Below are 115,343 nucleotides of genomic sequence, written 5' to 3' on the forward strand. Positions count from 1 at the left end.
ACAATGGCTGCAGCAATGAATAAACTACCGATTACTGTCTGATAATTTTTCATTTGACGCTACTCCTTCGGTTTCAGAGCGCCTGCACGGCCTCTTTCTTTTTCTTCGGCTTTTTGCGGTAGCGGTCCTCTTCGCTGAAAACGCAGCCGCAGTATTTTTGCATATACAATCCCTTTTCTCGGGCCTTTTCCTGGCCTTCGCGAAAATAGGGGCGGAAATCGCGGTACAGAAACTCCACACCGTATTTTTCGGCGCTTTGCTCCATGGTCTCCCGCAGCAGCTCATGATTCTGATAAGGGCTGATGAGCAGGGTAGAGGTAAAGCTGTCAAAGCCGTGCTCTGCGGCGTAGGCCGCGGCGGCCTCAGCGCGGACAGAATAGCAGTATCCGCAGCGGTGGTCAAAATCGGGAGAAACATTGCGGATAAACTCGCGCAGGCCGTAGTCGCCCTCCAGTATCAGTTCCATCTCCACGTCCTTTGCGTGCTGGACCAGCGCCTCCTTGCGGCTTCTGTACTCCGTATAGGGGTGGATGTTCGGATTGAACCAAAAACCGACAGGCTCAATCGCTTCACTGCGCAGAGTTTCAATGCACATGATGGAACAGGGAGCGCAGCAGATATGCAAAAGTGTTTTCATGATCGTCACCTGGTTTTTCTAAGAATATGGAGCATGCCGATGTCGGATGCTCGAATGATTCTTATTATACACCGGTACGGCGGCTGAATCAATCTTGTTTCTCACGCAGAATCTTTTGCCACAGAGTTTGTGCTCTGGATTGGTAATGAGCCTGCACGTTTCCTTTTGGTTTTCAGGGTGCGCTCCAGTATTTTCGGTCCAGTGCGCGGTACTGCACCGCTTCGGCCGCGTGACGCGGTTCGATGGTGTCGCAGTTGTCCAGATCCGCGATGGTGCGGGAGATTTTCAGCACCCGGTCAAATGCTCTGGCCGAAAGGCCCATGCGTTCAAACGCCGTTTTGAGCAGTGTCTGTGCGCCCGGGCTCAGGCGGCACACCTCATGCAGCAAGTTCGGCGTGATGCGGGCGTTGCAGGTGATGCCCGTGCCGCGAAAACGCTGGTTCTGGCGTTCCCGCGCCGCATTGACCCTTTCCCGGATTCTCGCGGAGCTTTCCGCTTTATCGCTCGAAGAAAGCACGTCAAACTCTACGGGCGGAACCTCGACGTGCAAATCCAGGCGATCGAGAAGGGGCCCGGATATTTTGCCAAGATAACGGTCCACCGCGCTCGACGAGCAGACACAGGCCCTTGTGGGGTGTCCGAAATAACCGCAGGGGCAGGGATTCATCGCGGCCACCAGCATGATCGAGCTGGGGTAGGTGACGCTGCCGCTGACCCGCGAGATGGTGACGGTCCCATCCTCCAGCGGCTGGCGCAGAACCTCCATGGTGTCGCGGTGGAATTCGGGCAGTTCATCCAGAAAGAGCACGCCATTGTGCGCAAGCGAGATTTCTCCGGGGCGCACGACCGTACCTCCGCCGGAAAGCCCGGCCGGGGAGATCGTGTGATGCGGCGCGCGGAAGGGCCGTTCCCACATCAGGGTGCTTCCCCCGGGAAGCGTGCCGGCCACGGAATAAATCTGGGTGGTGGTGATGGCTTCCTCTAAGGTCATGTCCGGCAGAATCGACGGAACGCGCTTTGCGAGCATGCTTTTCCCCGAACCGGGCGGGCCGATCAACAGCACGTTGTGGCTCCCGCTGGCCGCGATCTCCAAAGCGCGTTTGGCGGCTTCCTGCCCGCGCACCTCCGAGAAATCCGGCAGGGGAAAGGCGGTGTTCCTGCCGGAAAACGGATCGGATACGCATGGGGGAATCAGGCGCTGCCCTGTCAGGTGCATCACCAACGAACGGATGTCCGTCACGGGATAAACCCGAAGCCCTTCCACCACAGCGCCCTCCGGCGCGTTTTCTGCGGGAACGAAAAAGTCGGTGATTCCGGCCTGCTTTGCGGCCAGCGCCATGGACAGAATTCCCTTTACGGGCCGCACCTCGCCGGAAAGCGACAGTTCCCCCACCATGGCGCAGTGCTCTGCATCCCCCTCCAGCTGGCCGGAGGCATACAGCAGGGCGGCCAGCACCGGCAGATCGTAAATCGGCCCTTCTTTTCGCTTGTCGGCCGGGGCCAGGTTCACCGTGATTTTCGATACCGGGTAGGTGAACCCGCAGTTTTTCAGCGCGGCCCGAACTCTGTCGCGCGATTCTTTCACCGCGGCGTCAGGCAGTCCGACCACTTCAAAAGAGGGAAGCCCATTGGAAAGATCGGCCTCCACTTTTACCATAAATGCATTCATTCCATGCAGCCCCAGGCTGTGAAGAAAGGATACCAAAAAAATCCCCCCTAAATATCCTCTTCATTATATCGGAATTTTTTTGCTTTTTCCATAAAATGGGAAATAATTGCACGACAAAAATCAAAATAATTGTCGCAAAAAGAGATATTTTGTGCGTGTAATACTATTTTAACAACGAAAGAACAAAAAATTTTGTAATTTTTATTGACTTTACTAATAGGATCGAGTAAAATGAGTGTTGTAGAGAATCGCTGATACCTGAGGTGCTTATTTTGTTTGATCTATTGCCGGAACTTTCCGATCAGCAAGTGGCAGAGCTTGTGAACGAAGGGAACACAGATGCCTTTGTTGAATTGACAGCCCGTTACATGGGGTTGATTCGTGGAAAAGCTTCCGCCTTCCGTGGGGTACCCATTGAGCCCGAGGATTTATATCAGGAGGGCCTGTTGGGGCTGCTTCACGCAGCACACAGCTATAAAGCCAGTGGTTCCGCCAGTTTTAAGACATACGCAGGAGTTTGCATTTACCATCAGATGGTAACGGCGTGCCGGTCGGCACTCAGCCGAAAAAATCTTCCTTTACATAATTTCGTTTCTTTTCATGATGCAGAGCAGGACGACAGCTGGACAGCCTCGTTCCTGTCCGACCAGATTGCCAATCCGGAAACATTGTTGATTGACAGAGAGAACCTCGAAGGGCTCAGGGCCCGCATCAATCAGAGCTTGTCTAAAATGGAGCAGGAAGTGCTGTTTTTATATTTAAATGGCTGTACGTACCAAGAGATCGCGCAAAAGCAGGCTGTTTCTGTGAAAGCGGTGGATAATGCGATTCAGCGGGTACGAAAAAAACTGAAAAACCCATTTTAGAATCTCTATGCCCGGGTAGCTTACGTAGAGCGTTGGTAATCAAAGGAGTCGGTGCGAATCCGTCTAAGGGCAAATATCTTTAATTCAAAGCGAGGTAAAATCAAATGTACGAGGACAAGACTCTCACATGCAAGGAATGCGGTGCGGAATTTGTATTTACTGCCGGCGAGCAGGAGTTTTATGCGGCGAAAGGCTTTGTAAATGAGCCCCAGCGCTGCAAGAGCTGCCGCGATGCCCGCAAGAATGCAGCCAAACCGGAACGTGAAATGTTTGTGGCCACCTGCGCTTCCTGCGGAAAAGAAGCGAAGGTTCCGTTTAAGCCCCGTGAGGATCGCCCGGTTTACTGCAGCGAGTGCTTTGCAAAGATGAGAGAAGAAGGCTGATAAAAGCGAGCGATTAACGCCCCTCGCGCTCTGCGCGGGGGCGTTATTTTTGTATATTGGGACAGGGATTGATTTTTTTTCTTCCGGGTATTATAATAAAAAAAGAATTCAAAAACGGAGGAAATTCCTATGACAAAGATTACAAAGGATACCGTGATCGGCGATATTCTTGATTTAGATCAATCCACCGCGCCTTTCTTTTTGGAGATGGGCATGCACTGCCTTGGCTGCCCGGCCTCCCGTGGGGAATCGATTCAGGAAGCCTGCATGGTACACGGAGTAGACCCCGACGCGCTTGTAGAAAAGCTGAACGCCCATCTGGGTGCGAAATAAGCAAACAGGCCAAATGCCGCCCGGCAGTTACTTTGCCCGGGCGGTTCTTTTATCCGGCGAAGCGGCGGCTTTTCACAGAGCTTTGTTTGGCCGGAAGATCGGGGAGGAATTGTGTGAGCAGACCATTATTTCAGCTGGATCCAAGGCTTCAGCTCTGCGCGGATTTTGTCCGGCCGGGGGCCAGAATGGCCGATATCGGTACAGACCACGCCTATCTGCCCGTGTGGCTCGAAAAGCAGGGGAGAATCCGGTCGGCAGTGGCCGCGGATGTTCGCACCGGGCCGCTGGCCAAAGCGGAAGAAAATCTGAAACGCTACCAAACGGAGAACATCTCTGTGCGCCTGTCGGACGGCCTTGAGAAAATCCAGCCGGAAGAAGCGGAGGACATCGTTATCGCGGGCATGGGCGGCGAGCTGATCGCGCAAATCCTGTCCGTTGCGCCGTGGGTCAGGCAGGAGGAACGCCGCCTGATTCTGCAGCCGATGACCTGTGCGCCGGAGCTTCGGGACTATCTGCGGCAAAACGGTTTTGCCGTTCTGCGGGAAGAGGCGGTGGAGTCGCGCGGGCATGTGTACAGTGTGATGCTGGTGTGCTGGCAGCCCGGGCACCCGCAGACGGGGGAGCTGTATCCTTATATCGGTATGCTTCGCCCCGATACTGCCGCGGCCCGTACTTATATCAAAAAGCAGAGCGCCGCGCTGCGGGTGCGCGGGAACGGCCTGAGCGCGAAAGACCCCAAAGAGGCGCAGCGGCTTCTGCGGGTGGCAGATCAGCTGGAACGCCTGATTCCAAAGGAGGACTTGAAATGAAAATGGTTACTGCCGGCGATATTTATGACTTCTTAAATGTATGCGCTCCCTTTGAAACGGCGATGAGCTTCGACAATGCCGGTTTCCTCGTGGGGGAACGAGAGACTCCTGTTTCCGCCGTACTGCTGGCGCTCGATATTACGCCCGATGTGGTAGGGGAGGCGGCCCGGCTGGGAGCCGAGCTGATCATCAGCCATCATCCGGTCATTTTTCAGCCGCTTCGCCGTATGGGCCCGCAGGACGTGCCGTATCTTCTGGCACAGCACGGCATCGGGGCGATCTGCGCCCACACCAATCTCGATCTCGCGCCGGGCGGCGTGAACACCTGCCTGGCGGAGGCTTTGGGTCTGGAAGATATCCACGGGGTCAAACCATATGGAACAAATGGGCTGTGGGAAGGTCTCATCGGGAATCTGCCGCGCCGTAATTCTCCCGCGGAATTTGCGGAATATGTCAAACAGGCCCTGAACTGCGGTGGGCTGAAATATGTGGACGGAGGAAAGCCCGTGCAAACGGTCGCTTTGTGCGGCGGCGCGGGTGCCGATCTTCTGGAGGATGCGGTGCAGGCCGGCGCAGATGCGTTTGTCACGGCGGACACCAAGCATCATCAGCTGCTTTTGGCAAAGCAACTTGGCATCACCTTGGTGGATGCCGGTCATTTCAACACGGAGGACGTTGTGATTCTGCCGCTGAAGGAAAATCTGCAGGAACAGTTCCCAACCGTGCATTTTCAAAAATCAGAGGTGCTGTGTGATCCCGCACAATACCTGTAAGGGGGTGCCCCAATGGCTTTGGACGGGGCTTTTTTAAGACATTTATCGCGGGAGCTGGAACAGGCGGCGCAGGGGGCCAGGGTAGAGAAAATCTATCAGCCCAATCGGGAAGAGATGGTCTTTCTGCTGCGTACCCGGTCGGAGCAGTTTAAGCTTTTGATTTCTGCCCGCGCCAACAGCGCCCGGATTCATTTTACACGGTTTGTACCGGAAAACCCGAAGCAGCCGCCCATGCTGTGCATGCTGATGCGCAAGCGCCTTTCCGGCGCCAAGCTGCTACAGATTCGTCAGCCGCAGCTGGAACGGCTGCTCTTTCTGGATTTTGAAGCCGTCAACGAGCTGGGCGACCTTGTCCGACTGACCGTGGTTTCCGAGATCATGGGGCGGTACAGCAATATCATTTTGGTAGACGAAGAGGGTCGGATCATCGATGCGCTCAAGCGGGTCGATGACGAAATGAGCTCGGAACGGCTGGTTCTGCCGGCCTTGTGGTACGAGCTGCCGCCGGCGCAGGGAAAGCTGTGCCTGCTGGAAACACAGCCGCAGCAGGTGCTGGCCGCTCTTCTTGCCCAGCCGAAGGAGATGGAGCTCTCAAAGGGGCTGCTTTCTGTTTTGCAGGGGGTGTCGCCCATTGTCTGCCGCGAGATACAGCACCGCGTTGGCCATGGGGAACAGGTGCTGGTTCACGGGATGACCGATTCGCAAAAGGAACGCCTATTGTTCTTTTTGGGCCGCCTGAAGCAGGAGGTGGAGGAGTGCTCCGGCGTACCGCATCTCGTTTTAGGGCCGGATAAAAAGCCGATGGACTTTTCTTTTCTCCGCCCAGAGCAATACGGTACGTCTGCCGTTGTGCGGGAGCACGCTACCTTCTCAGAGCTTTTGGACGCTTTTTACGAGGAGCGCGACCGCATCGATCGCATGCGGATTCGGGAGCAGGATCTGCTCCGGCACCTGACAACGATCTCCGACCGGCTCAGCAGAAAAATCAATGCCCAGCGCGGCGAGCTGGCACAGTGCGCCGAACGGGAGCATCTGCGCGTCTGCGGAGATTTGCTCAACGCCAATCTGTATCAGATCGAGCCGGGCCTGTCCAGCGTGGAGCTGGAGAATTTTTATGAGGAATCCCTGCCGAAGCTGCGTATCCGGCTTGACCCGCGGCTCACGCCCTCACAGAACGCCCAGAAGTATTATAAAGATTACCGCAAGGCGCGTACGGCCGAGGAGAAGCTGACGGAGCAGATTGCACAGGCACAGCAGGAGCTTTCATATCTCGACACGGTTCTGGAGGAATTGAGCCGTGCGGAAACGGAGCGCGATCTGATCGAGATTCGCCAGGAGCTGCAGGAGCAGGGCTATCTAAAAGCTCCCAAGGGGAGCAAGCAGCGCCCGGCGGCCACCGCCGCGCCGATGGAATTTACCGTTTCTGATGGATTCCGGGTGCTGGTGGGCCGAAACAACAAGCAGAACGACCGATTGACGCTGAAGCTTGCCAATAACAACGACATCTGGTTTCATACCAAGAACATTCCCGGCTCGCACACCATTCTGGTGACGGACGGCAGAACGCCTACGGAAAGCGCCCTGCTGGATGCCGCGCGCCTTGCAGCGGCACACAGCAAAGGGAAATCCTCTTCTCAGGTGCCGGTGGATTACACACAGGTACGCCATGTGCACAAGCCGGCCGGGGCGAAGCCCGGCATGGTCATCTACGAAAATTACCGCACAATGTATGTAACGCCGGAAGAATAAAAGCCATGGCCACCTTGATCCGGTGGTCATGGCTTTTTTTATCTTTCTTTCAAACTGGCCTTTTAAATCAGCTTTCACTTTCCACGATTTCGTTGGCTGCGGCGTTGTCTGTTTGTACGGTCGCATCTTCCAACCGTTTCGCCCGCTGCACCAATATCTGCGAAATGATCAGGTGGCATAGCTCACCGAGGAAGAAAGCGAGATAAAGGCCTTTTCCCGCAAACAGAAAGACAGATACAATCAGAAAAATCTGGATAAACCCGATGCACCGCAGCAGAGAGATCACGGAAGAAAAGGCGTTCTGCTCTGTTGTCTGAAAGAACAGAATGTTCATCATTGTAATTCCAACGGGGATATACGCCAATGGATAAAAACGGAGCATGTGGCTGGTCAGCGCGGTTAATTCAGGGTTTCCGGCACGAAACAGCGAAACAATTCCATTACTGAAAACGAGGCAGAAGAAGACCAATATCAACGGGGTGATAATATTGGTACGCAGCCCAAGGTAATAGATATGCGTAAAAGCCCGCTTGTTTCCCTGGCCGTGGTAGAGACTCATCAGCGGCTGTGCACCCTGCGTAACGCCGATCAAGACCATATTGATGATAGCGCAGACATAACCGACAATGGAATACGCTGTCACGCCAAGTGTCCCTACGATATAAATGATCGCAAGATTAAAAGAGAACGTAACGGCGGGCAGGCTGAACTCCATAAGAAAGGTAGCAAAGCCGTTGCTCGCGATCCGTTTGATGTCCGGAAGATGAAAGGCGGGCTTTCTGATCCGGAGCGCGCCTTTCTTGCCGGCAAAGTGGGTCACATAAAAGGTAAGCTCCACCAGCATCCCAATGCCGTTTGTTATGGCGGCCGCTTCAATCCCGTAATGAAGAACCAGAATAAAGATGACGTCAAGGACAGCGTTAATGATAGCGCCGGTAGAAGTCGCCACCATGACGAGTCTGGGGGCGTCATCATTGCGCACAAAGACGGAAAGCGTGCACACGATCATTTGAAACAGGAAAAACGCCGACATCCATTTCATATATGCCGCTGCGGAGGGCAGCAGCGCCTCGTTGGCTCCTGCGAGCACAACCAATTGTTCCCGCAAAAAGAATCCCAAAAGAGCCATTATGGTGCCGATGGCAAAGGCAAGCGTCAGGCACTGGCAGAAAATATTGTTTGCTTTGTCCAGCTCGCCCTGTCCTTTGTAAAAAGAGTATACATTGGCGCCGCCTACCGCGATCAGCATGGCCAGGGCGATAACGATCATGCCGAATGGGAATACAATGTTGATTGCAGCCAGTGCGATTTCTCCAATGCCCTGCCCGACAATAATGCCGTCCAAAACAGTATAAAGTGCCTGAACGACCATACCGATGACGGCAGGAATGACGTACTTGATAAATTGTTTGTTGATGGGTTTCAGATCTGTGTTTTGAATATCCATACTATCCTTGCCTTCCACTAAATGAATCTTAATAATGAAGAGATGCCAGTGATACGAGTGCGCAAGCTTTGCCGCCAATCCATCTTCCGTATGAAAAAAAGCCAGACAAAATACCGGGAATCATCCCGACATCTTATCTGGCCTTGTTCTCACAAAAAGCCCTCCGATGAAGCTCTCAAATTTCAAATGAATCTGAGTTCATATTTTATTATGGGTATGTAACGTGATAAAAGCACAAAGCTTTTATTTACGATATAAAATGATGATAGCACAAATTCAGATGCAGATGGATCACATTTTTCCCAGAAAGCGAAAATATCGGTCCGGTGCTTCCATACTCCCTCAGGCAACAAAAGCTTTGCTTTTTATGCCGTGGGGTCATTATAGCATCGACCACAAAAATAGTCAACAATCTTCAGGCAGGAAGATAAAGCTGTATGGAACGATCCAATGAAAGCATCTTCCTGATGAGGGACCAATCAGGAAATAAAAAGCGACGCCTCCGAAAAAACTTTCGGAGGCGTCTGATTACCTTGTTTTTACGTCGCGGCAATCATCTGTGACGTAAATCACGCGCGTATGCGTTGATTACGTGAGACCGATGATGACCAGATTCGCCTGAACATCTGAGGTGCCGTAGCTTACCGTGGCGCCGCTGTTGTTGAACAGAGAGAATGTGGTAGGAGTTCCGGTAACAGTCAGCAAAACGCTTCCGTTCAGCTGCAGAGTAGTCACCGGGGACGGAGAAGAGGCAAAAACAGACGGGAAAACACTGCCGCTTAATACTCTGATACCAAAGTTTACGGTAGTTTCCGCTCCGGCTCCATCGGTATTTACCCACCACGAAATAAGATAATTGCCCGGCTGCTGCACAAAGAAGGTTCCGGTTCCGGCATTGTAGGTGATATTTGCGGACGGCGAATTGATTACAGTATCAAACAACACGTTGACGTTGTTTGCCACTGTTCCGCCGCTGCTCCCCTGAAGCTGAACCTGCACGCCGTCAAGAACGGCTTCTGCGGCGGCTCCGGTTGGTCCAGTCGGGCCGGTCGGGCCGTTCCTATTCAGAAAACAAGCGGCCTTTTCATTGACGGGGCTTTATCCCGCTCCCGAATGGCGGTTGGCCTCTATGGATTCCTCCATCCGGCGGATCTCGTCGCTGTGTTTCAGCCTGACGCTGATACTGCCGTTTTCAAACACCTGGATATGATCAACCAGTTCAATCAAAATATCCCTCGTCAGTTTGTCGATATTTTCGTATTTCCTGTAAGCCGTCAAAACGGGATTTTCTGCTTCCGTGCTCTTTTCAAGCTCCGCCCGTTCCGCCGTCAGATTTTCGATAGCGGCGTCGATATTTTCCATTTGCCGCTCGTAGTCCTCGTACATCTGGCGGTAGTCCTTGTGCGTAAGGCTTCCGTCCTTCCAGTCCTGATAAAGCGATTGCTTGTAGCGCGTGACTTTGGCAAGCTCCCTTCCCTTTGCGGCGATCAAACCGTCCAGTTTGCTTGACTGGCTCTTTTTCAGCGGGGCTTTGTCAACGTGTGCCATAACCTCTGCATAGGCATCGGCCATATACACCTGCTGCTGAATCACGTACAAAACCGCCGCTTCCAGAAGGTTGTGCTTGATGGAGTGTTTTGTACAGGCGGCTTTGGATTGTTCCTTGTAAGTGCGGCAAAAGTAGTATACCGTACCTTTGACCTCGCTTCTGCACATGGATTTGCCGCACTCGGCGCAGCGCAGAAAACCGCTGAACAGATAGAGCTTCTTTTTTCCGGGAGCCATTCGCGTGTCGCGTTTTAACAGCTCCTGCACCTGAGCAAACCGTTCCCGGTCGATGATAGGCTCATGGGTGTTTTCAACGATAAACCACTCCTCTTCGGGAACAGCGTCCTGAATATGGATTTTGTAGCTCCGTACCCGGTAGCGGCCCTGCACCATGTCACCGACATACAGTCGGTTTTTCAGCATTTGTGTGACGGTCTTTGCGTTCCACAGCGGCTGATTTCCGGCGTTAGGATTTTTATATTTCATGCCCTTGCTCCGCTTATATAGAGAAGGGCATAACACGCCGCGTTCGTTCAGTGTTTGCACAATGGCATTTTTGCTCATTCCGTCCAGAAACCATGAAAAGATGTCCCGCACGACCTCGGCGGCTTCCTCGTCGATCACCAGCGCGTTTTTGTCCTCCGGGTTCTTCTTGTATCCGTAGGCGGCGAAGGAACCGATGTGCAATCCCTTTTCCCGTTTCTTGTCAAAGACCTTACGCACGTTTTCGGACGTGTCCTTCGCGTGGCTTTCATTCAGAACTCCCTGTACGGGAACGCCGATATTCGTTGCGCCGTAGGGGTCTTTGTACGTATCGATCGGCTGCTGGTAGAGTGAGACGAACCGCACCTGATGAATAACGAACCAATCTTCTAAATAATAGCCCTGGTCGGCATGGTTCCTGAAGCTGCGGGCCAGATTTTTCACAACGACACAGTTGATCTTTCCGGCCTCAATGAATCGGAGCAGCCTTTGAAAATCCGGGCGTTCCTCATCGGTGGTGCCGCTTACCCCGTCATCGACGAATTCATCCACCAATACGTATTTGTTGTCGTCAAATTGATTGTTGAGCCAGTCTGTCAGGATAAGCCGCTGATTATGAACGCTCTCGGATTCGTCGTTTCCGCGGGAATCCTCACGGGACAGCCGGATGTAAAACCCGACATACCAGGTTTTGCTTTTGCTTGCTTTCGGCAGGATTTCATACCGGGCCTTCGGTCTTGCCATAGTTCCTCCTTTCCTGCTGCATTATATCGAAAGAATGCTGTTCGGGCATAAAGGCAGCAATGCTTCGCCGCTTTGAAAAAGAGGTCACAGGCCGCTTTTCTTGCGCAACAGGAAGTTCGTCAGCAGCTCACAAAGCGTCGGGCCGTCGTCGGTAAACTCTACCTGAACGCCTAACTCGCCATATCGAAAACAGTATGGATTTTTCGTGCGTTCAATGACCAGTTCTATGCGCTCCCGTTTGGAAAGGCTGTTATCGAATGGAAAACCTTGTACGTCCACAAGCGCATTCTTATCGATTGCCCGAATATCTGCGCTTTGCATGGAGTTGATTTGTTCTATCGATATCATAATCATGCTTCCCCCTTGATACGAGCATGATTCATCTGTATGCTCCTTTCGGATTGTCCTATGAGGAGTGGGGAAGAGCGGCGCCCCAAGCCCTTTCAGGACAGCGAAGTTAAAATCGAAGCGTATTGCCATCATGGCATTGGATGTTTCTCTCAACCCATAAGCGCCAAGAGTGCCGATGGATCGGAAGACCCGGCAGGGTCGTGCGGCTGACGATGAACACACCAGCTTGGAGGACGTTTTTGCCGGTGGCAATGCCGCCGCCAGAGCCGCGGCTGTGATTTTAACTGTGGTGCGGACAAGCATGCTGCCAAGTCCATTGAAGAGTATTTCCGTAACAAAATTAAAAAATCTGTATAGAATAAAGTGTTTGATCAGTTTAGCATAGGCCAGATAAAGCCTGATCGGAAAGAAGCATTTTGCCGGCCTTGCGCTTTTTGAACAAGGCCGGCTTGAACGCGCGGATACGGTATGCGTAAAGAGAAATAACAGCTCTTGCCGCGGGCGAAACGCTCCGGTAAATCCTGCATGCACGCCTGTATTTCCAGCGGCTGTTGTGTGCAGCGTGAACGGATTGTTTTCGGCTGTGTAGCCGTCTAGTGTTTCTTTCCCGCGGCAGCTCCCTGATTTTTTCATTGTTTATCTATCGTTCTATGTAAATGTTTTTCAGTTCTTCGAACTTGAAAACATGCTTTGAACATTCCAAAAAGGAGAATGACGATGAAGTATTTGTATTGGCTGTTGGTTTTTATCCCGATCACTCTTGTTGCAAGGTTTGGACTCCACTTAAGCGATGGTATCGTATTTTGCCTCTGCTGCGCCGGCATCATTCCTCTGGCCGCCGTGCTGGGGGATTCGACCGAACAGATCAGCCTGTACACCGGCCCAAAGATCGGCGGATTTTTGAATGCCACTATGGGGAACGTTCCGGAAATCCTGATCTGCGGATTTGCCGTCAAGGCGGGAATGTATTCTCTGGTACTTACAAGCCTTGCGGGGTCCATGCTCGGCAACATTCTGCTTGTGATGGGAATGAGTATTTTTGTTGGGGGGTTAAAATATAAAATTATGCCCGTCAGCAAGAACATTGTCAAAAATAATTTCGATCTGCTTGGTTTCGCACTTTTCAGCATCATCGTTCCGTTTTTCTTTAAATTCGGGAGCAGGGGAGGGGAGGATCCTAACGCGGTAAAGGAATTCAGTCTTGCGCTGGCGATCGTCATGCTTGTGCTGTACATATTGGGGCTGATTTTCTCTTTGATTACGCACAGGGATATCTTTTTGGAGGATGCTGACGACGGTGAGGAAGCGGAAGAACCGGAATGGTCATTGAAAAAGGGCGTCGTCATTATGGCCGCGGCGGCGGTAGCCGTGGCTGTGATGAGTGAAATCCTGGTCAGTACTGTGGAAGGTGCCGCAGAGCAGTTCGGTCTGGGGGAAGCGTTCATCGGCATCATCCTGATCCCCATTCTTGGAAACGTGGCGGAGCATGCTTCTGCATGCCTTATGGCGATCAAGGGAAAGATCAACATCAGCATCGAGATCGCGGTTGGTTCCAGCATGCAGATCGCGTTGTTCGTGACGCCGCTCATGGTCATCTGGAGCGCAATGCTCGGGAATACGATGGAATATGTCTATACCTCGATGGAGCTGCTCGGGATTGTTATCAGCGTCATCCTCACCGCCACAGTGTTTATGGATCATAAGGTCAACTGGCTGGAGGGCGCAGAGCTCATGGTCGCCTATATTGTCCTGGCTGGGGCTTTTCTGGTGTTTGGAACTTAAGAGCTTTGAAAAACCGTTGGCTTTTTTCGTTCCTACTGTATAGACGGGTACTGTTCCTGCAATAAAACAGGCCCCTCTTTCCGTGGAGCTTCACGAAAAAGGGGCCTTTCGATTTTTAGGGGAGGTACCTGAGAAGCGGAGCATCCCCTTTGGGCTGTGCGTAAACAAAAAAGCGCAAGGTACAGCCCGGAGGTATTGCGAAAGAAAGCCCCGGAGCGGCTTTGTTCCTTTATGTGCTACTCCCATTGGGAGTTGTATCTCTGTGTATCCTATCAAGCGGAGAAAAGCTGTTTTGCAAGCCGGTGATTTGTTGTATAATAACATCATAAGACAATATCAATCATATAAGAGAGGAATGAAAAGGTTGGATAAAAAAGGGTTATATGATCTTCTCGATCAATATCAAATGACTTATGAAGCCTGCGAGCATCCCGCCGTATACACCATTGAAGAGATGGACGCCCTGAATCTGCCGCATAGCGAGCGAGTTGCAAAAAATCTTTTTCTGCGTGACGATAAAAAGCTGCATTATTATCTTGTTACCGTGCCGGGCCATAAAACCGTCAACTTAAAAAGCCTGAGTGAAAAGATTGCCAGCCGCAAGCTGACCTTTGCCAGCGAGGAATCGCTCAGGGAATTGCTGATGCTGGAAAAAGGACATGTCACACCGCTTGGGGTGTTAAATAACGCAGAGAAAAATGTGATTGTGGTGTTCGATAAGAGTCTGCAGAATCAGCAAATCGGCATCCATCCCATGGAAAACACCGCAACCATTTTTATGGCTTTTGAGGATGTCGAGAAACTGGTAGAGGATCATGGAAATCCTATTGTGAAGTGCGACTTTGAGTAACAGCCGATTTGTTCCATCTAATCCGGCGAGATGTTCTTCTGATACACACGGAGCAGATGAATTTCACCCCTTTTCAAAATGTACGGCGGCCTGATATTGGGACAGTACCGAGCTCAAGGCTGGACTCAGCAGCCTTGCAGAAACTCCGTTTTCCTGCCGCAGCAGGTTAAGTCCAATTGATGCATGGCTCTTGTGCAGGCAATGTATAAAAGGCTTCTGTCCAACGGTGTGTGATAAAGCTCATCAGAAATATCGGGGATGATCACCTGATCAAATTCAAGCCCCTTGGACATGTGCACGGAAGTAACGACGATGCCGTTCTGAAATTCGCTGCTGCCGAAATCCAACAAAGCCATAGTGTCATCAGCGGTATGAAGCTGCTCAAACAGCTGCTCTGCCTGCTTCTGCGATTTGCATATGATCCCCAAGGAGGCATGTTCGGATTGCCTGAATTGCTCAATCAAAGCACGTATCTTGTCAAGCTGCTCCTTTGGGGTTTGGCATTCTGTGATTGCGGGTGCACTGCCATGCCGCTCAATGGGAATCAGTTTTTTGTTATCTAAAATCTGCTGCGTAAACCTGGTGATTTCAATGGTGGAACGGTAGCTCCTGCGCAGTTCCATACAATCGCACCCCAAAAAGTACGGCTGGATTTTTTCCGCGGAGGATGAGCTGTAAGGATTTACGCTTTGGTAGCTGTCGCCTAAAATGGTCATCTTACAGGAAAACAGCTTTGCCAGAACCGCATATTGAATCGGCGTGTAATCCTGCATTTCATCCACGAGCAGATGCTTTATGCTTTTGTATTCCTGCTCTTCTCCTTCAAAATAGATTTTGGTATAGAGAAAGGGATACACATCGCAGAATTCAAATGCGTTTTTGCCGATCAGACGGAACAGATGCTCCTGACCGATGGAGCGATAAAAATTTTGATACAGCGTCAATGCGTCATTGAATTGAAACATTTTTTGAATGCTGCTTCTGATTTGGCGGATGACTGTGGGATCCATCTTTTGATTGGTATCTCTTTTATGCCTTTCTATCAGATCGTCCGCTATTTTACGCAGCCGCGTTTTGATCGGCAGCTTTTTCAAAGCACGATAATTCAAAAGCAGTTTTCCCTTGGAAACAGAAAAGTTCTCGAAGGAAAGATCGGTCGGAACAAAACAGGTTTTATCGGCAGACTCTAAATACGATTGAAGCTGCTCCACAAAGAGATTTGTCGCCTTAAATTCGATTCTGGCAATGGTTTCGGCGTCTCCATTAGCCAATAAGCTTTCTACCTGCTCCGAAAAAGTCTGATACCGATACTTTTTTCCAAGCATGTCCGCTGCGATATCATCGAAGCCGATTTCCGACATGTTTTCTTCTCCCAACTCCGGCAGAACATTCGAAATATAGTTTCCGAATACCTTGTTGGGGGAAATAATGAGAATGTTCTTCGATGTCAGAGTATCTTTAAAGCGATACAGCAAAAATGCGACCCGATGCAGCGCTATGGAGGTTTTTCCCGAGCCCGCCGCACCCTGTATGATCAGCACTTTTGCGGCTTCGTTCCGGATGATGGCGTTTTGCTCCCTTTGGATGGTCGCCACAATGTTTTTCATCTTGTCGTCGGAATTGCGGCTCAGCTCCTTTTGCAGAATTTCGTCGCCGATATTCAGGGAGCTTTCAATCATGTACTCCATCTGAGTCTGTCTGATTCTGTATTGCCGTTTCAGGGTCATCACTCCGTCGATTTTTCCGGCGGGAGCCTTGTAAAAAGCCGGTCCGGTTTCAAAATCATAAAACATGCTGGAGACAGGTGCACGCCAGTCGAAAATGACACTGCGCAATGCCGCGGGATCGGCAAAAGCATGCACTCCGATATAGAATGCATTTCCTTGTTCTTCTTCTGTTCTGATGAAATCGATTCTCCCAAAATAGGGGGATTGAATCAGCTTTTCGAGCTTTTCTCTTTCTCTGACAGCTTTTTCTCCAAAGGCAACGCTGTCATAAACGGCCGTTCGGTTCGCCGCTTTTTCCGCAGAATCAAGCTGGGCCAGATTCTCATAGATATACCGTTTTGTTTCCAGTATCTCTTTGGAGTAGTTGTCTATTTTTTGGTTGATTTGTTCCAGTTCTGCTCGCAGCTTTCCTTGAACTTCGCTTAAATACGTTCTTTCCTCATTTTCTGTTTGGTGTAACATAGTTGGTCTCCCTAATCTTTTCCTTGAATTGATATTCTAAGTATAAAAGAAAATAAAAAAAATACTAGACTTTTTATTTCCGGCATGATATTGTATATATTAGTCATGTCCTCAAGAAAACACAAAATTTACATTTTTTGCCATTTTTCTTGATTCTTAATTAATCAATATCAATATTGAATATTCAGATAGTCTTTCTAATCAAAATGTTGGAAGGGCTATTTTTTATTGTGAAAATAGAGTTCGGTATGCATTAGTTGCCTGTTTTTATACTCTGTGACAGCGAAGATGATTTTGCCTTTTGTGGTTAAACAACTGCGAAGGGATGTAGAGGTACAAAGCCGCTTTGCCGCCTTAGAAACATGGGTGAGAAGAAGGGAAGAATACGCGCTCCAGAGCTTAGGTTCCTCATCGAATGATTGGAACGGACTTTTGATAGAATGGTTATCAATACTGCCGAAGTTCTATGTCCGGTAAGGCATCTGACTGGCTAAAGCTGTTTTCTGCCCGAATGAGAGAAAAATAACAATATTAATGTAAACCATTACACAAAAAGGGAAAAATTCAGAATATATAAAAAGCCGAAGCAATTGATTGTGAAATTATAAAATAAAAATATTACTATTTATTGACAATTTTTGTGATATCTGTTATATATAAATTAATTAAACTTTGAAAAATTAGAGTTAGGTCTCCAACAACATAATGTAATCGATTACATATATAAGAGCAGAAAGAAAAAGAAACGGATCAAACGGGATGGGAAAAGGGGGAGCTTACTTGAGCACGATCGAAGAAGTAGCACAGGAATCGGGCGTTTCCGTTGCCACGGTATCACGGGTCATCAACCGCAACGGAAAGGTAAGCGCGATCACCAGGCAGAAGGTACTGGCGGCCATCGCAAAGCTGAATTATCATCCTAACACGTGGGGGCGCAGTCTGCGCAAGGGGCAAAGCAGAATCCTGCTGATTCTGGTGCCGAATATCACAAACCCGTATTATTCGCCCATCGTACACGGGATCCAGGATATCGCACGGCATAATCGGTACCAGACCATGTTGTGCATTACGGACGGAATCCAGATCCATACCAACAGCTATTTTGAGCTGTTGCATAACGGCAACGCCGACGGCGTTATCCTGATGGACGTCAAAAAGGATGATCTGGAGGTTTCGGAACTCGCAAAAGGCTTCCCCATTGTGCAGTGCTGCGAATACTGCAGCGACGAAAGCGTGGGGCATGTTTCCATCGACAATTTTAAGGCGGCCTACGACATGACCCATTTCCTATGCTCTGTCGGGCATCGGAAAATCGGATTGATCGGCGCGGCCAACTCGTTTATTTCCACACAGCAGCGGCGCATGGGCTACGAAAAGGCGCTTTCCGAAGAGGGGATCGCCGTAGAACAGCGATACATCACTTCCGCGGCGGGCGATTATAACTTTTCTTCGGGCGTGCAGGCTGCGCGCACTCTGCTCTCTCTACCAGACCGGCCGACCGCCTTGTTCTGCATTTCGGACGTCATCGCGCTCGGCGCGCTCCGCGTGGCAAAGGAAATGGGCCTGCGTGTGCCGGAAGACCTTTCGGTGGTAGGATTCGACGATGTGGAATACGCTACCATGTTCCGCCCTATGCTGACTACCGTCAGCCAGCCCTGCTATCAGCTTGGCAAAACCTCCTGTGAGCTGCTTCTCGAGCAGCTGGGCGGGCTCCCTCCGCGCTCCGTGTTTCTGGAGCACAAAATTGTTCTGCGCGATTCATCGGCAGGATTGCCGAAAAATTCATAAATCGCATACCACAAACTAAAGGAGGAGCATTATGAAAAAACTATTGGCATTTGTTCTGGCAGCAGCCATGTCCCTGTCTTTGGCTGCGTGCGGTGGAAGCACCACCACAAGTTCTGCGCCCGCGTCCGGTGCGACGCCCGCGTCGTCGGCTGCGGCGGATAAGTACAAGGTCGGCATCCTTGCCCCGGCGGTCACCCACGGCTGGGTCGCGGCTGTGGCTTACCATGCGGAAGCCCGCTGCAAGGAGCTTGCGGACAAAGTAGACTACAAGCTGTACACCAGCAACAACGCGGATGAAATGACTTCTCAGCTGGACGATCTGATGACATGGGGCGCAAAGGCCATCGTCGCGTTCCCGCAGTGGGAGGGCATGGAAGTTCCCATCAAGAAAGCGGTTGACGCAGGCATCACCATTGTAAACTTCGACATCGCCATCAATGTGGACGGCGTGTACCGTGTCTCCGGCGACAATGAGGGCATGGGCGTAGAAGGCGCCAAGTACATTGTGGATAAAATCGGCAAGACCGGCAATGTCGTAATTCTCGACGTTCCGACCTCCGGCTCCGTGGCAGAGCTGCGCAAGAAGGGCTTTACCGAGACAGTCGCGAAACTGGCCCCCGATCTCAAGCTTTCTACCTACGCCACCAAGTTCACACGTGAAGACGGCCTGAAGGACTTTGCGGATATTCTGACCAAGAACCCGAAGATCGACGCCGTTTATTCCATGGACGATGAAACCTCCATCGGCGCGCTCCAGGCCATCAAAGAGGCAGGCCGTACCGATATTAAGGTGATCACCGGCGGCGGCGGAGCACAGGAGTATTTCAACATGATGCCGCAGAACGAGAACATCTGGATTGAATCCGCTCTGTACAGCCCCGCCATGGTGCGCGACGCTGTGGACGTAGCGGTGAACGTGCTCGACGGCAAAACCGAAGAGAAGGTCAAGATTATTCCCACCACGATTGTGGATCGTGACAACTGCGCACAGTTCAAGGATGACAAATCCCCCTATTAATTCTCAGCAGCAGGAAAAGAGGCTATGGCGCAGCCATAGCCTCTCCTTAAAAAGGAACGGAGTGATGGAATGACACTCGAAATGCAGGAAATCTGCAAATCCTTCGGCGTTGTGCGCGTGCTAAAGAATGTTGATTTTTCCGTAAGGGGTGGGGAAATCTGCGCGCTGATCGGTGAAAACGGCGCCGGAAAATCCACACTGATGAACCTTCTGGGCGGCGTGCTTCAGCCCGATTCCGGCAGAATGCTTCTGGACGGGAATCCGGTTTCGTTCCGGAACCCGGCGGAATCGCTTTCGGCAGGCATCGCTTTTATCCATCAGGAGCTCAATCTGATCAACGATCTTACCATTTACGAAAACATGTTCATCGGCAGAGAACTCAAAAAGAAAAATGGCCTTCTGGATGCGGACGCGATGCGGCGGCAGACACAGGAGATATTTGATAAAATGGATTTTCATCTCAACCCTATGACCATGGTGAGGGACCTGGATGCCTCGTATAAGCAGATTGTCGAGATTTTTCGGGCGCTGATGATGAATGCCTCCATCATCATTATGGATGAACCCACCGTGTCCCTGACCGATTCCGAGGTGGAGCGAGTGTTCGATATGATGCGTACGCTGGGGCAGCACGGAGTCGGGATCGTGTTTATCTCTCACAAGCTCAAGGAAGTCATGACCATCTGCGACCGCTTTACCGTACTGCGCGACGGCGTGATGGTAAAGGACGGCCCGATTTCGGAAACCTCCACCGACGACCTTGCGCATCACATGGTAGGGCACGAGCTCCACATTGAAACGGTGCGGCGCGATTACGAGAAAGAACGCGAGATTTTGCGCGTGGAAAACCTTTCCGACAAAACCGCCTTCCGCGGCGTTTCTTTCGCGGTGCACGCCGGGGAGGTGTTAGGCGTCACCGGGCTTTTGGGGGATGGGCGCAGCGAGCTGTTTCAGACGATTTTCGGAGTTCGGGGGAATTACGAAGGGCAGATCTATGTGGAAGGGGAACCGGTACATATCAGCAGTGCCATGCAGTCCCGGCGGCTCGGGATCGGTTATGTGCCCCGCAACCGAAAGGAAAACGGCATCCTCAAGGATATGAGTATCCTGGAAAACGGCTCCATTGTCACGCTGCCGGAATACCAGCGCCGCGGGCTGATTGACCGCGTGCGGCAAAACCTGGATTTCGACCGCCAGATCGAGCAGCTGCATATCAAGCTGGGGAAAAAATCGGACCTGATCACCAGCCTTTCGGGCGGCAATCAGCAGAAGGTAGTGCTGGCGAAATGGCTGAACGCAAACCCCAAAATCCTGGTGCTCGACAACCCCACGCAGGGGGTGGATGTGGGTGCGAAGGAAGAAATCTATAACATTATTCTAAAGCTTGCCGGTGCGGGCGTCGCCATTGTGGTTCTGTCAAGCGAAGTACAGGAAATTATCCGGCTGTGCGATCGGGCGCTCGTGATGTACCACGGCCAAGTGCTTGGAGAGGTCAGCGGCGATACCATGAACGAGCACGACATTATGCGCCTTGCCACCGGAGGAACTTCAGCAGAAATAGGGGGAGAAAACGAATGAAGGAAACGGCTGCAATCAAACGGGAAGGATTCTTACCCTGGTTTCGCCGCATGTGGACTACATACCCGCTGTTCAGTACGGCCATCGCCCTTTTGGTCATGGTGGTCCTGCAGACGCTTGCTCTCGGCTTTGAGTTCGACTCTTTCGGCGCGTGGTTTTCCACATGGCTGCGCAACTGGATCAATATTCTGCGCAATAACGCCAGCGTAGGCATCATTGCACTTGGCATGACCTTTGTCATCGTGTCCGGCGGCATCGACCTTTCCGTCGGTTCCTCCCTGGTCGCGGTCGGCGCCATTGTCATGATGCTGATCGATTCCGGCCCCAGGGGATTTCTGTACTCCATGGGGATTTCCGGCCCGGCGGTATACGTGCTTGCCGTTCTGGTCGGCGTTTTGGCCGGCTGGCTGTTCGGGGAACTGAACGGAGTGCTGGTGACCAGCGGTAAAATCCCCCCATTCATCGTTACGCTCGGCACAATGAAAATTTTCCGCAGCGTAACACAGCAGTATATGCAGGGAGGTTCCCCGTCCGTCCCCAGCGGTTTTCTGGAAATCGCGAATGTGAGCATCGGCGGGCAGATGCTGATGCCGATCGTTTACTGGCTGCTGATCTCCGCCGTGCTGCACATTGTCTCGCAGCGCACCGCCTTTGGCCGGCATGTGGTGGCGGTCGGCTCGAACGAGCGCGCGGCAAAGCTTTCGGGCATTCCCGTAAACCGCGTCAAGCGCCGCGTTTACGCACTGATGGGGATGCTGGTCGCATTTTCCGCCGTGCTGCAGGTTTCGCGCATTGGTTCCATGGATTACGCGAACGCAGGCAGCGGCTACGAAATGGACGCCATCGCGGCGGCAATCGTCGGTGGAACCAACATGGCCGGTGGGCGTGGCTCAATTCTCGGCACCGTGCTCGGCATGCTGATCATCTCTGTGATGAACAACCTGCTCAACCTGATGGGTGTCCCGCCATTTTTGCGGGAGGCCTGCAAAGGCATCATTGTGATCGGCGCCGTCCTGCTGCAGAAAAAGGAATCTACCTCCTGAGCAGGCCGCACGGCCGAATGAATTGAAAATGGAAGAAAGGGGACTTACTTGTGTACAAAGTTGGGATCATCGGATGCGGAAAAATCGCACAGGTACGCCATATACCGGAGTATCTCGCCAATCCCGAAACGGAAATCGCCGGGTATTTCGACCTCAACACACAGCGTGCGCAGGAGCTTTCTGCCGCGCACGGGGGCAGGGTGTATGCCTCATATCAGGAGATGCTGAGCGACCCCGCCATCGACGCAGTCAGCGTCTGCACCGTCAACACGACCCATGCGGAGATTGCGACGGCGGCTCTGCGCGCCGGAAAACATGTCCTTTGTGAAAAGCCCATGGCTTCCACGCTCGAAGAATGCGAAGCCATGGTTGCCGCCGCGCGTGAAACCGGCAGACTGCTGATGATCGGTCACAATCAGGAGCTGACCCGGGCGCACATGCTGGCAAAGCAGCTTATGGAGGAAGGCATGATCGGAAGGCTGCTCACCTTCCGCACCACCTTCGGCCACGGCGGGCCGGAGACCTGGAGCATCGACGCCGGAAAAATTACATGGTTTTTTGATAAGAAGCGCGCGAGCATGGGCGCGATGGCCGATCTCGGCATCCATAAAACAGACCTGATTCAGTTCCTGTCGGGGCAAAAGGTGGTGGAGGTCACCGCCCGGCTCACCACGCTGGACAAAACGGACGCTTCGGGGAATCTCATCGGCGTGGACGACAACGCCATCTGCATTTACCGGCTCAGCGGCGGCGCCATCGGGACGATGACAGCCAGCTGGACGTATTACGGGGCAGAGGACAATTCCACCATCCTTTATGGAACGAAGGGAATCCTGCGCATTTACGATGATCCCGAATATGCCATTCAGTTGATCAGACCCAATGGAGAAATCGTTTTGTACCGGGTGGATCAAATCCAGACCAACGACAACCAGACCAGCTCCGGCGTGATCGATCGGTTTGCCGCCTGCCTCGGCGGGGAGGACCCGGGCCATCTTTCCGGGGAAGCGGCGCTCAGCGCCATGCGCGCGGTGTTCGCCTGCATCGAATCCTCACAGACCGGGCGCGCGGTCGCTGTTCATCAAGAGGGGAGTGAAATTGGATGAAGCTTGGATTTGTCAGCGCTATTTTAGACCAGATGTCATTTGAAGAAATGATCGATACCGCCGCAGGGCTCGGATTTTCCTGTGTGGAGGTCGCCTGCTGGCCCCGCGGAAAGGCCGAGCGGCGCTATGCCGGGGTCAGCCATATCGATGTCGGTGCTCTGACCGACAAAGAGGCCGCGCGGATTCTGGACTACTGCAAGGCCCGCAGGGTAGAGATTTCCTCGCTGGCGTATTACCCGAACACGATGGACGGCGATCCGGAAAAGCGCACCGCGAATATCGCCCATTTGAAGCAGGTGATCGCAGCCAGCCACCGTCTTGGTGTAAATCTGGTCACCACCTTTGTGGGGCGCGACCAGACCAAAACCGTGGAGGAAAATCTGGAGCTGTTCCGGGAAATCTGGCCGCCGATCGTACAAGAGGCAGAGGGACTCGGCGTTCGCATCGCCATTGAAAACTGCCCGATGCTCTTTGGGCCGGATCAGTGGCCCGGCGGGCAGAATCTGGCCAGCACGCCGGCCATCTGGCGCAAGCTGTTCCAAATCGTGCCCAGTCCGAATTTCGGGCTGAACTATGACCCCAGCCATTTTGTATGGCAGATGATGGACTATATCACCCCTCTGTATGAATTCAAAGACCGGATTTTCCACGTTCATTTCAAGGACATCAAATTGCTGCCAGATCGTCTGCGCGAGGTCGGCACGATGGCGTATCCGCTGGAATACATGGTACCCAAGCTTCCCGGCCTTGGCGATGTGGATTGGGGAAAATATGTCTCCGCCCTGACAGACATCGGCTATAACGGTTACGCCTGTATCGAGATTGAGGATAAGGCGTTTGAAGGCAGTCGGGAGAGAATTCTGAACAGCCTGAAAATTTCGAAACGGTACATGGAGCAATTTGTCATCTAAATATGGCTGGAAGCTCGCCAGATTCAGTTTCAGGAGGGATGATTTTGAAACGTATCATCATCGCAAATTCCAACTGCTACCACGGGTTTTCTTTGGAAGAAGCTATTGCGGGCATTCAAAAGGCGGGATTCCGCTACATTGAGCTGACCGCGACGAAGGGATGGACGGAGCATGTCTTTCCTTCCATGTCCTTTTCGCGGCTGTGCAGGGTGCAGGACGAACTGCAGAAAGCGGGCCTGACCCCGATTTCCATGAGCGGTCACTGCAATCTGATGGACCCGCAGCGGCTTCCTGACTTTATGGATAATATCCGTCTGGCCGCCTTTTTCGGCTGCGAATACATCGTTTCCTCGGTGGGCGAAGCGCACCTGAAGGACAGCACGGTCGCCTCGAACCAGGAGCTGGTGAAAAACATCCGTAGCTTGCTGCCGCTGCTCGAAAAACACGCAATGAAGCTGGTGCTGGAGGTTCACGGGGAACACGGTAGCGGAAAAATTGTGAAGGAAGTGACGGACGCAGTGGCATCTCCGCTCGTTTCCGTCAACTACGACACGGCAAACGCCATTTTTTACGGCGGGGTCGATCTTGCGCAGGACCTCGATGATTGTATGAACAGCATTGGGTACATGCATGTAAAGGATAAAGCCGGGGAACGCACGGAGTGGAACTTCCCCGCGCTCGGGGAAGGCGCTGTAGATTTCCCGATGATATTTGAAAAGCTTGGCCGAGCGAGCAACAACTGCCCGCTGAGCGTGGAAATCGAGTTCACACAGGATGGCCCCAAGGATTTGGCGGCAGTCGATGAAGCGATGCAAACATCCGCGGCATACCTGACCGCGCACGGTTTTTCACTGTAATACGAATCTTTAATAAAAAATGCAACATCATGGTGGTTCTTCCTCCCTCGCTTTCGAAGAAGCAGGAAGAAAGTCTGGTTGTTATAAGGGGCCGGAAAGGAGTCAAAACAGATGATGCGAATCGGAATTGTCGGCGCCGGCGGAATGGGAACGGTGCATTACAGCAATTATACGCATATTCCAGACTGCCGAGTGACCGCCCTGGTCGGGAAATCCCCGCAGGACAGGGAACGTGCTGCAACATGGGGCCTGAAGATGTACGAATCCATCACCGAAATGGTACACAGCGAGGAAATCGATCTGGTGGACATCTGCACGCCCACGTTTCTGCACAAGCAGCAGGTACTGGAAAGTCTGGAGCTCGAAAAGCACACCATTGTGGAAAAGCCGGCCGCGCTGCACAGAAACGATGTGGAGGAGATGTTCGCTCTCGCCGCGCAGCAGGGCGTGCAGCTTTATGTTGCGCAGGTGCTGCAGTTCACCAACGAAACTGCGGTTCTGCGCAGTCTGGTGCAGAGCGGTGAGTACGGGCCTGCGCTGGACGGCTATTTCGAACGCCTTTCCGCGTGCCCGCGCTGGGTGCAGAACGGCTGGCTGTTTGATTCGGAAAAAAGCGGATTGATTCCGTTTGATTTGCATGTACACGATCTGGATTTGATCGTCAGCCTGTTCGGCGAGCCGGAGGAATCCTCGTTTACCTGCTGTGCGGGGACGGGCCGCGGCTTTGCGGAGCAGTACCGCTTTCAGTACCGGTTCGGGAAGCTGAACGTCTGCGCAGAGGCCGCGTGGTTCCACGCCAATTTGCCGTTTACGGCGCGCTGGCGCGTTTATTTCGAGAATGCCGTCGTCGTAAACGACGGCACCAGCGTTATCGCTTACCCCTTTGATGCCGAGCCCCGCGTGTTCGATACGGAGGAAAAAATAAAAATCCCGACGGGGATCAACGTGCCGCCCACCGGCTGGTACTTAACGGAGCTTCTGCATTTTATCCGCTGTGCGGAGCAAAATGCGCCTTCCCCGTTGGTAAGGCCCGAACAGGTGGCAGCCGTGACCGGGATTCTGGAAAAAACGCTGGCACATTCGTTTTGATAGGGGCAGCAGAATGTTTTTGCGCAAAACGGCAGGTCCATTCGCGAAACAAATTGACTGGAAATCGGGACTCTTGCAAAACAGACCCGTAAAAAAGCCGGGGCAGCCATCCCAAAGGGATCGGCGGCCCCGGCTTTTTGTTTCATATTGCGGCATGGCTTACCGTGTTAACTGTTTTTTCGGGGTCTGATCCGCTTTTTCTGTTTTTCTCGGAAGCGCGGCGATTTTTCCCATCCTACGTGCCGCCTTGTAGGCGGCATTTTGCGTAAATGATAGTTCTAATATTATAGTTTTCTTCTACTTTCAAAGGCTTTTGCGGTTTGCTTAATATAACTGGCCCGGTGGGGCCAGTAGGTCCAATCGCTCCGTCGGCACCTGTCGGTCCTGTGGGGCCGGTAGGTCCGATCGCTCCGTCAGCACCTGTCGGTCCTGTGGGGCCGGTAGGTCCGATCGCTCCGTCAGCACCGGTCGGTCCTGTGGGGCCGGTAGGTCCGACAGCTCCGTCAGCGCCAGTGGGTCCTGTGGGGCCAGTAGGTCCGACGGCACCGTCAGCGCCAGTGGGTCCTGTGGGGCCAGTAGGTCCAACAGCACCGTCGGCGCCAGTGGGTCCAGTGGGGCCAGTAGGTCCGATAGCACCGTCAGCGCCAGTCGGGCCAGTGGGACCAGTGGGTCCAACAGCACCGTCGGCGCCAGTCGGGCCAGTGGGACCGGTAGGTCCGACAGCACCGTCAGCGCCAGTCGGGCCAGTGGGACCAGTGGGTCCGACAGCTCCGTCGGCGCCAGTCGGGCCAGTGGGACCGGTAGGTCCAACAGCGCCGTCGGCGCCAGTCGGTCCGGTGGGGCCTGTGGGTCCAGTGGGACCGGTGGGGCCAGTAGGAGTGGTATCCTCAATTGTTACAATTGCGGAGCCCTGAGTTACAGTAATATCCAGCGTAGAGGACTGGAAAATCAAGCTTTCGCCAAAGCCAACAGTGGCTGTTCCTACAGGTCCAATTACGCTAAAGAGCGTTTCTCCGGGCGCAAATGTCCCGGTGGGGCCAGTGGGGCCGGTGGCTGCATTCCAAATAGGTCAAATCTGAAAATCTCCAGAAACAGTGGGCCTTGGTGCACCCGAAAACCCTTGCAATCGCATGAAATGCGGCAGGCAGCGGATTGCATTTATACGAAAACGGTCCAAGGATTCTATGGATCAGTTCATTTTTGATATAAGTCGACAAGGCGGAGATGAAAAAATGTACTTTGTATAGATGCATAAAACACAGGCTGAAAATATATCTAAATTCCAGATTGAAAAACGTAATATCCTATGATATTATACTAAAAACGAAATTAATTTTGTGCAGATAGAAAACGTTTTCTATACTTTCTGATTTTAAGTAAGTGAATGGAGCTAAGTGCTCTGATTTATTTTTTGTACTTATAGAAAACGTTTTCTATCTGTTCTAAGCTTTCCCGAAAGGAGTTCTCTGATGAAAAAATCATCCGACCGAAACGCACGTCGACCGACCATTTTAGATATTGCACAGCTGGCGCAGGCTTCTCCTGCGACCGTTTCCAGAGTACTGAATGATGCGGACTATCCTGTTACGGAAGAACTGCGCGAACGGGTGCGCAGCGCTGCCAGGCAGCTCAATTATCAGCCGAATATTTTCAGCCAGATGCTCAAAGGGGTTTCCAGCCGAGAGATAGGCATCATTGTCCCCGACCTGATCAACCCGTTTTATGCGCAGCTGGTTTCTGCGGTTGCAAAGCAGTGCGTGATTCACGGGTTTGCGCCAATTGTCTGCTGCTCTTATGACAGCCCGCAGTTGGAGGATCGGCAGATCGATATTCTGCTGCGCCAGCAGGTGGCGGGCATTCTGCTGTCTTCTATCAACGACAGTGATGACTCGCTGAAGAAACTCACCGGCCCCGGCGCCCCGCCATTGATTTTATTTGACCAAAGTCACGAAGGCTTTACGGGGAACAGCGTTTCCTTCGATTTTTTAAAGGGCGGGTACATGGCCGCCCAGTACCTGATCCAATGCGGGCACCGAAACATTGCGTTTATGAGTCATCCGCTTACCCGCAGCAGCCGCAAGCAGATTTTCGACGGCTACTGCCGCGCCCTTTCTGAGGCCGGTATCGAAATCAAAAAGGAAATGGTGCTCATCCGTCCTGCAAAGCAGAATACGGAGAGCGATGTCGATTTCGATAACGGCAAGGCTTTGGCGCAGATGCTGCTGGGATGCTCCTGCCTGCCTGATGCCGTAATGGCCATTAACGATATCACCGCTATCGGCATCATCGATTCACTTTCCCAGCATGGCGTCAAGGTGCCCCGCGACCTGTCTGTCATCGGGTTCGATAACATTCCCATGTCTGCCATGATCAGCCCTCCGCTGACCACGATTCACCAGCCGGCGCTTGAAACCGGCCACGCAGCGGCGGATATGCTGTTTGCACATATTGCAAATCCGGAACTGGATTCGACGCAAATCATGATTCAGCCCGAACTGGTGCTTCGCCAGTCGGTCAGAAAAAACAAAAATGCGATAAAAGGAGATCAGATCATGCATACCAAGTATGAAGAAGTAGAGCTTCAGATTTTTGAAAGCAGAGAGGAAATGGGCAGAGCCGCGGCTCAAGACGCTGCGGATACCATCCGCAGCATTCTGGAGCAAAAAGCTGCCGTCAACTGCATTTTTGCCGCTGCCCCTTCACAGAACGAGTTTCTTGATGCGTTCGTGCAGCAGAAGCTTCCATGGGACCGCATCAACGCGTTTCATATGGACGAATATGTCGGTCTTCCTCTTGGCAGCCCGCAGTCGTTCAACGGTTTTCTCAGCCGGTCGATTTTTGACCGTGTTCCGTTCGGTTCCGTTCACCTGATCAACGGCGCGGCGGATCCCCAGCAGGAATGCGCGCGTTACAGCGAGCTTTTGGAAAAGAACCCTCCCGACGTGGTGTTCCTCGGCATCGGCGAAAACGGCCATATCGCGTTTAACGACCCTGCTGTCGCGGATTTTCACGATTCGAAAAAGATCAAGGTGGTTCAGCTGGATATTGCCTGCCGCATGCAGCAGGTTCATGACGAGTGCTTCGCTTCCCTTGACCTGGTGCCCAAAGAGGCGCTGACCCTGACCGTTCCCATGCTGATCAGCGCACCATACCTGTTCTGCATCGTGCCGGGCGAGCGCAAAGCCGGCGCGACTGCCGCCGCACTTACCGGAGAGATCAGCGAAGCCTGCCCCGCCAGCATCCTCAGGACCAAAAAAGGCTGCCGTATGTACATCGACCGCGACTGCGCCTCCAAGCTCTGATACGAAACGCATACCGCCCGCCGGAACACAGCAGGAAAGAGAGGGAACAACATGAAGTGGAGAAGCTCCAACGTATGGTATTTAGCGGGCATCGGCATTCCGCTGGCCATCATCGCCGTTCTGGGCATCAAGGCGCTCTGGCCCTCAATCTGGGGCAGCGCTGCCATCCTTGTCGTCACGGTGCTGCTGCTCAGGGCACTGATCGGCAAGACCCGGTTTATTCCTCATCCCCTTGCACAGTATGGCGAGCTCAAACCACAGGAGCTTGACCTGCCCGGGGACCCGGGTGTCGATCTCTATACAAGCGGTTCCATGTGCCGGTATGATTTTGTTCTGCGCATCGTTGAGTTTCTTTCGCCGTTTTCCTTCGAGGGCGGCCGACCCAAGGTCGTCATCAATCCCCGTCTGCTGGAAGAAAAGGGCGAGAGGTTTATGCAGATCGCCGTGATGCGCGAGGTGGAGCGCTACCGCAGAAATTATCAGGCAGTTTCGATTTTGCGGCTGGTGCTACCGTTGTTTGCCTTCGCGATTGCCGTCTTGACTGTTTTTGCGTTTGATATTCCGCTCACCGAGCGTCTGGGCGTCTTTTGGGTACAGTTTGCAATGCCGTTCCTGTGTACTATTTTGTTGGGTCTGCACCTGTTTTTCTGGAACAGGCGTATTTCCGCCATGGATGGGGAATTGGATTTGTTTTTAACGTCCGTTTTTACTGTCGAGGACGTTAAACGATATATCATCAGTGTGGGAGAATTGGAAAGGGGGTATGAAAAGTCCAAGACCAGCACACTGAACCAGCATTACATAAATACGCGGCTCAAACAACTGGAAAACCACAAAACTTAATATGAGAGGGGATTGTACTGAATGAATGTAGGGCATATGGAAAGTTTGGATTATGTTACCCTGGCGCTCTTCTTCCTGGTCATCATCGGCATCGGCATCTGGTCCAAACGTTCGATCAAAAGCTCGGAAGACTTTTACGTGGGAGGCGGAAAAATCCCATGGTGGCTGTCGGGCGTTTCCCATCACGTATCCGGATATTCCGGCGTTGTATTCGTTGGATATGCCGGTATCGCGTATGCGCACGGCACATCGATCTATTTTTGGTGGGCGGTCAACATCGCGCTTGCAACCGCACTCGGCGCAGTTACACTCGCGCCCAGGTGGCCCCGCCTGCGCCGCGCACTGGGAATCCAGTCGCCGACAGAGTACCTGAAAATGCGCTATAACACCGCCGCACAGCTGATCGTCGCGACCTCTGGCGTGATCGTAAAGCTGCTGGACGTGGGTGCGAAATGGGCGTCTCTCGGTATTCTGCTGCACGGCTTTACCGGTCTCCCGATTTGGATGGGCATCATCATCGGCAGCCTTGCGTCCATGATCTATGTATCCATCGGCGGCCTGATTGCAGACCTGCTCACAGACTTTGTGCAGTTTGGCGTCAATCTTCTGGCCGGGCTGCTGCTGTTCTTCGCTGTGCTGAATCACCTTGGCGAATATGGCCTGACCCTGACCACTATGTTCTCCGCTCTGCCGGCAAGCAGTGTCACGGTCTTTAACGAAGGCCGCGGGCAGGGCTCTCTGTCCTGGACTCTACTGTATTTCTTTGTCGTATACTTCAGCTACAACGGCGGTACATGGAACCTTGCAGCACGCTTTATCTCCACTGAGGATGACCATCAGGCGAAAAAGGCGGCTTTCCTGTCCTCCGCGCTCTACCTGATCTGGCCGCTGATTCTGTTCTTCCCGATGTGGTGCGGCCCGATCCTGTTCCCCGGCTGGACACAGGCCGAGGCGGAAGCATCCCTGTACGCGAGCCTTGCGGGCAGATTCCTCCCCGTTGGCCTTGTCGGCCTTGTGCTTGCGGCAATGTTCGCACAGACCATGTCCATGTGCAACTCGGATATGAACACCATTTCCGCGGTCATCACACGCGATATCCTGACCAAAATCAAGCCCTCGCTGAGTAAGCTGGGGGACAGCGAATCCCTGAAGCTTGCCCGTGCAACAACGATTGCTTTCACCGTCGGCACAGTCGTTATCGGTCTGCTTCGCGATCAGCTCGGCGGCGTTACCGGCATCATTCTCACCTGGTTTGCGGCGCTGCTCGGGCCCACCGCCATCCCGCTGCTGTTCGGTCTGCTCCCGCAGTTTAAATACTGCGACAGCAAGGCGGCCATTGCCTCTATGATCGGCGGTCTGGGCGTGTTCGTCGTCACCAAGATGGGCGTGCAGCTGTCTACCGATGTGGCGCTGATTGCTCCGCTGCTTACCTCATTCATCATCTTCCTGGGCGTCGGACTGTATAACCAGTATGTGAAGAAGATCGAGATCGACCCGCAGATTGAAGATTTGATGGCGAAATTGGAGAGTACAAAATGAATCAGAAACAGCTTTTTACCCAGTATGTTGATCTGATTCAGGATGATTTTGTCCCCTACTGGAATCGCTTTTACGATGAAGAAAAGGGCGGCATCCTCAACTGCATCAACAATGAGGGGGATCAAAAACTCAGCGACAATAAATTTACGTGGTCCGAGGGGCGGTATCTGTGGATACTCGGGCGCCTGTACGAGCTCAAACAGCAGGGCGTTCTGCCAAAGCTGGATGAAGAGGGCCTGCTGCGGCAGATGCAGGGCACCTACGGCTTTCTGACACAGCATTCCATTTATGGCGACAACATCTGCTGCTATCTGCTGGACCGCGACGGGAATAAGCTTGAGGACAAACGAACCGGACGGTATGACGCAAGCATCTTTGCGGATTGCTTTGCGCTGATTGGAATGGCGCAATATACAAAAGCCGCCAGGCTGAAAGAAAACCTGACGGCAGTAGAAGCACTGTATGAAAGCATTGTCGCGCGGATCGAAAGCGGGGAGTTCCTGACCGAGCCGTACCCGATCCCCGAGGGATACCGTGTGCATTCCATCCCGATGATCATGGTCAATACCACTTACGAATACATCAAAATGCGCGAACGCTTTGACCTGCCCTGTGAGCAGCAGATTGCCTATGGGCTGGAAAAGGTGCGCAGTATTCTTGAAGACCTGTACCGCGGCGGCTACATCCGAGAGCATGTCTCTACAGACGAAAACTACGAAGCCCGCCTGCTCGACCGCCATGTCAACCCCGGGCATACGCTGGAGGACATGTGGTTCTGTGCGGAATTCCTGAAGGATTACGGCGATCTTCCGGCGTATCTGCCTCGCATTCTGGAGCTGGCGCGCAATGCCTTCGACATCGGCTGGGACCCCGAATATGGCGGCCTGCTGCGGTTTGTCGACCGTACCGGGGGAACACCCAAGGGCGTATCGGGCGACAGTGATTTTGAACGCCTGATTCAGGACACATGGGACATGAAGCTCTGGTGGCCGCATTCCGAAGTCTTGTATGTATTTCTTTACTTGTATTCGCTTTCCGGCGAGCAGGACCTGCTGGAGCGGTACGAAAAAGCCAGCGCGTATGTATTCTCCACTTTTCCAAACAAGGAGCTGGGGGAGTGGATTCAAATTCGCAAACGTGATGGCACTCCCGAGGAAAAACTGGTGGCGCTTCCGGTCAAGGATCCGTTCCACATTCTTCGAAACTTCATTAAAATCGTTGAACTGTACCGGTGATCTTGCACGGCCGCCCCGTGCTGCAACACGGGGTGGCCCACATCGCCGTTCGTTTCAGTCAAACAACGGGAGGGACCCTATATGCAGCTTGGAACTGCAAAACTGACCATTACGCCGCCGATGCCTGTGCGTCTGTGCGGATATGCGACGCGTATAACCTTGTTTGAACAGGTAAAAGAAGACATTTTCGTTCGCGTTCAGCTTCATCGCTGCGGGCAGGAACAGCTTCTGTTCGTTTACGGCGATCTTTTGTGGTGGGGTTCGGATTTTGTCGCGCAGACACGCGAAAAAATCTCAGCTGCCTGCAAAATCGCGCAGGAACAGATTTTCTTTGTCGCATCGCATAACCACTCCGGCCCGCCCACCTGCGACCTGTTTACACCGTCTTTGGAAACTTACTCCCCCGCCTATGCACAGTTCCTGCAAGAACGTGTGCTTGCGGCGGTCGCGCTCGCACAGAAAGACATGGAACCCGTGCAGGCATACCGGCACGACGGCAGCGCTGCGTTCAATGTGTTCCGCCGTGTTCTGGAAAACGGCGCAATACAAATGAAACCCAACTATCAGGTTCCCACCGACCACACGCTGACGATTCTGGCGCTGCGCCGCGCGGACGGCAGCCTGAAGGGCGCCATGATCCATTATCCGTGCCACGCGAACATTTCCAATGAAAACGCCGTGCAGCCCGATTATCCGGGCGCCGCGCTGCGTATGCTCGACGACGCGTTTCCCGGCAGCATGTCCATCTTTTTGCAGGGCTGTACTGCCGATCTGCGCCCCAACAGTGTTCTGGGCCAGCGTTTCGTATCCGCGGGCTACGACAAAGTGCTCGTATTCGCCGAAGATTTTGCGAATGCCTGCCGGGACCTGCTCAACCTGAAAGCTGAGATGATTATACCACGGTTCAACGTTCAAAAGCAACTGCTGGAGCTGCCTCTGGAGGGGGCGCTGCCCGCACGGGAGCTGGAGGAGCGCGCCAAAACTGCGCAGGGTGTGCAGCTGGAATGGGCACAGACGGTTTTAAAGAAGAACAACCGTCCCAGCGAGCAGCTGGAGCTTTCCAGAATCGAGTACGGCGACCGTCTGCGCTTTTACACCTTCAGCGCAGAGGTCTCGCAGTATTACGCCGCTTATGCGCGCGAGGTAGACCCGTATGCCGTGTGCGTCGCATATACCAATGGGATGATCGGGTACCTGAGCACCGCGCAGCAGATCGAACAGGGCGGCTATGAGCCGGTCGAATCCGCGCTTTATTTTGCGCTGGCGGGAACCTATTCACCGAAAATCGAAGCCATCATCCATGCGGCCGTCGCATCGGCTGCGCAATCAGAATAAGGAGGCATTCTCATGCAAGAAGGCACTGTCATGGACCTTTACTTAAAGGAAGTATTCGGAATCATTCAGGACATACACGACCATGAAAAGGAGCATATCCTCGCCGCGGCGCATGTGATGGCCGAGCAGATCAAAAAGGACCGCCTGATCTACATTTTCGGGCCGGGCGGCCATTCCAACCTTGCCGCCATGGAAATCTTTTTCCGCGCGGGCGGGCTGATGCATGTGAGTGCGATGCTCAATCAGGACACCATGCTCTCCTGCGGTGCGCTCAAATCCATGCAGACCGAGCGCCTGCCCGGATTCGGCCGTATTATCGTCAATGACTATCGCATCGGCGAGGGCGATCTGCTGATCGTCGTCAACGCCTACGGCATCAATTCCGCAACCATCGATGCCGTGCTTCAGGCAAAGGAAAACGGCGCGACTGTAATTGGCGTCAGCTCCCACGAGCACGCCGAAAATTGCCCCAAGGAGCATCCCGCGCGGCATCCGTCCAAGAAAAATCTACACGAGGTCGCCGATTACACGGTGGACTGCAAAGTAAGGCTGGGCGATGCGGTCATCGAGCTTCCGGGCTTTGAGCAGAAGATCGGCGCACTGAGCACCTTTGCCAACGCCTATGTGCTCAACAGCATGGTGATCGAAACGATCAATATCCTGAACAACGAAGGCATCAAGCCGCCGGTCTGGATGAGCGGCAACGCTCCCGGCGGAGACGAATGGAACAACCGCTTCATGCAGGGCTTCCGCGACAAAATCCGCTGCCTGTAATGTATTTAAAGGAAGGGATCTCAATGACTTCAATCCTGTTTCGCAACGCCCGGATCGTAACGCCCACCGGCGTTACCCCCGGCGAGCTTTTGGTGGAAGACGGCGTCATCTCGCAGGTACGCTTTGACTGCAGCATCGACGCCCCCGCAGACCGCATCATCGACGCGGGCAGGCGCTATCTTTCCCCAGGCTTTATCGACATCCATACCCACGGCGCGGGCGGCGCCGATTTCATGGATGGAACGCTGGATGCGATCTATCAGGCGTGCCGCAAGCATATGGAGCACGGTACCACCTCGATCGTGCCCACCACCATTACCAGCACAAAGGAATCTCTGCTTTCGTTTGTCGACCTGTTCAATCAGGTACAGCTGGACCGCGAAGACATTCCCAACATCCTTGGCCTGCATCTGGAAGGCCCCTATTTTGCCTATGAACAGCGCGGTGCGCAGGACCCGAAATATCTGCGCAGCCCTGACCCAGAGGAATACAACGAGGTGCTGCGCCGCACCGACCGCATTATCCGCTGGTCGTTTGCCGTGGAGCTGGACGGGGCAGACCTGTTTCTGCGCACGTTGCGGGAGCATGGCATCATCAGCTCGCTGGCGCATTCGGACGCCACCTGCCCACAGGTATTCCGCGCCTATGAAAACGGCATCTCGGCGCTTACCCATTTTTACTCCGCCATGTCCGGTGTGCGCCGCATCAATGCGTACCGCGTCGCTGGCGCGATCGAAGCGGGCTACCTGCTGGACGATCTGTTTGTGGAGGTCATCGCCGACGGCAAGCATCTTCCCGCCGAGCTTCTCCAGCTGATCTACAAGATCAAGGGCCCCGAGCGCATCTGCCTTGTCACCGATTCGATGCGCGCCGCCGGTATGCCCGACGGCAGCTATATCCTCGGCAACCGGGAAACCGGCATGGAGACCATTGTGGAAGACGGCGTCGCCAAGCTGCCCGATCGCTCCGCATTCGCGGGGAGCGTCGCCACCACCGACCGTCTGGTGCGCACTATGCTGCAAATGACCACGGCACCCCTGCATGAGGCGGTCAAAATGATGACGCTCACGCCGGCGCGGCTGCTGCGGATCGATGACCGCAAGGGTTCGATCAGTGAGGGCAAAGACGCAGACCTGCTGCTCTTTGACGAGAATGTCAATGTCGAAATGGTTCTGGTGCGCGGACGTGTCCTCAAAGAAAACTGAACAGGCACAGATGTGCCGTAGAATAAAAACCCACCGGCATAGCCGGTGGGTTTTTATTCTTTTAGATTTCCCCGCAAACATCCTCGTTCTGCTTCTATGACTGGAAGAAACACTTAAAAATACGTTTTTGGCTTGTCAGCGCCGATCACGGCTTGTCACTGTGTCATATGTTCTGCCGCCCCGCAATAAATAATGAATGTGGATTCAGGATGAGGGGGCAACGCGGGAACGTATGATGCAGGCCAGTTGGACGAAATGAATTATCCCGAAAATAAGCAGCAGCAAGGAAGAAGGGAACAAAATGGGGCGCAGGGATCGCGCTTTGACAGGTGCGGCGAAAGGCATGCAGCGCAGCGCGTGGAAAATCGCCGTGTATATCCGGCTTTCCAAGGAGGATGGAAATGATGTGAGCTACAGTGTGATCAATCAAAAGGCTTTGATACTGAAATACATAGAACAAGTGAAAACAGAAGAGGAAGAGGAATATGCCATTGTCGATTTTTACATCGATGACGGACTGACGGGAACCGATGATTCCCGCGAAGAGTTTCAACGGATGCTGCGGGATATCGAAAGAAAAAGGGTAAACTGCATTATCGTAAAGGATCTCTCCCGCCCATTCCGCAACTACGCGGATCAGGGATATTATCTGGAGTATTTTTTTCCGCTACACGATGTCCGTTTCATTTCATTGCAGCTTCCGTTTCTTGACAGCTACCTGTATCCGGAAACGATGCAGAGCATCGCCGTCCCGATGCAGGGCGTTGTAAACGACAACCATTGCAGAGAGACCTCTATCAAAGTGCGCCAGGTGTTTAACTATAAGCGCAGCCAGGGTCAGTTTATCGGCGCGTTTGCCCCTTATGGCTATCAGAAAGACCCGAATGATAAAAACAAACTGCTTGTGGATGAGCAGGCCGCGGCGGTGGTGCGTGATATCTATCGCTGGTTTGTCATGGAGGGGATGAGCAAGATGGCAATTGCGAAAAGACTCTCCAGCCAGGGTACGCTCAATCCCGCCTCTTATAAAAGAGAAAACGGATTGAAATATGAAAACCCCAATACTCATTTTGAATGTACGTTGTGGAGTGCCGCAACGGTTACAAGGATACTGAAAAATCCCACTTACCTGGGCCATATGGTGCAGGGCCGGCAGAAGGTGAAAAGCTACAAGGTGCATCATCGTGTTGCTGTTCCAGAGGATGATTGGTTTCTCGTCGAAAATACGCAGGAGCCGATCATCAGTCAGGGGCTCTTCGATAAGGCCCAAGGTCTGCATGCCCGCGATACAAGAACCGCGCCGCATAAAAAGGAACTGTATCTGTTCTCAGGCTTTTTGCGCTGTGCCGACTGCCAGAAAGCGATGCACCGCAAAAAATACGGTAACTATGGATACTATGTTTGCCGTACCTATAAAGAGCACTCCGGCTCGGCCTGCTCAAAGCATACCATTCGGGAAAAGGATTTGATCAAGGCAGTCCTAAAAATGATTCAGATTCAAATCCAGCTTGTCGATTCCATGGCGGAAATGATTCAGAAAATCAATGATTCACCGGTTGTCCAGGTTCAATCGAACCGGATTGCCGACAACTTGAAAAACCGTAAAAGGGAGCTGGAAAAGGCAACCCGTTTGAAGGATTCCTTGTACGAAAGCTGGCAGAATGGCGATATCAGCAGGGAAGATTACAGCAGGATGAAAGCGAAGTACGAAGAGCAGCTGGAACAGTTGGGGCAGACCATGCACTCTTTGCGCAAAGAACAGGAAACGCTTTTTGGGGGCGTTAGCCCGGATCATCCCTATCTTCAGCACTTTATCAAATATAACAACATTAAGGAATTGAACCGCGGACTTCTCATAGAACTGGTAGACACCATTTTTATCCATGAAAATCAGGCTATCACCATCCAATTTAAATATGCCGATCCATGTAAGCGTGCGGTTGAATTTATTGAAAAGAATAAAAATTTTCCGGATTGACAGGCTCTTATTTATTTTTAGACCTAATGCAAATGCACCGGTGGGGCCAGTAGGCCCAATCGCACCATCAGCGCCCGCAGGTCCGGTAGGGCCAGTGGGGCCAGTCGGGCCGGTAGGCCCAATCGCACCGTCAGCACCGGCAGGTCCAGTCGGGCCAGTGGGGCCTGTCGCACCTGTCGCGCCCGTTGCGCCGGTAGGTCCAGTGGGGCCGGTTGCGCCTGTCGCGCCCGTAGCACCGGTAGGTCCGGTGGGTCCGGTTGCCCCAGTTGCACCCGTTGCGCCGGTGGAAGCATCTATTTATGCGCAACTCCTAAAAAGCCTTTCCTCCTATTGGCATCCCATAATTCCGAAAGTAGGGCGTAGAGCTCTCCTGACTGACAGGTAGGGTAAGGGGCTTGATGGGTATGCTCAGCGCGGCAAATCTCGGGCAGGAAAAAACCCTGCGCCGTTCTTTCAGCACGGCGCAGGGTAATTTTAACCCAATAGGTTCTGTTCGAAAATCGTCAGACGTTTCCGAACATACAAAAACCCCTGGCGGTTGACAGTTACCACCAGAGGTTTTTTGGCGCAGTCAAATTGTCTGCTTCAGCAAAGGAAGTACATGAATGTGTTTCCGGGTTTCCCCCTGCGCGAAGCTTTTGCTTCAAAAAGAGCCGCTTCGGCGGAATATCATTCCTTTTGGGATTACAGAACCACAGAAGTGATGACTCCGATGACAAACAAGGGGAGAGAGAACACCAGTACGGCCGGTATGGTGGAATCCCAGATATGGTCATGCTGTCCGTCCGGATTCAAACCGGATGTCGGGCCCAATGTTCCGTCCGACGCGGGAGAGCACACATCGCCAACCGATGCGGCAACGCCGATCAGGCAGGCTGTGCCCAGCGCGGAATAGCCGAGGGTCAGGCACATGGGGACATAAATTGCGGCAAGAATCGGCACGGTACCAAAGCAGGTTCCGGTTCCCATCACGATTGTGAACCCAATGAGAATCAAAACGACCGAAGACATGATTTTGGAAGCGGACAGCACGCCGGCAGAAGCCAATACCAGTTTGTCAACGCCCTGCGAGGCAACGATAACTTCTGAAAATCCGCTGGCCGCCAGCATGATAAAGGAAATCCAGCCGATCATGCCAATGCCGCTGTTGATGACATCGTCCAGCTCCGAATACTTAAAGCAGCCGCTAAGGGCCATAATCAGAAGACCCACCATTCCGCCGATGACCAGGGAACCGAAGATCAGCTGAATGACAAAGGTAGAAAGCGCGGCAATGATGGCGCCGATGTGCTTTCTGTTCAGGGTAATCTTGCCTTCCTTTTCTTCCGAATATGCCACGCCCGCAATCTCAATGTCTTTATAATCTCTGGGCTTTTTATACAGCACGAACATGGCGAACAGCAGCCCAAGCGTCATGCCGACTCCGGCAGGCAAAGTCATCGCCTTCCACACGTCCATCGTGTTCATGGGCATGCCGTATTTCGTCATATTGGTCGACATTAAGTTGTGGAAGATCAATCCATAGCCTACCGGAATAAAGAGATATGGCGCTCTGTTTCCCCAGCAAAGGGCGCACGCAGTAGCACGGCGGTCAATCCTCATCCGATTCATCATGTAAATCAACGGGGGAATCAAGATCGGCATAAACGCGATATTGACCGGAATAATCGTACCGGACAAGCTGGAAATGCCGGCGATGACCAGAAGGAACAGAATCTTTTTCCCTTCAAATACCTTCTGCATCCAATCCGACAAAATAGACATCAGGCCGGTTCGGGCGATACCCACCGCGATCGCACCCAATAAAACATAAGAGATCGCCGTCTCCGCGTTTCCAGCCATGCCGCCCATAAAGACGGACATAGTATCGTTGACGGTCATGCCGGCTGTAAGGCCGGCAGCCAAGGCGGAAATAATGAGAACCACGAGTACGTTTAGTTTTAAAAGGCAAAGTATGCACATTAAAACTACGGAAACAACCACAGGATTGCCAAAGATCTCTAACATGGTTTCCCTCCTACCCTTATTTACACTCCGATTTCATAACAACGACAGTTTTTCGTGCTTTGCGACATAGTCCAGCAAAGCGTCCGAAACCTCAATCGTTTCCAACTCTAAGGTGTTTTTGATTTTTACAATACGAAGATGGTCTTTATCGACTCCCCGCATGACCTTTATCGCAATGCGGACAGCCTCCTCCTCATCAGCCGCGATCAGAGGAATCTTTGCATCATCAATACATTTTACCGCCACACTGTTGGCGTAAATAGCCTCCAGGTCCAACTGATCGAAGACCTTTCGGGTAATCACGTCAAAGATTCCCATTCCCACAGCGTTACCGTGAGATTGTTCCGTTACGTCCAGCAGGATCATGCGGTTGATGCGGGGAACTTCCAAAACAAATTCTTTCAGGATATAACTTTTGCCGAGGATATTGGGGTCATATCCGGCTCCCGATATGTTTTTGCCGATTTCTTCCACGATGAGAAGGTCGATTTCAGGGATCATCAGGCTGGGCATATTGGATCGGGAAATCTTCACCAGTTCCTTTTCCCGAGAAATCAGTGTTCCCGCGGGGATCGCCTCAACCAGGGCGGTCTCATCGTAGGCATTCTCCACAATTCCCACGCCGAATCCGACGTTAACTTTCTTCAGAATGATTTCCGCCGCTTCCAGCAGGGTATCTCCAAAGTGGTCAAAATCATCTTCATGTACGGCAGTGCACCCCTTATGGTTTCCCAGGCCGATCACCAGCATCTTGCACAGGCCGCTCTGAATATCCGCCACAAAATCCGTATGTAGTTTAATGCGGTTGATGGGTACGATCAGATCGGCATGAAGGGCTGTTTTATCAAAATAGACCTGAATGCCACGGCCGGTTGCCCCAAGCAATTCCACATCGACATCGGTGATAACTGGTACCCCCATGCTCTCGGGGGTAATACCGTAAGTCCTGAGAACCTCTCTCTGTCCTTCACTGGTACCGCTGCCGTGGCTGCCCATCGCCGAAACAATGAACGGGTCGCCCCCCGCAGCCTGAATCCCCTCCAGCACGCTTTTAACGATAACGGACAGCCCGCGAATACCGCGGCTCCCCACGGCCACCGCCACTTTTGCTCCCGGCCGGATTTTTGAAAGAATCTCCGGCTTTGAAAGCTGTTCCTTTACCGTACCCGCCACGTCATCGGTTTTCTGCCTGGGAAATATCTGCCTTACCTTATGCATGGCCGGTAAGGGGAATTGCAAATCTTCTTGCAGCAAAACAGGCATATCCGTCTCCTTTCCGGTTCGTCAGAAAATGGTGATTTTTCCATTGTCCGCGTCCACACAAATCTTTGTTCCGTCTTTAATTTCCTGGTAAAAGCCTTCCTCTACCTTGTGCACCATCGGTGTTTTCATGATAATGGCGCTGGAAACCAGCACGGTGTCCGCATGCTGCACGATAATGGCCTTAGGCGCTTTCCCATGGAGCTGCAGCTTGTAAAGACCGTCGGCCTGTACCACAGAGCTTCCTTTTCCGGAAGGCATTACCAGAATTTTACCAGCAATATTTTTATCCTTCAGGTGATGATTGCTTTCAATGACTTTACCGGTTTCAGGCTCCACCGTATAAAAGCAAACCGCGTCGCTGGATAAAATGACCTCGCCTTCCACCTTGCCCTTCGAGATTTTTTTGCAGGTAAATTCCTTGCTCATGTCAATACCTCCCCGCGCAGAGCGGCCTCAATGGATTCCTCCAGAGGTCTGATGATAAACGTAATGTCACGCATCTCGTTATAGTAAGCACACTTCGGTGAATCGGTAACACCCACCGAACCGTAATAGGGCTGCCAACAGGGCGGCACGTCGATGCATGTATCGGAAACAATATGCCCGCCAGCCCGCTGAATCACGGAAAGATACCCCATCCTGTCCGCAAGCTCGCGGGTAAGAGAGCTGGTAAGAATCCAGGTGTCTACCGCCAGGCGCTTGCCCTCAACAAGGCCCGCAATAATCGCCACCTGCCGGATCGTCAGGTGGGGGCAGCCAAACATGGCAAAATCAATTTTGCCGGGTTTGCGGCAAAGGTGTTCCCGGGTTTCTTCCAGATCGTTCTGGGTAATGGTAATCTGATCCAGCACTTTATTTTTTCCCAGCGCCGCTTCCACTGTGGGTGCCTCCGGAGTAATACCGACAACATGATACATGGATACGCAGCCCGAGGTATTGAGCTGGGCGCCAAAATTCATAAAGCCTTCCGGAGTCGGTCTGCTGTGAATTCCGGTGAACACGGGAATTTCCAGGCCTTTATATTTTTCGGGATAGCACCACCCGAGAAGCTGGTAATCAAAATCGGAGCTGACCTGTGCCTGTACGTCCACCAGAATCTGACCCCGGCGATTTTCGTCCAGCAAAAGACCATAGCGGGGAACCATTCCGGTGATTGCCGCACAAAGGGCGCTTTGAGAGGATTCCCGATTGGTTCTTGCGCCGATCACAGAGTTGACATAAGGCGTAGCGCTGGATTCCGAAAACGCAATGACCTCGCCATAAGCAGGAACGTTCTGCTGCAAATACGGCGTGCAGTTGAAGGTAAGGGTAGCCCCCAGCTTTCGATAAGCCTCGTTACAGGCCTTTACAATCGCTTTTCCTTCTTCCGGAACCTCGTGCAAGTGTTCATTCAAATACGGAATGTTGATGCTGGGATTCACGGTGGGAGGAACGATACAGTGTGCGCCTTTCTTCAGCAGTTCTTCCGCAAACCACACATCTGCCGCCTGAGACGACAGTGCCACATGCGTTCGAGTGATCGGCACCATTTCGTCCGCATCGAAGGTATCGCCGATCGCTACCTGAATTTCCATAGCCATTGCCATACCTTCTCCGTATTTTCCGTCCAGAATTTCCTGCTCGTATTTGGTTAATTTCATTTTGAACCTCCTTCTTTCTGGCGATATCCGTTCACAGTTCAAACCTCGCGGGCATGCTCTCCGTGTGTCCGCCCATGCTTCGGTTCACTCTGCGGGTACAGGAGGCGAAAGCCTCCGGAACTCCTCTGTTTTCACCCTCGGCAAGTCTGGCGGAAAAGCGGCCGCACAGATTTGCCGGAGGATGACAGAAGATCTCCTTGATTAAAACAGCCCCGTGATCCTGCCCTCACTGTCTATGTCGATTTTATCGGCAGACGGCACCTTGGGTAAGCCGGGCATCGTCATGATGCTGCCCGTGAGCGCCACCAGGAATCCGGCGCCTGCCGCAACCCTCAGGTTGCGCACGGTGATGCAAAAGCCCTGGGGTGCTCCCGACAAAGCTGCGTCGTCCGAGAACGAAAACTGGGTTTTCGCCATGCAGATCGGCAGCTTGTCAAAGCCGAGCTCCGTAAACTGCTTGAGCTGCTTTCGGGCCGCAGGAGTGAAATCCACGCCATCGGCACGGTAGACCTTGGTGGCGATGGCATTCAGCTTATCCTCAATCGAATCGTCCGCATCATAGACATATTGAAAATGATTCGGTTGCTCGCAGAGACGCAGCACTTCCTCGGCCAGCGCACGGCCTCCTTCGCCGCCCTTGGCCCAAACCTCGCTCAGCGCCACATTCACGCTCAAAGCCCTGCACTGTTCTTCCACCAGGCTCAGCTCGGCGGCGGTGTCGGTGGGGAAGGCGTTAATGGCAACCACGCAGGGCAATCCATAAACCTTAGTCACATTTTCCACATGCTGCAGCAAATTGGGAAGACCCTTTTTCAGTGCCTCCAGATTCTCTGTGCCAAGGTCGGCCTTGGCCACGCCGCCGTGGTGCTTCAGGGCCCGGACCGTGGCAACGATCACGACCGCAGAAGGCTTGAGACCCGAGGCGCGGCATTTGATGTCGACAAACTTTTCCGCGCCCAGATCGGCGCCGAAGCCTGCCTCGGTCACCACATAATCGCCCAGCTTCATGGCGGTGTCTGTCGCCATCACGGAATTGCAGCCGTGGGCGATGTTGGCAAAGGGACCGCCATGAATCAGAGCGGGGGTATGCTCCAGAGTCTGCACCAAGTTCGGCTTGATGGCATCCTTCAGCAGCGCCGCCATAGCGCCTTCAGCGTGCAGATCGTGAGCGGTAACGGGCTTGCCGTCACGGGTAAACGCAACGATCATCCTGGAAAGGCGCGCCTTCAGGTCATCCAGATCGGTGGACAGGCACAGCACCGCCATGATCTCAGAGGCTACCGTGATATCAAACCCATCCTCCCGGGGAACACCGTCCGCCCGCCCGCCGAGACCGCACACAATATGGCGAAGCTGGCGGTCATTCATATCCAAAACACGCTTCCACACAATTTCGCGGGGGTCGATATTCAGTTCATTGCCCTGTTGAATGTGGTTATCAATCAAAGCGGACATCAGGTTGTTGGCGACGCCCACAGCATGAAAATCGCCGGTAAAGTGCAGATTGATGTCTTCCATCGGGACAACCTGGGCATAGCCACCGCCAGCCGCACCGCCCTTGACGCCAAACACAGGCCCCAAGGAAGGCTCGCGCAGGCACAGGACCGCTTTCTTGCCCAACCTGGACAACGCATCCGTCAGCCCTACGCTGGTGGTGGTCTTTCCTTCGCCCGCCGGAGTGGGGTTAATGGCTGTGACCAAAATCAGCTTTGCCTTGCGGGGAACGTTTTTTAAAGCATGAATATCGATCTTGGCTTTGTAATGACCATAGGGCTCCAGCGTTTCCCTGCCCATTCCAAGCCGGGCGGCGACTTCTGAAATGGGCTGCATGGCGACTTCCTGGGCAATTTCAATATCGCTCTTCAAACTCATGGGTCTCTCCTCCTGTTTCATGACCATTCAGTGATTGATCGAGGCGGATCTTCTCAATCGGATTCGTTCTTGAAAATCTGGATTCCACAAGAGCATTTCCGAAACGTTTCTCTGAGAAGGACTTCAGCGGACATTACGGCCTTCGGGACCAAAGGTGACTTTATCGGCGGGCTCCCACCACAGCGGAATTTTGATCGACTCGTCGGTCAGATCGCCCTTGCCGTTGCAGACGTCCTTCGCGATTTGATACCCGGCCTGCGCGTGGCGCACCACTCCGATGCCGGAATCGACAGACATGGCGATTTCCAGACGGAAGGCGGCCTCATCGGTGCCGTCGGCAATCTGCGTGACGCCGGTGTGAACTGCCTCGCCCATGGAGTAATTGGCCTGAATCGCGATCAGGTCGCACATGCCGCTGGCATTGAGCAGACCGTTCAGATACGGCCAGTCAGAGATCAGGTCGCCGCCGTCGGGCATATTCTCGGATTCAAAGGTCGGATTCACAATGGAACCGGAGTCCAGATTATCGCGGGAGAATGCCACCGGCCCTTTGATTTCGCCCTTTTTGATCAGCTCGTTGACTGCCAGGGCGAAGCGCTTGCGCTGTCCAAAGCCCATATAGCAGACGCGTGCGGGCAGGCCCTCGATCGGCAGATCACGATGTGCCAGATTAATCCAGCGTTCCACCAGCTTGTCGCCCTTGCAGACCTCCAGCGCCAGATCATCCAGACGAGCCAGATCCGAAACCTCACCCGAGATGCAGGTCCAGCGGAAGGGGCCGCGGCCGCGGCTAAACAGCGGACGGAAGTAAGCCGCTACAAAGCCCTCAATCTGCTTTGCCTCCTCCGGGGGCATACCGGCGTCCATGCATTCCTTGCGGATGGAGGTGCCGTATTCAAAGACTTCAACGCCGCGCTTTTTCATTTCGATCATGGCGCGCAGATGGCGCTTCATGGACTCACGCGCTTCGTGCATGTAGCGGTCGCGCTCGTTTACACGCATCGCTTCAACGGTGGGCATGTCGTAACCGACGGGAATGTAGGAAAGAGGATCGTGGCAGGGGCACATCTCAGAGCAAATGTCCGGCAGCCAGCCGTCTTTACGCTGAAGAATGGCTTCATATGCATCAACCGCATTGATGGGTACGCCGATGGACAGAGGCTTCTTTTCGGCGCAGGCCTTTTTGGCCATTTCGATCGCTTCATCCAGCGTTTCCACCATGATATCGCAGTAATCTTTTTCGATTCGGCGCTCAATGATCCTGCGGTCCACATCGCAGTTGATGCACACGCCGCCATGCATTTTCATGGCCCAGGTCTGATTGCCGCCCATGCCGCCCATGCCGGCCGTCAGATAAACGCGCCCGGTCAAATCTCCGCCGAACGCTTTTTCTGCGATGGCAGACAGCGTTTCAAACGTGCCCTCGATGACGCCCTGCGTGCCAATGTATTCCCAAGGAGCCGCGGTATACTGTGCGAATATGGTCAGGTTTTTGTCCTGCAGCTCATAAAACGTCTCCCAGGTCGCTTTCATGATGTTTGTCGTGGCCATGACCACACGGGGTGCCAGCCTGTGAGTTTTGAAGATCGCCACAGGCATGCCCGATTGGACAACCAGAGTCTCATCATCTTCCAGTTCTTTGAGGGACTTCACGATCGCGTGATACGATTCCCAGTTGCGGGCGCACTTGCCGTTGCCGCCATAAATGACCAGCAACTCCGGATATTCAGCGTTTTCCATGTTGTTTTCCAGCATTCTGAGGATGGTCTCCTGTTTCCACCCCTTGCAGCGCAGCACATCACCTCGCTGCGCCTTAACGGAATACAAGATTTCAGCATTTGCCATACATTTGTTCCTCCTTGTATTGATTATCACGTTTGCCAAATGGCTGTTACAGATAAACAATGGATTCGAGAAGAATGCGGGGCGGCCGAACCTGTGCTTTTGGCACTCTGTTTCAGACAGACCACAGTCAGAAAAAACGTACCTTCCGCTTCCTTCACGTCATTGTTATGGATAAACTATATCAATTCGGAAGCGGTAATACGTCGACAATAAAACGGCATAGCGTCGAAAAACAAATCTAAAAGTGAAAAAAATATAGTAAATTAGCTTCAAAAAGTGCTGCGCTTCTTCTGCCCCTTCGGCAGGGAAGGAATCTCTGCTTTCGTATCTATCTTTTTTCAGGAAAATAGGGGAGGCCATCGGCGGAGAATCCTTATAAAGACAAAGATGGCCTGCTCATCCGCCCCTGGTAAAAATACCATTCCGAAGGAGGAAAGCAGACCATTGTCAAGACAAGGATGCAGTTTTGATTCACGCCTTATTGCCATTTCATTTCCAAAAAGCCTTTGGAGTTTTCCCGCCGAAGTGAAGAACGATTTTCCGCTTTTGCGCGCCGCCTTTCCAGCGGAGGGACGATATCTCTGCCCGAAGGCGCGGCAAAAATACCGGAGAGCCGTTTGCCAAAATTCAAAAACAAAGGACGGAGGGCTTCTGCAAAATCACTTTCCGAACAGCTTCGACATTTTTCGCACTTTCTTCAGCAGTTCGGGGTTTCCCAGTCGTTCAGAAAGCTGTTCCGCCGCCTGGTAATGTTTCAGCGCTTCCTCAAATTGATTATCCTTGAGCTCAATTCTCGCCGCATTGATTTCGGCGTCGGCATGTCCCCAAACCGCGTGTGTTGTGTCAAAGTACTGAATCGCAGTTTCGCTGTACTGTCTGGCGTCCTCCAGTTTTCCCATCTTGAGCAGCGCCTCGCTGGCATTCTTGTGAAAAACAGCTAGGCCGGTGGTGATCCGCCGCCGGCCGCACACTTCAATGGCATGCTGATAGCAGGAAAACGCCTGCGCCGGATCTTTTTGCATCAGGAAAATGTTCCCGACATAGTTGAAGCATACCGCCAGGTCCATCGGGGAGCTGGTTGGGTCGCATTTCAGATTATCGATTACAATCTGGAGTATTTCATGAGCCCGCTCATACTGCTGGCACTGAATCAAATATAATCCTTCCAGGCGTTTGAGCTTATTTTCTTCCGATTTGCTGACGGAGCGTGCGGTTTCAATCAGCTCCCGGCTGCGATCGAGAAATTCTTTCATAATCTCCCGATTGGAAACCTGGATTCCATAATAAATATAGTGCCAGTAGTTATTCAGAATATAGCTTCTATCCTTTAATTCATCCGCGATCCGCAGGCTGCGTTCTATGCAGTCAAGGCCCTTTTGATAATCGCAGCAGTAATTGTAATATCGCCCGAGAATAAACAGAATCCGCATCATCAGGTCGGCTTTTTCCCGGCCGTTTTCCAGCATTTCAATTTCCTGCAGAAGCGAAAGAAGATTGGCTTCGTCCGCCGCCATATTTTCATTCAGATTCTCATGCTCAGATGAGCCCGTCATATTGGGATAGATCTCGTAAATACAGGAATACACTCTCTCTGCGTACATGACACGATAAAAAAGCGACCGATATGTATTTCCGTTCTCGGTAAAATGATAAATCAACTTTGAATAGAGGGAACCGTTAAACGTATCTTTGCACTGCCGTTCATAAAATTCCGCAATCTTTCCATGCAGCATTCGGCGTTTGCCGGCCATCAATTGATTGTGCACATAGTCGTGCACCTGATGGTGGGTGAAGCTGTAATAGATTTCGCTGTTTGTCATTTCCTCCCGAATCAAGTATCGGTTCATCAGATTGCCCAGCAGCTCATAAATTTCCAGCTCTGCCATAGGGTAAAAGCTCTTGAGCTCCTGCATGCTCACACCGATCGGAAACAGGGAGATCGCGTCCAGCAGGTCCCGTTCACCCGCGGAAATATCCATCAGTCTGCTTCGGATGATATTGGTTGCTCTGGTCGTCAGTTTTGTGGAGTAGCCGTTTTCCTTGATAATATAGAGCAATTCGATAATGAAAAGGGCGTTTCCCTCCGTATCCTGATAAATTTTTTCCAGCAGGGAGGGATTGTTGCTGATTTCCGGCAAAATCTCGCAGGCAATATTTTTGGTATCGCTGCTGTTAAAGGGCGTTAGCTGAATCATTTCAGCCTCTTCGTGAGAGAGGAGAGGGATCAGGAACCTGCTTACCTCCTGCTCGTAGCTGTTCCGGTATGCGGCAAGAAAGAGGATCCGGTCCCGCCCAAGCTTCGTAAGGATGCTGTTCAGCACCTCCAGACTTGCGTTGTCCATCCACTGGATGTCGTCCAATATCAGAATGATCTTTCTTTTTTTGGAAATCTGCCCCAGTGTGTTGTAAATGATCTCCGTATTGATCGTAAACATGTCCTGAGAAAGATAATTCCGTTCCTCTTCCTTCCGGTTTGATGTGCTGGAGTTGAAAGCCGCGGAGCTTTTTCTCAGCGCAGACTTCTTTCGGGAGAAATTTTTCAAAATATTGTACCAGACGTTCAGAAGCAGTTGTTTTTCTGAATACTGGCACTCATGAGCCATGACGATGAACTTCTCCTCGTCAATCAGCGACTGGAGCTTTTTGAGAAGAGCGGTTTTTCCCACGCCGGCGTCTCCCGAAATAATCAGATTTTGCCCGATTCCGGAGGAGAAGGTACTGATGATATTCAGCGCTTGATACAGCTCTTCGTAGCGTCCGTAAAAATACTGGTTTTTCTCCTTGATGGGGGCGCTGTAACATTCCCGCAGGCACAGAATATTTTTGAACAGGTCCTGCGTCTGTTCATCGGGCTCTTCACCGATATCCTCGGACAAAACCTTTTTCAATTCATAATACAGCTTAACGGCCATGTTGAAATTTCCGTTTTCCGCATAAATGCGCATTACATTCCGATAGTTTTCTTCGTTGTAAAGATCGTTTTTAATGATGATATCCGCATATTTTTTAATGCTCAACGCGTCCTTATCCTGCGTCCTGTACCGTAATTTTTTCTGCAGAGAAGCTATGTACAAATCGCGATACTTTTTTCGGGTGTCTTCTGCCCATTCCTCAAATTCAAGGCAATTCTTAATATAGAAGTGCTCTAAAAAGTCGCCGCTGTATTTTTCGGCGATATTCTCCGGCGCAATTTCATCCAGATCAATCGTAATATTGCACTCCTGATTTAATTGGATAGAGGAATTCCCGAAAATGAGCAGTACGTTTTCTCCCAACAGCCGTTTGGTCTTGTAAATGACATCCCGCAGATTTTTTTTGGCCGTCTTTTCATCATTATCCGCCCAAAAAATACTGATGGCTTCTTCCCGGGAGATAACCTTTTTCACACACAGATAGTAAAACATTCCTTCTACCTTGCGGTACGGAAAGCTCACTATGCTGCCATCGATTTTTATGGTTGGCATACCCATCAGAGATACGACAATTGTTTTCATATCGACGACCAATCCTTTCTCTGCTTATTTCCATCGTCTGTTTTTGTGAACAGGGACTCAGAAACGATTGCGTTTTACATATTTATCCATTTTTTCTATTATCAAGCCGTAATTCCAAATGTCCCCGTATTGTGCAGCAACTGTTATTTCTTAGGGGCATCTAAAAGGGAGTCTTATTCCCTTCAATTTCAAAATTCAAATAAATATAATCATATTATATAAATTATCCGTTTTTTCTTTCCAAAAATCAACTACTTTTTGTTGGGATATTTCCGTATTGACAATTTGTGTTCAAAGTGACGAAAAAACGGTATTTTTCTTTGCTAAGGGCAAAGATACCACGGCGGCTTTTTATAACAAAGTCATGATAATAAAAAGCTCCCGAAACACGCCTTTGTGTTCCGGGAACTGAATAATATTGAAAAACGTTACATGTAAATCTGATCGCTGGAGAAGTCCTTGACACGCAGGTAAAAACGAAGAACCTCCTCGAAAGCGTATACCGGAACGGGACCGACCAACTCTGTGTTGCCGACCAGAACACCGTAGCTTTCTGCCTCCGCCTTTACGGTTTCAAACACACGGGAGATAGGGGTTTTTTCGTAGTTGACCAGGTTCATCGACACCTGAATCATTCCCTGTCCTTCCAACGGGAGTGCGATTGCCCGCACATACTGGTATCCGCCGGTGGCGCCCCGGATCGCCTTCACAATTTTCTTTCCGATGTCAATGTCCTCTGTTTTTAGATTGACATTGAACGCAACCAGCGGAAAACGGACGCCGGTGACAGTAGCGCCGCTCTTGGGGACAAATTCCTTGGGGCCCTCGTCTGGAATCCACAGGGAGTCTTTCATTTTTTCCTGCAGTCCTTCATACTCACCCTTGCGGATGCTGACCAGACTTTTACGGTAGTCCGCAGTCGCCGCATCTTCATAATAGTAAACCGGAACGCCAAGGCAGCCAAGAAACTTTCCATATTCCCGCGCGACTTCCAGCGCTTCCTCTATCGTTACCTCCCGCACGGGGATGAACGGCGCTACATCCACGGCGCCCATTCTGGGGTGACTGCCCTGGTGTTTTGTCATATCAATCAATTCAATCGCCACGCGGGAGAGGTTCTTTGCCGCTTCCAGCACGGCCCTGGGCTCACCACGGAAAGTATACACCGTGCGGTTATGATCCGAGTTGGAATTCAGGTCCACAATTTCAATATCTTTTGAGTTTTTCAGGGCTGCGGTAACCTGATCGATCAATTCCTGGTTTGTTCCTTCGCTCATATTGATTTCCGCCAACAGTACTTTCATGTTTCTCCCTCACTTTTCATTTTTTGCAGGAGTGTTATTGATAGAACGATATTTCTATCTTCCGCCGACAAAGGCGGGGGAAGATACGCCCTCTTCGCTCAAGTAACACTGCCCGTTTTGCATCGTCATTTCGATTTCAGAAAGCAGCGGTGACGTTCTTCTGCCCTTCGGCGGGGTGTATTGCCGTTTGGAACGCCGCCCTTTCAGCGAAGGCTATTAAAGACCTGCGTGAAGCACCTCGATTTTTTCCTGGAATTCCGCAATTTTTGTATCCTCTTTTACCAGAGGAAGATTTGCCTCGATGTTCAGAATACAGCCCTTCACACCGGATTCGGATAAAAAGAGTGCGCTTTTCAGGTCGGAAAGGCAGGCGGGATTGGAGTTGCCCTCGAGCCGCCTGCCGAGCTGATACACCTGCAGGCAGCGCTCGCCGTTTTTCGCGGGAACGGCGGCTGCTTGTATGGCGGCCGAGTTGATCGCCATTTTTCGAACTGCCTTTTGCTCATCGCTTTCCTTGGCAAGTGCAAAGGCCGCCTTTATCAGCAAAAATGCCTGCTCGTCTTCGTTTGCCCCGTTCATCAGTTCCTTTGCCAGTTGATCTGCCTGCTCGGCAAGCGTTTGATACTCGTCTTGCGTATAGGTAAATTCCGGTTTCTTCATGCTCAGACGCGCTACCATAGAAATCATTCCGGCAGCCATAGCGCCGGCTACCGCAGAAGCGGCACCGCCGCCCACTGTGAAATTATTGGAATCAATCACCTTTAAAATGATGCTGGTGTCCATTTCATCTTTCCTCTCTATCAGTCATTTCGTTTAAAAAAACCACCGAGGTCTTCCAGCGGCTGGCCGGTTTCACGTCAGGTTACTTTATTAAATCCATCGGAGGTTCGTTCTTGGGGTGAGAAATGCCAACGTGCCGCCAATCCGGTTGCTTGAAGCGATAAGATTAGTCAGCGATCAGCTTCCCGTTTAAAACGATTGGGTCGCCATTTTTTATGACGCTTTCCACAAGGTTTCGGCCATATTGATAAACAACATTTTCGTACGTATCCGTATCCCAAATCTGAATATCCGCTTTCTTACCTACGTCCAAAATGCCTCTGTCTGAAAGCCGAAGCACCTTCGCTCCGCCATAGGTCGCCGCGCGGACAGCCTCCGCCGGGCTGAACCCCGACTGCCGGCAGGCCAGAATCAGAATAAACGGCATAGACTCCGCCCAACAGGAGGGGCAGCAGTTCGTTGCCAGAGCAAGCGTCATACCGGCGTTCAGCATCGCTCTGATATCGGCGGGGTGAGGGTGCCTGACCGAAAATTCCGTGCCGACCAAAATAACACCCGTCACATCCGCGTCGGCCAGCTTTTGATAAACCGCTTGCGGCGTATAGTTTAAGTGATCGGCTGAGGCCATCCCCATTTCGGCGGCCAAATCAGACCCTCCGATATAAGAATAGGCGTCCGTATGGATTCTGGGAATCAGTCCAAAATCCATTCCGGCGCGCAGAATCCTTTCGGATTCCTTTGCGGTGTAATGTCCTTCATCACACCAAATATCGTTGAATCGTGCCAGCTTTTCCTCCTGAATAACGGGCATCATTTCCCGGATAATACGCTTCATATACTCTTCCTTGCTTTCGTCCTGCGGCCATCCGTGAGCGCCCAGGAAGGTGGAGTAAATATCTATAGGCAATTTTTCGTTCAGATGGCGGTTCAGGCGAAGCATTTGAAGCTCCGACTCCGTGGTAAGGCCGTAGCCGCTTTTGCTTTCAATGGTTGTCGTACCGTGGAGCATCATCCCTATCAAACGTTTTTCCGTTTGTGCGCTCAAGGCCCCTATGGGAACCTCTCGGGTCATTTCCACTGAAGCATGAATTCCCGTCTTGATCCCAAGCTGTGCCAGTGTTTCAGGGCGGTCGTCCGTTAGCTTTACAATGTATTCCTTCACGCGTGACTGCCCGAACATAATGTGAGTGTGGCAATCGACAAAGCCGGGAAGCACCGTTTTTCCTTTGGCATCGATCACCGTCAGATTCGAAAGGGAATTCGCCATTTTTTTGACATCCGCTTCCGTACCGATTCCCCAAATCATTCCATCCTGCGCCAAGAGCCAGCCGTTCTCGATCATACCAAGCTGTGCGGCTCCGTTTCCGCGCATGGTGAGCATCTGCGCCGCGTTTTTGATAAGCAGGTTTCCGTTCATAGTGGCTCTCACCTTTCTGCAAATGTGACATATGTAAGCCATGCCGAAATTCAAATCGACAGTATGCTGCGTACCATTATCCCTGCACGTGACAGTACGAAATTCACGAATTTACTTTGGTACAAGAGTACTATAAATGACCGCGCGTCGATAAAGTGTCTACGGTTAGGACGGATTGCCACGACAGAAGGGTTCTCCGCCATGCGTCGCTCAGAGAATCCGCGCTGATTTCCCGGCGGATCTACAGTCCACCGGAGTCTTTCAAAACTCCCGACGATCACAGCGTTTGCCGGTGCTGTCGGTAAACGGAGAAATGCTGCCCATTCTGCCGCCATGCTTTGGCCGGCTCCACCGTTGGGATGGTTTGATGCGAAGACGGACGGACTGCACCGACATATGAGACAATCAGCCCCGCATAAATATTGGATAAACCATTTTTGCGGGGCGATTTTTTGCTGTCATTTTCTGGGCGAAAGGGTTCAGCCGGGCACAAACAGGCCTTTTCAAGCCGCCCGACCTTCAAACCATAATAATAAGCGAGACAAAGTCTGCCGCCGAACGGATGGAAAGCTTTCTTGCGCAAATTGGGATTCCCGATCGCTTTCTGTGCGGAGGGATACCCGTGAAGTCTTTTTCAGAAGATAGCAAGCCGCTCTCCGAAAAGCCGGCGGAGCATTTCATCCGACAAAAGGACAAATAGAGGCAGAAGTTTTCGAATGCAAGCGGAATTCCATTTCTTTATAAGGGGAATTTCTGTGAAAACGAAAAGTCTTCCCCTGCCAGAAGCAGAGAAAGACTTGAGCGAGCTTTTTGAAACGGGGATGATGTATTCCAAAAGTGCGGCCGGGAGGGAGGGAATCGGCATGGCAAGAATCAGAAAAGTGCTTCAGAACGACAAAGCAGTGAAATGGAAGGTCGCCCTATACATACGGCTATCAAAAGAGGACGGAAATGATGAAAGCCTGAGTGTGGCAAATCAGCGGAAAATACTGAACGATTATCTGCAGAAAAACTGGGGCAGCGAGGAGTATACCGTTGTGGACACCTACATTGACGACGGCCTGACGGGTACGGACACCCGACGCGAAGGCTTTCTGCGGATGCGGCAGGATATTGTCGACGGCAAGGTCAACTGCGTGATCGTCAAATCCCTGGCCCGCGCGTTCCGTAATCTGGCCGACCAGCAGAAATTTCTCGAGGAGTTCCTGCCGCTTTACAAGGCGCGATTTATCAATCTGGGAACACCTTTTATCGATACCTTGGTGAATCCCAACGCGGTCAGCGGGTTTGAAGTGCCGATTCGCGGCATGTTCAACGAGCAGTTCGCCGCTGCCACATCTGAGGAGGTGCGCAAAACCTTCAACATGAAGCGCAGCCGCGGCGAATTTATCGGTTCATTTGCCCCTTACGGATACCAAAAAGACCCGGAAAACAAAAATAGGCTGGTAATCGACGAGGAAGCGGCGTCAGTTGTCAGGGACATCTTCAACTGGTATCTGTACGGCCTTCGCGTCGGCGCGCAGGGCAGCCTGAGCATCAGCGGCGTTGCGAGAGAGCTCAACGAACGCGGCATTCTCAGCCCGATCGCGTACAAGAAGCAAAAAGGACTGAAGTATCGAAACCCGAACAGCAGGTTTAAGTGCAGCGTCTGGACTTCGACTACCGTCGCCGGCATCCTCAAGAACCGAATGTATACCGGGTGCATGGTGCAGGGCAGACAGCGAGTCATCAGCTATAAGATTCATAAGCAGGTGAAAACACCGGAGAACGAATGGTTTGTCAAAGAAAACACGCACGAGCCGATTATTGATCCGGAGCTGTTTGAAGCGGTGGGGAAGAGGCTGCTTCGGGATACGCGAACTGCTCCAGGGCAGAAAGCGGTGCACCTTTTTGCGGGATTCCTGAAATGCGCAGACTGCGGCAGGGCGCTCCACCGAAAATCGAGCAAAGGCCGTGTCTATTACTATTGCCGCGTCGGCGGGCAGGCCGGGCATGTGTGCCAATCCCGTTCCATTCGGGAGGATGTGCTCACAAAGGTTGTGTTATGTACCATTCAGGCTCAGATTTCTTTGGTTGGGGATTTGCAGCAGGTGATTGACAAAATCAACCGTGCGCCGACGGCGGGGAATCCGTCAGAACGGCTGGAAACAGCCCTGAAAAGACAGGAGCAGGAACGATCCAGACTGATCGGCATTTCCGATTCCCTGTATGCCGACTGGAAAGCCGGTGACCTTACAAAAGAAGAATACCTTCGGCTGAAAGCGGACTACACGGAAAAAATCGAGCGGCTGCAAACGGCGATGGATAGAATTCAGGAGGAACTCAGACGGAGTCTTACAGGAGCAATGGCGGAAAACTCCTGCTTCACGGAGTTTCAGAGGCATCGGAATTTCATAAGGCCGAATCGTGAGATGCTGGTGGATTTCGTCGACATGATCTCCATACATCGCGACGGCTCGGTCGAAATCCGGTTTCTCTTTGCCGACCCATATCATCGTATGACCGAAGAGATCGAAAGCGGCTGCCCATCCGCGAAGGGATGAGCGCCTTATTTTTAACCCATTGGTTGTGCATAAACCGATGGTGACGTGGGTCCAGTGGGGCCGGTTGCACCCGCAGGGCCAGCCGGTCCGGTGGGGCCAGTAGAGCCGGTGATATTAGGAAAAAAGACTGCCTATAAAAATGCGGTTCATCTAAACCGCTTCGAACTGGGTGTTGATTTCTATATATTCCATAACCCGACGTAGTTTGTCAGCAAATTGAAACTTGACACTGATACTGCCATTCTCATGTACCTTGATGTGATCTACAAGTTCTATTAAAACCTCTCTTGTCAGCTTGTCGATATTTTCAAACTTCTTGAATGTCGCTAAAAAGGGATCCTCAGTATCAACATTATTTTGAAGTTGCTCCCGTTTTACGGTCAGGTTATCTAAAATTGTATTGATTACGGCAATTTGACACTCGTAATCTTCGCTCATGTGGTCGTAGTCGCTATGGGTAATTTCTCCGTCTTTCCAATCCTGGTAAATGGATTGCTTATAGCGCATAATTTTTGTGAGTTCCTTCTTTTTGGCTTCTATCAGTGCTTCTAGTCGGATGTACTGGCTTTTTTGAAGCGGCGCTGTGCGAGTATATTCTAGAGTGTTTGCGTAATCTACCGCAAGATATATCTGTTGCTGAATCGCATACAGGACAGCCGCTTCCAGTCGGTTGTGTTTTATGGAGTGTTTGGTGCAAGCTGTTTTTGACTGGTCTTTATAAGTGCGGCAGAAGTAGTACACTGTGCCTTTGACTTGACTGCGGCTCATCGCTTTGCCGCAATCAGCGCAACGTAGAAAGCCACTGAACAAATAAAGTTTCTTTTTCTGTGGAGCGGTGCGGGTATCGCGCTTTCGTAATTGCTGGACTTTCTCGAATACCGCCCGGTCTATGATTGATTCATGGGTATTTTCCACGATGTACCATTCGCTTTCAGGTACCTGCTCCTGTGTATGTATCTTGTAGCTTTTCACACGCTGGCGTCCCTGCACCATATCTCCGACGTAAAGGCGGTTTTTTAGAATATCATTCACCGTCTTAGAGCTCCACATGGGTCTCGTTTCCGCTGATGGATTTTGATAATTCAGGCCCTTGCTTTTCTTATATTCTGATGGGCACAAAATACCGTGACTGTTCAGAGTATGCACAATAGCGTTTTTACTCATTCCATCCAAAAACCATGTGTAAATATTTTTTATAACCTCGGCGGCTTCCTCGTCAACGATTAAAACGTTCTTATCCTTTGGGTTTTTCATGTAGCCATACGCTGCAAACCCGCCGATAAACTCACCGTTGCGCCGCTTATAATCAAATACCTGCCGTATCTTTTTTGAAGTCTGATAACAAAAATTGTCGTTGATCACATTGGTAATGGGCACAATCAGATTGGAAATGCTGTCAGGGTTTAAATAGCTATCGATTCCCTCTGCCAAGCTGATAAACCGTACATTCATTTGCACAAACAGATTTTCAATCAGGCTCCCTGCGTCCGTGTAGTTACGGGAAAGTCTGGAAAGGTCTTTGACAATAACGCAATTTACCTTTTTAGCATATATGTCGGATAGCAGCTTTTGAAATCCCTCACGGTTTGTATCTGTGCCGGTGTACCCATCGTCAACATAGGGCTGCTGAACGCTTTCAAACTCGTCCATGTGCTGTTGATAGTAATCATCGAGCAATGCTTTTTGATTGACAACGCTGTTGCTGTCGTCCTTTCCACGGTTTAAATCCTCTTTGGATAAGCGGATATACTCGCCAAGTTTCCAGCGGACAATTTGAGGCGAGAATGGTTTTTCCTCAAAGCCCCTATTTTTTGTTCGTGCCATGCGTCCTCCTTTCTATCATTACATCTATATTTACCATTTCGGCATAATGCGAACAATATTATCGCGGCCTGCAAACAAGTTTTACAGGCCGCTTTTCTTGCGTTTCAGAAACTCGGCAAACACAACCTGCAAAGGGCGAGCATTCTCTGAAAACTCCAGCTTTACACCCATATCGCCCACACGGAAACAATAAGGATTTTTGACCGCCGCTATAATATGTGACGCTCGTTGCTCCTGCGGTACAGTATTATCAAAGGTAAAGCCGCTAACGTCAACTAAATCCTCTTTGTTTACAGCTTCTATATCGATGTTGGCTAACTCCAAAATTGAGATACGTTTCTTCAATCACAGTCGCCCCCTCCTTTCCATGTATATGAATGGCTGGGATTGTCCCATGAAGAAATAGCAAGAAACAACACGAAGGTTGTCCTTTGCTATGCCCTCGTGGAATAATGACTTGTGGCCAAGTCCGAGGTATTCAATAAAGGCCGTTATTTTGGAAAGAAAAACGCAGAAAATTCGATGAAATGGTAAAAACAACACCTTGGGTGTTATCCCAGTCACTTCACCATACGCTTCAGGCTTAAGGCGGCACTGACAAGAGCCAGGGGTCTTCTATTGCCTCTATTCTCCGCCTGAACAGGAGTCTAAATTGTAAATCCATTTCTGAGCCGCAAAGCTGCCCACGTATCAGATCCGCCGTAGGTTCAGAATGCGCGTGGGTGAGCGCACCGTCCGTTTTACACTGTTTTTAATGATTTTTTTAAAGATATTTTTACGGGTACTCGGCTTCGGTGGCTGTCGCACCCACACCCCTCCAACATCGGGAAGACCCGGCAGATTCTATAATGCCCACGCTTTCAGGCGAATGTCAGTTTTTTCCGCCGGACAAACAAAGCTGTCCTTTTGCTGATGTATCCGACTCCTGCAGATCATAGCTGATGTGAATCCGTTGCCGGCATTTGCCATCTTTTTCGTCCTTAAGTTGCTGTCGAATTTTTTTCGCAGTTATGTTACAATATTGTATGTCCAGAAGGTCATTATTGAGGATAGGAGGGAGAGAACATACTGTTTTACAAACCGAAACACGCGGCTCCCCGTCAGATTCGTATTGACCGAATCGTCTTTGCTTTGATATTTCTTGCTGAATTTACCTATGGCGTATATTTAGGCTATTTTAAGGGTGTTCTTCTCGGAGACGCCGTAAGCCGCACTGCCAATGCGTTTTATGTGCTGTTTTGCAAACCGTATCGCTTCACCTCCATGGGCCTTGTGTGGAATCCGCTGCCCAGTGTATTACAACTTCCCTTTGTGGCGCTTGCACATTTTTGGCGGCCCATTGTCACCAAAGGAATCGGTGCGGCCGTGGTAACAGCATTCTTTGCCGCATGGCAGGGAAAAACGCTTCTGCGTACATTTGAACTGCTAAAGGTAGAACGTCTGCCTTCCCTCGTGATCACTTTGCTGTTCTGCTTCAATCCTTACATGTTTTTTTATGGAGCAAATGGAATGACAGAAATGATTGCTTCTGCCTTTGCCGTACAAGCTGTTTGTGCACTTTCCCTCTGGATGCGGACGGGGCGGGCCAGCCATCTGCTTGCTTTGGGCGTTGGCTGTGTGGGGATGTTCCTCACCCGCTATGAAGCGATTCCTTTCGCTTTGTCTCTGGGGCTTGGAATGCTCCTCCACATGCTGTTCAGTCGGAGGGAGCAGAGATATTACCCGGAAGGAAACTGGAAAGAACGATTTTTCTATGTGGAAGGAACGATGTGGGTTACCTTTCTGCCGCTCATTTACACGGTACTGGTCTGGATTTTATTTAACTGGACCATTACCGGGAATCCTTTGTATTTTTTGAACTCTGGTTACTCAATGAATGCCTATTCCGATTATTACACCGACTATGGCGGCATGGCCGGAGCAATATCCTATGTGTGGGCCAGAATCTGGCCGTTTCTGTTTGTCCTTGCCGGGCTGCTCTTGGTACGGCTGATGTCGGGAACATTCCTGAGCTCCGATACCGCTGTTATGATGACGGTAACGCTGGGACTTTCTATCTTTCAGTTTTTTATGATCGCCAGGGGCTCGTCGGGCGGCTATGTGCGGTATCTCTGCTATCCTTTGATGCTGGCCGCAGCGTGGATGCCCTATCAGTTTTCTGTGCTGAAAAAGGCGGCGCGACGGGCAGCCACGGTTATCCTCTGCGCGGTGCTGGCCTTTAACAGCGCCTATTTTGCCTGGGCGTTTGAGCATTCTTCCCTGATGAGGGAGGATACTCTGTACATGGTTCCGGCGCACACCGAGCAGATTGCGGATTATATTAATACCCACCTGCAGGATAAAAGAATTCTGATGGATTCCTATCTGACCTATTATGCCATTATGAACGTGGATGACGTGGACAATCTGGTGATTAGTTGTACACCGGAATTTGCCGAGGCGGTGGCGGACCCTGTGGGGCATAACATTGATTATGTGATTGTTCCGCAGATTGGCAGCTACGGAAATATGGATGCTCTGAATATCGCTTACCCCAACCTCTATTGGCATGGGGAGAAATGGTGTGAAGAGGTGACTTCTATAGAGGGGTATAAGATCTACAAAGTGCTGAAATGAAAGGGGAGGTGTTGGGATGGAGAAAAATCTGCATGGATTAGGCGAACGAATGGTGCGGGCCGGCCTTATCAACAAGGAACAGTTGGCTGATGCGCTTCTGTGGCAAGAGCAGGAGAACACCCTGCTGGGTGAAACTCTGGTCAATCATGGAATCATCACCGGAGAACAGCTTTTTCGTTTTATCTTCACCAGTCCCGGGGCGACGTTGGGCGAAGTTTTGATCGGCCACGGCTATATTGACCGTGAACAATTGGCCGAAGCGCTTCGCTACCAAAAAAAATATGGCGGACGATTGGGTGCGATCTGCGTTTCCCTTGGCTTCCTGACTGCCCAGCAGTTGGACTCTGCGCTGGCGCAGCGTGTTGCGCCCAAAGGCCGGCTGGGGGATGAATTGCTGCGTTTGGGCATCATTACGCAGGAACAACTGGACACCGCGCTGGAGACCCAAAAGCGCAGCGGCGGGCGTTTGGGAGAAATTCTGCTTTTTTTGGAATATGTCACGGAGGAGCAGTTATACCGTGCTCTGGCAACGCAGGGAGAAATAGGCCGGCTGGGAAGCGATGTGCGCTTGTCAGATGTGAAAGCTCTGCCTTACGGGCTTGCCAACCGGTACGCAGCCATTGTGATTCGCGAAGAAAAGCAGTATACCGTTGTTGCCGTAGAATCCAAGCTGAATGAAGCTGCCGTCAAGGACATTGAAGCTTATCTGGAAAAACCCATTGAGCAGGTTCTGATGACCAATGCGGAACGGCTGCGGTTTTGGGAGCAGGCTTATCGCCGCGAAGAGATTCTTGGAAGCGTGTTCGCCCTCTATGATGAACAGCCGGAAAACTCCGCCATTGAAACCTTTACCACCCCGCAGTTGGTTACGCTGTTAGCGCTTCTTGCTGTGTTTGTGGTGTCGCTGGCGGCAAACTGGTTTGTTACTCTGCTCGCACTGGTGATCGTTTTGCAAATTCTCTATCTTGCGATGGCAATCGCGAAATTTTGGATGGTAATCAAAGGCGCTCGCCACAATGCACAGCTGCGCTTTTCGGCGGAAGAGGTAGCCGCCGTGGATGAGACCAAGCTGCCGGTATACACTCTGCTTATTCCGGTATATAAGGAAAAAGAAGTGCTGCCTCATCTTTTGAAAAGAATCCAAAATCTCGACTACCCCAAATATAAATTAGACGTTCGAATTTTGCTGGAGGAAAATGACCCCGAAACCATTGAATTGGTTCGTGCGATGCGGCTGCCCAGCTACTTTACCCCCATCGTCGTACCGGCATCTATGCCGCAAACGAAGCCCAAGGCCTGCAACTATGGATTGCTGCAGGCAAAAGGGGAATATGTAGTCATCTACGACGCGGAGGACAGACCGGAGCCGGATCAACTGAAAAAAGCCTATTTGGCCTTTCAAAAGCTGCCGAAGGAATATGTGTGTATCCAGGCCAAGCTCAATTATTTTAACAGCCGGCAAAATTTGCTCACCAAACTGTTTACGCAGGAGTACAGCATGTGGTTTGAGCTGCTGCTGGTGGGTATTATGCAGATGGATGTTCCCATCCCGCTGGGGGGCACCTCCAATCACTTTAAAATGGACTTTTTGAGACAGGTCGGTGGTTGGGACCCTTTCAACGTGACCGAAGATGCTGATCTGGGCATCCGACTCTACAAGCATCGGTATAAAACCGCGATTCTGGATTCCCGTACTTGGGAGGAAGCCAACAGCGACGTCAATAACTGGGTTCGCCAACGCTCGCGCTGGATCAAGGGCTATATGCAGACCTTCTTCGTACATATGCGTGAGCCGGTTAAATTTTACCGCCAGATAGGATTTCGGGGAATGCTAGGGTATCTGGCCATGATTTTGGGAACTCCACTGCTTCCGCTGCTCAACCCCATCTTCTGGGGGCTGATGGTGGTCTGGCTGATCTTTCAGCCCTTTTGGGTACAGATGTTTTTCCCGGGGCCGATTTACTATATCTCAGTGATTCAGCTGATTCTTGGCAACTTTATCTTCGTCTACATGAATATCGTCGGTACGTATTATGTCATCCGCGATTGTGCGATTAAGAAGAATCAGCCTTTTTCCTACGGACTGATTCGGTCGGGATTGCTGACCCCGCTGTACTGGGTTTTGATGAGTGTCGCGGCCTACAAGGCGTTGTTCCAATTGATCGTAAAGCCTCATTATTGGGAAAAGACCCACCATGGCTTGACGGAGCATTCTGACGTTGATCATGAGCAATACATTGAACAACTGCTGATCGAAGAACAGGCCAGAAACAGGAAGGAAGAAAGTGTGTCAAGTAATTCATTGAAAAGTAAGGGGACATTGCATGAAACGAAATCGCATTAAGAGAATATCTCGTTTTCTGTCCGTATTGACAGCAGCTGTTCTTTTGTTTTCCGGAGCAAGCACAGTCTATGCCGCTCCCGAAACAGCGGCGCCTTACGCAGACGCGCAAAAGCTTTCGGCTCCTCTGTTTGACGAGCCGCAGTCCTTGAATCTGCCGCGCAACAGCACTTCGTTTTGGTTTCGAATACCAAATGGCACCAGTCTTGGCGATCAATGCAGCCTTTCCCTGGGTATGACCGCTGCGGAGACGCTGATCGATGACCGCTCCACAGTAACGCTGTTTCTGGGGAATGAGCAGATTGCTTCCGCACGCATTTTAGATATTGTGAAAAAGCAGGGGGGGATGTGGACTGTGCCCATCCCAGCAAAGAGTCTGAAGACAGACGGTTCGCTCAATGAGCTTCGGATCGTAACCGCGCAGCGCACCATTCTTGGCGATTGCGCCGATATTGATAACCCCGCTAACTGGGTGAGGCTGGAGACAACGTCCCGGCTGAATTTGGACGTTCTGCGGATGGGGGATCCGATTCTCGGTACCGCGCTGCCCTATATGTTCGACAAGGTAGATCAGGGCGATCGACTCGCCGCCGAGTTTATTCTTCCGTCCGGAGGGGATTCGGATGTCCGCTCTGCCATGCTGACTGCCGCTTCTGCCATCGGTGCGGCGTATCCGTCAAAAAGCACCGTCGGTTTTGTCGTGTCGCAGGACGGCTCCGCCACAACAGAGCAAAATCGGATTCGTATCGGGCTTGGCTCACAAAAGCCCCGGGATATGGCGGCGATACCGTCCTTAAACGGGGAGAATGGGTATCTTTCTATTGCAAGAAACAATCAGTATTGTGACTTGTCTCTTTACGGAGCGGATGCAGCGGGGTTGTCCAAAACGGCAGCCTTCTTCACTCATAGGGATTATCTCGCACAGCTTTCTGGCGGCACCGCCGTAATCTCTACCGATCTGCGTAATATCGGAACAGGGTTTGTTAAAAATGAGGACGGGTATTACAAGCTCTCTGATTTTGGCTACGATACCGCCAGTCTGGCGGGAGCATTCCATCAGGAGGTCAACTACACGCTGAAGCAGCCGCAGGGTGTTCGAAGCGGGCCGGATTCTTATCTGGAGATTCATTTCCGTCATTCAAAGGCACTTGTGGGGGATACTTCCCTGCTTACCGTCCATGTGGACGGAGCCGCGGTCGACAGTATTCAGCTTTCGGATTCCAACGCGGAGGTTGGCTCCATCAAGGTGAAAATTCCACCCTCAGCGCTGGATAAAAGTTCCTTTGATGTCAAGGTGGAGTGCTACAACTATCTGGGAAAGATAGACTGCTCGAAGGATTATTATGATGTTGCGTGGACGGTGATCGACAAAGATTCTGTCGTTTACTTTCAACCGGGGGATGCCGGAATTCCTCCCACCATTCAGCCGCTTCTAAGCTTTGGAGAACCTTCGGATGAAAGCTGGCCAACGGCGATTCTCTGTGCTCCCCCAAATACGTCTCAGACAATGATGGAAGTCGCGGCCGGGTTGGTTTGCCGAGCGGGACAAAATTCCGGTGCATACCGCTGGGAGTACGCCAATAATCTGGACTCCAAACAGAAAGAGTCTTCCGATATTTTAATCCTCGGTACCAATGACAACATTCAAATTCCGAAAGAAATCTCCGATCTTCTGAGTGTTGTTCCGCAGAAAGACGGCTTTGCGCTTTCCAAAGATCCTGTGGTTTCGGCAGAAGCGCTGCAAAATAAAATTATCATACAGGTGGTGCGTTCTCCCTGGAACTTCTATCGAAAGGTGTATGTCGTCACCTGCCCATCCGGTATGGAGGGTATTCTAAAGGAGTTCATTTCGGAACGCAAAACCTTGAATGAACTGAGCGGTACGATATCGTTGATTGATGGAAAAAAGGCAGTGACAAACGTTACGGCTGCCGACAGCACCGTTGGTAAGACGGCGGAAAATCTTCCGTTCAGCATTGATCGTTTCCTCGGTAAAATTGTCCGGGCAACGGGTATTTCCCGGGGAGGACTGCTTGCCATTTCGATTCTTCTCTTAATCATTATTCTCTTAATCATTAAGGTTTCCAGAACGCCCCGCCGCTTCGAGGAGGCAAAAAGGAAGATGGAAACGATCAACAAGGATGCCGGAAGGTCTTCGGAAGAGGCACCCGACGACGTCGAGGTTGATTTCAACAATGATGACAACGGCAGATAGTCTGCCTGAGTAGAGGAGCTGCAGTAAACCAGGCCGAAAAAAGCAGAGCCAAAGCGAGTGTAAAAGCACGCGCAATGGCTCCGTTTTTCATGTGCTTTAAGGTATGACAAACAAAAAACACGTGCCACGGAAAAGTGAAAGGTGCAACTGAAAATAGACGAGGTGTTTGTTGAAAAGATTCTATCGCAGTATGCGGCCCTGGCAGGATTTGGCGAAATCGCGACCATCTTTAGAATATAAAAAATGGGGGCTGCAGCAATTTTCATTTTGCTGCAGCCCTTATATTTTATATGGCAAAATCTTCACGAATTCCGATCGATAATACTCACCAATCCCAGTCAAAGCGTTCTATGTCTGTTTCGGTAAGCTCTGTACCGATCTGCACTTCGATCATTTGGATATCCGTAATGGCCAAAAGTGCGTGCAGACAGTCCTTCTCAATCTGTACCACATCCCCGCGGCCGACCGGCTTTCTTTGTCCGTCAATCACCAGCTCGCCCACGCCATCGATTAAGATCCATATTTCATCGCGCATAGCGTGCCGCTGATAGCTGATGGCTGCGCCGGCTTTGACAAACAGATGCTTCGTCAGACTTTTGGTGTCTGAAAGCTCGGTACTGTCAATCACGCGATATTCGCCCCAGCGGCGTTCCTCGTACATAGGACGCCGGGAGCGGGGAACATATTCCTTAAGAGAAGCGCTTTTTTCCTTGTCCGCAACCAGAATTCCTTCGGGGCTGGCTGCCACAATGAGATTGCTGGCGCCTATTGTCACAATTGGAATATCCAGCTTGTTGATGACATGAGTGTTTTGCACATCCTCGCTCATAAAAGTTTTTCCAATTTGGTTTGTAGAGAGCTCCTCCGTTAAAGAGTTCCATGTACCGAGATCTTTCCAAAGTCCATCAAAAGGGATCATAGCAACAGATTTGGCTTTTTCCACCACAGCGTAGTCAAAGCTTTCATTGGTCAACTCATGGTATCGGTGTCGGATATCCTCAAAGCTGACCGGATGAATTGCCGCTTCGGCAATCTTCATCAAGTACCCAAGCCGAAAGGCGAATACGCCGCCGTTCCACATAGCGCCGCTCGCAATCATCTCCCGTGCAACATTCGTAGCCGGCTTTTCCACAAATCGATCGATTTGGCTTACCCCGGCTGCTTGTCCGGATTTTGGAAGCATATAACCGTATTTTTCAGAAGGCTCCCATGGTTTGATTCCCATCAGCACCAAATCGGCGAAGTTGCTGCCGACAGTCTCCGCCATCTGGCGCAGAATATCAAAATACGCCGGTTCCGTATAGGTATCCACCGGCATGACCACAACTACCTCTTCTGGAGAACATTTCTTTTCAAAATATAGATAAGCAGCAGAAAGCACTATGGCGGGGAAAGTATTTCTACGCTCCGGCTCCGTGACAATTTCAATCTGATTCCCAAGTTGCCCCAGGATCGCTTGTTGCTGGGTAGCGGCGGTTGCCATCAGAATATGATTCGCTTCCAGCTTGGCATCCAAAAGCTGACGATAAACCCGCTGTACCATTGATTCCGGTCTGCCGTTCTCATCCTGCAAAAGCTTCAAAAATTGCTTCGAACGGGCGCCGGTTGACAGCGGCCAAAGCCGCATCCCCGAACCGCCGGACAACAGAATAATATTCATAACTCCACACCCCTTGGTTATTTGAGCCATTTTCCTTAACTAATTGTCAATGAACCATTTCTCTTTTTTAAATGGTTCAATCGGTCGAGCTCTTGTTCTTTTCCGTTTTCGGCCTATCGGACAAATAGTACACCTTCAATTTTGGCTCGGTTCCAAAGGAGTGGATTGCCAGCCAGAAACCATCTATGAATCGATACTTCAAAACATCTGTGGGGGATAGTTTGTCCACACTGAGAAGAAGATAATCAACCATTTTCGTGACATCCGGCATCAAACTAATATCGAGTTTTCGCAGGCCCCACATCGTTTCCACCATTAGAAAAGAAAACCAGCGCATCCATGTGAAAGTTTATATTTATTATAAAGCTCTTTTAAAATATAAGCAAGAAATTTTTCCCGCTCCTTATTTCGTAAGGGAATGGAGATTTTGGCGATGGCTCGAACTTGCCCCAATGCTATCCAGATACCGAGATACAGCCCATCTTGTCAACCCGGGTGATATCCCGTGTAATCTGATAGCTGCTATTTTAATATTCCCCTTATCCCACATAGAATAGTGGTTTTTGCAGTTTTCCTTAAATAACGGGTTCTGTAAGACCGGTTATATTCGGTATAGATGTCGTTTTCTCCATACCTCTGTTTTTGGTGCGTGCCATGTTTCCTCCTTCCAAGCAAATTGCAATAGAGTGTTCTGTTTTGCGTCATGCGAACAATGGTACCGTGGCCTGTAAACCGGCTTCACAGGGCGCTTTTCTTATGTTTTAGGAAGGCGATAAAGGTGTTCTAAAAGGCTGAGTGTCCTCCGGGCATTCCGGCTTTCTGTCCATATCTCCCACGCGAAAACAGGAAGGATTTTTAACTGCCGCTGTTATCCGGGCTGCTCTTTGCTCCTGCGGCACCGTACTATCGAATGTGAAACCCATTACGTCAAGCAAATCCTCCTTTTTAACTGTTTTCGATGTTGATGTTTGTAAGGTCTGATACCGATATGCGCTTTTGCATTCATTGTTGCCTCTTTCTTCCTATGTTTATGAGTTTTTCCGATTGTCCTATGAGAAAAACGTCAGGGAGTAGCTCGAAGGTTGTCCTCTGCCGTTTTCTGAACAAGACAGCTCAGACAGACTCAAAGTCGTTACAAAATCGCAAAAAGGAAAGAGAAGAATGACGCAGCACCCTCTGATGCAGGAAAAAAACGCATCAGAGGGTGCTGTTCTGTTGCAGGAAAATCAGCATGCCCGGCAGCCGCAGAAACAGGAGCAGAATAACAGCAGCATTGGAGAAATGCATGGGACTTTATGATGACTGTTCATTCTGGAGTGGTTAGTGTGGTGATCGATAAAAATTTCAAAAATTGTCATTGGGTCTCGTGTGGCTTTCTAGAGCCTTATATACTTCTCTAGAAAAAGACATCTCGCCACAAATGCCGTGCTGATATAAAACAAAGAGCCAGGCCCAGTATAATAGCTGTACAGTCCGCTGCACATAAAAATGCATGAATTCTATGTGAGTTTGTTATTCAAAAGAGAAAAATTCGAAAATTTTATTTGCTGAAATCGCGAAATAAGAAATTTAATGTTGTGCAAACATACAAAAACAATCATTATTTTACAGTTTACTTGATGAATCTGACCGACAGTGTTATAATAAAAAAACAGTAATATATACGTATATACAATTATACAATAGGGGGTTTAAAAATGGCCATTCCGCAAATCACTTTTGATAAAAGTGCAATTCGCCTGCAGCGGATTTACGAAAACATTCCTCCGGAAGAATACGGGAAAAAAGGGGTTCCCAGTGAAAAGGCAAATGAAATTTACGGACCATTGCTTTTTCGAGAGATGCCTGCGGAGCGTCCGCTGGCATACGCCTCTTATGTGATGTCGATTGACGGAAAAATCGCATTTGAGGATGACGAGGTCGGACCTTTGATCGCAAAGAAGAATTTACTTGACCCAACGGGGGCAGACGCGGATTTCTGGATGCTGAACCTGCTGCGCGCCAACTGTGACGGCATTATCATCGGCAGCGGTACCATGGTCAAAGAGCCGACCTATTCTGGCAGTACATATGATCCGGATCTGTTAAAGGCTCGGCGCGCGGCGGGAATGAGCGAAGCGCCCCGCACGGTGGTGGTTACCCGCAGCGGAAGAGGTATCCCATATGAAAATGAGGTTTTTCATTGCCCCGAAGTCTCGTTCCTGATCGTCACTTCACCGAGCGGGCTGAAAGCGCTTGTGGAAGAGATCCCATACCGCTACTATTTACTTCCCAAAGCAGACAGTGAGGAAAACAGGCGTGAAATTCAACGGATGATTCAGGAAAACCCGGACAAAATTGCCGTTTTGGAGACCGGCGAGGGAACAGAAACCGACGCGGCACAGATGATGGCTGTGCTTGGCGTGATGGGGATGAAGCGGGTGCTGGTGGAATCCCCCTCTTATTGCCACCTGATGATGCGTGAGGGGTTGCTGGATGAGATTTTCATTACGACCTCGTGCATCTTTGTGGGCGGCAAAGCCACGGGAATCGGCACCATGGCGGAGTCCTTTCCGTCGTTTCGTCACCCGCACTCCGAAATTCTCTCCATACACATGCACAGTCCGCATTTTATCTACACTCGCTATCGCATGCGATATGACGCAGAATAAAAACGCACACATGACTTCATAGAAAGAGGAGACGGAGTAATGGACAAGATAAGAAGAATGAAAAGGATTTTCAGGGAGGACGGAAAAACACTGGTGGTCGCAATGGACCACGGAACCTTCAACGGGGCCTCCGCCGGACTGGAGAATCCCGGGAAGACCATAGAGCAGATTGTCGCAGGCGGCGCGGATGCGGCGCTGGTCAACTTTGGCGTGGCGCGTCGGTTTGCCGCGGAGCTGTCGGGAATCGGCTATATTGCCCGTCTTGATCTGCCGCCTACCTATCTGGGGGTGGGTCACGACAGCAGAATCGCGTTCGATGCGGAATATGCGCTGCGCATGGGGGCCGATGCTGTCATGATCAATGTCGGTCAGGGGCAGGGAGTGGAAGAGCCGACTTATCCGCATCTGTCACACGCCATCCAGCAGTGCGATGAAATGGGGATGCCGGTATGCGCGGAAGCGGTTCCCGGCGGCTTCGATTCCGGCAAAGAGCTGAAAACGCTGGATCATATTGCCCGCGGCGCGCGGATCGCCTGCGAAATCGGGTGCGACTTTATGAAAATCGGCTTTGCGCCGGGTTTCGAACGTGTCGTTCAAGAAACGTTTGTCCCTCTGATCGTTCTCGGCGGAGCCAAAACGGACGATGTCAGGGAGTTCTTCGCTTCAATCCGCGAGGCGATGGACGCGGGGGCCAGCGGCGTGGCAATCGGCCGCAATATCTGGGGCGCAGGGAATACTGTGGGTATGACGCGCGCTCTGGCCGCGATTGTTCACGAGAACGCCGGCGCGGAGGAAGCGTATGAGATTCTGCAAAGTGTAAAATAAAATGCCGGCTTTGATTTCAGAAAAGAGGAAAGGAGTTCGGTTATGAAAGCAGCTATTTTTCCGGAACCGAAAAAAATTGAGTTTGTTGATGTGGAGCTTCCGCCCATTCAGGAGGATGAGGTGCTGGTTAAGGTCAGGGCGGTCGGTGTCTGCACCTTTGAACAGGGCTATTTTTATGGGAGGTCGAAGGGCTTTCCCTTTGCCGGGGGGCACGAAATCAGCGGTGTGGTGGAAAAGGTGGGTTCTGCGGTAGCGCAGAAGCTCGTGCCGGGAGATAAGGTGATCGTGCTCAGTCTGGCCCGCTGCGGGGAATGCTACTACTGCCGCCGCGGATACGACAATCAGTGTGAAAACGCAAAGGATGTGCGCAAGATTCCACAGGCGGACGGCCCCGGCGGCTTTGCGGAGCATTTTCTGGCCAAAGGCTACGAAGTGTATCGGATCGACGATGATATTCCGTTTGAAACCGCGACGCTTGGCGAACCTCTTTCCTGCGTGACGCACAGCCTGAATATGGCAAATGTGTGCCCGGGCGATTTTGCCCTGGTCTGCGGGGCGGGAACAATGGGAGCCCTGCATGTGCTCCTGGCAAAGCACCGCGGGCTGACGGTCATCGTCAGCGAACCGAGCGCGCTGCGCCGGGAGAAGGCGCTTGAGTTCGGTGCTGATTACGTGTTCGACCCCCTGACGGAAAATGTGGCCGAAGAGATTCAGAAGCTGACCGAAGGGCGGGGTGTGGAAAAGGCATTCTTTACGGCGGGGGGAAAGGCGGCCATCGAAACCGCGATTCAATCGCTTGCCATTCGCGGAACGCTCGTCATTTACGGGGGCACCAAAGCCGAGGACCTGATCACTCTGGATCCCAAGCTGTTTCATTATCGTGAAATTACCGTGACGGGAGTCACCAAACATACGAAGGAAAGTATCCGAATCGCTTCCCGTCTGCTGGCGGACCGGTCTCTTCATCTGGAAAGACTGATTACCTCGCGCTTCCCGTTTAAAAAACTGAAGGATGCGCTCTATGAAGCTCCGAAAGAGTCTTCTTACCGCGCGGTGGTGCTGATGGAAAAGGAGGAGCAGTCTTGAAAGGCTATTCGATGGGGTTTGATATTGGTACCCTCAGCTCGAAGGCTGTGCTGGTAGATCTGCGGGGGAATGTGGTGGCCCGGTATCAGCATGAGCACGGCATAGAGGTGGCAAAGCCGGGCTATCAGGAAGAATCGATGCAGCTGTGGTGGTGGGAGTTTTGCGAGGCGGCCGGACAGTTCCTGTCGGTTGTCTCCTCTCCCGAAGAAATTCTGACGATCGGCGTCACAGGGCTGATTCCGGCCCTATGCCCGGTGGATTCGCGGGGAGAGCCGGTTCATCAGGCGATCCTGCATACCGATACCCGCGCGGTCGAAGAAGTCGCTTTGTGCAACCGGGTTCTTCCCTCTCCGGTTTCTCACGGGCATCTGCTCCCCAAGCTACTCTGGTACCAAAAGCACGAGCCGCAGGCATATTCAAAAACATGGAAGGTATTTGTTCCGCACGGCTTTCTCGCTTACCACCTGACCGGTGTGCCCGCAATCGACTATGATGCGGCCTGCATGGTCGGCGGTGTGTTCGACGAAGAGGCGCTGAGCTGGAAAAGGGGAGCCCTTGAGGAATTCGGGCTTTCGCCGGAGCTGCTGCCGGAGCCGTCGCCCGCTGTGCGGGTTTTGGGTACCGTTTCCAGCACGGCTGCAGCAGAAACCGGCCTTTCCACCAAAACAAAGGTGATTGCCGGAGTAGGAGATACCTTTGCCTCCATGCTGGGCGGAGGCGCGTATAACGAAGCGCATCTGATGCTGTACCTCGGCACCTCCGCAACGGTGATTTACGCCGAAAAAAGTCCTCGCGAGTATACGGCCGTGCCTCATTACGGGCCGGGAAGGGGGCATTTTGTGGGCCGCATCCTTTCGTTTGGGGAGAGCATTTCCCACCTGAGAGAAGCGTTCCGCTATGATGATTGGGGCGAGATGGATCGGCTGATGAATCAGATCGAGCCGGGGGCGGAAGGCCTGTGGTATTTTCCGCATTACAAGCTGCAAACGGCAAATTCCTTTTTCGGCCCGGATTCCGAATTTATGCTTGGTTACCGCGGGCGGCACAGCCGGTTCCATATGTACCGTGCCATGCTGGAGGGGATCGCATTCAATGCCCGCTATAATATTTCAACGCTGTCCCTGCCGATCCGGCAGATCAATGTATTCGGCGGAGGAGCCAATTCCCCCGAGGTCTGCGGCCTGATTGCAGATGTGCTGGGAAGCGAGCTTTCAATCAATCCCAAAAGCTCCACCGCCCTCGGCATTGCGTTTCTCGCTCTGTACGGCAGCGGAGAAATCGGGGAGTATTCCGTATTGACCGATGTTTGGTTTGGCAATAACCGTGTGATCTCTCCCAATCCGGAAAATGCCCGCATTTACGATGAGCTGTATCATACCCACCGTGTGATGTACGAGCATCTGATGGATTGGGATAAGGCCCTGGCCGGACAAAAGGAGGGGAACCCTTGAACACAGTACCGTTTGACTATGAGCAGATCAGAATCCGTTCGATTTATCGGAGTGAGGATCTGGAAACCTTCCGGGAGATCCCGGTTCCGTCTCCTATTGTGGAGCAGGTGTACGGCGAGCCGCTGCGCTTTCCGCAGGCACCGGAGGAAAGGCCGTATCTGTACGCGTCGTTTGTAATGTCCGTCGACGGCAGAATGGCCTATGCCGACCAGCCGAGCGCTTTCTATGTGGCGGCAAAAAACGAACGGGGCGGGGCGGGACGCGATACGGATTTTTGGCTGCTGAACGCCCTGCGTGCAGTCGGCGACGCATCGCTCATCGGCGGCAATTCTTTAAAAACAGACCCGGATTACGCCATGTATTGTCTGGACGCCGGCATGCAGCGGGATCGCTTGTGGGCCCGGTATCCCCGTTACCCTCTGAATCTGGTCATGTCGCTCGACGCAAGGGATGTTCCACTGGACCATGCACTCCTGCGCAGCAGAGAGATCCCCGTGGTGTTCGTTACCTCCCCGCAGGGGCTGGAGTATGTTAGAGCTCATTTTGCCGGAGAAATTTCTTCGGCGGATGCTTCTCAGCCGGAGGAAGAACTCAAGCTGTGGCTGCCAAGGGGCGGGGAAACGCAGCTCCATGTGTTGGTCAGCGGGGAAAACTCCATGCCGGATACGCCGCTTGTCCTGCGCGCGCTACGCGGTTTAGGAATCCGCAGGCTTCTCGTCGAATCCCCCGGGTATGCCCATTATCTGGTTACGCAGGGGCTGATGGATGAGTTCTTCCTGAATCAGTCGGGGGTGTACATCGGCGGCGGTGACACCATGACCATCGGCAAAGCGGGAAAGGGATTTTCCTCGGAGCTCCATCCGCATATGCAGCTGTTGCAGGAGCATGTCTATAATGAGTATTTTCAATATTTCAGGTATCTCTTTCACTATCCGTCATCACTAAATTAGCCAGGAGGGAATCATCATGAACAGCAATCAACAGCAGATTTCTATCCCTTGGGTCAAAAGCGGAGATTTTGATGCAACCATCGGCGTATTCTTTGACGGCTTTACCAAAATCCTGGTTGGGGTAAGCGTACTGGTCGGCGTACTTAAAATGCCTCAAGAAATCGTTTTTGGTAAAATTGTGGTCGCTATTGGCTTCGCTGCATTTTTGATGCTTTTGTTCAGCACCCTGTATGCGCGCCATCAGGCCCGCAAAACAGGGAACCCAAACATTACGGCGTTGCCGGGCGGCATTTCGGGCGGTACGTTTTTTGTCTGGCTGAATGCCATTATTGTGCCGGTGTACTTTTCCACCGGAGACGCCATCACGGCATGGGGCGTTGGAGTGGCAGCCAGCCTGCTGTATTCCGCTTTTATGCTGATCTGCGCCTTTGCCATCAACTTTATATTGCGCTATGTGCCGAAAGAAGCGCTGATGGGTGCGCTGGTCGGCGGTTCGCTGGCGTGGCTGGTGCTGGCCTCTCTGGGACAGGGCTTTGCAACACCCTGGGTGATTGTGCCCACCCTGTTTGTGTTGTTTGTTTTTTATTTCGGCAGAGTAAACCTGAAAAGGCTTTCTCCGGCGTTTGTCGCCATCGCCCTTGGCACCATGATTGCCTGGGTCACAGGGGTAATGGGTGTGGCCGGTCTGCAGGAATCGTTTCAGACCGTAGGATTTTATGTGCCCTTCCCGCAGTTTGGCATCCTCAACGGGCAGGTGTTTGGAATTGCGCTGACTTATCTGCCTTTGGTCGTTGCTTTCGTATTTGCGGATGTGACTGCTGTCATGCAGTCCGTCGAGCAGGCTCTGCAGAGTGACGAAAATTATGAAGTGCGCACCTGCCTGCTTGGTCTGTGCGGAACGAACATACTGGGGTCCCTGTTTGGTAATCCGTTCCCCATGAATTTCTACTGGGGCCATCCCGCCTGGAAAAAAGCGCAGGCCGGCACCAGCTACCCGCTGTTTACAGGCATCATTTATTTGCTGCTTTGCGCCACCGGTTTGGTAGCGATCGCCACGGCGATCATCCCTGTGGGCGCAACGCTTGTTATGCTGATTTATGCCGGTATCTGCACCGGAGCACAATCCTTTGAAGTGATTCATAAAAAATACTATCCCGCAGTAATCGTGGGTGTCGGCATTCCGCTGTTCGAGCTGATCTGGGGCAAAATCGGCAGCGCGGTTTCCGCCGCGAAAAATGCGGCGCTTACGGCCGGATTCGCGGGTGCTTCCGATCTGAACGTGACGCTGTCTGACTATGCGAACGCTGGAATCCCCAGCGGGTTTGAATCTCTGGCACAGGGCTCCATGTGCGTTGCCTTGATTTACGTTTCAGCAATCGTTTTTATTATCGACCGCAAATGGCTGAATACCGGCGTAACATTTCTGGTCGGCGCGGGGTGCTCCTTCTTTGGACTGATGCATGCGCCCAGTGTGATGATCAATGCCGCCCCGACTTTTTCCATGCTGTATGTCGTCATGGCACTGTTCTTCTTTGTGCTGGCCTTTGCAGCGAAAAAAGCCGATCCCGACAGCAGCCTGCGCCCGGAGGCAGAGATGCACGAAGTGCCACAGGTGATGGAAAAGGAGGAAGTCCCGGTATGAAAACCCTGATTTTGTACGGATCACCCGCAAAGGACGGCCAAACAATGGCCCTTGTAAAGGAGGCGCAGTCTGTTCTGGAGGGCGACGTCAGGGTAATGGATGTTTACCGGATGAATATTGCACCCTGTAAGGACTGCAAATACTGTTTTCATAAAGCCGGCTGTTCAATTCAGGACGATATGCAGTCGGTCTATGAAGAGATTGAACGCAGCGACACGGTGATTCTGGCGACTCCGATGCATTTTGGCATTATGAGCGCGCCGCTGTTTACGCTGATTTCACGTTTGCAGAGCTATTGGTCTTCCCGCAATATTCAAAAAAACAGCCTTTCATCGCCGGATAAGGTCAAACACGGTCTTCTTCTGGTCACAACGGGCGGAGAATGGGTCAATATGCGCCTTGTGCTGGAGGGTGTTACAGACATTGCTTTTGACCATATGGGGGTTGAGGACATTGTCGGGAGTGTTTATGCCTGCAAGACAGACAGTTTCCCCGCTGCGCAGAATAAGAAAGCGCTGGCGCGTACCCGCCGGTTTTGTACCGAGTTAAACCGGCTTTGCCAATAAGCCCAAATGGTTTTTGGGAGGTAATTGCTGCCAGCAGGCGCGTTTTGCTTGGACACATTTCCCCGTTTCTTTTGCTTTCGCGCCCGCCGGCAGCAAAATGCCTAGATTAGACCCGGCAGGGTTTCTGGCTTTCAATCAAAAAAGACAGGCCCTGTTTGTGGCCTGTCTTTTGCGCTGTTATCCGTGGTATTCAATTTCCAGTTCGTACTGGTCGCTTCGGTAAATACTGCTGGTGCATTCCACTAGCACGCCGTTTTGATCGGAGGAAAGGCGCCGTGTGGAAAGGGCCGGGGTCTCTGCGGGGAGTTCCAGCATCCGGCAGATTTCTCCGTCGGGAATCAAAGCTTCCACACGGTCGACCGCCCGGGTGATAATGCAGTCATATTTGCTGCGCAGCGTCTGGTAGAGCGACTGAGTGGAAAAATCTTCTTTAAGCAGTTCACCGGCTGTGCCCAGTGCAATGTAGGTTGACTGCAGGACGATCGGCAGCCCGTTGACACGGCGCAGGCGTTTCAGATAGAATAGCTCGCGCGATACCGGAACCTTCATTTCCTGCGCAACGCTTTTCGGCGGGGTTATCATTTTCTGCTCCAGCACCTGGGAGGAAATACGAAAGCCTTTTCGCTCCATGGAGGTAAAGAGGCCAAGAATATCGCTGGATTTCCCTTCTTTTCTCAGCTTGCTGACAAAGGTTCCATGTCCCTGCGAACGGGTCAGCAGACCCTGATTGAGCAGCTCCGACAAGGCTTTGTTGACCGTGATGCGGCTGACTCCGTAAGCGGAAGCCAAAGCATCCTCCGAAGGGAGCTTGTCCCCGGCCTTGTATTCGCCCGAAACAATCTTTTCAAAAATTTTTTCGCGTATTTGTAAATAATAGGGGGATTTTTCAAACTGCGGCATCATTATTTCCACTAGCCTCCGTAAAATCGCCGGGAATAACCCCAAACGATGTATTGACGTTATGTCATTTTTATTATAGCAATGTAAAAAGGAAAAATCCAGAAAAATCATCGATGAAATCAATAACATTTTGGTTTTCATTTGCCGGTAAAAGCGCGGGACTTGAAACACTCTGCGGAAATTCCGGTAGCCGCCCGTTTTCACATAGAGAAAAACGGGAGCCGATTTGCAAAAAGGGAGGGGCAATATTGAAACAAGGGCTACAGAAGATGCAAAGGCCATTCTTGTCGGTTCTTTTCGCTCTGATCGTGGGAGCAGCCGTGATTGTACTGGTGGGAGAAAACTGTATTTCCGCTTATTCCATCCTGTTTCAGGGCGCCTTCGGCGGTCCGATGCAGCTGGGGGAGACGCTGATCAAGACAACACCTCTCATTTTTACGGCACTCAGTTATTCTTTCGCTTTTCGCTGCGGGCTGATCAACATTGGGGCGGAGGGCCAGCTTTACATCGGCGCCTTGTGCAGCACATGGGCCGGAATCCATTTTCAGGGAATGCCGGCGGCGCTCCATGTGGCGCTGGCGCTGCTGTGCGGTTTTCTGGGCGGGGCGCTGTGGGGTGGAATCGTTGGTTTTCTCAGGGTACGTTATGGTGCGAGCGAGATTATAACCACTGTGATGCTGAATTATGTCGCGGTGCTGTTTGTCAATTACTGTGCCGGCGGCCCGCTGCGCGAGCCGGGCGGCGCTTATCCCCAGTCGGCACAGGTTTATGAAAGCGTCCGTCTGATCCGTCCGTTTGAAGGCTCACGCCTGCATATCGGGCTGCTGATCGCCCTGTGTGCACTGGCTGTGTACGGAATCTTTTTTCGCTGGCTGCCGGCCGGCTACGAAATGCGGCTCGTGGGGCAGAATCAGGATGCGGCAAGATACGCGGGCATGAATGTAAAAAAAGATCTGATGGTTGCCATGCTGCTCAGCGGAGGGCTTGGCGGGCTGGCCGGCAGTATGGAAATCCTGGGCGTTCAGTTCCGCCTGATGCAGGATTTTTCATCAGGATACGGTTTTGACGGGATTGCGGTGGCGCTTTTGGGCGGCAACCATCCGGTTGGGATACTGCTGGCGGCGATTCTGTTCGGCGGGCTGCGCAGCGGCGGAAATATGCTGCAGATGATGACTCATGTTCCGCTCGCAATGATTAACGTGATCCAGGCGGCGATCATTTTGTCCATGCTGGTCAGGCTGCCCAAATATCCCGTTCTGCGGAAAAGGAGGGTATGACTGATGGAGCTGATAACTGCTTTTCTGATGACGGTGATCCGCTGTTCCACCCCGATTCTGTTTGTGGCATTGGGCGTACTGCTGATGCAGTCGTCGGGCATTGTCAATATGGCGGCGGAGGGGATGATGCTGGTGGGGGCGTTTGCCGGGGTAATCGGCACCTTTTCGTTTCACAGCGTTTGGGCAGGCTTTTTGTTTGCCATGCTTGTTACGGCGGCCTTCGGCATGTTTTTCGCGCTGTTTGCCGTCTGTCTGCCGATCAATCAGGTGGTGCTGGGCGTTGCATTCAATCTGTTGGCCAGCGGGCTGACAACGACGCTCAGCCGCGGCGTGTTCGGGCTGAACCAGAACCCGCCTAAGCTTGACCGGTTTGTGTCGGTGGTGTTTGGTCTTCCTTTCCCTGTATTTGCCGCGTTTCTTCTGGTACCAGCCGTTTCTTTCTTTTACCGGCGCACACGCGCCGGAATCCGCATCCGCTCTGCAGGGGAATTCCCCGCTGCGGTAGAGGCGGCAGGATACAGTGTCTGCCGTACGCGGTATCTCAGCTGTTTTCTGGGTGCCCTGCTGATCGGTGCAGGCGGTGCGTTTCTTTCTCTTGGCCAGCTCGACTTCTTTATTGAAAACATGTCCAATGGGCGGGGATATATTGCGATGGCAGCAGTTTCCCTTGGAAGATACACGCCTTTCGGCACCATGCTTGCCGTGCTGCTCTACGGTACGGGCGAGGCGGTTCAGTACCGGCTGCAGGCGATGGGCAGCAATGTGCCGTTCCAGTTTATCCTGATGATTCCATATTTACTCACTGTTTTTGCGCAGGCCGGGTTTGTCCGTACCGATTCTTCCCCTGCCGCGCTGGGTGTGTTTTATCCGCAAGAACATTGAAACTGAAATTTGGATAGGAGAAATGTTGTATGAAACAAAAAATCGTCGCTTTGCTGATGGCCTGCATATTGTGCCTTTCCGCCGCATCCTGCGGGCAGACAACACAGACCGCTTCCACCGGGGGAGACAATGGCGCAGCGCTGAAAATCGCACTGATCCTGCCCGGCACCGTCAATGACAAGGGATGGTCTTCTCTTGCGCTGAGTGCTATTGAGCAGCTTCACGAGGAGCTGGGGGCCGAAATCAAATACAGCGAAAGCGTTAAGGCATCCGACTGTGAGCAGGTATTCCGAGGGTATGCCAGCCAGGGCTATAAATTAATCATCGGCCACGGCTATGAATTCAGCGACGCGGCCGCCGTTGTGGCCAAGGATTACCCGAATACCTACTTTTGTATTTCAAACGGTACGAAGGTTGCGGAGCCGAACCTTTCCGCCACGGCCATCGACAATACGGCGTTTGGCTTTTTGCTGGGGGCTACCTGTGCCGTGCTGAGTGAAAATAAAAATATCGGATTGATCACGGGCACAGATAACCCGCCGATGAAACAGACGGTGGCCGGGTTTGAGGCTGGGGCCAGGTATATCGAGCCGAAGATTCAGCTGAATATGGTGTACAGTGGCACACTGGAGGATGCTGCCAAGGTCAAGGAAAACGCCCTGTCTGTGATCGACAAGGGGGTGGACGTTTTGTCACAGAATGCCGATCACGCGAGTCTGGGAGCCATCACAGCCTGCGAAGAGCGAGGTGTGATGAATGTCGGCGCAATTGGAGATCAGCTTGCCGCGGGTCCGAACAGCGTTGTTGTCAATGTGATGCAGGATCTGAGCCAGACAATTGTTGCAGCCGGGCACCTTGCAGCGCAGGGCAAGCTGGAAGCAAAAGAATACCGTTTTGGCATTGCGGAAAAGGCAATCTATCTCAGCGACTTTACGGGAGTTTATGAGGACCGGATCACAGAAGAGAAGAAAGTAGGGCTCCGGGAGCTTTCCGAACAGCTGGCGCAGGGGAAAATCGATGTGAATTCACTGGCTGCCGAAGCCTCGGCTCCCTCTGAAAAATAGACGAAAAGGGGGCGAGGGATTGGAACCTGTATTGGAGGTATGCGGTATCACGAAAAGGTACCCGCTTGTGGTTGCGAACGACGACATTTCCTTTTCTGTATCCGCAGGCAGTGTTCACGCTCTGCTGGGCGAAAACGGGGCAGGAAAGAGTACACTGATGAATATTCTGTACGGCTCCTGCCGTCCGGACTCCGGGGAAATCCGGGTGGACGGGAAAACGGTACGCCTGTGCTCCCCAAGAGATGCGATCGCAAACGGAATCGGTATGGTGCATCAGCACTTTATGCTGGTGCCCGCCCTCACGGTGCTGGAAAACATGGTTCTGGCGATGAACCGAAAAGATACCGGGTGGGTCTTCTCTCCGGCCGCGATCCAAAAAAAAATTGAAACGCTGGCCGGGCGGTATCATTTCAGCGTCGATCTGTCCGCTAAAGTCTGTGATCTGTCGGTCGGTCAACAGCAAAGAGCCGAAATTATCAAGGCGCTGCTGTACGACTGTCGTGTTTTGATTCTGGATGAACCTACAGCCGTGCTCACACCGCCTGAAACCGAAGATTTTCTGGAATTCGTACGGGAATTTGCACGTGCAGGCGGTTCCGTTATTTTTATCTCGCATAAACTTCAGGAGGTTTTGAGCGTCAGCGACACCATTACTGTGCTCAGAGCCGGCCGGGTGGTAGGCACTATCTCCGCCCAGGGATGTGATCCGGATACACTGGTACGCATGATGGTGGGCAAAGAACTTACACAGCCCCGGGATTCTTTCGGAAAATCTCTTGGAAATGAAGTTTTACGAGTGGAACACCTTTACGTTAATCATCACTCCCAAGGCCGTGCCGCGGTAAACGATGTCAACCTGCAGGTCCGCGCCGGGGAATTTTATGGGATTGCGGGTGTGGATGGGAATGGGCAGAACGAGCTGGCCCAGTGCATCGCTTCGCTGACCCGTCCGGTCGGCGGTACGGTTTGGATAGAAGGAATGAGGACCGAATCACTTTCCCCGGGCAGAGTTCTGGAATTGGGAGTAGCACATATTCCGGAGGACCGGCGGCGGGTAGGGCTGGTCATGCCCTTTTCCGTGAGTGAGAATCTGATCTTTCATACCTATCGGAATAGGTCTATGAAAAGCCGGTTCGGTTTCCTGTCGTGGAAAAAAGCAGACGCATTTGCGGCCGATCTGCTGAACCGGTACCAGATTCGTACGGGCAGCGTTCATACGCCGGCACAGGCTCTGTCGGGTGGGAATCAGCAAAAGCTGATTGTGGCGCGCGAGCTCGAGACCAATCCGCGCTTGCTAATTGCCGTTCATCTGACCAGAGGGGTGGATATCGGCGCGGTGGAATATATCCATGAGCAGCTGCTCTGCGCAAAAGAAAAAGGTTGTGCGATTTTGCTGATCAGCACAGAGCTGGAGGAACTGGTGGAACTGAGCGACCGGATCGGCGTAATGTACGGCGGACAAATCGTTCGGGAATTCTCCCGCGGAGCGTACGATTTGCAGAGCATTGGACGGTGTATGACCGGAAAAGAGTCATAAAGAAAGCATGTCCGATAGATGATTGATACGGTTTTTATCCGAGGATCAGGCCGCTCTTTTGCTGCATCGTTAGTACCGGAAATGATCAAGCGAAATGCAGCAGATTTCCCGAAAAGACCTCAAAGGGTGATAGCCAGTTGAAACATTTTCATGGAAATCAAAAAAAGCATACTATATCTGGACGGAGAACAGAATGAAAAAATCGAGCCGTTTGAAATGGATAAGCCGCTTGGATCTTACGTCACGCAATAAAAAATCGATGGGCCGAAATATACCGTTTACGGCGCAGTTTTCCTTAAATAACGGGTTCTGTTGCACCCGCAGGGCCAGCCGGTCCGGTGGGACCAGTTGCACCTGTTGCACCCGTGGAGCCGATAATTTATGCTCAAACAGTTCGGTTAAAATATAGAGAATTTCTTTTCGGCTAAAATCAACCTACTTTATTCTCCACCACTGTTAATGAATATTTGTTGTTTTCAATGAAGTCTATAATGCGTTTGTACTGGTTTTCCATCTTGAATTGTACCGTGATTTCTCCGTTCTCATGGATAAAGATGGTATTTACCAATTCCACCAATAACCCTTGCGAAAGCTCTTGAATATTTTTATGCTTCAGGAACGCTTGCAGATACGGGTCGTCGGAAGTAATCCCACTTTCCATTGTGCCGATTTCATCCCGGATGTGCTCAATGACCTCTTTTAGCTGTTCTTCCTGCTGTTCAAACTTCTCTTTCATCTTTCGGTACTGTCCACGGGTAATATCACCGTTCTTCCAGTCCATATAGAGCCCTGATATTAAGTCCTCGGTTTTTTCAAGCTCCTGTTCACGGAGTTTCAAAAGATGTTCTAACCGAGTGGATTTTGTCTGAACAACGGGCGCCTGATTGATGTTGTTAAGCACTTCCTCCAGGCTTTCCACAAGCTCAATATGCTTTTGGATAACCAGCAGAACCGTTTTTTCCAGTACATCAAGCCGCATAGTGTGTTTGGTGCATTTGTCCTTTGATTTCCTCTTGTAAGTGGAACAGTTGTAGTACACAAAACCATTTGACGCCCTGCGGGTCATGGACTTTCCGCAATCCGCACATTTGAGAAAACCTGAGAATAAGTAGGTTTCCGTTTTGCCCGGTGCGGTCCGTGTATCCTTTGCGTGAAGCTCCTGGGATTTTTCAAAGAGTTCTAATGGAATAATGGCCTCATGGGTATTGTTCACCTGATACCATTCTTCTTCGGGAACATTCACCATATCATGCACCTTGTAACTGATAACCCGCTGCTTTCCCTGTACCATTGTTCCAACATAGACCTTGTTTTTCAGAAGCCTTGAAACGGAAGTTCCCATCCAGAGCCCATCATTTTCTTTAGCATGGGGATTTTTGTACCTGTATCCCTTTTTCACCTTATACAGCGTGGGATTGGGTACACCCATTTCATTGAGCTTGCGGGCGATTCCCTCCTTGCTCATACTGCCTTTCAAGACTTCCTGTTCCACTCCATTTTCATCCACGACAGTTTCCGTACTCCCATCACCATATACAAACCACTGGAAAATATCCCGTACCACCTGAGCCGCTTCTTCGTCAATGACAAGAGCGTTTTTATCAGTAGGGTGCTTCTCATATCCATAGGGGGCGAAAGCACCGATAAATTCACCGTTGCGGCGTTTGGTGTCAAAGGTCCGCCTTACACTGCTGGAAGTCGAATAGGCGAAACGGTCATTCATCAGCCCGTTTATGGGAACCTCCATACCGTTCACCGCTTCGGGGTTCAGGTATGTATCCACTTTTGGTTCGCCAAGGGTAATAAAGCGGGTGCCGTGCAAAGGAAAATAGTTCTCCAGGAAATAGCCCTGGTCTGCATAGTTACGGAAAGCACGGGCCAGGTTTTTACAGATAACACAGTTGACTTTTCCCGACTCCACATCATGTATCATGCGCTGAAAATCGGGGCGGTCATGGTCCGTTCCTGTTCGTCCGTCATCTACATAGTAGTCAACAATGACGTATTCCCCTTGAAAAAATTTCTCCACATACTCCGTGAGAATTTTCTTCTGATTTGTTACACTGAGACTTTCATCATTTCCATCATCCTTAGAAAGACGGATATAGAGTGCAATATACCAAACAACTTTCTTTAATGTGGATTTTCCATCCGCTTGCGATTTTCGTATGCGTGCCATCTTACCCTCCAATCCCGCATAACCACAATACTATTATGCCGCGCTGTTGGTAAAATGTCAGCCTTGTTTTATGCGAATAAAATAATTTTCCAGGGTTTGGCCGAGCTTCGGGCCGTCATCAGTGAAGCAAACTCTCACGGGAACATCCCCGCAGAGAAAGCAGTAAGGATTTTTTATCTGCTCCAGGAAGTCCAGTATTTTTTCGACCTGGGGCAAATCCTGTCTTATGTGAATAGCGGATAAATCCGCCAGTTCTTTCCTGTTGATTGTTTCAATATTCTGCTTACTCATAACCTCCAATTCGCTGTTCGTAATCATCATAGTTCCCCCTTTCAAGGCAGGAGAAAACCACATCAGAAATAAAAGTTTCCTCTATCTCCATGATATGATGATTGATTGTCCAGTGTGAAAGGCATAAAAGCGGATGGCTGCTGGCGCAGCTCCACGGGAGTTTCACCCCTCCGGCGGTCTGCCGGAGCCCTACCCATTGCCTGCGACGCTTTGAACGCTCGGACTGTGGCTGTAAGGGAGTATCATTGTCCTGCCTGTACGTCTCCGCCCGCAAGCCGCCACGCCTGCTTTGCAGCCTGGGTGCTGATCGCTCGCTCATAAGAGGTCATGGCGCACCGGCTGTTTGGCTGGATACAGACAGAATGTATCCGTATGCCCTATGCTGCACCGCCGTTATTTTGCGGGCTTTCTTTGTCAAAGAGCAAAGGCAAGGCAGGGTTTACAATCTGCGGAAAGGGGAACGCAGAGTGCTTAACTTAAACCTTGAATGAAAGGACAGCCCGCATGAGCTTTGAGCGCAAGCGGTCCCGAATGTCCTCGTCTATGCCGTAATAGGTATTGCCGCGTTCATCGCGGAGTTTTCGCATAGACAGCGTGGCTATGTAGCTTTCGTACTGCTGTACGATAATCTTCATAGCCTCCGGGTCGCCCTTATTTGCGGCTATGATTACCGGGTAAGGCAGCAAGCCGCGCTCGTCGTTTCCGGTGTTACCATCTGTTTTCATCATAGGCGCGTTCCTCCAAATAGCGTTTTAGTAATGCGAAAGAGCTTGTCCGCCGATACTGTACGGTACTGCGTGGAATTGCATAGAGTTCAGCAATCTCCGCGTCGCTCATGTCAAAGAAGTAATACAGCAGGACAGCTTTGCGTTTTTCTTCCGGCAAGCTGTGCATAGCCTCGGCAAGCAGTTTTGCGGAGATTTCCTTTCCAGCCACACAAAAGGACTGTTCAGCTTTATCATCCGCAAAATAGCGGTCATAGGTGTAAAGCTGATTTTCCTCCTGCGGGGACAGGTCGGAAAAAATGGTCTCCTGTGACTGCCGCCACTTCACATGATTGTGAGCGTTGGCCGCTTCGTTTCGGAGCGTTTCCTTGCAAAACCCATTAAACGCACAACGGATTTGCCATTGGGTACGAGCAGGTTCATTCATGGTATTCACCTCCTTTCGCAGCCGCGAAAGCGGGTGATGATTTCCCCTTTCGTAAACCCTCAACAAACAGAAATTGAAAACTGCCAAAGATAGCAGAGGATTTTCTAAAAAACTTTTGAGAAAAACGCAAAAAAACCCGGCTGAAAAATACAGCCGGGCATAATTGGAAATATTAACCTTTAGTCGGTGATGTGTGTGTTCATATTGATAGCCGTAATATCCCGTTGGAGGATATAGACTTTTTTTAATAAGTTATAAATTGTCAGGTTTGTCGATAGAAAATTAACACGGCGATACCTCCTTGATACCGCCGTATCTTCCAAAAAGCGTTTACCACACGTTATCTTTTATTGAAAAAGAAAACGGCGGCTGTGTGGTTGAAATTAAAGCGACAGCAAAAAACAGAGCCAATAACCGTGATTTATCTCACGAGTTATCGGCTCTGCGTCTTTGCGTCTGGCTCTTTGATAACTGATATATTATGCTGTTTTACATTAACAATGTTTTCTTGCTTGCACTTTGGACAATATAGGGGGAAGTTTATTAGTATTGTGTCTGCTCGTATTTTTGTCCGTGTTTTTTGACCACAAACGGGACAGATTATCCATTCCGTATTATCCAAATCTATTCCCATTTGAAAAATTTTAGAGAAACAGCAATGCAGATAACAGCAAGAGCAGACATAACAATAATAGGTACTAAGACGCTATCAACTGCCAAGCCCAAAGAAGCAGCTTTAAGGAGTTTTATTCCCTGCGTCAGTGGTAAAATATCCGCGACCTTCTGAAGTGCTGCGGGCATGACTTCATACGGCAGCGTCGCCCCGGAAAATATGAGCATGGGGAAATACAATAGGCTTGCAATTACACTGGCGATTTTAATATTCGGAGCTATACCGCCTACCATCATTCCAATGCTGAACATGGATAGGATTACTAAAATATAACCTCCCAAGAAATGAAGTAGCGAGCCTTGAAGCTGATAACCAAAAAATATTGTTGCCGCGAGATACAGCAGTATCAGCGATACAACGGCATATAGCGTGTAGATAACAACTTGCACCAGTAAAATTATTGATGGGCTAACCGGTGTTACCTTAAAACGTTTCAGTATTTTCTTGTTGCGGTAGTCTGATACAACTAATGGCAGACCCATTACTCCGCCCGCACAAATTGAGATTGTGGCAAGCGCACCGAAAGATTGTTCTAAAAAACTATACTCCGCACCCTCAAACGCTGGCTTGTTTCCGTAAATGATACCAAGAATGACTAACACCACAAGGGGCACACAAATTGCAAAGATGAACATATCCATTCCTCGTAGCGAGAGCTTCAATTCTGTTTTTAGCATTGTCCTAAAAGTTTTCATGCTTGTTCCTCCTCGTCTGTGTACCAAAGATACGCGTCCTCAAATTTATCACAGGGGCTTGCGCTGATAGCTTCGGATACCGTACCGTAAAATACAATTTCTCCTTGTTTCAAAATGCAAATGCAATCGCATAAGGCTTCTACCTCATCCATAAAGTGAGAAGTTAAAAGGATAGTCAATCCCTTTTCTTTTAGCTCAGAAAGGATTTTCCAAACGTCCCGGCGTGCTTTGGCGTCAAGTCCGGTTGTCAACTCGTCTAAAAAAACGACTTCCGGATTAGGAATGAGAGCAAGAACGATGAACAGGCGTTGTCTTTGTCCTCCCGACAACTCTGTTACAGGGCTTTTGATTTTATCGGAAATTCCAAACCTTTGCAGAAAATCAAGGTAATTCGCTGCTTTCTGATACAACGACGCTGTAACTTCGCAAAGCTCCGATACGGTGATTTTGTCTTGATAGTTGGCTTCTTGAAATTGAACGCCTACTTTTTCAAATAGTTTCTTTCGCTCTATCAGCGGGTTCATTCCTAAAACAGACACTTTCCCGCTATCCGATTTTTTCGTGCCTAAAATACATTCAATCGTGGTGCTTTTTCCTGCGCCGTTAGCTCCGAGTAAACCGAATACCATGCCGCGCCTTACAGATAAGCTCACATTGTTTACCGCAAGCAGGTTGCCGTAAGATTTTGATAGCTGCTCAACTTTGATTACATCTTCCATATAGATACCTCCTTATTTGTACAAAAAAAGAATACCACCAATATAAACATTGGTGGTAAAATAAAGAGTTTATTAAAATCTAACTTTCATTTCTTGAAGCTTGTCAATCATTTTTCGGGCGTTATTTTCTGCTGCCGATAACGAAACAATCAATTTATCGCAGACGGTAATAATGTCATCGCCTGTCTTTGGTGTGTTCAACACTTTCTTTATATCAGCATTGGGGTTTAGTGATAATTGCCGAAGCATACGCAAAATTGCTTCAAGTGAATAATTGGCACATCGGAGAGAGCGAATGATTTTCAATCGTTGTATGTCCTCGTCAGTATAAAGACGATACCCATTTTGTTTACGTTTAATAGTCAACAAACCATTCATTTCCCAATTTCGCAGCGCGTCCATAGAAACATTCAAATATTCCGATACTTCTTTTCGTTTTAAGCAATATATGTTTTCTTGCATTCCGCCGGATAAAATTTGCTGCACGATTGTGATGGCTTCTTCCGCATTAGCACGTTCCTGTTGAAGTTGGTCTAAATACTCTTGTGTAAGGACAATAGCTTTATCAAAATCTCCTTTTGCTGCGATCTTTACCATTTCAACAATTTTCTTCCGCAATCCATTTTGCAATACCTCAATTTGAAAAGCTATGCGGGCAAGCTGAAATTGCTGTATATGAAAATCCGTAAAAATTCGATACCCATTCGGCTGCCGTTCCGGTTTTGGTATAAGCTCCAATTCCTCATATAACCGAACCGTGTTCGGGTGTATTCCGATGGTAGCCGCAATTTCGGCTGTTTTATATGTGTTCATGTGTAGTCACCTCCATTTCCGATTAAATACTAACATAAACGCAAAGTATGGTGTTATAATGGAGGGTTTTATTATATCAAAGAAATCAGTCTAATTCAATAAGTATAATGATTTATATTAGTCAAGTACATGATATTTGTAATCATATCCAAAGAAAAAGGTGAACAGTAAAATGTAATAGGGTGAAATATTATGAAACGAGAAGTCAAGAAATACGATTTTAAGGCTTTCGGCCAAGCTATAAAAGTAGCGCGAAAAGCAAAAGGAATATCGAGAAACCAGTTAGCAGACAAAATGCACATTGCCCCTCGGTATATTGCGTCCATTGAGAACAGCGGACAGCACCCAAGCCTACAAATCTTTTACGAGCTTGTTACCCTTTTGGATGTATCGGTAGACCAGTTCTTTTTTCTGAACAAGGAAACAGACAAATCCACACAGCGCAGACAGCTTGAAAGTCTGCTTGATGATATGAGCGACAAGGGATTGCGGATAGTCACCGCCACGGCGAAAGAGATTAAGGAAGTCGAAACAGAGGACGAATGAATGTCCATGACACAACAGAATAAGGAATGAGAAGCGTTACAGACAATACAGTTTGTAGCGTTTTTTCTTTGCATTATTTGGCAAAAGCAACATTTCCTTTGTTGTAGGAATTAGGGATAGAGTAACGTAGCAAGCACAGCAAGTGAGTACCCACTTGCGAATTTTTCTGTTTTTAGGTCCCTTGCCCGAAAACGAAAAATGCTTGTTGGGATAATCCCAAACCCTTATAGAACGGAGGAACGCCATGCCGAACAGGAAACGGAATATACAGATGAAATTCTATGTCACGGAGGATGAAAAAAAGCTGATAGAGGAAAAGATGAAGCTCCTGCCGACACAACGGTATGGCGCTTATCTGCGCAAGATGGCGATTGACGGATATATCATCTATACCGATACAGCAAATATCAAAGAGTTTACTTCCGAGCTCCAGGGAATAGGCCGGAACATCAACCAGATTGCCAAACGGCTCAATGCGGGAGCTCCCATCTATGAAGCGGATATAGTGGAAATCAAAGAAAGGCTGGACCAGATATGGCTATTACAAAGACACATCCTATCAAGTCTACGCTAAAAAAGGCGATTGACTATATCTGCAATCCAGAAAAAACTGATGGAAAACTTTTAGTATCCTCCTTTGGCTGTGCCGCCGAAACCGCCGACATTGAATTTGCCTGGACCCGCAAACACTCCATAGACAAGGGGACGCACCTGGGACGCCACTTGATACAGGCTTTTGAACCGGGCGAAACCACGCCGCAACGGGCCCATGAAATCGGTATGCAGCTTGCAAAAGAGATATTGGGCGGCAAATATGAGTTTGTCCTTACTACCCACATAGACAAAGGGCATATCCATAACCACCTGATTTTTAACGCCGTTAGTTTTGCGGACTATCATCATTACCATTCCAATAAACGCAGCTATCACTATATCCGCCGCGTCAGCGACCGGCTATGCAAGGAACATGGTCTGTCGGTCATCATCCCCGGACAGAACAGGGGCAAAAGCTATGCGGAGTACACCGCTGAAAAAACGGGAATCAGCTACAAGGCCAAGCTCAAAGCCGCCATTGATAAGCTGATACCCGTATCCTCCGACTTTGAGGATTTAATCCGCCGCCTGCAAAGCGAGGAATATGAAATCAAGCGGGGCAAATACATATCCTGCCGTGCCTCCGGCCAGGAGAGATTTACCCGCATGAAAACCCTGGGCGCCGATTATACGGAGGAAGCCGTTGCCGCCCGGATTGCCGGAAGGCCTCGCCCATCCAGACAGCCTAAAAGGGATAATAGGAGAATTAACCTGCTCATTGATATTCAGAACAACATCAAAGCCCAGGAGAGCGCCGGTTTCGCTCATTGGGCAAAAATCAACAATCTAAAACAAGCGGCAAAGACCATGAATTTCCTCACGGAACACGGTATCAGCAGCTATGAGGAATTGGAGGAAAAGGTCGATGCTGCTGCCTCCGCCAGCGATAAGCTGCTTGCCTCCATCAAGACCACGGAAAACCGCATGGCGGATCTCACTTTGCTGATGAAGCACGCCGCCGCATTTAGAAAGTTGAAACCCGTTTATGACAACTATCGGAAATCCTCCGATAAGGAAAAGTTCCTGAGAGGACATGAGAGCGATATTATCCTCTTTGAAGCGTCCGCCAGAGCCTTAAAGGAAATGAAGATAGAAAAGCTACCCTCCGCCGAGAAGATGAAAGCGGAATATGACACCCTCGCCGACGAAAAGGAAAAACTGTATAGCGAATATAAATCCGCAAGACAGGAATCAAAGGAATACAGCGTCATCAAGCAAAATGTGGACAGCCTGCTTACGCTCCCGAAAGAACAGGACCGGGAAAAATATACGGAAAGATGACGAAAAACCCTGGGCGCAGGAAGATTATGGGTGTATAATGAAGATGAAACCATAAAGCAGAAATTTACAAAAGGAGGTCAATCATGGCAGGGTTGTTTACATATGGGCTTGTCCTGGCTATCAGCATTATCATTGGCCTTATCTTTACCGTGATAGGGCTTTTCCTCGGACACATCATTTTATTTGACAGTATATTTCTTGCAGCAATCAGCGGAATAATCTGCAATCAAATATGGCACGTTCATCCCGCATTGTGCGTAGTAATAGCGATTGTATTGTTCGCAATTCTTTTTTGGCTGCAAAATACAAAAGCAGGATTTTGGATTATCGGAGTGCTGCTTTCAGCGTTTTGGGCGTTTGTGTTTGGCTTTTTCGCACATATTTTTACAGGTGAAGATATGGTATGGTTCTATGTAGTTATGGGGCTCGGATTTATTTTGATGATGGGGCTCCATCTGAAAGCAAGGGATAGTTAAACAGGAATTTGATGAGGTGAATCTATAATATGAAAAGATATATTGCATTTTTAAGGGGCATCAATATAAGTGGTAAAAATAAAATCTCAATGTCTGGATTAAAGGCAGGTTTTGAAGAACTTGGTTTAGTAGAAGTTAAGACATATCTGAACAGCGGCAATGTCATCTTTTCAAGTGATGATGAGGAGGATTTTTCCGGTCAGCTTGAAACAATAATAAAAGACAGGTTTGATTTGGATATACCGGTTTTTGTCATATTAAAAGAAGAACTGGAAGATATATTACATAACGCCCCTGACTGGTGGGGAACTGAAAACAAGGAAATATATGATAATCTAATTTTTATAATGCCGCCGACAACATTTACTGAGGTATTTAGTGAAATAGGAGAGCCTAAAGAAGAATTTGAAAAAATAAAGAACTACAAAAAAACAGTATTTTGGTCTTTTAGTCGAAAGGATTATAAAAAGACAAATTGGTGGTCAAAGACAGCTAGTGCAAACATTAGTAGCAAACTGACAATCAGAACGGCAAATACAGTTAGAAAAATAGTTGGGATGTAACAAAGCCGCAAATTCCAATTTGTTTTGCACTATGGAAATGTGCATAACAGGCCATTCCCCTAATGGAAAACAGCATTCACAGCCCATGGAAAAGCACAAGACTTTACCACAGCCTGCAAACACCGTTTCCCACAGCTCCATAACCCGGCCAGTTACACACAGTCCCACAGTGCCTACTACTGCAAAAGCAATCCGGCTTCTGCAATTCAACCAATTAAGAATGATGGGAGTATTTTAATAGCCTATTAAACGAATTAGTGGTATAATTTCCCTAACAAGTTGGGTTTTGAGGTTTAGCATTGGGAGGGTGTTCAATGAAGTTTGAAAATATAGAAATTAAGAACTTTAGAAACTTTGAAAAGATAAATCTTAACTTAACAAATAAGAATATATTCTTTGGCTTAAACGATGTAGGAAAAACAAACTTCCTATATGCTTTGCGCTATGTATTTGATAAGGATGTTCGGAAGCTGAATCTTCTGGACTCTGATTTTCATAATAAAAATTTGGACAAGCCGATTGAAATCTTGATAACACTCGATATAAGCGATACGATATGTACCGACTGCCAAAAACTACGCGCTCAATTAAAGGGTGCATTATCAAGCGAACACAAAAAAGTTTATATAAAGCTTCAAGCCGAATACGATAGGAAAGAAATGCTTGCTTTGCCTATATTGTTTTGGGGCGGCGATAAAGGCAAATTGCAAGAGATGAAACAGAGAGGCTATTTGTATGAGCTTGATTATGTTTTTAATGTTATATACATTGACTCGTATGTTGATCTGCATTCATTATTTAAGAAAAATGTAAATCTTCTTGTCAAAAATGAAAGTGAAACTGATAAAGATATATTATCTACCATTCAAAGTACGGTGGATCAGTTGAATACGCATATAGCATCACTATCTGGAATTAAAGATTTTGAATCAAGAATTGCTCCGGAATATCAAAAGTTTCGGAATGAAGGCATTTCAGTTTCGATAAAATCTGAAATTGCTGTAAAAGGACTGTATTCAAATATTATTCCATATATAAAACAGGATGACGACGATAACTTATATCCTACCGCCGGAGAAGGCCGTAAGAAGCTATTATCATATTCAATATTTGATTTGCTATCTGACGAAAGCGCAGAGAAAAAAATAAATTTATTTTTGGTTGAAGAACCGGAAAACCATTTGCATAAATCAATGCAGATTGCCTTATCACAGATTTTGTTTACTGACAGTAAATATACATATTTGTTTATATCTACCCATTCTCCCTTTGTTCTCTATGAAATGGATAATGTTAGTCTAATCCGTATTTATAGTGAAAGAAAAATTACCAGCGCCAGCACCTTTTATAAAGTACCTGATGCTTTTGAGAAAAATCGAAAAATGCTAAATCGCTCTTTGTCGGAAGCAATTTTTGCAGATAGAGTTCTATTGGTAGAAGGCCCCTCGGAACAGCTTTTATTTGAGAAAATTCTTTCTACAATAAACCCTTTTTATGAGGCAGACGGAATTTATATTCTTCCGGTCGGCGGTATTGGGTTTGAGGCTTATATCAACATTTTAGACAATTTGAATATTTTGAATGTAATTAAAACAGATAATGACTTGAGAAAAGTAAAGGGAAAAGATGCGTATAGCGTATTAGGCTTTTCGCGTTGTAATAATATCATTGGCCAAGTTCTTCTTCCGACAGACCAAATATCTGATAATAGCATTAAGGCAAAATTAGCTCTGTACAGTGAAAACCGTGAGATACTGGATAAAATCAGGGACGAGTATCAGGTGCATTTGTCAAAATCGGATTTAGAGCATGACTTAGATGAAATATTACATGATAGGCTGGTAAAGCATTTGGGAGATGAACCTGTTGAGTATTTGCAGGATGCAAAACACCACCATATGGTGGAACTAATAGAAAGGCTCTCCGATGCAGATTGCCGGATAATTTACGGTCATTATAATTTTGCGTGCTTAAAGGAGGTAGCTGAATGAAATTATCTCCGATACAGGAAGAAATTATAGGCATTTCTGGAAATTTAATTGTTCGGGCAAGCGCAGGAACAGGCAAAACACATACAATGGTTAATAAGATTGCGAAAGATATTGAAGATAATCACACTCATAAAGTAGTTGCAGCCATTACTTTTACGATTAAAGCCGCGCAAGAAATAAAAGATCGTCTATCTGTTGATATTATTCAACATTTTATCGGAACAAATAACAGCTTTGCTATTGAAGAAATCATTAAACCTTTCATGAAAGATGTATATGGTTCTGACTTCGATAAAGATATGAGCACGGATTATGCAATTAAGGTTGAAACTTTTCAAGATGGTATAGATAAAATCAATGTCGATGGCGTTCTCTGTTCGTATCACGATAATAAGAGAAATTTTATTTTCGATTTGGCTCAAGAAATTGTTGAGAAATCTTCTGCTTGTAAACTCTATTTACAAGCAAAATATTTTAAGATTTATATTGATGAATACCAAGACTGCGATAAATCCATGCACAAATTCTTTATGTATTTATGTGATGAATTAAGCACAGATACCTTTGTTGTGGGTGACGAAAAACAATCAATTTATATATGGCGCGGTGCTTATCCAGAAGCATTTAAGAGTATTTGGGACAAGCCGAATTTTGAAAAAAGATTTATGGGTGACAATTTTCGTTCTTGCCAGCAAATTCAGAATTACTCAAATTTATTATGTGAAGAGACCCGTACCCTCTATAACCCACTGGATAATCTGGATAATATAATTTGGCTTACTCCAACGGGAACAGATTGGGCTTCGCAAGTAATATCACAAATGGATGCAGATAAAAAATCAGCATTATTGCGGTTTAGTAATGATAATGCAAGATTAGGGGCGGATGGGCTGACCACAGCAGGGATAGAACATATTTATATTCCACAAACACCAATAGCTGATATTACTACGGATACTGCATGGCTATATTCTGCTGTTGCCAAATATATGATAATTGATAAGTATTCCGCTTATGACGTTATTGCAGAAATACCCGTTGAAGGAAATGAAAGCCGGAAAACTGTATCCACAATAAGAAAACTTCTCAACGACATAGAGTTATCCATAGACGATGAGCATTCTTTTTACACCGCCATCAATGAATTGGCTGAATATTTAGGATATGGCACACGGGCAGATCACTTAAAGAAATTATTTCGGACAATTTCTGACACGAGTTTTCATGTAGCTTTTGAACCCGAAAAATATAAACATATAGCAATTACTTTCCATTCTTCAAAAGGTTTGGAATTTGAACAAGTTATCGTATTTGCAGAGGACTACCGATTATCCGATATGCCAAGTATATATAATCATTACGTCGCAGTAACAAGAGCAAAAAGCAAACTAATCATTGTCAAGCTAAATAATTACAACGCAAATTGCTTTCAAACTAATTTGACAAAGATTTTTTCTGAAAGTGGATTAAATCTTAATGATATTGTTTCATATCAATAAAAAAAGAACGGGAGCGTACCCAAAGGATACGCTCCCGTTTCTTATGGAGTAAAAAGGTGCAAAAACAGACTTTTTTTCTTGTGTTTTCAAGGGGATAATCATATAAGGGGAAAGATATTACCCATCTAATTTGAAGCCGATACAGAGGATATTATTGCTCTTTTTCAACACTTTTTGGGGGTATTTTTCGCCTCCCTGCTGATATATTTAGGGCATTGTATCAAATCCGCCCGAAAACTTTGCTTGCAGTCATGCATACACCGCCTGCATATACGGTTATACTGCCGTCTGCCGTTTTTGCCCAGGAAGAAAGCCCATTCTATTTTCCATTTCTTGCTTCTGCTCATAGGTCATGCTCCGGGCCATTCTTCTCCGGCTTCTTTATTTCGGGCGGCTTGCGCTCGGCACATTCCCGTTTTGCCTCCGCCAGCCGGTCCCGGATGGAAGTCTTTTCATCCGTGCCGGGGGGCGTAACCTCTTTTCTGCCGTTGTTGATAATACCGTCAACCATGCCGTAATCATCTTCCATAGCCATTTCCGCATTTTTCAGGTAGTTTTCCGGCTTCAAAAATTCCGGCACTTTCGCAAAACCGAAGCTGTCGCAGTAGTGGGCGGTTTCCTGGCCGTTCTGCCGGATAACCACCACATCCGACACGGAAAGGGAATGCCCGGTAAAATCCTGGGGATGGTCCACATTGAAGCGGGTATAAATACTTTCCAGACTTTCGCCGGGGAACATGGCGCCGGAATACACCTTATCATAGTTTTGCATATCCACCTTGCGGCCCTGCTTATGGAGGCGGTCAAGAGGTTCAAAGGCATAATCCCGCCTGCCCGAAAAATCCTTTAGCTGATAAATGTCATAGGTACGTGCTTCTTCATTTACAATGGCAAAAGCACGTGTACCGTTACCCATGATATGAAAGCGGCCATCATCTGAGCTATGATGAAAGCCATATCCGGCAACCTCCATCTGCTCCTTTGACATATTTGTCAAAGAAAAGCTCCCCCGTGGTGTTTTAACTTTTCCCCCGGTTAAAAAATCATCTGGCGTGATAGGTTCTATCTCCGGCTCCTGGGCCTGTTCCAGCTTTTCACGGACAGCGGCCACATCCTTATCAAGATACGCCTCATAGCCAGTTGCCTGCTCATAGCTGCCGATACGGGAGGGAAGTTCATCCTCCACTGTCTGTGCCATTTCTGCAAGCCTGTCCTTGATGGCCGCCGTTTTCCCCTCCAGGAGCAAATCCGCAATCAGTTCCTTGCCTGCGTGGGCGTCCGGGTGGGCGGCGGCATACTGCGGGTCTTTCTGCCGGAAAAACTCGTCCAGGTCAAAGGCGAGCTCTGTCGCCATATCCAGTTTTTCGTCCTCGTCCTGACTCTGGATAAATTCCTGTTCCTCCGCCGTGGCGGTGATACGGTATTCCCAGGGGATTTCATCCCGGTTTCCCTCGTAATGCTCGGTGAAGCTGTCTCCCGTATCCCGGACGTAGCCCTGATCGGTGAAGTGGCCATTTTCATCCAGAGCAATATCCCGCCCATATGCCTCATAGTCGATATAGTTTTTCAGGTGGTCGGGGACTTCCATAGCGCCGTACTCGTCGATATACATCCGCCCCAGGTCGTCGTGGTCGTGAACATCCGGGTAAAAGTCATATTTATTCAGGTTTTCCGTGAGGTTGATAAGGTCTTTCACGCTGCCCGCATAGTCGCCTATTCCTATGGCTGCCTCAAACCTCTCAAAATCGGATTTGTCCATTGCCTCAATGCCGTTAGCCAGATAATTGAGTTCATCCAAACTTTCATATTCCCCAAGAATATCATGCAGACCGTCCACATAACAGTCGTAGTCAGTTATGAACCATTCCTCATAAACATTTCCAAATTCATCTTCCTTGCCGATACCGATACGCTCAAAGACTTTCTGCATTTCCTCATAGGTGGTGGGAAACTTCACCCATTCCCCGACAAGCTCACCCTCATTGTATTTGCCGAGATTGGTAATATACGCCTCAAAGGGGCAGTCATGGTCGTAGTTATACATACAAGCACCTCCTTAAAGTTCGGGCCCGTGTTTTTCCGGTTTATCCGGCTTCGTATCACGGGCGGCACATTTTTTCTTTGTCTGCTCCAAACGCGCTTTCAGGGATTGCTTTTCCTCCCGCTTTGGAAGCGGCCGCTCATGCCGCCACTTATCACCGGAGAGGGTAAGATAGCCCTTGTCAGTAAAAATTCCCTGTTCCTGCTGCCTCACATAACGGCCAAAAGGCTCCGGGTCAATGGCTCCCCTGCAGCTTTCGGGGATTTCAGTAAGCCCCTGCTGCTCCAGCCAGTTCCATCCAAGCGCCGCGTCATCCCTGAGTTTTGTGCCCAGGCAGAAATAATCCACGTTCCAGGGATATTCACGGAATTGCTCCAGGGTAGTAAAACGCAGAGAGGATGACTGGATGGCCTCCAGCTTGTCATATTCATGGGGCGGCAGGTCATAAAGCCCCTGGGCCAGCGCCGCCAGTTCGTCAATGTCGCCGTACATGGGGAGAAGCGGCTTTAAGCCCTCCACCTTGCAGACATAATCGTCCATAAAATACATATCCGGCGTTGCGTCATGGGGCAGCCCGATTTTCTCAAAGACAGCCTGAATATCCTCCGCATAGGGCGGGAAATACAGCCATGCCCCGGCGTCACGCTCCCCGGTGTCATAGGCCTGGGCGTTCACCACATAAGCCTTGAAAATATAATCAGAAGTGATATTACCGTTCATTTGCACGCTCCTTTTTCTTCTCAAACTCCAGCTTGAAATTGATATACTTACCGCCTGTGTCATCCAAAATCACCGTGGCGTCATAGGTAGTACCTTTCTTTTCCGAGTACATCCCCTTGACTTTCACACGGCCTTTTTTGAGCAGGTCGGCGGCCATCTTTTTTGTCAGTTCCTTTTTGCGGAAAAGCCAGAAACGGTCATTTTTCCATAGGACAAAACCGCAACCACGGTTCCCGCAGTAAAAATTCTTCTTTCCCTCATACACCTGTTCCCCGCAGCGGGGGCAGAGGCCCACCGGCTCCTTTTGGGGAGCGAACAGCTTTTGTCCGTCCTCCGAAATGTGGGAGTAAGAGTTTACAAGCTCCGCCGCCATTTTCTGTATATCCTCCATGAAGGTCCGCTGATCGGCAGCGCTCCTTGCAATTTCAGACAGGCCCTTTTCCCATTCGGCGGTAAGAAGCGGAGAGGTCAAAACCTCCGGCAATACGGTTATCAGATTGATACCGTCTTTTGTCGGCACAAGGCTTTTTCCCTTGCGCTCCGCAAAGCCGGAGGATACCAGCTTTTCAATGATAGCTGCCCTGGTCGCCGGGGTTCCCAAACCTTTCCGCTCCGCGTCCTCCGGCATATCGTCCTTGCCTGCGTGCTCCATAGCGGAAAGCAGCGTATCTTCGGTATAGGGTTTCGGCGGCGTGGTATAATGCTCGGCAATGAAAGCCGCCGCACGCTCAAAGATTTTCCCCTGGGCCAGCTCCGGCAGGTCGCTTTCATCCCCGGTGTCGTCCTCCGGCTTTTCTTTCAGAGAAGCACGGAACAGCCGTTCAAAGGTTTTCCAGCCCTCCATAAGCACCCGTTTCCCATTTGCGGTGAAACGGTATCCGCCGCACTCAAATACCGCCGTGACCGCTTCATAAACATGGGGAGAGGCCGCCCCACACAGCAGCTTGCAGCATATCAAGAAGAAAAGGGAACGCTCCCCAACAGGTAAAGCGGTGAGGTTCGCCTTTCCCGCCTCCATAGTGGGAATGATGGCGTGGTGGTCGGATACGTCCTTGTCGGAAATCAGCGCCGCCGCGTCCGGGGAAAAGTCCGGGTATCCGGCAAAGAGCGGAAGCCCCGCCGCCAGTTCCAGAACGTCAGCCGCCGTATCCGCCATGTCGGAAGTAAGATACCGGCTATCAGTTCGGGGATAGGTAATGAGTTTTTTCTCATAGAGGCTTTGGGCGTAATCAAGGGTTTGCTTCGCCGTATAACCATATATGCGGTTGGCCTCCCTTTGCAGGGTTGTAAGGTCAAAGAGCTTCGGTGGCTTTACTGTCTTTTTCTCTTTGTCCAGAGAAACGCAAACGGCCTGCCGTTCATGGCAAGCCGTTTGTATCTTCTGCGCTTCCTGCAAATTGGATATTCGTTCGCCGGAAGCCTCCAGTCCGTCCAATTTTATCCGCACAAGATAATATTTCTCTTTCTGGAAGCCGGATATTTTACCGTCACGCTCCACCAGCATAGCAAGAGTAGGCGTCTGTACCCGGCCCACATTCAGGGTTTTATGATAGAGGACGGAAAAAATCCGGGTGGCGTTTATCCCTATGAGCCAATCCGCTTTTGAGCGGCAAAGCGCCGATTGGTACAGGGTTTCATACTCTATGCTCGGTTTCAGGTTTCCAAAGCCCTCACGGATGGCTGTATCTTCCATTGATGAAATCCACAGGCGGGATATGGGTTTTGTGCAGCCGGCCATTTCATAGACAAGCCGGAAGATAAGCTCACCCTCACGGCCAGCGTCACAGGCATTTACTATCTCGGATATGCCGGAACGCTCCATCAGGTTTTTAAGAACGGTAAATTGTTCTTCCTTGCCGGGGGAAAGTACATACTGCCATTTATCCGGCAGAATGGGGAGGTCGTCATAACGCCATTTTTTGAAACGTTCATCATAGCTGCCTGCGTCGGCAAGGCCCACAAGATGGCCGATACACCAGGAAACAATCAGGCCGTTGCCCTCGATGTATCCGTTTTTTCTGTCCCTTGCGCCCAGGGCGGCGGCTATGGCCGCCCCGACGCTTGGTTTTTCAGAGATTATAAGTTGCATTGGTTGTCCTCCTTTTGGTTGCTACAAGTAATTTATTGTTGTATACTTATAAATGGATGGTGATAGATATGGGAATAAAAATAACTGGTATTGATACCCCGTTTGGAGGAGTATCATGGGAATTTACTGAAACGGATAAGTCAGGTATACAGGAGCTTTTCTTTTTTCTTGAAGCCAAAAGACTTTTAGTTAATCCCATCGAAATGGAAATTAAATCGTGGTGTGAGCAATCCGCTATTGAAATAAAAAATAAACTTACGCAGTTACTATCGCAATATAGTTTCAATGCTGAAACAATAGAGACCATGCGACATATGGTTAATGCCTGCAACACATTTTTAGATGACCTAAATAAAGTTAGTGAACAAGGCATTATTTATAAAAACAGTAATGGGGACTGGGCAAATGCCAATTTTTCTATTGCAATGAAGAAATTTCGCAACATCTTTCGTGAAAAAATAAGTTGGCTTTCAGACAAATATCAAATTGAGTTCGTCAAGGAAATTCCAAAAGAGTATTAGCTTATAAGTTTCCCGCCGCCCTGTTCATGGGCGGCGGGTTTATCATTTCTGCCGCTACTCCGTGTCCTCCTGTTCGTCCTCAAATTCCGCTTCTTCGTCCTCGTCATCCTCAAAATCGAAATCATCCAAATTCGAGTTACCCTTTACGGACTGTTTGGGCTTCATTACCTTAAAATAGTAGAACGCACCGCCTCCGCCCAGGGCAAGAATGAGGATAACCGCCAGGATACCGCCCGCGCCGCTCTTTTCAGGTTCGGGCTCCGGCTCCGGTTCAGGAGTGGGTTCCGGTTCCGGCGTAACAATGGGCTCCTGAGGCTTCACTTCTTCGTCCATCAAGTCCAGAAGGTCGGCCTCGTCAACCTGGTTCAGAAAGTGGACCGTGTTTTCTCCGTCCTCCGCCCGGTCAATGATGATGTAAAAATAGTTGCCGTTTTTGGTGACGACGGTAATAAACTGCTTATCGCCGGAAGCCTCACCCTGGGTGTCATCCACAAGGCTCATGTTGCCCTCCGGGGTAAGGGGTTGCGGTTCATATCCGCCCGTAGTTTCTTCCGCCTGTTCTTCGGGTAAGGCTTCCTCATATTCAGGTCCGCCGCCAGCAAAGGCGGTCAATGGAAAGGCCGCCATGCAGAGCATGACGGCCAGGAGAGCGGCAAACAACCGCATTTTTCTTTTATTCTTCATCTTCACTGTCCTCCTGTTCTTTCAAATCTGCCTGCATATCTTCAGGCAGAGAGATACGGCCGCTTGCATAGGCTTTCAGGAAAGCGGAAAGCTCCTTGTTGTCCAGCTTGACCGCTTTTACCATGCGGACGATTTCCAGGTTTTCTTCCTCCGCCGCTTTCTGCTCCAATTCACGGAGCCGCTTTTGCTGCTCCGCAATCTTCGCTTTGGTTTTCTCAATGTCGTTTCGGATTTTGTCAATCGCTGCCATAAAAAATTACCTCCAATTCATTTTAGTTGTACGGTGGCCTGGCAAAGGCGTAAAAATGGCTTTGCCAGTAACTTGTGTTGATGTTTGCGTAGGATATGGGATTTCCGCAATGTAGCATCATTCCGCCGCCCACATAGATACCCACATGGGAAACGCCTGGTGTGTCGTAGGTCCCCACAAAGAAAATCAGGTCGCCGGGTTTTGCGTCTGCGGAGGATACGGGCGTAGAAATGTTGTAAAGCCCCTGGGCTCCAAGCCTGCCTGTGTTGCATACGCCGCTGTTCGTCAGCGCCCAGGAAACAAAGCCGGAGCAGTCAAAGGAAGTTCTGGGATTGCTCCCGCCCCATACATAAGGAAAGCCCAGGTACTTTTCCGCCTCCGTAATCAATGCGGCAAAGGTTTCATCCGCAAGCGCCTCCGCCGGAATATCGTAATAGGTTGGCTCTTTCAGCGTGGAAGCGTTTGGATAGGCTCTCGTGGGAAACAGGTCCGGGCGGTTGCCCAGGGTGGACATATACGCTGCGTACAGGCCCAATGTTTCCTCGCCCATGATATGCACGGGAATATGGGAGAGGTTGAAGTTTTCAAGCTCCACGTTCAGGATGTAGTAGTTATAGGGCACTTCGTAGGTATCCGTATGGATGTTTCCCTCGTCATCCGTCCATGTGTCCGTTTCCGTGCGGTAGCGTACCTCCACTTCCTCGGTCAGCGTCAGGATGTACTGCTTTTCAAAGAGCATTTCAAGGTCTCCCTGTATCTCGTCTATGGTAAAGACGCCCTCATGGAGCGCCGAGAGAATGGAAATCAGCACATAGGGGTCGTGGCCGATCTCGTCCAGGTCGTAGCGGTATTCGTCATATCCGGGGTGCAGGCTTTCAAAGTTATCAAGCTCATGTTGAAGCTCCGCCTCCATAGCGGAATAGGCCGCCTCCGCCGCCAGCATATCCGAATCCTCCGAAAGATAGGAGGTTGCTATAATGGATGAGGAAGCGCCTCCGAATATGGAGGAACAGGATTGCAGCGCGCCCAATAGGAAGATGACGAACAGCCCCAAAGCCAGAAGCACCAATACGACTTTCCAGTTGCGGACGATAAATTTAACCGTCTTTTCCGCCGCCTCTTTGGTTTTAATGACCGCTGATTTGACCGCACCGCCCGCATTTTTTACTGTTTTTCCGGTATCCCGTATCTGTTTGGCATAGCTTCGTTTGATATGCTGTTTCTGCAAAAACCGGGAGAGAGGGTTGCTTGCCACAAGCTGCGGATTATCCCGGAGAGCCTTTTGATACAGAAAATCCGCATTGGCCTTAATTGCGGATTGTTCCGCCTTTGCCGCCGCCCGGTAGGGTTTCAGTTTATGATGGCGGATACCGCTTTTTACAAGACGGTATCCCTTGCCCACAGCCTTTTCCCCAAGCCTCTCAGCCGCATGACCGCCCTCAACGCCTGCATTTTCTTTTTCCACTTCACGAATTTTTCCGTGGAGCTTCCTGCCCACTTCCTGTACAGGCCGGGAAAGGGGGGTGTGCCACATTTTATCCGCAAAGAGTTTTTCCGTTTCCTTGAAGTGCAGGCGGGTTTTACCTGTGCCGGCGGTTTCATCAAAAGCGCGCTCACGGACCAGCTTCTTTTTCTTCGGGATATTCTCCTGTGCCATATCCAGCTTATCCGCCGCCTTATCCGACTTGCGGATAGTTTTTTGGAGTTCAGGAGTAGCTCGTTCCTCGTCGGTAAACTGCAAGCGGGAGGATGGCCGCTTTATTGCCTCCATACCCTGTTCAGCGGTCTTGCTGGCCTTTTTTGCCGCCTTTTTGGAGGTACGGCGTGTATGCGACCTATCCAGACGGTCCAATACTTTACCGGCGGTGTTCACCGGCTGCTCGGAAATATTGCCATCATCAGGGCGGGAAGAAATATTCTCCGCCTCACCCGTGGCAAAGTTCTGTACCTCCGCACCCGCACGGGTCATTTTCTGCACGATTTTATCCGGTGCTTTATACTCTTTCAGATTTCATCACCTGCCTTTCCAAAGACGCACCAATTCTTACAGCGCCCGGTTTCTATGTCCGCAATGTACTTGAAAACGGGGAACGCCTGGGGCGGGCAGACCGCATTCCCCAGGGTTTTTAGCCTGTGCGCCCGGTTTTTGGTTTCCTCCGTCATGCGGGGGATGTGCTCCGGTTCCTTTCCCCACAGGATACGTCCGTCCATTTCCGGGGGAAGCCCATCAGCCATTCCACCCAATCCGGGTTCAAGGCCGCCGTGTCCGCCGCAGGGTTCTCCATTGCGATAACCTGGGCCGACAGGTTCCCGTTTTTCCTGTTCGGGTCGTAGGCCGATGGTTTCAGCGTGGAGCGGAAACCATCCGACGCTACCGGGGTCAGATAGAACACCGCCGCAGACAGGGGCAGGCTCCAGATGGAGCCGTTCCTGTTCTTCTTGCGGAACACGCCGTTTTCCGACAGGTACACATCCAGGCTTTGCGCGTCCCGGTTCGTGCCCTTGTCGGAAGCAAGGGGTGTGGGAAACATCAGCCGCGACGATAAAAGTTCGCTGGCGCTCATGCCACGCGCCGACGCCGCAAGCCGGAAATACGAATGGGAGAACAGCGTATCCCGCTTTTGCCAGGTCAAATATCGTTTTGTCGAGCCCCATATCGATGAAGCCAGCAACATTTTCCCCAAGCACCCAAGCGGGCCGCAGTTCTGCAATAACCCTGCACATCTCCGGCCATAGATAGCGTTCATCCGCAAATCCTTTCCGCTGTCCGGCGGTTGAGAACGGCTGGCAGGGGAAGCCGCCGGATAATATGGTGATTGTTTCAAGTCCTGTTTTTTCAAAAAATGCCTCCTTTGTGAATGTGGTAATATCCCTGAATTTCGGTATGTCCGGCCAATGCTTTTCAAGTACGGAATAGGGATAGTCCGCCCATTCGCACTGGCAGACCGTTTCAAAGCCCGCAGCCTCCGCCGCAAGGTCAAGGCCGCCGATACCGGAAAACAGGCTTGCATGGGTAAGCACCGCCATAGGCTTTATTCACCGTCCAATGCGTCCAGCTCCGCAACGGCCTCCGCCAGAATTTCCGCTTCTTCAAGAAGCTGTTGACGGTAATCCTCCAATGCGTCACGCAGGGAAAGTTCTTCCTCGTCGTCATCTTCCATGTAATTCTCCTGCTCAACCTCCACAAGCTCAATGTCTTTCAGATGATGGAGGTCTGCCTTGTCGCCGTAAACAAGGTATCGGCCGGGGATATTCCAGCCCTCAAACAGTTCCTCCGCAATCTGTCCGTAGCGGAGGGCGGTATCTTTCAGGTGCTCCATATCCTCCGGGTCTTTTACTTTGGAGGCCAGAAAAGCAAGCTGGTGAAGCAGGCCGTACAGATGGACTTCCTCGGCAATATGCTTGTAGTAGGTGTCCTCGGCAATCAGGTACAGTTTTTTATTTTTCATATTCAGTTTTCTCCTTTCACTTCTTCGGGTTTTGTCGTCATAATGCGGTAAAGCTCCGTATCCTGGGGGAAACGGTCAATGAACGGCAGAATGACATTGCCATAAAAAATGAGGCCCTCTCCGGCCTCTGAATGGGTCACATAGGATAGCTGCTGCGGTGAAATGTTAAGCTGCTTCGCTAAAATCTCCCTGTCGCCCGCCGCCTGGTTGAGCATATACACAAAGTCGGAATTCTCAAAAATGTTCTCCACCTCACGGGAGGCCAGGAGGTCCTTGACATTTTGTGTGATACCTGTGGGTATGCCGCCCCACTTCCTAAAACGCTTCCAGATTTCAACGGAATAGGCGGCGGTCTGTTCTTCCTTTAGGAGCAGATGAAATTCATCCATATAGTACCGGGTCGCCTTGCCCTCCGCCCGGTTGACGGTGACACGGTTCCATACCTGGTCCTGGATAACGAGCATACCAAGTTTTTTAAGCTGCTTTCCAAGCTCCTTAATGTCAAAGCAGACAAGGCGGTTTTCAATATCCACATTGGTACGGTGATTGAACACATTGAGGCTGCCCGTTACATAGAGCTCCAAAGCGGAAGCGATACGCTGCGCCTCCGGCTCCGGCTGCCGCTTCACTTCGTTGTAAAGGTCCTGCAAAACCGGCATGTTCTCCGGCTTCGGGTCGGCCAGGTATCCACGGTACACATTGCGGGTGGCACGGTCAATCACGGTTTTCTCCACCGGCTCCAGCCCGTTCTTGCCGCCCACCACCAGTTCGCACAGAGAAAGGATAAAATCGGATTTCAGGGCAAGGGGGCTGTCGTCCTCGGAGTAGTTGAGGTTTATATCCATAGGGTTCACATGCTGCGTACTGGTTGGGGATATGCGTATGACCTGGCCGTGGAGGGTTCCCACCAGGGAAAAATATTCTGCCTCCGGGTCGCAGATGATAATATCGTCCTGGGTAATCAGGAACACATTGACGATTTCCCTTTTTGCTGAAAAGGATTTGCCGCTGCCCGGTGTGCCCAGGATGAGCCCGTTTGGATTCTTTAATTTCTTGCGGTCCGCCAGTATCATGTTGTTGCTTAAAGCATTCAGCCCGTAATAAAGGGCTTCTCCGCTTTGAAAAAGCTCCTGGGTGGTGAACGGTACGAATATGGCGGTGCTGCTTGTGGTGAGGCCCCTTTGGATATGGATTTGATTGAGGCCCAGGGGCAGGGATGACATAAGCCCCGCCTCCTGCTGGAAATCCAGGCGCACAAGCTGGCAGTTGTATTTCTGCGCCACACCGGAAGCCTGAAATACCGCATTTTCCAGTTTCCGCTTCGTATCCGCAAGGTTCAGAACAAGGAATGTCAAGAGGAACATTCTTTCATTCCTGCTTTGCAGTTCATGGAGCAAATTCTTTGCTTCTCCGCCGTAAGTGGCAAGGTCAGAGGGGATTATATCCATGTCGTAGCCAGAGCGGACGGCTTTTTTCTGCTCCGCTATCTTCATGGCGTCCAGGTCTGTAATTTTTCGCTTGATGGTTTTGATGGCCTCGTTCTGGTCGATACTGCGGACATGCAGGTTCACAATGATACCACTGTCCGCCTCCATGAAATCCGCAAGCATACGGTCGTTGAGTTCCGGCGCCAGAATTTGCAGGAATGAAACGGCGCCCAGCTTTTTACCCATACGGAATGTGCGGCTGTTTCCGAATTGAAAAGAGGACGGAGCGATAAAATCTTTCACCGACAAACCGCTTTGCGGTAGCCAGCCCCATTCAAAGGTAAATCTCTCACCGTCCGGGTGGAAAATCCCATGCAGGAGGGCAAGGCGCTGTTTGCCGTTCAGTACCCTTGCCGCCGCCCCCATCACCTTGAAATGATTGAGGCTGTCCGTTTCAATCCGGGCCAGCCTGCTTCTGGCAGCCTGGATATTGTCCGCCTCTATGGTGAGGGTCAGGAATTTTGTTTTAATGAGCCCGTTATTTCCCCTTGCAAGCTGCCCCCTAAGCATGGCGGTGTACTCCGTCCGGATACTGTCAAAGTCATCCCCCTGGGGCGGTATCTCAATGGACTGTTCAAAATCCTCCTTGTTGGCGTACCGGCTGATAAGGGAAAGCTGAATACCGATAGAGGCGTCATAATAGTTGTAGAAATCGCAGAGATTTTCAAAGGTTGCGGTTTTATCGTCCGCCCCCGCAAGCTGGTAATTGATGTCCTCAAACTCAATGCACTTTGAGTAGGATTTTTCATTCAGCCTGCAAAGTCCATCCGGGTACATCATTTCAAAAGGGATACTGTCCTGGGCCGAATGGGGCTTTCCGTCGCCTTTGGCCTCACGGATAATTCTTTCAATTTCCCGCCTTTGCGCACGGGTCAGTTTTTGCCGTGAGGTGGTTCTTTTTGTTTTTGACAATGGCTTTTACCTCCTTTTCCAATCTGTTCTGCCGCATAAGAACGGCATAGAAATTGTTGGTTTGATAGGGACGCTCTTTGGGAAGCAGGAATTTTGTACGGATAAAATGCTTCGCAATGACTTCCAGAGGCTCCCCGTTCCGCTCATACATGCCGAGCAGGAAAAAGGGAAGCATGACAAGTATCATGCAGAAAGACGCCGCACTCGTTCCGGTGCTGCCTTTGAGCAAAAAGAAAAGCGGCACTCCCATAAGCACCGCCGGGGAAAAACACGCAAGCTGCCGTTTGGTAAGGCCGAACAGCACCTTGCTTTTTATTTTGGTTAGGTCTTTCGGAACCGTTACATAGGCCAATAAAAAAACACCTCCTTTAATGGGCGGCAAACAGGCTTTTCGCCAGGCTGCCCGTTTTGAACAATGTGTAGCAGAGAAGCACCGTGTACCCCATGCAGGCCCATATCGCTCCCGTTATGTCGTCGTCCACGGCGATAGTCTGTACCAGCACCGCATAGATACCGACGCACACCATGATAAGGAACGCCTGAAACCCCAGGGCAAACAGTGATTTCAAATAGTTCTGCCCCATGCCGCCCCATTCCCGGTTTACCATTGTGGCAAGGGGGATAGGCCCGATTGAGGTCACAAGATATATTTCAATCATGCGCCCGTAAATCACAAGGAAAATACACACGGAAAGGATGTTCATGGTAAGCCCCACAAAGATACTCTGGAACCACAGTCCCAAAAGGCTCCCGATACTCCAGTCCGCAAGCCTTGTTTCCAGGTCGGCTATGGTGCTTGTAATGTCAATGCCCGCGTCGGAGATAATCACCCCGGCGCTTTGATTTACCACATGCTGCGTCAGGTCGAAAATTCCCATGACGATATTCCAGGTGTTCGTTACCAGCAGCACCGCACACATTGTCTTGAAAATCCACTTAAAGAATATCCAGGTGTCTATGTCATGGAGATTGTTTTTCTCAATGACAATCTGTATCAGTTCGTAACACATGACAAAGGTCAGAATGATACCGGCTATGGGGAGGATGACGGTTTCCGAAAGGCTTTGTATCATGGAAAAAATACTGCCGTTCCATGCGGAGGGCGTCATGCCTACTTCACCGGCGATTTCTCCCACTTTGGTATTCACCGTATCGAACATTCCCGACAGGTTGCTGATGATACCGTCAATCAAAAGTTCCCGGAACCATTCTTTAATCATGTCTAATATCAATCAAAACCGCCTCCTTTCCCGCAGCCCTCCCGCATGAAGCGGGAGGGTACGGAAGAATGTAAGCCCACGGAATTAACCGAACAGGCCGGAGAGCAGAGGCACAAGCACAAGCCCGATAAGGGCAACGCCACCGCCCGCCATAAGTTGCTTCATGCCTTGACTTTTCGCACCCGGATTATCATTTCCATATCCCTCCATCAAATTGATTGCGCCCCAAACCGCAAGGCCTGCGCCCAATGCGATAACGAGGGTTTGCAGTACGTCAACTGCGGAATTAAAAAACGCCATATATTTTTCCTCTCTTTCATGTTATAATTTTTTCAGCATGTTCCTCTGTGTGGGTTCAATTCCCGCACTTCCCAACATTGCCATTACACCGCTTGTGTTTACGCTTTCTGCTTTCGCAGAAGCAATAATACAAGAAATTGCAACTAATCTTTTTCCCAAATTAAAGGAGTGGATGTCTATGTTAGCAATATTTCTCGTTGCCCTGCTTGGAACCGCGGGGAGCTTTGGTAAGCAGGGTTGTATGGCAACCAGCAGGGCAACAACCACAAAAAATGAGCCTCCGGGCTCTTTTTATATTTCCAGTTCGTACAAGTCAAAAGGTTCATCCTGCCTTACGACAGGTATTTTCTTTTTCATGTACCGTTCAATATTAAATTCATTTTTCTTGTCGGCGTCGGCAAGGTATTTGTAGTTCGGGTGGCGCATTATATCGTACTTATCGCTGAAAAACGGCCTCACGCCCCGCACCTGCAAAATACACTTGCCGCCGTCCATTACCGCCAATTCGTCCTGGGTCATCAACTCCTTTCCTAATTTCTGATAGTTGAGGCCGTGGGAAACCTGCGTGCCCCGGTTTTCGGAGGTATTGAAGCTGTCAATGGTTTCCTTTCCCAATATCTCCGAGATTTCTTTCAAGGTAGATTTCTCCTTGCCTCCCAGAAACAAGGCCGTGTCGCAGTTACCGGCTATGGTATCCGCGGCGTCCTTGTAAATGGACTTTAATTGTGATTGCGACTGCAAAATAATAGAAGCCGAGATTTCCCGACTTCTGATGGTCGCTATGAGTTTATCGAAATTGGGTATCTGCCCGATGTTGGCAAATTCGTCTAAAATGCACCTCACATGAATGGGCAGCCGCCCGCCGTATACGTCATCCGCCTTATCGCAAAGAAGATTGAACAACTGGCTTTGCAGAATGGCTATGACAAAGTTAAAGGTCGTATCCGTATCGCTCATAATCAGGAATAAGGCGGTTTTTCTGTCGCCCAGGGTATCAAGTTCGAGCTCGTCATATTCCAGCAGGTCACGGAGTTCTTTTATATCGAATGGGGCAAGGCGGGCGCCGCAGCTAATCAAAATGGATTTCGCTGTCTTACCTGCCGCCAGCTTATATTTTTTATACTGCTTCACGGCAAAATGGTCCGGGTCCTTTTCTTCCAACTGAGAAAAAAGCAGGTCAACGGGGCTTTGGTATTCCTCGTCATCCTCTTTTGCTTCGGAAGCGTTGATAAGGTCCAGCAGGGTAATGAAGTTCTTTTCTTCCTCCGGGGCCTCATACCAGATGTAGCCGATAAGGGCACAGTACAAAAGCCGTTCTGCTTTCACCCAAAAATCTTCACCGGCTTTCTCCCCGTCCCCTTTGGTGTTCATAATAATGGTATTTACCAGCTTCAAAATGTCCTTTTCGGAACGGACATACGCAAAGGGATTGAAGTGCATGGATTTCTTGAAATTGATGGTGTTCAGCACTTTTATCCGGTATCCGCTGCGCTGTAAGAGTTTTCCGCACTCTACAAGGATAGTCCCCTTTGGGTCGGTAACTACATAGCTGACAGGAAATGCTTTAGAGTTACATTGCATTAAATTCGGCTTACAGAAAAAACGGGTCTTGCCGCTGCCGGAGCCGCCGATCACCAGGATATTCTTGTTCCTGGCGTACTTCGGGTTCTTCGGGCGGCTGGACATGGTAAGACGTTCCGTCTGCGTGAGAATGACGTTGTTGAAAAAATCACTGTCCATGTACGGGGCAATATCCTGGGCATTTCCCCACCGGGCGGAGCCGTACTCCATGCCCTGGCGGTACTTCTTAGCATTTTTGCCTTTGAAATATACTACCAGCCGGATAATCACTGCACCGGCAATCCCGATACAGAGGTCAAGCAGATGGAATGAGGGCGCCATGCTTTCAAAGGCCGCTGAGAAACCGCCGCCCAGGTTCAGGATTTTAGCCGAGAGGTCCGCGCCCTGGGCCAGCCGGAACGCCTGTCCGGCTTTATCAAACAGCCATACAAACAGCACATAGGGCAGGTTCGGCAAAATAATTTTCTTGATATTTATGTTCATAGCTCCTGCCCCCTGTCTTTGGTTTTCACTTTTTCCCGCTGCCTGTGCTGCTTCGCTTTCTCCCGCATTTGAGAGAGCAGCTTGCGGATGGAGGGCTTTTTCTCATGGTCAAGGTTCTTTGCGGAAAACTCCTTGAATGCCGCTGTCAGCACATCCGCGTCCCGGCCTTTGAAAAACACCAGGTAACGGGGCGGGTGTGTGGAAATATCTTTTTTCAGGGCAAAGTCGATACCGTACTTTTTCGCCGTATGCTCAAAGGCTTTGATATTGTCATTGGTGATTTCGATATTGGAAACGCCTGTGTTATGCTTCATAAGCTGCCGCAAGGTCTGTTTACCCCTGTTCGGCTGAGCGAGTTTATTCCTGCCTGATTTCAGCAGTTTTTTTAATGCTTTCTGTAAAACAGAGGCGGTCAGCCTTGTTGCCTGAATGGACAGGGCTATGGTTTTTTGCGTCACTTCTTCCTGCATGGGCTATCTCCTTTCTCCGCTGCCGTACAAGTCATGGTTTACCAGGGCAGAGTAATAATTTCCGATAGTGGCCGGGGCATTGAACAGCGCCGCCAGCAGATATTTTTTGATATTGCGGACATAGGTGGTATTGCTTGCCATACAGTCAAGCACATATTGGATATGGCTGCTGTCCAGCTTCAAAAGCCTGGATTTCACGACTTCGGCGGGGAAGTCATCCCCGGATATGCAGATGGTCTGCCTTGCGGAGCATACCGTATCCACAAGCAGTTCCACGATTTCATTCAGGCGGTCACGGTCAAGTTTACGGTCCTGGATGAGAGTGCCATACTCGATATTTTCTAAAATGATTTCACGGTATGTTTCTCTCGTATCCATTCCTATCCCAGCCGCCGCCTGCGGCTCATATGGATTTGATTGGATAGGATTTGATGGTTCCGTACTTGATAAATCAGTATTTGATTTTTGGTTACTTGATTTCTTCGTATTTAATTGTGCGGGATTTTCCTGTTCAGGGGAAACCTGTTTAGGACTGCCCAAGATTGGATTATCCAAAACTGGATTTTCCTGTTTAGGTAAAGGCGGTTTTGGCTGTTCTAAAATGGTATATTCAATCGTGGTGAGTTGTCCTTTGGAATTGCGGATACGCTCACGAATGATATATCCCTGTTCCTCCAATTCCTTAATCGTGGCACAAATGCTGTCCACGCCATCTTTACATATCCGGGCAAGCCCTTTTGTGGTGTAGTCCCAATCTTCCGGCAGGGACAGCATGAGGGAGAGAAGCCCCTTTGATTTGAGCGACAGCGCCGTATTTCGCAAATGGTGATTTGCCATTACGGTATAATCCCGTGTCTTTTCTATGCGGAATACCGCCATATTCCATCAACTCCTTTCCGGGCGGCAGACCGTTAGAGGTCACGGTCTTTATGGTCGTAGTGCAGATGACCGGCTGTTACCCTGGCATGGTTTCTGATTTTAATTTCATTGCGCCCTTGAGAGGCCAGGGCTTTCTTATATCCCTCATCCGTCAGAAACAGACGCATACGCTCACCCTTGAAGCCAACAGGAGACTCATGGGAAAGCACATCAAAGACAATCATGTGCCGGGTATCGGGAGCGAAACGCTCCAGGTCCATAATGTCGTGCCCTGCCAGTTTAGGTGCACCGGATTTCTTCCGCGCTTCTTCCAGCAGTTCACCGATGGTTTTTTCTTTGTTCATATTGCAATAGCTCCTTTCTTGAAAATGGGTATAAAAAAACGCTATCCTTAGGCTTGTCTGCCTTTTAGATAGCGTTTTGTGTGGTTATTCGGTTATTCGTAATATTTTATTGTTGTGCTAAACCCTTGTAAACAAAGGCTTTTTCAGCTTTGAGCATAAATGTATGTAGCCGTAGCGCCAGTCGGTCCAACGGGGCCAGTTGCCCCGGTTGCGCCCGTAGCGCCGGTAGGTCCAACGGGCCCAGTTGCGCCTGTAGCGCCCGCAGGTCCGGCAGGGCCGGTTGCCCCGGTTGCTCCTGTTGCCCCGGTAGGCCCGGTAGGTCCAGTTGGCCCGGCAGTACCACAGCAGCATACTACATTACTTGGCTGACTTGGCTGGCAAGGATTACAACTTCCGTATATTCTCATCTCCGGTTCGAAATATGCCATTATGCTACCCTCATTTTTTTTATAAAGTTACCCAAGGTTTTGATCAAAGCAGTAGGGTACATACTATCATATGAGAGCTTGGGACAGAGGTCACAATACTATAAAAAAATTTGGCCAAGCATCGTCTGAAGAAAAATTTCAGGCCAGTTGGTCGAAAATAACTTATAATCTAGAATATTTAAGTCGAAATTTACAAATAATTGCGAAACATTCCTTGTGAAGGTGAAATATTTCTGATACAATGTGTAAGGAATATCGAGAATCACTCCAGCAGCCAAAGAGATGGATATACATATAAGAATGGGAGAGCGTGGAGGAGAAGAATGTGTTTGATGAGGGTGCTGAGAAAACAAAATATAAAATACTGATCGTTGAAGACAGCCTATTCAATCAGATGGTTCTGCGAAAGATTCTGGAGAGCCGTTATACGATTGTGACATCGACAACAGCAGAAGATGCGCTGGCAAAGGTGCATATCTTTGAGCCGCATCTGATTCTGCTCGATATCATCCTGCCGGATGCAAATGGATTTGATGTTCTTGTTACATTGAAACAATCTGAAGACACCCGTAATATTCCGGTCATTATTATCACAGGGCTTGACAGCGATGAAGACGAGGAAAAAGGCTTTCTGCTCGGAGCAGTGGATTATATCAAACGGCCATTTAAAAACGCGATTGTTTTGGCCCGTGTGAATACGCAGATTCATATTATCAGGCAGATTCAGACGATTGAGCACCTTAGTTTGATGGATGGCCTGACCGGGATCGCCAACCGGCGTGCGTTTGATATTCAGCTGCAGTATGAATGGAGCCGTGCGGCACGCGAGCGCAGCAGGCTGAGCATGATCATGCTGGATGTTGATAAATTCAAAGAGTATAATGATACTTATGGGCATCGGCACGGGGATTTCATGCTGCAAATAGTGGCGCAAACTCTAAAACAAGAGCTAAAATCCGTCACGGATTTTTTTTACCGGTATGGTGGCGATGAATTTGCCATATTGCTTCCCGGTCTGCCAGCAGAAAGGGCGAGAGGCCTTGCACAGAGACTGGTGACGAGCGTAAACCAAATGCTGCTTTCGGCTGTGAAGTGCCAGAGCCCTTGTGCTCATAGTATCAGCCTCGGGTCGGCGTCTATGCAGCCTCAGCCGCAGCAGAGCCCGGCCGCGCTGGTAGAACGGGCTGACAAAAAGCTGTATCTGGCCAAACAGAATGGACGCAATCAGGCACAGTGTGAATAGGGAGAAGTGTATGAGAGAAATCTTGTATGCTTCTTTTTTTATTACTTTGTTTCTATTTTTTATTTTATAGAACTCACTTATCAGCCGACAAAAGCGCGTTAAAAAGGGGACCGCCACTGGACAAAAGTACAAAGCTTCTGATCTGACTTCTGAAGTGGGGAAGAGAAAAAGAAAAGGCAGACAGCCGAAGCTGTCTGCCTTCTCAATCCCGTTTCCGGGTAAGCTAAATCAAGTTCGAAAAGAAAGTCAATTACTGGAGGAGCTTCAAGATGCTCTGGGGCTGAGTGTTGGCCTGAGCCAGCATGGACTGCGCAGCCTGAGTCAGAACATTGTTCTTGGTCATCTCCATCATTTCCTTCGCCATGTCGACGTCGCGAATGCGGCTCTCGGCGCTGGTCAGGTTCTCGCTGGTTACACCCAGGTTGTTCACGGTGTGCTCGAGGCGGTTCTGCAGAGCACCCAGGTCAGCACGAGTACCGGAAACAGTGTTGATAGCATTTTCAATTGTGGAAATTGCTTCCAAAGCACTATCCTGAGAAGCAACACTAATGTTGCTGATGCTAAGGCCTTTAGAGCTCATATCACCAATATTCAGAGAAACCTGCTGATCTTTCGTAGCTCCTGCACCGATCTGCAATTTTAAGCCTTTATCGCCGATCTCAGAAGCATTAATTGTTACTGTACCAGCGGTAGTAGTACCATCAGCAGAAGTAACGCCGTTAGATTTCAGAGCTTCTTCCAGATTTTTACTCGTGTCAGCAAGAGCAGTAGCACCAGTTCCGATTACCACAGCAGTATTACCAGAAGCAACATTATTTACTTTATCGGCTGTCTGGAATTCATACACTTTGCCGCCGATAGTGATCGTATCACCGGCAGACAACTTAGTAGGATCAAGCTCAAT

97 protein-coding genes (2 of these 97 cut by a window edge) are annotated in these 115,343 nt (G+C 50.3%); 48 read left to right on the top strand and 49 right to left on the bottom strand.

Annotated features, from left to right (window positions below):
• From HMPREF1141_RS17355 to HMPREF1141_RS09130, 3 genes are all read right to left on the bottom strand, one after another.
• On the bottom strand, nucleotides 1-53 hold the 5' end (the start) of the coding sequence (locus HMPREF1141_RS17355; RefSeq protein ID WP_009064021.1) for a hypothetical protein. The gene continues 91 nt to the left of window position 1, outside the view; the window shows 53 of its 144 coding nt (coding positions 1-53); it begins with the start codon at nucleotides 51-53; its stop codon lies off the left edge, out of view.
• A gap of 20 nt (nucleotides 54-73) precedes the next feature.
• Nucleotides 74-637, bottom strand: coding sequence for an epoxyqueuosine reductase QueH (locus HMPREF1141_RS09125; protein WP_009064234.1), 564 nt, complete (start codon nucleotides 635-637; stop codon nucleotides 74-76).
• 172 nt (nucleotides 638-809) lie between these two features.
• The gene (locus HMPREF1141_RS09130) at nucleotides 810-2,342 is read right to left on the bottom strand and encodes a YifB family Mg chelatase-like AAA ATPase (protein WP_009063910.1); all 1,533 of its coding nucleotides are present in this window, start codon (nucleotides 2,340-2,342) and stop codon (nucleotides 810-812) included.
• A gap of 227 nt (nucleotides 2,343-2,569) precedes the next feature.
• On the opposite strand from HMPREF1141_RS09130, the gene HMPREF1141_RS09135 reads away from it, so the two are divergent.
• The 6 genes from HMPREF1141_RS09135 to HMPREF1141_RS09160 all read left to right on the top strand — a co-directional run bounded on the left by HMPREF1141_RS09135 (nucleotide 2,570) and on the right by HMPREF1141_RS09160 (nucleotide 7,219).
• Complete coding sequence (locus HMPREF1141_RS09135) at nucleotides 2,570-3,172, top strand: sigma-70 family RNA polymerase sigma factor (RefSeq protein ID WP_242824580.1); 603 nt, start codon at nucleotides 2,570-2,572, stop codon at nucleotides 3,170-3,172.
• Nucleotides 3,173-3,276: 104 nt separating this feature from the next.
• Nucleotides 3,277-3,555: a zinc-ribbon domain containing protein gene (locus HMPREF1141_RS09140; RefSeq protein ID WP_009064159.1), complete on the top strand. Its 279-nt coding sequence runs from the start codon at nucleotides 3,277-3,279 to the stop codon at nucleotides 3,553-3,555.
• A 129-nt stretch (nucleotides 3,556-3,684) separates the two neighbouring features.
• Complete coding sequence (locus HMPREF1141_RS09145; RefSeq protein ID WP_009063525.1) at nucleotides 3,685-3,888, top strand: DUF1858 domain-containing protein; 204 nt, start codon at nucleotides 3,685-3,687, stop codon at nucleotides 3,886-3,888.
• Between the two features lie 113 nt (nucleotides 3,889-4,001).
• Nucleotides 4,002-4,697, top strand: a complete 696-nt coding sequence (locus tag HMPREF1141_RS09150; RefSeq protein WP_009063622.1) for a class I SAM-dependent methyltransferase — start codon at nucleotides 4,002-4,004, stop codon at nucleotides 4,695-4,697.
• Nucleotides 4,694-5,470 carry a Nif3-like dinuclear metal center hexameric protein gene (locus HMPREF1141_RS09155; protein ID WP_009064101.1) on the top strand — a complete coding sequence of 259 codons (777 nt, stop codon included), beginning with the start codon at nucleotides 4,694-4,696 and terminating at the stop codon, nucleotides 5,468-5,470. Before HMPREF1141_RS09150 ends, HMPREF1141_RS09155 begins: the two co-directional genes overlap by 4 nt.
• A gap of 12 nt (nucleotides 5,471-5,482) precedes the next feature.
• The gene (locus HMPREF1141_RS09160; RefSeq protein WP_009064141.1) at nucleotides 5,483-7,219 is read left to right on the top strand and encodes an NFACT RNA binding domain-containing protein; all 1,737 of its coding nucleotides are present in this window, start codon (nucleotides 5,483-5,485) and stop codon (nucleotides 7,217-7,219) included.
• Between the two features lie 67 nt (nucleotides 7,220-7,286).
• Here HMPREF1141_RS09160 and HMPREF1141_RS09165 read toward each other — a convergent pair whose 3' ends face one another.
• From HMPREF1141_RS09165 to HMPREF1141_RS17680, 4 genes are all read right to left on the bottom strand, one after another.
• Complete coding sequence (locus HMPREF1141_RS09165) at nucleotides 7,287-8,666, bottom strand: MATE family efflux transporter (RefSeq protein ID WP_155863576.1); 1,380 nt, start codon at nucleotides 8,664-8,666, stop codon at nucleotides 7,287-7,289.
• Nucleotides 8,667-9,254: 588 nt separating this feature from the next.
• Nucleotides 9,255-9,665 carry a hypothetical protein gene (locus tag HMPREF1141_RS09170; RefSeq protein ID WP_009063449.1) on the bottom strand — a complete coding sequence of 137 codons (411 nt, stop codon included), beginning with the start codon at nucleotides 9,663-9,665 and terminating at the stop codon, nucleotides 9,255-9,257.
• 99 nt (nucleotides 9,666-9,764) lie between these two features.
• Nucleotides 9,765-11,441, bottom strand: coding sequence for a recombinase family protein (locus HMPREF1141_RS09175; RefSeq protein ID WP_009063736.1), 1,677 nt, complete (start codon nucleotides 11,439-11,441; stop codon nucleotides 9,765-9,767).
• 84 nt (nucleotides 11,442-11,525) lie between these two features.
• Nucleotides 11,526-12,425 (bottom strand): DUF6870 family protein, encoded by a 900-nt coding sequence (locus HMPREF1141_RS17680; RefSeq protein WP_009063974.1) that lies wholly within the window; start codon nucleotides 12,423-12,425, stop codon nucleotides 11,526-11,528.
• Between the two features lie 84 nt (nucleotides 12,426-12,509).
• On the opposite strand from HMPREF1141_RS17680, the gene cax reads away from it, so the two are divergent.
• Together cax and HMPREF1141_RS09190 are read left to right on the top strand one after the other, a co-directional pair.
• Nucleotides 12,510-13,574 (top strand): calcium/proton exchanger, encoded by a 1,065-nt coding sequence (gene cax, locus HMPREF1141_RS09185; RefSeq protein WP_009064118.1) that lies wholly within the window; start codon nucleotides 12,510-12,512, stop codon nucleotides 13,572-13,574.
• Between the two features lie 355 nt (nucleotides 13,575-13,929).
• A complete protein-coding gene (locus HMPREF1141_RS09190; protein ID WP_009063937.1) occupies nucleotides 13,930-14,424 on the top strand; it encodes a prolyl-tRNA synthetase associated domain-containing protein in 495 nt (164 codons plus the stop codon).
• 125 nt (nucleotides 14,425-14,549) lie between these two features.
• Here HMPREF1141_RS09190 and HMPREF1141_RS09195 read toward each other — a convergent pair whose 3' ends face one another.
• Nucleotides 14,550-16,613: a UvrD-helicase domain-containing protein gene (locus tag HMPREF1141_RS09195; protein ID WP_009064111.1), complete on the bottom strand. Its 2,064-nt coding sequence runs from the start codon at nucleotides 16,611-16,613 to the stop codon at nucleotides 14,550-14,552.
• 780 nt (nucleotides 16,614-17,393) lie between these two features.
• Between HMPREF1141_RS09195 and HMPREF1141_RS09200 the strand changes: the two genes are divergently transcribed.
• From HMPREF1141_RS09200 to HMPREF1141_RS09280, 16 genes are all read left to right on the top strand, one after another.
• On the top strand, nucleotides 17,394-18,401 hold the full coding sequence (locus HMPREF1141_RS09200) for a LacI family DNA-binding transcriptional regulator (protein WP_009063498.1): 1,008 nt from the start codon (nucleotides 17,394-17,396) through the stop codon (nucleotides 18,399-18,401).
• Between the two features lie 31 nt (nucleotides 18,402-18,432).
• Complete coding sequence (locus HMPREF1141_RS09205; RefSeq protein WP_009063738.1) at nucleotides 18,433-19,419, top strand: ABC transporter substrate-binding protein; 987 nt, start codon at nucleotides 18,433-18,435, stop codon at nucleotides 19,417-19,419.
• A gap of 69 nt (nucleotides 19,420-19,488) precedes the next feature.
• The gene (locus HMPREF1141_RS09210) at nucleotides 19,489-20,997 is read left to right on the top strand and encodes a sugar ABC transporter ATP-binding protein (RefSeq protein ID WP_009064053.1); all 1,509 of its coding nucleotides are present in this window, start codon (nucleotides 19,489-19,491) and stop codon (nucleotides 20,995-20,997) included.
• On the top strand, nucleotides 20,994-22,040 hold the full coding sequence (locus HMPREF1141_RS09215; protein ID WP_009063546.1) for an ABC transporter permease: 1,047 nt from the start codon (nucleotides 20,994-20,996) through the stop codon (nucleotides 22,038-22,040). Before HMPREF1141_RS09210 ends, HMPREF1141_RS09215 begins: the two co-directional genes overlap by 4 nt.
• Before the next feature lie 50 nt (nucleotides 22,041-22,090).
• Nucleotides 22,091-23,146: a Gfo/Idh/MocA family oxidoreductase gene (locus HMPREF1141_RS09220; protein ID WP_009063523.1), complete on the top strand. Its 1,056-nt coding sequence runs from the start codon at nucleotides 22,091-22,093 to the stop codon at nucleotides 23,144-23,146.
• Nucleotides 23,143-24,057, top strand: a complete 915-nt coding sequence (locus tag HMPREF1141_RS09225) for a sugar phosphate isomerase/epimerase (protein ID WP_009063968.1) — start codon at nucleotides 23,143-23,145, stop codon at nucleotides 24,055-24,057. The genes HMPREF1141_RS09220 and HMPREF1141_RS09225 overlap by 4 nt, the downstream gene beginning before the upstream one ends.
• A 38-nt stretch (nucleotides 24,058-24,095) precedes the next feature.
• A complete protein-coding gene (locus HMPREF1141_RS09230) occupies nucleotides 24,096-24,914 on the top strand; it encodes a sugar phosphate isomerase/epimerase (RefSeq protein WP_242824581.1) in 819 nt (272 codons plus the stop codon).
• 111 nt (nucleotides 24,915-25,025) lie between these two features.
• On the top strand, nucleotides 25,026-26,003 hold the full coding sequence (locus tag HMPREF1141_RS09235) for a Gfo/Idh/MocA family oxidoreductase (protein ID WP_009063643.1): 978 nt from the start codon (nucleotides 25,026-25,028) through the stop codon (nucleotides 26,001-26,003).
• Between the two features lie 1,469 nt (nucleotides 26,004-27,472).
• On the top strand, nucleotides 27,473-29,305 hold the full coding sequence (locus HMPREF1141_RS17835; protein WP_009064005.1) for a substrate-binding domain-containing protein: 1,833 nt from the start codon (nucleotides 27,473-27,475) through the stop codon (nucleotides 29,303-29,305).
• A 51-nt stretch (nucleotides 29,306-29,356) separates the two neighbouring features.
• The gene (locus tag HMPREF1141_RS09250; protein WP_009063900.1) at nucleotides 29,357-30,148 is read left to right on the top strand and encodes a hypothetical protein; all 792 of its coding nucleotides are present in this window, start codon (nucleotides 29,357-29,359) and stop codon (nucleotides 30,146-30,148) included.
• A 21-nt stretch (nucleotides 30,149-30,169) separates the two neighbouring features.
• Nucleotides 30,170-31,687, top strand: a complete 1,518-nt coding sequence (locus HMPREF1141_RS09255; protein ID WP_009063971.1) for a sodium:solute symporter family protein — start codon at nucleotides 30,170-30,172, stop codon at nucleotides 31,685-31,687.
• On the top strand, nucleotides 31,684-32,922 hold the full coding sequence (locus tag HMPREF1141_RS09260; protein ID WP_009063757.1) for an AGE family epimerase/isomerase: 1,239 nt from the start codon (nucleotides 31,684-31,686) through the stop codon (nucleotides 32,920-32,922). The genes HMPREF1141_RS09255 and HMPREF1141_RS09260 overlap by 4 nt, the downstream gene beginning before the upstream one ends.
• Before the next feature lie 81 nt (nucleotides 32,923-33,003).
• Nucleotides 33,004-34,257, top strand: a complete 1,254-nt coding sequence (locus tag HMPREF1141_RS09265) for a neutral/alkaline nonlysosomal ceramidase (RefSeq protein WP_009063451.1) — start codon at nucleotides 33,004-33,006, stop codon at nucleotides 34,255-34,257.
• A 12-nt stretch (nucleotides 34,258-34,269) separates the two neighbouring features.
• Complete coding sequence (locus HMPREF1141_RS09270) at nucleotides 34,270-35,031, top strand: SIS domain-containing protein (protein ID WP_009064306.1); 762 nt, start codon at nucleotides 34,270-34,272, stop codon at nucleotides 35,029-35,031.
• A 23-nt stretch (nucleotides 35,032-35,054) separates the two neighbouring features.
• On the top strand, nucleotides 35,055-36,236 hold the full coding sequence (gene nagA, locus HMPREF1141_RS09275) for an N-acetylglucosamine-6-phosphate deacetylase (protein ID WP_009063865.1): 1,182 nt from the start codon (nucleotides 35,055-35,057) through the stop codon (nucleotides 36,234-36,236).
• A 301-nt stretch (nucleotides 36,237-36,537) separates the two neighbouring features.
• Nucleotides 36,538-38,214 carry a recombinase family protein gene (locus HMPREF1141_RS09280; protein ID WP_009063672.1) on the top strand — a complete coding sequence of 559 codons (1,677 nt, stop codon included), beginning with the start codon at nucleotides 36,538-36,540 and terminating at the stop codon, nucleotides 38,212-38,214.
• 684 nt (nucleotides 38,215-38,898) lie between these two features.
• Here HMPREF1141_RS09280 and HMPREF1141_RS09290 read toward each other — a convergent pair.
• The 11 genes from HMPREF1141_RS09290 to HMPREF1141_RS09340 all read right to left on the bottom strand — a co-directional run bounded on the left by HMPREF1141_RS09290 (nucleotide 38,899) and on the right by HMPREF1141_RS09340 (nucleotide 54,419).
• The gene (locus HMPREF1141_RS09290) at nucleotides 38,899-40,221 is read right to left on the bottom strand and encodes a Na+/H+ antiporter NhaC family protein (RefSeq protein WP_009063608.1); all 1,323 of its coding nucleotides are present in this window, start codon (nucleotides 40,219-40,221) and stop codon (nucleotides 38,899-38,901) included.
• Nucleotides 40,222-40,254: 33 nt separating this feature from the next.
• The gene (locus HMPREF1141_RS09295) at nucleotides 40,255-41,484 is read right to left on the bottom strand and encodes a lactate racemase domain-containing protein (protein WP_009063475.1); all 1,230 of its coding nucleotides are present in this window, start codon (nucleotides 41,482-41,484) and stop codon (nucleotides 40,255-40,257) included.
• A gap of 21 nt (nucleotides 41,485-41,505) precedes the next feature.
• Nucleotides 41,506-41,910, bottom strand: coding sequence for a DUF126 domain-containing protein (locus tag HMPREF1141_RS09300; protein ID WP_009064007.1), 405 nt, complete (start codon nucleotides 41,908-41,910; stop codon nucleotides 41,506-41,508).
• The gene (locus HMPREF1141_RS09305) at nucleotides 41,907-43,124 is read right to left on the bottom strand and encodes an aconitase X catalytic domain-containing protein (protein ID WP_009064332.1); all 1,218 of its coding nucleotides are present in this window, start codon (nucleotides 43,122-43,124) and stop codon (nucleotides 41,907-41,909) included. Before HMPREF1141_RS09305 ends, HMPREF1141_RS09300 begins: the two co-directional genes overlap by 4 nt.
• A gap of 201 nt (nucleotides 43,125-43,325) precedes the next feature.
• The gene (locus HMPREF1141_RS09310; protein ID WP_009063429.1) at nucleotides 43,326-44,996 is read right to left on the bottom strand and encodes a formate--tetrahydrofolate ligase; all 1,671 of its coding nucleotides are present in this window, start codon (nucleotides 44,994-44,996) and stop codon (nucleotides 43,326-43,328) included.
• A 123-nt stretch (nucleotides 44,997-45,119) separates the two neighbouring features.
• Nucleotides 45,120-46,841 carry a urocanate hydratase gene (locus HMPREF1141_RS09315; RefSeq protein WP_009063796.1) on the bottom strand — a complete coding sequence of 574 codons (1,722 nt, stop codon included), beginning with the start codon at nucleotides 46,839-46,841 and terminating at the stop codon, nucleotides 45,120-45,122.
• Between the two features lie 659 nt (nucleotides 46,842-47,500).
• On the bottom strand, nucleotides 47,501-50,335 hold the full coding sequence (locus HMPREF1141_RS09320; RefSeq protein WP_155863577.1) for an AAA family ATPase: 2,835 nt from the start codon (nucleotides 50,333-50,335) through the stop codon (nucleotides 47,501-47,503).
• A gap of 428 nt (nucleotides 50,336-50,763) precedes the next feature.
• Nucleotides 50,764-51,639 (bottom strand): glutamate formimidoyltransferase, encoded by an 876-nt coding sequence (gene ftcD / locus HMPREF1141_RS09325; protein WP_009063462.1) that lies wholly within the window; start codon nucleotides 51,637-51,639, stop codon nucleotides 50,764-50,766.
• Nucleotides 51,640-51,855: 216 nt separating this feature from the next.
• A complete protein-coding gene (locus HMPREF1141_RS09330; RefSeq protein WP_009063683.1) occupies nucleotides 51,856-52,422 on the bottom strand; it encodes a cyclodeaminase/cyclohydrolase family protein in 567 nt (188 codons plus the stop codon).
• A 163-nt stretch (nucleotides 52,423-52,585) separates the two neighbouring features.
• Nucleotides 52,586-53,836 carry an imidazolonepropionase gene (hutI, locus tag HMPREF1141_RS09335; RefSeq protein WP_009064319.1) on the bottom strand — a complete coding sequence of 417 codons (1,251 nt, stop codon included), beginning with the start codon at nucleotides 53,834-53,836 and terminating at the stop codon, nucleotides 52,586-52,588.
• Between the two features lie 277 nt (nucleotides 53,837-54,113).
• Nucleotides 54,114-54,419, bottom strand: a complete 306-nt coding sequence (locus HMPREF1141_RS09340; RefSeq protein ID WP_035316864.1) for a hypothetical protein — start codon at nucleotides 54,417-54,419, stop codon at nucleotides 54,114-54,116.
• 172 nt (nucleotides 54,420-54,591) lie between these two features.
• On the opposite strand from HMPREF1141_RS09340, the gene HMPREF1141_RS09345 reads away from it, so the two are divergent.
• Entirely contained in the window at nucleotides 54,592-56,379 is a 1,788-nt protein-coding gene (locus HMPREF1141_RS09345; protein WP_242824582.1) for a recombinase family protein, read from the top strand.
• A gap of 150 nt (nucleotides 56,380-56,529) precedes the next feature.
• Here the strand turns inward: HMPREF1141_RS09345 and HMPREF1141_RS09350 are convergent, their stop codons facing one another.
• Nucleotides 56,530-58,203, bottom strand: a complete 1,674-nt coding sequence (locus HMPREF1141_RS09350) for a recombinase family protein (protein ID WP_009063921.1) — start codon at nucleotides 58,201-58,203, stop codon at nucleotides 56,530-56,532.
• An 81-nt stretch (nucleotides 58,204-58,284) separates the two neighbouring features.
• Nucleotides 58,285-58,548: a DUF6870 family protein gene (locus tag HMPREF1141_RS09355; RefSeq protein WP_009063941.1), complete on the bottom strand. Its 264-nt coding sequence runs from the start codon at nucleotides 58,546-58,548 to the stop codon at nucleotides 58,285-58,287.
• A 786-nt stretch (nucleotides 58,549-59,334) separates the two neighbouring features.
• Between HMPREF1141_RS09355 and HMPREF1141_RS09360 the strand changes: the two genes are divergently transcribed.
• The 3 genes from HMPREF1141_RS09360 to HMPREF1141_RS09370 are packed head-to-tail and all read left to right on the top strand — an operon-like array spanning nucleotide 59,335 to nucleotide 65,375.
• Nucleotides 59,335-60,819: a hypothetical protein gene (locus tag HMPREF1141_RS09360; RefSeq protein ID WP_009063928.1), complete on the top strand. Its 1,485-nt coding sequence runs from the start codon at nucleotides 59,335-59,337 to the stop codon at nucleotides 60,817-60,819.
• A 16-nt stretch (nucleotides 60,820-60,835) separates the two neighbouring features.
• Nucleotides 60,836-63,163 carry a glycosyltransferase family 2 protein gene (locus HMPREF1141_RS09365; RefSeq protein ID WP_009064067.1) on the top strand — a complete coding sequence of 776 codons (2,328 nt, stop codon included), beginning with the start codon at nucleotides 60,836-60,838 and terminating at the stop codon, nucleotides 63,161-63,163.
• Between the two features lie 43 nt (nucleotides 63,164-63,206).
• Entirely contained in the window at nucleotides 63,207-65,375 is a 2,169-nt protein-coding gene (locus HMPREF1141_RS09370) for a cellulose biosynthesis cyclic di-GMP-binding regulatory protein BcsB (RefSeq protein ID WP_009063823.1), read from the top strand.
• 325 nt (nucleotides 65,376-65,700) lie between these two features.
• Here HMPREF1141_RS09370 and HMPREF1141_RS09375 read toward each other — a convergent pair whose 3' ends face one another.
• Nucleotides 65,701-67,035: a sugar phosphate nucleotidyltransferase gene (locus HMPREF1141_RS09375; RefSeq protein ID WP_009064343.1), complete on the bottom strand. Its 1,335-nt coding sequence runs from the start codon at nucleotides 67,033-67,035 to the stop codon at nucleotides 65,701-65,703.
• Nucleotides 67,036-67,796: 761 nt separating this feature from the next.
• Nucleotides 67,797-67,958 (bottom strand): DUF6870 family protein, encoded by a 162-nt coding sequence (locus HMPREF1141_RS17840; RefSeq protein WP_326521163.1) that lies wholly within the window; start codon nucleotides 67,956-67,958, stop codon nucleotides 67,797-67,799.
• Nucleotides 67,959-68,732: 774 nt separating this feature from the next.
• Here HMPREF1141_RS17840 and HMPREF1141_RS09385 point away from each other — a divergent pair.
• Genes HMPREF1141_RS09385 through HMPREF1141_RS09415 form a run of 7 tightly spaced genes read left to right on the top strand, consistent with a single transcriptional unit; the run spans nucleotide 68,733 to nucleotide 76,206 of the window.
• On the top strand, nucleotides 68,733-69,686 hold the full coding sequence (locus tag HMPREF1141_RS09385; RefSeq protein ID WP_009064109.1) for a dihydrofolate reductase family protein: 954 nt from the start codon (nucleotides 68,733-68,735) through the stop codon (nucleotides 69,684-69,686).
• Between the two features lie 39 nt (nucleotides 69,687-69,725).
• Nucleotides 69,726-70,511 carry a deoxyribose-phosphate aldolase gene (locus HMPREF1141_RS09390; RefSeq protein WP_009063926.1) on the top strand — a complete coding sequence of 262 codons (786 nt, stop codon included), beginning with the start codon at nucleotides 69,726-69,728 and terminating at the stop codon, nucleotides 70,509-70,511.
• A gap of 42 nt (nucleotides 70,512-70,553) precedes the next feature.
• Nucleotides 70,554-71,597 carry a zinc-binding dehydrogenase gene (locus HMPREF1141_RS09395; protein ID WP_009063661.1) on the top strand — a complete coding sequence of 348 codons (1,044 nt, stop codon included), beginning with the start codon at nucleotides 70,554-70,556 and terminating at the stop codon, nucleotides 71,595-71,597.
• Nucleotides 71,594-73,048, top strand: coding sequence for an FGGY family carbohydrate kinase (locus tag HMPREF1141_RS09400; RefSeq protein WP_009063477.1), 1,455 nt, complete (start codon nucleotides 71,594-71,596; stop codon nucleotides 73,046-73,048). The genes HMPREF1141_RS09395 and HMPREF1141_RS09400 overlap by 4 nt, the downstream gene beginning before the upstream one ends.
• Nucleotides 73,045-73,998, top strand: a complete 954-nt coding sequence (locus HMPREF1141_RS09405) for a dihydrofolate reductase family protein (RefSeq protein WP_009064069.1) — start codon at nucleotides 73,045-73,047, stop codon at nucleotides 73,996-73,998. The genes HMPREF1141_RS09400 and HMPREF1141_RS09405 overlap by 4 nt, the downstream gene beginning before the upstream one ends.
• A 16-nt stretch (nucleotides 73,999-74,014) precedes the next feature.
• The gene (locus tag HMPREF1141_RS09410) at nucleotides 74,015-75,640 is read left to right on the top strand and encodes a hypothetical protein (RefSeq protein ID WP_009063869.1); all 1,626 of its coding nucleotides are present in this window, start codon (nucleotides 74,015-74,017) and stop codon (nucleotides 75,638-75,640) included.
• Nucleotides 75,637-76,206: a flavodoxin family protein gene (locus HMPREF1141_RS09415; RefSeq protein WP_009063647.1), complete on the top strand. Its 570-nt coding sequence runs from the start codon at nucleotides 75,637-75,639 to the stop codon at nucleotides 76,204-76,206. The genes HMPREF1141_RS09410 and HMPREF1141_RS09415 overlap by 4 nt, the downstream gene beginning before the upstream one ends.
• 177 nt (nucleotides 76,207-76,383) lie before the next feature.
• Here the strand turns inward: HMPREF1141_RS09415 and HMPREF1141_RS09420 are convergent, their stop codons facing one another.
• A complete protein-coding gene (locus tag HMPREF1141_RS09420; RefSeq protein WP_009063607.1) occupies nucleotides 76,384-77,109 on the bottom strand; it encodes a GntR family transcriptional regulator in 726 nt (241 codons plus the stop codon).
• A gap of 245 nt (nucleotides 77,110-77,354) precedes the next feature.
• Between HMPREF1141_RS09420 and HMPREF1141_RS09425 the strand changes: the two genes are divergently transcribed.
• Genes HMPREF1141_RS09425 through HMPREF1141_RS09440 form a run of 4 tightly spaced genes read left to right on the top strand, consistent with a single transcriptional unit; the run spans nucleotide 77,355 to nucleotide 81,866 of the window.
• Complete coding sequence (locus HMPREF1141_RS09425; RefSeq protein ID WP_196795037.1) at nucleotides 77,355-78,383, top strand: ABC transporter permease; 1,029 nt, start codon at nucleotides 77,355-77,357, stop codon at nucleotides 78,381-78,383.
• A gap of 3 nt (nucleotides 78,384-78,386) precedes the next feature.
• The gene (locus tag HMPREF1141_RS09430) at nucleotides 78,387-79,265 is read left to right on the top strand and encodes an ABC transporter permease (protein ID WP_009063630.1); all 879 of its coding nucleotides are present in this window, start codon (nucleotides 78,387-78,389) and stop codon (nucleotides 79,263-79,265) included.
• Nucleotides 79,266-79,294: 29 nt separating this feature from the next.
• Complete coding sequence (locus tag HMPREF1141_RS09435) at nucleotides 79,295-80,329, top strand: BMP family protein (protein ID WP_009064018.1); 1,035 nt, start codon at nucleotides 79,295-79,297, stop codon at nucleotides 80,327-80,329.
• 19 nt (nucleotides 80,330-80,348) lie between these two features.
• Nucleotides 80,349-81,866 carry an ABC transporter ATP-binding protein gene (locus HMPREF1141_RS09440; protein WP_009063652.1) on the top strand — a complete coding sequence of 506 codons (1,518 nt, stop codon included), beginning with the start codon at nucleotides 80,349-80,351 and terminating at the stop codon, nucleotides 81,864-81,866.
• Nucleotides 81,867-82,296: 430 nt separating this feature from the next.
• Here HMPREF1141_RS09440 and HMPREF1141_RS09445 read toward each other — a convergent pair whose 3' ends face one another.
• From HMPREF1141_RS09445 to HMPREF1141_RS09475, 8 genes are all read right to left on the bottom strand, one after another.
• Entirely contained in the window at nucleotides 82,297-84,045 is a 1,749-nt protein-coding gene (locus tag HMPREF1141_RS09445; RefSeq protein WP_035316869.1) for a recombinase family protein, read from the bottom strand.
• 57 nt (nucleotides 84,046-84,102) lie between these two features.
• On the bottom strand, nucleotides 84,103-84,366 hold the full coding sequence (locus HMPREF1141_RS09450; protein WP_009063916.1) for a DUF6870 family protein: 264 nt from the start codon (nucleotides 84,364-84,366) through the stop codon (nucleotides 84,103-84,105).
• Nucleotides 84,367-84,812: 446 nt separating this feature from the next.
• Complete coding sequence (locus HMPREF1141_RS09455; RefSeq protein WP_009063888.1) at nucleotides 84,813-85,064, bottom strand: helix-turn-helix domain-containing protein; 252 nt, start codon at nucleotides 85,062-85,064, stop codon at nucleotides 84,813-84,815.
• Nucleotides 85,045-85,488, bottom strand: coding sequence for a sigma-70 family RNA polymerase sigma factor (locus tag HMPREF1141_RS09460; protein WP_009063481.1), 444 nt, complete (start codon nucleotides 85,486-85,488; stop codon nucleotides 85,045-85,047). The genes HMPREF1141_RS09455 and HMPREF1141_RS09460 overlap by 20 nt, the downstream gene beginning before the upstream one ends.
• 433 nt (nucleotides 85,489-85,921) lie before the next feature.
• On the bottom strand, nucleotides 85,922-86,110 hold the full coding sequence (locus HMPREF1141_RS17120) for a cysteine-rich KTR domain-containing protein (RefSeq protein ID WP_155863579.1): 189 nt from the start codon (nucleotides 86,108-86,110) through the stop codon (nucleotides 85,922-85,924).
• Nucleotides 86,111-86,112: 2 nt separating this feature from the next.
• Nucleotides 86,113-86,856, bottom strand: coding sequence for an ABC transporter permease (locus HMPREF1141_RS09465; RefSeq protein WP_009063918.1), 744 nt, complete (start codon nucleotides 86,854-86,856; stop codon nucleotides 86,113-86,115).
• Nucleotides 86,853-87,575, bottom strand: a complete 723-nt coding sequence (locus HMPREF1141_RS09470; RefSeq protein WP_009063447.1) for an ABC transporter ATP-binding protein — start codon at nucleotides 87,573-87,575, stop codon at nucleotides 86,853-86,855. The genes HMPREF1141_RS09465 and HMPREF1141_RS09470 overlap by 4 nt, the downstream gene beginning before the upstream one ends.
• A gap of 72 nt (nucleotides 87,576-87,647) precedes the next feature.
• Complete coding sequence (locus HMPREF1141_RS09475) at nucleotides 87,648-88,388, bottom strand: MerR family transcriptional regulator (protein ID WP_009063912.1); 741 nt, start codon at nucleotides 88,386-88,388, stop codon at nucleotides 87,648-87,650.
• A 192-nt stretch (nucleotides 88,389-88,580) separates the two neighbouring features.
• Between HMPREF1141_RS09475 and HMPREF1141_RS09480 the strand changes: the two genes are divergently transcribed.
• The 7 genes from HMPREF1141_RS09480 to HMPREF1141_RS09510 all read left to right on the top strand — a co-directional run bounded on the left by HMPREF1141_RS09480 (nucleotide 88,581) and on the right by HMPREF1141_RS09510 (nucleotide 95,338).
• Nucleotides 88,581-88,934, top strand: a complete 354-nt coding sequence (locus HMPREF1141_RS09480; RefSeq protein ID WP_035316873.1) for a helix-turn-helix transcriptional regulator — start codon at nucleotides 88,581-88,583, stop codon at nucleotides 88,932-88,934.
• 244 nt (nucleotides 88,935-89,178) lie between these two features.
• Nucleotides 89,179-89,508 (top strand): plasmid mobilization relaxosome protein MobC, encoded by a 330-nt coding sequence (gene mobC / locus HMPREF1141_RS09485; RefSeq protein WP_009063806.1) that lies wholly within the window; start codon nucleotides 89,179-89,181, stop codon nucleotides 89,506-89,508.
• Nucleotides 89,469-90,809, top strand: a complete 1,341-nt coding sequence (locus HMPREF1141_RS09490; protein ID WP_009064023.1) for a relaxase/mobilization nuclease domain-containing protein — start codon at nucleotides 89,469-89,471, stop codon at nucleotides 90,807-90,809. Before mobC ends, HMPREF1141_RS09490 begins: the two co-directional genes overlap by 40 nt.
• Nucleotides 90,810-90,892: 83 nt before the next feature.
• Complete coding sequence (locus HMPREF1141_RS09495) at nucleotides 90,893-91,285, top strand: hypothetical protein (RefSeq protein ID WP_009064174.1); 393 nt, start codon at nucleotides 90,893-90,895, stop codon at nucleotides 91,283-91,285.
• Between the two features lie 29 nt (nucleotides 91,286-91,314).
• Nucleotides 91,315-91,848 carry a DUF1697 domain-containing protein gene (locus HMPREF1141_RS09500; RefSeq protein ID WP_009063521.1) on the top strand — a complete coding sequence of 178 codons (534 nt, stop codon included), beginning with the start codon at nucleotides 91,315-91,317 and terminating at the stop codon, nucleotides 91,846-91,848.
• A 314-nt stretch (nucleotides 91,849-92,162) separates the two neighbouring features.
• Nucleotides 92,163-93,839, top strand: coding sequence for an AAA family ATPase (locus HMPREF1141_RS09505; protein WP_009063719.1), 1,677 nt, complete (start codon nucleotides 92,163-92,165; stop codon nucleotides 93,837-93,839).
• Nucleotides 93,836-95,338, top strand: a complete 1,503-nt coding sequence (locus tag HMPREF1141_RS09510) for an ATP-dependent helicase (RefSeq protein WP_009063923.1) — start codon at nucleotides 93,836-93,838, stop codon at nucleotides 95,336-95,338. Before HMPREF1141_RS09505 ends, HMPREF1141_RS09510 begins: the two co-directional genes overlap by 4 nt.
• A 343-nt stretch (nucleotides 95,339-95,681) precedes the next feature.
• On the opposite strand, the gene HMPREF1141_RS09515 is transcribed toward HMPREF1141_RS09510, so the two are convergent.
• Genes HMPREF1141_RS09515 through HMPREF1141_RS09525 form a run of 3 tightly spaced genes read right to left on the bottom strand, consistent with a single transcriptional unit; the run spans nucleotide 95,682 to nucleotide 100,188 of the window.
• Nucleotides 95,682-97,382 carry an antirestriction protein ArdA gene (locus HMPREF1141_RS09515; RefSeq protein WP_009063684.1) on the bottom strand — a complete coding sequence of 567 codons (1,701 nt, stop codon included), beginning with the start codon at nucleotides 97,380-97,382 and terminating at the stop codon, nucleotides 95,682-95,684.
• A gap of 12 nt (nucleotides 97,383-97,394) precedes the next feature.
• Nucleotides 97,395-98,099, bottom strand: a complete 705-nt coding sequence (locus HMPREF1141_RS16885) for an antirestriction protein ArdA (RefSeq protein WP_009064212.1) — start codon at nucleotides 98,097-98,099, stop codon at nucleotides 97,395-97,397.
• Nucleotides 98,089-100,188, bottom strand: coding sequence for a type IA DNA topoisomerase (locus HMPREF1141_RS09525; RefSeq protein ID WP_009064311.1), 2,100 nt, complete (start codon nucleotides 100,186-100,188; stop codon nucleotides 98,089-98,091). Before HMPREF1141_RS09525 ends, HMPREF1141_RS16885 begins: the two co-directional genes overlap by 11 nt.
• 68 nt (nucleotides 100,189-100,256) lie before the next feature.
• Between HMPREF1141_RS09525 and HMPREF1141_RS09530 the strand changes: the two genes are divergently transcribed.
• Nucleotides 100,257-100,709: a DUF6650 family protein gene (locus tag HMPREF1141_RS09530; RefSeq protein ID WP_035316950.1), complete on the top strand. Its 453-nt coding sequence runs from the start codon at nucleotides 100,257-100,259 to the stop codon at nucleotides 100,707-100,709.
• Between the two features lie 54 nt (nucleotides 100,710-100,763).
• Here the strand turns inward: HMPREF1141_RS09530 and HMPREF1141_RS09535 are convergent, their stop codons facing one another.
• The 13 genes from HMPREF1141_RS09535 to HMPREF1141_RS09600 all read right to left on the bottom strand — a co-directional run bounded on the left by HMPREF1141_RS09535 (nucleotide 100,764) and on the right by HMPREF1141_RS09600 (nucleotide 112,768).
• On the bottom strand, nucleotides 100,764-101,393 hold the full coding sequence (locus HMPREF1141_RS09535) for a DUF4366 domain-containing protein (protein WP_009063685.1): 630 nt from the start codon (nucleotides 101,391-101,393) through the stop codon (nucleotides 100,764-100,766).
• Nucleotides 101,383-101,643: a DUF4315 family protein gene (locus HMPREF1141_RS09540; RefSeq protein WP_009063466.1), complete on the bottom strand. Its 261-nt coding sequence runs from the start codon at nucleotides 101,641-101,643 to the stop codon at nucleotides 101,383-101,385. Before HMPREF1141_RS09540 ends, HMPREF1141_RS09535 begins: the two co-directional genes overlap by 11 nt.
• A gap of 22 nt (nucleotides 101,644-101,665) precedes the next feature.
• The gene (locus tag HMPREF1141_RS09545) at nucleotides 101,666-103,612 is read right to left on the bottom strand and encodes a C40 family peptidase (protein WP_155863592.1); all 1,947 of its coding nucleotides are present in this window, start codon (nucleotides 103,610-103,612) and stop codon (nucleotides 101,666-101,668) included.
• A 35-nt stretch (nucleotides 103,613-103,647) separates the two neighbouring features.
• Nucleotides 103,648-104,670, bottom strand: a complete 1,023-nt coding sequence (gene dcm, locus HMPREF1141_RS09550) for a DNA (cytosine-5-)-methyltransferase (protein ID WP_035316875.1) — start codon at nucleotides 104,668-104,670, stop codon at nucleotides 103,648-103,650.
• A 5-nt stretch (nucleotides 104,671-104,675) separates the two neighbouring features.
• On the bottom strand, nucleotides 104,676-105,092 hold the full coding sequence (locus HMPREF1141_RS09555; protein ID WP_009063665.1) for a hypothetical protein: 417 nt from the start codon (nucleotides 105,090-105,092) through the stop codon (nucleotides 104,676-104,678).
• A 2-nt stretch (nucleotides 105,093-105,094) separates the two neighbouring features.
• A complete protein-coding gene (locus HMPREF1141_RS09560) occupies nucleotides 105,095-107,491 on the bottom strand; it encodes a VirB4-like conjugal transfer ATPase, CD1110 family (RefSeq protein ID WP_035316876.1) in 2,397 nt (798 codons plus the stop codon).
• Nucleotides 107,427-107,843: a PrgI family protein gene (locus HMPREF1141_RS09565; RefSeq protein WP_009063458.1), complete on the bottom strand. Its 417-nt coding sequence runs from the start codon at nucleotides 107,841-107,843 to the stop codon at nucleotides 107,427-107,429. Before HMPREF1141_RS09565 ends, HMPREF1141_RS09560 begins: the two co-directional genes overlap by 65 nt.
• Nucleotides 107,844-107,859: 16 nt before the next feature.
• Nucleotides 107,860-108,723 (bottom strand): VirB6/TrbL-like conjugal transfer protein, CD1112 family, encoded by an 864-nt coding sequence (locus HMPREF1141_RS09570; protein ID WP_009064011.1) that lies wholly within the window; start codon nucleotides 108,721-108,723, stop codon nucleotides 107,860-107,862.
• A 72-nt stretch (nucleotides 108,724-108,795) separates the two neighbouring features.
• Nucleotides 108,796-109,011, bottom strand: coding sequence for a Maff2 family mobile element protein (locus HMPREF1141_RS09575; RefSeq protein WP_009063708.1), 216 nt, complete (start codon nucleotides 109,009-109,011; stop codon nucleotides 108,796-108,798).
• 291 nt (nucleotides 109,012-109,302) lie between these two features.
• A complete protein-coding gene (locus HMPREF1141_RS09585; RefSeq protein ID WP_009063655.1) occupies nucleotides 109,303-111,075 on the bottom strand; it encodes a VirD4-like conjugal transfer protein, CD1115 family in 1,773 nt (590 codons plus the stop codon).
• On the bottom strand, nucleotides 111,072-111,545 hold the full coding sequence (locus HMPREF1141_RS09590) for a PcfB family protein (RefSeq protein ID WP_009063913.1): 474 nt from the start codon (nucleotides 111,543-111,545) through the stop codon (nucleotides 111,072-111,074). Before HMPREF1141_RS09590 ends, HMPREF1141_RS09585 begins: the two co-directional genes overlap by 4 nt.
• 3 nt (nucleotides 111,546-111,548) lie before the next feature.
• The gene (locus HMPREF1141_RS09595; RefSeq protein ID WP_009064244.1) at nucleotides 111,549-112,424 is read right to left on the bottom strand and encodes a DUF6017 domain-containing protein; all 876 of its coding nucleotides are present in this window, start codon (nucleotides 112,422-112,424) and stop codon (nucleotides 111,549-111,551) included.
• Nucleotides 112,425-112,456: 32 nt separating this feature from the next.
• The gene (locus tag HMPREF1141_RS09600; protein WP_009063479.1) at nucleotides 112,457-112,768 is read right to left on the bottom strand and encodes a DUF5720 family protein; all 312 of its coding nucleotides are present in this window, start codon (nucleotides 112,766-112,768) and stop codon (nucleotides 112,457-112,459) included.
• 738 nt (nucleotides 112,769-113,506) lie between these two features.
• Here HMPREF1141_RS09600 and HMPREF1141_RS09610 point away from each other — a divergent pair.
• Nucleotides 113,507-114,439 (top strand): diguanylate cyclase, encoded by a 933-nt coding sequence (locus HMPREF1141_RS09610; protein ID WP_155863583.1) that lies wholly within the window; start codon nucleotides 113,507-113,509, stop codon nucleotides 114,437-114,439.
• Between the two features lie 250 nt (nucleotides 114,440-114,689).
• On the opposite strand, the gene HMPREF1141_RS17805 is transcribed toward HMPREF1141_RS09610, so the two are convergent.
• On the bottom strand, nucleotides 114,690-115,343 hold the final stretch of the coding sequence (locus tag HMPREF1141_RS17805) for a flagellin (RefSeq protein WP_009064242.1). It continues 828 nt past the right edge of the window; 654 of the gene's 1,482 nt are visible here — the last part of the coding sequence; its start codon lies beyond the right edge, outside the window — the gene reads right to left on this strand; the stop codon is at nucleotides 114,690-114,692.

Source organism: Clostridium sp. MSTE9, from assembly GCF_000277625.1.
Classification (GTDB): domain Bacteria; phylum Bacillota; class Clostridia; order Oscillospirales; family Acutalibacteraceae; genus Faecalispora; species Faecalispora jeddahensis.

Excerpts from the sequence above, each read along its gene's own strand:
- HMPREF1141_RS09125 (WP_009064234.1), bottom strand. The coding sequence starts at position 637 with ATGAAAACACTTTTGCATATCTGCTGCGCTCCCTGTTCCATCATGTGC.
- HMPREF1141_RS09140 (WP_009064159.1), top strand. The coding sequence starts at position 3,277 with ATGTACGAGGACAAGACTCTCACATGCAAGGAATGCGGTGCGGAATTT.
- HMPREF1141_RS09145 (WP_009063525.1), top strand. The coding sequence starts at position 3,685 with ATGACAAAGATTACAAAGGATACCGTGATCGGCGATATTCTTGATTTA.
- HMPREF1141_RS09155 (WP_009064101.1), top strand. The coding sequence starts at position 4,694 with ATGAAAATGGTTACTGCCGGCGATATTTATGACTTCTTAAATGTATGC.
- HMPREF1141_RS09160 (WP_009064141.1), top strand. The coding sequence starts at position 5,483 with ATGGCTTTGGACGGGGCTTTTTTAAGACATTTATCGCGGGAGCTGGAA.
- HMPREF1141_RS09165 (WP_155863576.1), bottom strand. The coding sequence starts at position 8,666 with ATGGATATTCAAAACACAGATCTGAAACCCATCAACAAACAATTTATC.
- HMPREF1141_RS09175 (WP_009063736.1), bottom strand. The coding sequence starts at position 11,441 with ATGGCAAGACCGAAGGCCCGGTATGAAATCCTGCCGAAAGCAAGCAAA.
- HMPREF1141_RS17680 (WP_009063974.1), bottom strand. The coding sequence starts at position 12,425 with ATGAAAAAATCAGGGAGCTGCCGCGGGAAAGAAACACTAGACGGCTAC.
- cax (WP_009064118.1), top strand. The coding sequence starts at position 12,510 with ATGAAGTATTTGTATTGGCTGTTGGTTTTTATCCCGATCACTCTTGTT.
- HMPREF1141_RS09190 (WP_009063937.1), top strand. The coding sequence starts at position 13,930 with ATGAAAAGGTTGGATAAAAAAGGGTTATATGATCTTCTCGATCAATAT.
- HMPREF1141_RS09195 (WP_009064111.1), bottom strand. The coding sequence starts at position 16,613 with ATGTTACACCAAACAGAAAATGAGGAAAGAACGTATTTAAGCGAAGTT.
- HMPREF1141_RS09205 (WP_009063738.1), top strand. The coding sequence starts at position 18,433 with ATGAAAAAACTATTGGCATTTGTTCTGGCAGCAGCCATGTCCCTGTCT.
- HMPREF1141_RS09210 (WP_009064053.1), top strand. The coding sequence starts at position 19,489 with ATGACACTCGAAATGCAGGAAATCTGCAAATCCTTCGGCGTTGTGCGC.
- HMPREF1141_RS09215 (WP_009063546.1), top strand. The coding sequence starts at position 20,994 with ATGAAGGAAACGGCTGCAATCAAACGGGAAGGATTCTTACCCTGGTTT.
- HMPREF1141_RS09225 (WP_009063968.1), top strand. The coding sequence starts at position 23,143 with ATGAAGCTTGGATTTGTCAGCGCTATTTTAGACCAGATGTCATTTGAA.
- HMPREF1141_RS09230 (WP_242824581.1), top strand. The coding sequence starts at position 24,096 with ATGATTTTGAAACGTATCATCATCGCAAATTCCAACTGCTACCACGGG.
- HMPREF1141_RS09235 (WP_009063643.1), top strand. The coding sequence starts at position 25,026 with ATGATGCGAATCGGAATTGTCGGCGCCGGCGGAATGGGAACGGTGCAT.
- HMPREF1141_RS17835 (WP_009064005.1), top strand. The coding sequence starts at position 27,473 with ATGAAAAAATCATCCGACCGAAACGCACGTCGACCGACCATTTTAGAT.
- HMPREF1141_RS09250 (WP_009063900.1), top strand. The coding sequence starts at position 29,357 with ATGAAGTGGAGAAGCTCCAACGTATGGTATTTAGCGGGCATCGGCATT.
- HMPREF1141_RS09255 (WP_009063971.1), top strand. The coding sequence starts at position 30,170 with ATGAATGTAGGGCATATGGAAAGTTTGGATTATGTTACCCTGGCGCTC.
- HMPREF1141_RS09260 (WP_009063757.1), top strand. The coding sequence starts at position 31,684 with ATGAATCAGAAACAGCTTTTTACCCAGTATGTTGATCTGATTCAGGAT.
- HMPREF1141_RS09265 (WP_009063451.1), top strand. The coding sequence starts at position 33,004 with ATGCAGCTTGGAACTGCAAAACTGACCATTACGCCGCCGATGCCTGTG.
- HMPREF1141_RS09270 (WP_009064306.1), top strand. The coding sequence starts at position 34,270 with ATGCAAGAAGGCACTGTCATGGACCTTTACTTAAAGGAAGTATTCGGA.
- nagA (WP_009063865.1), top strand. The coding sequence starts at position 35,055 with ATGACTTCAATCCTGTTTCGCAACGCCCGGATCGTAACGCCCACCGGC.
- HMPREF1141_RS09280 (WP_009063672.1), top strand. The coding sequence starts at position 36,538 with ATGGGGCGCAGGGATCGCGCTTTGACAGGTGCGGCGAAAGGCATGCAG.
- HMPREF1141_RS09290 (WP_009063608.1), bottom strand. The coding sequence starts at position 40,221 with ATGTTAGAGATCTTTGGCAATCCTGTGGTTGTTTCCGTAGTTTTAATG.
- HMPREF1141_RS09295 (WP_009063475.1), bottom strand. The coding sequence starts at position 41,484 with ATGCCTGTTTTGCTGCAAGAAGATTTGCAATTCCCCTTACCGGCCATG.
- HMPREF1141_RS09300 (WP_009064007.1), bottom strand. The coding sequence starts at position 41,910 with ATGAGCAAGGAATTTACCTGCAAAAAAATCTCGAAGGGCAAGGTGGAA.
- HMPREF1141_RS09305 (WP_009064332.1), bottom strand. The coding sequence starts at position 43,124 with ATGAAATTAACCAAATACGAGCAGGAAATTCTGGACGGAAAATACGGA.
- HMPREF1141_RS09310 (WP_009063429.1), bottom strand. The coding sequence starts at position 44,996 with ATGAGTTTGAAGAGCGATATTGAAATTGCCCAGGAAGTCGCCATGCAG.
- HMPREF1141_RS09315 (WP_009063796.1), bottom strand. The coding sequence starts at position 46,841 with ATGGCAAATGCTGAAATCTTGTATTCCGTTAAGGCGCAGCGAGGTGAT.
- HMPREF1141_RS09320 (WP_155863577.1), bottom strand. The coding sequence starts at position 50,335 with ATGAAAACAATTGTCGTATCTCTGATGGGTATGCCAACCATAAAAATC.
- ftcD (WP_009063462.1), bottom strand. The coding sequence starts at position 51,639 with ATGAAAGTACTGTTGGCGGAAATCAATATGAGCGAAGGAACAAACCAG.
- HMPREF1141_RS09330 (WP_009063683.1), bottom strand. The coding sequence starts at position 52,422 with ATGGACACCAGCATCATTTTAAAGGTGATTGATTCCAATAATTTCACA.
- hutI (WP_009064319.1), bottom strand. The coding sequence starts at position 53,836 with ATGAACGGAAACCTGCTTATCAAAAACGCGGCGCAGATGCTCACCATG.
- HMPREF1141_RS09350 (WP_009063921.1), bottom strand. The coding sequence starts at position 58,203 with ATGGCACGAACAAAAAATAGGGGCTTTGAGGAAAAACCATTCTCGCCT.
- HMPREF1141_RS09365 (WP_009064067.1), top strand. The coding sequence starts at position 60,836 with ATGGAGAAAAATCTGCATGGATTAGGCGAACGAATGGTGCGGGCCGGC.
- HMPREF1141_RS09375 (WP_009064343.1), bottom strand. The coding sequence starts at position 67,035 with ATGAATATTATTCTGTTGTCCGGCGGTTCGGGGATGCGGCTTTGGCCG.
- HMPREF1141_RS17840 (WP_326521163.1), bottom strand. The coding sequence starts at position 67,958 with ATGGGTTTCACATTCGATAGTACGGTGCCGCAGGAGCAAAGAGCAGCC.
- HMPREF1141_RS09385 (WP_009064109.1), top strand. The coding sequence starts at position 68,733 with ATGGCCATTCCGCAAATCACTTTTGATAAAAGTGCAATTCGCCTGCAG.
- HMPREF1141_RS09390 (WP_009063926.1), top strand. The coding sequence starts at position 69,726 with ATGGACAAGATAAGAAGAATGAAAAGGATTTTCAGGGAGGACGGAAAA.
- HMPREF1141_RS09395 (WP_009063661.1), top strand. The coding sequence starts at position 70,554 with ATGAAAGCAGCTATTTTTCCGGAACCGAAAAAAATTGAGTTTGTTGAT.
- HMPREF1141_RS09410 (WP_009063869.1), top strand. The coding sequence starts at position 74,015 with ATGAACAGCAATCAACAGCAGATTTCTATCCCTTGGGTCAAAAGCGGA.
- HMPREF1141_RS09415 (WP_009063647.1), top strand. The coding sequence starts at position 75,637 with ATGAAAACCCTGATTTTGTACGGATCACCCGCAAAGGACGGCCAAACA.
- HMPREF1141_RS09420 (WP_009063607.1), bottom strand. The coding sequence starts at position 77,109 with ATGATGCCGCAGTTTGAAAAATCCCCCTATTATTTACAAATACGCGAA.
- HMPREF1141_RS09430 (WP_009063630.1), top strand. The coding sequence starts at position 78,387 with ATGGAGCTGATAACTGCTTTTCTGATGACGGTGATCCGCTGTTCCACC.
- HMPREF1141_RS09435 (WP_009064018.1), top strand. The coding sequence starts at position 79,295 with ATGAAACAAAAAATCGTCGCTTTGCTGATGGCCTGCATATTGTGCCTT.
- HMPREF1141_RS09445 (WP_035316869.1), bottom strand. The coding sequence starts at position 84,045 with ATGGCACGCATACGAAAATCGCAAGCGGATGGAAAATCCACATTAAAG.
- HMPREF1141_RS09450 (WP_009063916.1), bottom strand. The coding sequence starts at position 84,366 with ATGATGATTACGAACAGCGAATTGGAGGTTATGAGTAAGCAGAATATT.
- HMPREF1141_RS09455 (WP_009063888.1), bottom strand. The coding sequence starts at position 85,064 with ATGATGAAAACAGATGGTAACACCGGAAACGACGAGCGCGGCTTGCTG.
- HMPREF1141_RS09460 (WP_009063481.1), bottom strand. The coding sequence starts at position 85,488 with ATGAATGAACCTGCTCGTACCCAATGGCAAATCCGTTGTGCGTTTAAT.
- HMPREF1141_RS09465 (WP_009063918.1), bottom strand. The coding sequence starts at position 86,856 with ATGAAAACTTTTAGGACAATGCTAAAAACAGAATTGAAGCTCTCGCTA.
- HMPREF1141_RS09470 (WP_009063447.1), bottom strand. The coding sequence starts at position 87,575 with ATGGAAGATGTAATCAAAGTTGAGCAGCTATCAAAATCTTACGGCAAC.
- HMPREF1141_RS09475 (WP_009063912.1), bottom strand. The coding sequence starts at position 88,388 with ATGAACACATATAAAACAGCCGAAATTGCGGCTACCATCGGAATACAC.
- HMPREF1141_RS09480 (WP_035316873.1), top strand. The coding sequence starts at position 88,581 with ATGAAACGAGAAGTCAAGAAATACGATTTTAAGGCTTTCGGCCAAGCT.
- mobC (WP_009063806.1), top strand. The coding sequence starts at position 89,179 with ATGCCGAACAGGAAACGGAATATACAGATGAAATTCTATGTCACGGAG.
- HMPREF1141_RS09490 (WP_009064023.1), top strand. The coding sequence starts at position 89,469 with ATGGCTATTACAAAGACACATCCTATCAAGTCTACGCTAAAAAAGGCG.
- HMPREF1141_RS09495 (WP_009064174.1), top strand. The coding sequence starts at position 90,893 with ATGGCAGGGTTGTTTACATATGGGCTTGTCCTGGCTATCAGCATTATC.
- HMPREF1141_RS09500 (WP_009063521.1), top strand. The coding sequence starts at position 91,315 with ATGAAAAGATATATTGCATTTTTAAGGGGCATCAATATAAGTGGTAAA.
- HMPREF1141_RS09505 (WP_009063719.1), top strand. The coding sequence starts at position 92,163 with ATGAAGTTTGAAAATATAGAAATTAAGAACTTTAGAAACTTTGAAAAG.
- HMPREF1141_RS09510 (WP_009063923.1), top strand. The coding sequence starts at position 93,836 with ATGAAATTATCTCCGATACAGGAAGAAATTATAGGCATTTCTGGAAAT.
- HMPREF1141_RS09515 (WP_009063684.1), bottom strand. The coding sequence starts at position 97,382 with ATGTATAACTACGACCATGACTGCCCCTTTGAGGCGTATATTACCAAT.
- HMPREF1141_RS16885 (WP_009064212.1), bottom strand. The coding sequence starts at position 98,099 with ATGAACGGTAATATCACTTCTGATTATATTTTCAAGGCTTATGTGGTG.
- HMPREF1141_RS09525 (WP_009064311.1), bottom strand. The coding sequence starts at position 100,188 with ATGCAACTTATAATCTCTGAAAAACCAAGCGTCGGGGCGGCCATAGCC.
- HMPREF1141_RS09530 (WP_035316950.1), top strand. The coding sequence starts at position 100,257 with ATGGGAATAAAAATAACTGGTATTGATACCCCGTTTGGAGGAGTATCA.
- HMPREF1141_RS09535 (WP_009063685.1), bottom strand. The coding sequence starts at position 101,393 with ATGAAGAATAAAAGAAAAATGCGGTTGTTTGCCGCTCTCCTGGCCGTC.
- HMPREF1141_RS09540 (WP_009063466.1), bottom strand. The coding sequence starts at position 101,643 with ATGGCAGCGATTGACAAAATCCGAAACGACATTGAGAAAACCAAAGCG.
- HMPREF1141_RS09545 (WP_155863592.1), bottom strand. The coding sequence starts at position 103,612 with ATGACCCGTGCGGGTGCGGAGGTACAGAACTTTGCCACGGGTGAGGCG.
- dcm (WP_035316875.1), bottom strand. The coding sequence starts at position 104,670 with ATGGCGGTGCTTACCCATGCAAGCCTGTTTTCCGGTATCGGCGGCCTT.
- HMPREF1141_RS09555 (WP_009063665.1), bottom strand. The coding sequence starts at position 105,092 with ATGAAAAATAAAAAACTGTACCTGATTGCCGAGGACACCTACTACAAG.
- HMPREF1141_RS09575 (WP_009063708.1), bottom strand. The coding sequence starts at position 109,011 with ATGGCGTTTTTTAATTCCGCAGTTGACGTACTGCAAACCCTCGTTATC.
- HMPREF1141_RS09585 (WP_009063655.1), bottom strand. The coding sequence starts at position 111,075 with ATGAACATAAATATCAAGAAAATTATTTTGCCGAACCTGCCCTATGTG.
- HMPREF1141_RS09590 (WP_009063913.1), bottom strand. The coding sequence starts at position 111,545 with ATGCAGGAAGAAGTGACGCAAAAAACCATAGCCCTGTCCATTCAGGCA.
- HMPREF1141_RS09595 (WP_009064244.1), bottom strand. The coding sequence starts at position 112,424 with ATGGCGGTATTCCGCATAGAAAAGACACGGGATTATACCGTAATGGCA.
- HMPREF1141_RS09600 (WP_009063479.1), bottom strand. The coding sequence starts at position 112,768 with ATGAACAAAGAAAAAACCATCGGTGAACTGCTGGAAGAAGCGCGGAAG.